This window comes from Rhodoferax sp. LS1P39 (assembly GCF_056521425.1).
Genome location: NZ_JBWMAV010000012.1, coordinates 1 through 113,906, shown reverse-complemented (window position 1 = coordinate 113,906; position 113,906 = coordinate 1). Strand labels below are relative to the sequence as shown.

102 protein-coding genes, 2 tRNA genes and 1 pseudogene (1 of these 105 running past the window's edge) are annotated in these 113,906 nt (G+C 64.0%); 24 read left to right on the top strand and 81 right to left on the bottom strand.

Annotated features, from left to right (window positions below; genetic code table 11):
* The 3 genes from map to AC097O_RS17985 all read right to left on the bottom strand — a co-directional run.
* On the bottom strand, nt 1-627 hold the 5' portion of the coding sequence (gene map / locus AC097O_RS17995; RefSeq protein ID WP_479594271.1) for a type I methionyl aminopeptidase. 168 nt of this gene lie to the left of the window's left edge; 627 of the gene's 795 nt are visible here — the first part of the coding sequence; the start codon lies at nt 625-627; the stop codon falls past the left edge of the window.
* Nucleotides 624-848 carry a ParD-like family protein gene (locus tag AC097O_RS17990; protein ID WP_479594270.1) on the bottom strand — a complete coding sequence of 75 codons (225 nt, stop codon included), beginning with the start codon at nt 846-848 and terminating at the stop codon, nt 624-626. Before AC097O_RS17990 ends, map begins: the two co-directional genes overlap by 4 nt.
* Before the next feature lie 76 nt (nt 849-924).
* On the bottom strand, nt 925-1,671 hold the full coding sequence (locus tag AC097O_RS17985) for a GntR family transcriptional regulator (RefSeq protein WP_479594269.1): 747 nt from the start codon (nt 1,669-1,671) through the stop codon (nt 925-927).
* A gap of 108 nt (nt 1,672-1,779) precedes the next feature.
* Between AC097O_RS17985 and AC097O_RS17980 the strand changes: the two genes are divergently transcribed.
* Entirely contained in the window at nt 1,780-3,171 is a 1,392-nt protein-coding gene (locus AC097O_RS17980) for a class-II fumarase/aspartase family protein (RefSeq protein WP_479594268.1), read from the top strand.
* Nucleotides 3,172-3,209: 38 nt separating this feature from the next.
* Nucleotides 3,210-4,196 carry a tripartite tricarboxylate transporter substrate binding protein BugD gene (locus tag AC097O_RS17975; RefSeq protein ID WP_479594267.1) on the top strand — a complete coding sequence of 329 codons (987 nt, stop codon included), beginning with the start codon at nt 3,210-3,212 and terminating at the stop codon, nt 4,194-4,196.
* Between the two features lie 42 nt (nt 4,197-4,238).
* Here the strand turns inward: AC097O_RS17975 and AC097O_RS17970 are convergent, their stop codons facing one another.
* From AC097O_RS17970 to AC097O_RS17895, 16 genes and pseudogenes are all read right to left on the bottom strand, one after another.
* Complete coding sequence (locus AC097O_RS17970) at nt 4,239-4,862, bottom strand: YdeI/OmpD-associated family protein (protein ID WP_479594266.1); 624 nt, start codon at nt 4,860-4,862, stop codon at nt 4,239-4,241.
* A 274-nt stretch (nt 4,863-5,136) separates the two neighbouring features.
* Nucleotides 5,137-6,588: an aldehyde dehydrogenase gene (locus AC097O_RS17965; RefSeq protein WP_479594265.1), complete on the bottom strand. Its 1,452-nt coding sequence runs from the start codon at nt 6,586-6,588 to the stop codon at nt 5,137-5,139.
* A 52-nt stretch (nt 6,589-6,640) separates the two neighbouring features.
* On the bottom strand, nt 6,641-8,383 hold the full coding sequence (locus tag AC097O_RS17960) for a GMC family oxidoreductase (RefSeq protein WP_479594264.1): 1,743 nt from the start codon (nt 8,381-8,383) through the stop codon (nt 6,641-6,643).
* Between the two features lie 210 nt (nt 8,384-8,593).
* Nucleotides 8,594-9,802: a helix-turn-helix domain-containing protein gene (locus AC097O_RS17955; protein WP_479594263.1), complete on the bottom strand. Its 1,209-nt coding sequence runs from the start codon at nt 9,800-9,802 to the stop codon at nt 8,594-8,596.
* Nucleotides 9,803-9,838: 36 nt separating this feature from the next.
* The gene (gene maiA, locus AC097O_RS17950) at nt 9,839-10,477 is read right to left on the bottom strand and encodes a maleylacetoacetate isomerase (RefSeq protein WP_479594262.1); all 639 of its coding nucleotides are present in this window, start codon (nt 10,475-10,477) and stop codon (nt 9,839-9,841) included.
* A gap of 5 nt (nt 10,478-10,482) precedes the next feature.
* Nucleotides 10,483-11,484: a Bug family tripartite tricarboxylate transporter substrate binding protein gene (locus AC097O_RS17945; protein ID WP_479594261.1), complete on the bottom strand. Its 1,002-nt coding sequence runs from the start codon at nt 11,482-11,484 to the stop codon at nt 10,483-10,485.
* A 120-nt stretch (nt 11,485-11,604) separates the two neighbouring features.
* Nucleotides 11,605-11,676: pseudogene (locus AC097O_RS17940) on the bottom strand (maleylacetoacetate isomerase); the annotation flags it as partial.
* A gap of 49 nt (nt 11,677-11,725) precedes the next feature.
* A complete protein-coding gene (locus AC097O_RS17935; protein WP_479594311.1) occupies nt 11,726-13,000 on the bottom strand; it encodes an amidohydrolase in 1,275 nt (424 codons plus the stop codon).
* Nucleotides 13,001-13,116: 116 nt separating this feature from the next.
* Complete coding sequence (locus tag AC097O_RS17930; protein ID WP_479594260.1) at nt 13,117-14,241, bottom strand: cupin domain-containing protein; 1,125 nt, start codon at nt 14,239-14,241, stop codon at nt 13,117-13,119.
* A 32-nt stretch (nt 14,242-14,273) separates the two neighbouring features.
* Complete coding sequence (locus AC097O_RS17925; RefSeq protein ID WP_479589541.1) at nt 14,274-14,981, bottom strand: fumarylacetoacetate hydrolase family protein; 708 nt, start codon at nt 14,979-14,981, stop codon at nt 14,274-14,276.
* 93 nt (nt 14,982-15,074) lie between these two features.
* Nucleotides 15,075-16,385 carry an MFS transporter gene (locus AC097O_RS17920; protein ID WP_479594259.1) on the bottom strand — a complete coding sequence of 437 codons (1,311 nt, stop codon included), beginning with the start codon at nt 16,383-16,385 and terminating at the stop codon, nt 15,075-15,077.
* A gap of 42 nt (nt 16,386-16,427) precedes the next feature.
* A complete protein-coding gene (locus AC097O_RS17915) occupies nt 16,428-17,684 on the bottom strand; it encodes an NAD(P)/FAD-dependent oxidoreductase (RefSeq protein WP_479594258.1) in 1,257 nt (418 codons plus the stop codon).
* 29 nt (nt 17,685-17,713) lie between these two features.
* Nucleotides 17,714-18,028: a non-heme iron oxygenase ferredoxin subunit gene (locus AC097O_RS17910; RefSeq protein WP_479594257.1), complete on the bottom strand. Its 315-nt coding sequence runs from the start codon at nt 18,026-18,028 to the stop codon at nt 17,714-17,716.
* A gap of 9 nt (nt 18,029-18,037) precedes the next feature.
* Nucleotides 18,038-18,511, bottom strand: coding sequence for an aromatic-ring-hydroxylating dioxygenase subunit beta (locus AC097O_RS17905; protein WP_479594256.1), 474 nt, complete (start codon nt 18,509-18,511; stop codon nt 18,038-18,040).
* Nucleotides 18,512-18,513: 2 nt separating this feature from the next.
* A complete protein-coding gene (locus AC097O_RS17900) occupies nt 18,514-19,773 on the bottom strand; it encodes an aromatic ring-hydroxylating dioxygenase subunit alpha (protein WP_479594255.1) in 1,260 nt (419 codons plus the stop codon).
* Nucleotides 19,774-19,819: 46 nt separating this feature from the next.
* A complete protein-coding gene (locus AC097O_RS17895; RefSeq protein ID WP_479594254.1) occupies nt 19,820-20,809 on the bottom strand; it encodes a 2Fe-2S iron-sulfur cluster-binding protein in 990 nt (329 codons plus the stop codon).
* A 118-nt stretch (nt 20,810-20,927) separates the two neighbouring features.
* On the opposite strand from AC097O_RS17895, the gene AC097O_RS17890 reads away from it, so the two are divergent.
* Complete coding sequence (locus AC097O_RS17890) at nt 20,928-21,884, top strand: LysR family transcriptional regulator (protein WP_479594253.1); 957 nt, start codon at nt 20,928-20,930, stop codon at nt 21,882-21,884.
* 47 nt (nt 21,885-21,931) lie between these two features.
* Here the strand turns inward: AC097O_RS17890 and AC097O_RS17885 are convergent, their stop codons facing one another.
* The gene (locus AC097O_RS17885) at nt 21,932-22,849 is read right to left on the bottom strand and encodes a LysR family transcriptional regulator (RefSeq protein ID WP_479594252.1); all 918 of its coding nucleotides are present in this window, start codon (nt 22,847-22,849) and stop codon (nt 21,932-21,934) included.
* Nucleotides 22,850-22,971: 122 nt separating this feature from the next.
* Between AC097O_RS17885 and AC097O_RS17880 the strand changes: the two genes are divergently transcribed.
* The 4 genes from AC097O_RS17880 to AC097O_RS17865 all read left to right on the top strand — a co-directional run bounded on the left by AC097O_RS17880 (nt 22,972) and on the right by AC097O_RS17865 (nt 25,542).
* Nucleotides 22,972-23,166, top strand: a complete 195-nt coding sequence (locus AC097O_RS17880) for a tautomerase family protein (RefSeq protein ID WP_479594251.1) — start codon at nt 22,972-22,974, stop codon at nt 23,164-23,166.
* Between the two features lie 27 nt (nt 23,167-23,193).
* Complete coding sequence (locus tag AC097O_RS17875; RefSeq protein WP_479594250.1) at nt 23,194-24,192, top strand: alpha/beta fold hydrolase; 999 nt, start codon at nt 23,194-23,196, stop codon at nt 24,190-24,192.
* Nucleotides 24,193-24,229: 37 nt separating this feature from the next.
* A complete protein-coding gene (locus AC097O_RS17870; protein ID WP_479594249.1) occupies nt 24,230-24,844 on the top strand; it encodes a nitroreductase family protein in 615 nt (204 codons plus the stop codon).
* A gap of 143 nt (nt 24,845-24,987) precedes the next feature.
* A complete protein-coding gene (locus tag AC097O_RS17865) occupies nt 24,988-25,542 on the top strand; it encodes an antibiotic biosynthesis monooxygenase (RefSeq protein ID WP_479594248.1) in 555 nt (184 codons plus the stop codon).
* Between the two features lie 102 nt (nt 25,543-25,644).
* On the opposite strand, the gene AC097O_RS17860 is transcribed toward AC097O_RS17865, so the two are convergent.
* The 8 genes from AC097O_RS17860 to AC097O_RS17825 are packed head-to-tail and all read right to left on the bottom strand — an operon-like array spanning nt 25,645 to nt 32,779.
* Complete coding sequence (locus AC097O_RS17860) at nt 25,645-26,079, bottom strand: hypothetical protein (protein ID WP_479594247.1); 435 nt, start codon at nt 26,077-26,079, stop codon at nt 25,645-25,647.
* A 14-nt stretch (nt 26,080-26,093) separates the two neighbouring features.
* Nucleotides 26,094-26,882: a heme ABC transporter ATP-binding protein gene (locus AC097O_RS17855; protein WP_479594246.1), complete on the bottom strand. Its 789-nt coding sequence runs from the start codon at nt 26,880-26,882 to the stop codon at nt 26,094-26,096.
* Nucleotides 26,879-27,925 carry a FecCD family ABC transporter permease gene (locus AC097O_RS17850; protein ID WP_479594245.1) on the bottom strand — a complete coding sequence of 349 codons (1,047 nt, stop codon included), beginning with the start codon at nt 27,923-27,925 and terminating at the stop codon, nt 26,879-26,881. Before AC097O_RS17850 ends, AC097O_RS17855 begins: the two co-directional genes overlap by 4 nt.
* The gene (locus AC097O_RS17845; RefSeq protein WP_479594244.1) at nt 27,922-28,773 is read right to left on the bottom strand and encodes a heme/hemin ABC transporter substrate-binding protein; all 852 of its coding nucleotides are present in this window, start codon (nt 28,771-28,773) and stop codon (nt 27,922-27,924) included. The genes AC097O_RS17850 and AC097O_RS17845 overlap by 4 nt, the downstream gene beginning before the upstream one ends.
* Nucleotides 28,774-28,793: 20 nt before the next feature.
* Nucleotides 28,794-29,198: a VOC family protein gene (locus AC097O_RS17840; RefSeq protein WP_479594243.1), complete on the bottom strand. Its 405-nt coding sequence runs from the start codon at nt 29,196-29,198 to the stop codon at nt 28,794-28,796.
* The gene (locus AC097O_RS17835; RefSeq protein ID WP_479594242.1) at nt 29,195-30,292 is read right to left on the bottom strand and encodes a hemin-degrading factor; all 1,098 of its coding nucleotides are present in this window, start codon (nt 30,290-30,292) and stop codon (nt 29,195-29,197) included. The genes AC097O_RS17840 and AC097O_RS17835 overlap by 4 nt, the downstream gene beginning before the upstream one ends.
* Nucleotides 30,289-30,615 (bottom strand): hypothetical protein, encoded by a 327-nt coding sequence (locus AC097O_RS17830; protein ID WP_479594241.1) that lies wholly within the window; start codon nt 30,613-30,615, stop codon nt 30,289-30,291. The genes AC097O_RS17835 and AC097O_RS17830 overlap by 4 nt, the downstream gene beginning before the upstream one ends.
* 16 nt (nt 30,616-30,631) lie before the next feature.
* Nucleotides 30,632-32,779 (bottom strand): TonB-dependent hemoglobin/transferrin/lactoferrin family receptor, encoded by a 2,148-nt coding sequence (locus AC097O_RS17825; RefSeq protein ID WP_479594240.1) that lies wholly within the window; start codon nt 32,777-32,779, stop codon nt 30,632-30,634.
* Nucleotides 32,780-33,136: 357 nt separating this feature from the next.
* Between AC097O_RS17825 and ahpC the strand changes: the two genes are divergently transcribed.
* Nucleotides 33,137-33,700 carry an alkyl hydroperoxide reductase subunit C gene (gene ahpC / locus AC097O_RS17820; protein ID WP_315227684.1) on the top strand — a complete coding sequence of 188 codons (564 nt, stop codon included), beginning with the start codon at nt 33,137-33,139 and terminating at the stop codon, nt 33,698-33,700.
* Between the two features lie 64 nt (nt 33,701-33,764).
* On the top strand, nt 33,765-35,324 hold the full coding sequence (gene ahpF, locus AC097O_RS17815) for an alkyl hydroperoxide reductase subunit F (protein ID WP_479594239.1): 1,560 nt from the start codon (nt 33,765-33,767) through the stop codon (nt 35,322-35,324).
* Here the strand turns inward: ahpF and AC097O_RS17810 are convergent.
* Complete coding sequence (locus AC097O_RS17810; RefSeq protein ID WP_479594238.1) at nt 35,321-35,824, bottom strand: 3'-5' exonuclease; 504 nt, start codon at nt 35,822-35,824, stop codon at nt 35,321-35,323. The two genes, ahpF and AC097O_RS17810, sit on opposite strands and share 4 nt — an antisense overlap.
* A 191-nt stretch (nt 35,825-36,015) precedes the next feature.
* Here AC097O_RS17810 and bfr point away from each other — a divergent pair, with 191 nt between their 5' ends.
* Nucleotides 36,016-36,492, top strand: coding sequence for a bacterioferritin (gene bfr, locus AC097O_RS17805; RefSeq protein ID WP_479594237.1), 477 nt, complete (start codon nt 36,016-36,018; stop codon nt 36,490-36,492).
* A gap of 65 nt (nt 36,493-36,557) precedes the next feature.
* Here the strand turns inward: bfr and AC097O_RS17800 are convergent, their stop codons facing one another.
* From AC097O_RS17800 to AC097O_RS17755, 10 genes are all read right to left on the bottom strand, one after another.
* Nucleotides 36,558-36,947, bottom strand: coding sequence for a hypothetical protein (locus tag AC097O_RS17800; RefSeq protein WP_479594236.1), 390 nt, complete (start codon nt 36,945-36,947; stop codon nt 36,558-36,560).
* Nucleotides 36,948-36,957: 10 nt separating this feature from the next.
* Nucleotides 36,958-37,239 carry a type II toxin-antitoxin system prevent-host-death family antitoxin gene (locus AC097O_RS17795; protein WP_479594235.1) on the bottom strand — a complete coding sequence of 94 codons (282 nt, stop codon included), beginning with the start codon at nt 37,237-37,239 and terminating at the stop codon, nt 36,958-36,960.
* A 145-nt stretch (nt 37,240-37,384) separates the two neighbouring features.
* Complete coding sequence (locus tag AC097O_RS17790) at nt 37,385-37,954, bottom strand: GNAT family N-acetyltransferase (protein WP_479594234.1); 570 nt, start codon at nt 37,952-37,954, stop codon at nt 37,385-37,387.
* A 72-nt stretch (nt 37,955-38,026) separates the two neighbouring features.
* On the bottom strand, nt 38,027-41,473 hold the full coding sequence (locus AC097O_RS17785) for an ATP-binding protein (RefSeq protein WP_479594233.1): 3,447 nt from the start codon (nt 41,471-41,473) through the stop codon (nt 38,027-38,029).
* Nucleotides 41,470-42,756 carry a metallophosphoesterase family protein gene (locus AC097O_RS17780; RefSeq protein ID WP_479594232.1) on the bottom strand — a complete coding sequence of 429 codons (1,287 nt, stop codon included), beginning with the start codon at nt 42,754-42,756 and terminating at the stop codon, nt 41,470-41,472. The genes AC097O_RS17785 and AC097O_RS17780 overlap by 4 nt, the downstream gene beginning before the upstream one ends.
* Before the next feature lie 118 nt (nt 42,757-42,874).
* Entirely contained in the window at nt 42,875-43,624 is a 750-nt protein-coding gene (locus AC097O_RS17775) for an ABC transporter ATP-binding protein (protein WP_479594231.1), read from the bottom strand.
* Between the two features lies 1 nt (nt 43,625).
* A complete protein-coding gene (locus AC097O_RS17770; RefSeq protein ID WP_479594230.1) occupies nt 43,626-44,411 on the bottom strand; it encodes an ABC transporter ATP-binding protein in 786 nt (261 codons plus the stop codon).
* A 9-nt stretch (nt 44,412-44,420) separates the two neighbouring features.
* On the bottom strand, nt 44,421-45,494 hold the full coding sequence (locus tag AC097O_RS17765) for an ABC transporter permease subunit (protein ID WP_479594229.1): 1,074 nt from the start codon (nt 45,492-45,494) through the stop codon (nt 44,421-44,423).
* Nucleotides 45,495-45,507: 13 nt separating this feature from the next.
* Complete coding sequence (locus AC097O_RS17760; RefSeq protein WP_315190678.1) at nt 45,508-46,437, bottom strand: branched-chain amino acid ABC transporter permease; 930 nt, start codon at nt 46,435-46,437, stop codon at nt 45,508-45,510.
* 375 nt (nt 46,438-46,812) lie between these two features.
* Entirely contained in the window at nt 46,813-48,114 is a 1,302-nt protein-coding gene (locus tag AC097O_RS17755) for a replication-associated recombination protein A (RefSeq protein ID WP_479594228.1), read from the bottom strand.
* Between the two features lie 65 nt (nt 48,115-48,179).
* Here AC097O_RS17755 and AC097O_RS17750 point away from each other — a divergent pair, with 65 nt between their 5' ends.
* The gene (locus tag AC097O_RS17750; protein ID WP_479594227.1) at nt 48,180-49,388 is read left to right on the top strand and encodes an HD-GYP domain-containing protein; all 1,209 of its coding nucleotides are present in this window, start codon (nt 48,180-48,182) and stop codon (nt 49,386-49,388) included.
* 66 nt (nt 49,389-49,454) lie between these two features.
* On the opposite strand, the gene lolA is transcribed toward AC097O_RS17750, so the two are convergent.
* Genes lolA through AC097O_RS17735 form a run of 3 tightly spaced genes read right to left on the bottom strand, consistent with a single transcriptional unit; the run spans nt 49,455 to nt 53,154 of the window.
* Complete coding sequence (gene lolA / locus AC097O_RS17745; protein WP_479594226.1) at nt 49,455-50,099, bottom strand: outer membrane lipoprotein periplasmic chaperone LolA; 645 nt, start codon at nt 50,097-50,099, stop codon at nt 49,455-49,457.
* Nucleotides 50,100-50,104: 5 nt separating this feature from the next.
* On the bottom strand, nt 50,105-52,435 hold the full coding sequence (locus tag AC097O_RS17740; protein ID WP_479594225.1) for a DNA translocase FtsK: 2,331 nt from the start codon (nt 52,433-52,435) through the stop codon (nt 50,105-50,107).
* A 44-nt stretch (nt 52,436-52,479) separates the two neighbouring features.
* Nucleotides 52,480-53,154 (bottom strand): Crp/Fnr family transcriptional regulator, encoded by a 675-nt coding sequence (locus AC097O_RS17735; protein ID WP_479594224.1) that lies wholly within the window; start codon nt 53,152-53,154, stop codon nt 52,480-52,482.
* Between the two features lie 303 nt (nt 53,155-53,457).
* Between AC097O_RS17735 and trxB the strand changes: the two genes are divergently transcribed.
* Nucleotides 53,458-54,414 carry a thioredoxin-disulfide reductase gene (gene trxB / locus AC097O_RS17730; protein ID WP_315190663.1) on the top strand — a complete coding sequence of 319 codons (957 nt, stop codon included), beginning with the start codon at nt 53,458-53,460 and terminating at the stop codon, nt 54,412-54,414.
* A gap of 79 nt (nt 54,415-54,493) precedes the next feature.
* Here trxB and AC097O_RS17725 read toward each other — a convergent pair whose 3' ends face one another.
* From AC097O_RS17725 to uvrC, 12 genes are all read right to left on the bottom strand, one after another.
* Nucleotides 54,494-55,051, bottom strand: coding sequence for a YceB family lipoprotein (locus AC097O_RS17725; protein ID WP_479594223.1), 558 nt, complete (start codon nt 55,049-55,051; stop codon nt 54,494-54,496).
* Nucleotides 55,051-56,010 carry a sigma-70 family RNA polymerase sigma factor gene (locus tag AC097O_RS17720; RefSeq protein ID WP_479594222.1) on the bottom strand — a complete coding sequence of 320 codons (960 nt, stop codon included), beginning with the start codon at nt 56,008-56,010 and terminating at the stop codon, nt 55,051-55,053. The genes AC097O_RS17725 and AC097O_RS17720 overlap by 1 nt, the downstream gene beginning before the upstream one ends.
* A gap of 6 nt (nt 56,011-56,016) precedes the next feature.
* A complete protein-coding gene (locus AC097O_RS17715) occupies nt 56,017-56,907 on the bottom strand; it encodes a peptidoglycan DD-metalloendopeptidase family protein (protein ID WP_479594221.1) in 891 nt (296 codons plus the stop codon).
* Between the two features lie 77 nt (nt 56,908-56,984).
* Complete coding sequence (locus tag AC097O_RS17710) at nt 56,985-57,635, bottom strand: protein-L-isoaspartate(D-aspartate) O-methyltransferase (RefSeq protein WP_479594220.1); 651 nt, start codon at nt 57,633-57,635, stop codon at nt 56,985-56,987.
* 156 nt (nt 57,636-57,791) lie between these two features.
* Nucleotides 57,792-58,553, bottom strand: coding sequence for a 5'/3'-nucleotidase SurE (gene surE, locus AC097O_RS17705; RefSeq protein ID WP_479594219.1), 762 nt, complete (start codon nt 58,551-58,553; stop codon nt 57,792-57,794).
* A gap of 65 nt (nt 58,554-58,618) precedes the next feature.
* A complete protein-coding gene (locus tag AC097O_RS17700; protein ID WP_479594218.1) occupies nt 58,619-61,174 on the bottom strand; it encodes a sensor domain-containing protein in 2,556 nt (851 codons plus the stop codon).
* A 201-nt stretch (nt 61,175-61,375) separates the two neighbouring features.
* Nucleotides 61,376-61,451 (bottom strand) — tRNA-His (locus AC097O_RS17695).
* A gap of 41 nt (nt 61,452-61,492) precedes the next feature.
* Nucleotides 61,493-63,418: a peptidylprolyl isomerase gene (locus tag AC097O_RS17690; RefSeq protein WP_479594217.1), complete on the bottom strand. Its 1,926-nt coding sequence runs from the start codon at nt 63,416-63,418 to the stop codon at nt 61,493-61,495.
* A 91-nt stretch (nt 63,419-63,509) separates the two neighbouring features.
* Nucleotides 63,510-63,585 (bottom strand) — tRNA-Val (locus AC097O_RS17685).
* A 17-nt stretch (nt 63,586-63,602) separates the two neighbouring features.
* Entirely contained in the window at nt 63,603-63,875 is a 273-nt protein-coding gene (locus AC097O_RS17680) for an HU family DNA-binding protein (RefSeq protein WP_295957592.1), read from the bottom strand.
* Nucleotides 63,876-64,132: 257 nt separating this feature from the next.
* A complete protein-coding gene (pgsA, locus tag AC097O_RS17675) occupies nt 64,133-64,699 on the bottom strand; it encodes a CDP-diacylglycerol--glycerol-3-phosphate 3-phosphatidyltransferase (RefSeq protein WP_479594216.1) in 567 nt (188 codons plus the stop codon).
* A 34-nt stretch (nt 64,700-64,733) separates the two neighbouring features.
* A complete protein-coding gene (gene uvrC, locus AC097O_RS17670; protein ID WP_479594215.1) occupies nt 64,734-66,701 on the bottom strand; it encodes an excinuclease ABC subunit UvrC in 1,968 nt (655 codons plus the stop codon).
* A 25-nt stretch (nt 66,702-66,726) separates the two neighbouring features.
* Here uvrC and AC097O_RS17665 point away from each other — a divergent pair, with 25 nt between their 5' ends.
* The 5 genes from AC097O_RS17665 (at nt 66,727) to AC097O_RS17645 (ending at nt 72,207) form a co-directional block, all read left to right on the top strand.
* A complete protein-coding gene (locus tag AC097O_RS17665; protein ID WP_479594214.1) occupies nt 66,727-67,239 on the top strand; it encodes a YgjP-like metallopeptidase domain-containing protein in 513 nt (170 codons plus the stop codon).
* On the top strand, nt 67,239-68,327 hold the full coding sequence (gene earP, locus AC097O_RS17660) for an elongation factor P maturation arginine rhamnosyltransferase EarP (RefSeq protein ID WP_479594213.1): 1,089 nt from the start codon (nt 67,239-67,241) through the stop codon (nt 68,325-68,327). Before AC097O_RS17665 ends, earP begins: the two co-directional genes overlap by 1 nt.
* 112 nt (nt 68,328-68,439) lie before the next feature.
* A complete protein-coding gene (gene efp / locus AC097O_RS17655) occupies nt 68,440-68,994 on the top strand; it encodes an elongation factor P (protein WP_315190624.1) in 555 nt (184 codons plus the stop codon).
* Nucleotides 68,995-69,059: 65 nt separating this feature from the next.
* Entirely contained in the window at nt 69,060-71,036 is a 1,977-nt protein-coding gene (locus AC097O_RS17650) for a UvrD-helicase domain-containing protein (RefSeq protein WP_479594212.1), read from the top strand.
* A 58-nt stretch (nt 71,037-71,094) separates the two neighbouring features.
* Nucleotides 71,095-72,207: an endonuclease/exonuclease/phosphatase family protein gene (locus AC097O_RS17645; RefSeq protein WP_479594211.1), complete on the top strand. Its 1,113-nt coding sequence runs from the start codon at nt 71,095-71,097 to the stop codon at nt 72,205-72,207.
* A 62-nt stretch (nt 72,208-72,269) separates the two neighbouring features.
* Here AC097O_RS17645 and AC097O_RS17640 read toward each other — a convergent pair whose 3' ends face one another.
* The 8 genes from AC097O_RS17640 to AC097O_RS17605 form a co-directional block, all read right to left on the bottom strand.
* Nucleotides 72,270-75,086, bottom strand: a complete 2,817-nt coding sequence (locus tag AC097O_RS17640) for a DUF349 domain-containing protein (RefSeq protein ID WP_479594210.1) — start codon at nt 75,084-75,086, stop codon at nt 72,270-72,272.
* A 180-nt stretch (nt 75,087-75,266) separates the two neighbouring features.
* Entirely contained in the window at nt 75,267-79,037 is a 3,771-nt protein-coding gene (locus AC097O_RS17635) for a DUF748 domain-containing protein (protein WP_479594209.1), read from the bottom strand.
* A 602-nt stretch (nt 79,038-79,639) separates the two neighbouring features.
* A complete protein-coding gene (locus tag AC097O_RS17630) occupies nt 79,640-80,773 on the bottom strand; it encodes a branched-chain amino acid ABC transporter substrate-binding protein (protein WP_479594208.1) in 1,134 nt (377 codons plus the stop codon).
* A 204-nt stretch (nt 80,774-80,977) separates the two neighbouring features.
* The gene (locus tag AC097O_RS17625) at nt 80,978-82,228 is read right to left on the bottom strand and encodes an FAD-dependent oxidoreductase (RefSeq protein WP_479594207.1); all 1,251 of its coding nucleotides are present in this window, start codon (nt 82,226-82,228) and stop codon (nt 80,978-80,980) included.
* A complete protein-coding gene (locus AC097O_RS17620; protein ID WP_479594206.1) occupies nt 82,225-82,464 on the bottom strand; it encodes a (2Fe-2S)-binding protein in 240 nt (79 codons plus the stop codon). The genes AC097O_RS17625 and AC097O_RS17620 overlap by 4 nt, the downstream gene beginning before the upstream one ends.
* A complete protein-coding gene (locus AC097O_RS17615; RefSeq protein WP_479594205.1) occupies nt 82,455-83,561 on the bottom strand; it encodes an NAD(P)/FAD-dependent oxidoreductase in 1,107 nt (368 codons plus the stop codon). The genes AC097O_RS17620 and AC097O_RS17615 overlap by 10 nt, the downstream gene beginning before the upstream one ends.
* The gene (locus AC097O_RS17610) at nt 83,558-84,496 is read right to left on the bottom strand and encodes a 4-hydroxyproline epimerase (RefSeq protein WP_479594204.1); all 939 of its coding nucleotides are present in this window, start codon (nt 84,494-84,496) and stop codon (nt 83,558-83,560) included. Before AC097O_RS17610 ends, AC097O_RS17615 begins: the two co-directional genes overlap by 4 nt.
* Nucleotides 84,497-84,498: 2 nt before the next feature.
* A complete protein-coding gene (locus AC097O_RS17605; protein ID WP_479594203.1) occupies nt 84,499-85,413 on the bottom strand; it encodes a dihydrodipicolinate synthase family protein in 915 nt (304 codons plus the stop codon).
* A gap of 108 nt (nt 85,414-85,521) precedes the next feature.
* Here AC097O_RS17605 and AC097O_RS17600 point away from each other — a divergent pair, with 108 nt between their 5' ends.
* Complete coding sequence (locus tag AC097O_RS17600) at nt 85,522-86,184, top strand: GntR family transcriptional regulator (RefSeq protein ID WP_479594202.1); 663 nt, start codon at nt 85,522-85,524, stop codon at nt 86,182-86,184.
* Between the two features lie 92 nt (nt 86,185-86,276).
* Here AC097O_RS17600 and AC097O_RS17595 read toward each other — a convergent pair whose 3' ends face one another.
* A complete protein-coding gene (locus AC097O_RS17595; RefSeq protein WP_479594201.1) occupies nt 86,277-87,230 on the bottom strand; it encodes a LysR family transcriptional regulator in 954 nt (317 codons plus the stop codon).
* Between the two features lie 118 nt (nt 87,231-87,348).
* Between AC097O_RS17595 and AC097O_RS17590 the strand changes: the two genes are divergently transcribed.
* A complete protein-coding gene (locus AC097O_RS17590; RefSeq protein ID WP_479594200.1) occupies nt 87,349-88,872 on the top strand; it encodes a CoA-acylating methylmalonate-semialdehyde dehydrogenase in 1,524 nt (507 codons plus the stop codon).
* 114 nt (nt 88,873-88,986) lie between these two features.
* On the opposite strand, the gene AC097O_RS17585 is transcribed toward AC097O_RS17590, so the two are convergent.
* The 4 genes from AC097O_RS17585 to AC097O_RS17570 all read right to left on the bottom strand — a co-directional run bounded on the left by AC097O_RS17585 (nt 88,987) and on the right by AC097O_RS17570 (nt 92,285).
* Nucleotides 88,987-89,406, bottom strand: a complete 420-nt coding sequence (locus tag AC097O_RS17585; protein WP_479594199.1) for a PIN domain-containing protein — start codon at nt 89,404-89,406, stop codon at nt 88,987-88,989.
* Nucleotides 89,407-89,409: 3 nt separating this feature from the next.
* Complete coding sequence (locus AC097O_RS17580) at nt 89,410-89,682, bottom strand: antitoxin (protein ID WP_479594198.1); 273 nt, start codon at nt 89,680-89,682, stop codon at nt 89,410-89,412.
* Between the two features lie 46 nt (nt 89,683-89,728).
* Nucleotides 89,729-90,973, bottom strand: coding sequence for a CaiB/BaiF CoA transferase family protein (locus tag AC097O_RS17575; RefSeq protein WP_479594197.1), 1,245 nt, complete (start codon nt 90,971-90,973; stop codon nt 89,729-89,731).
* A 121-nt stretch (nt 90,974-91,094) separates the two neighbouring features.
* Complete coding sequence (locus AC097O_RS17570) at nt 91,095-92,285, bottom strand: acyl-CoA dehydrogenase (protein ID WP_479594196.1); 1,191 nt, start codon at nt 92,283-92,285, stop codon at nt 91,095-91,097.
* Nucleotides 92,286-92,490: 205 nt separating this feature from the next.
* Here AC097O_RS17570 and AC097O_RS17565 point away from each other — a divergent pair, with 205 nt between their 5' ends.
* Nucleotides 92,491-93,399, top strand: coding sequence for a LysR substrate-binding domain-containing protein (locus tag AC097O_RS17565; RefSeq protein WP_479594195.1), 909 nt, complete (start codon nt 92,491-92,493; stop codon nt 93,397-93,399).
* Here AC097O_RS17565 and AC097O_RS17560 read toward each other — a convergent pair.
* Both AC097O_RS17560 and AC097O_RS17555 read right to left on the bottom strand, forming a co-directional pair.
* Entirely contained in the window at nt 93,396-94,664 is a 1,269-nt protein-coding gene (locus AC097O_RS17560) for a type II toxin-antitoxin system HipA family toxin (protein WP_479594194.1), read from the bottom strand. The two genes, AC097O_RS17565 and AC097O_RS17560, sit on opposite strands and share 4 nt — an antisense overlap.
* Nucleotides 94,665-94,667: 3 nt before the next feature.
* Entirely contained in the window at nt 94,668-95,138 is a 471-nt protein-coding gene (locus AC097O_RS17555) for a helix-turn-helix domain-containing protein (protein WP_479594193.1), read from the bottom strand.
* A gap of 317 nt (nt 95,139-95,455) precedes the next feature.
* Between AC097O_RS17555 and mutS the strand changes: the two genes are divergently transcribed.
* The 3 genes from mutS to AC097O_RS17540 are packed head-to-tail and all read left to right on the top strand — an operon-like array spanning nt 95,456 to nt 99,753.
* Nucleotides 95,456-98,038, top strand: coding sequence for a DNA mismatch repair protein MutS (gene mutS, locus AC097O_RS17550; protein WP_479594310.1), 2,583 nt, complete (start codon nt 95,456-95,458; stop codon nt 98,036-98,038).
* A 29-nt stretch (nt 98,039-98,067) separates the two neighbouring features.
* Nucleotides 98,068-98,895 (top strand): proteasome-type protease, encoded by an 828-nt coding sequence (locus AC097O_RS17545; protein WP_479594192.1) that lies wholly within the window; start codon nt 98,068-98,070, stop codon nt 98,893-98,895.
* 54 nt (nt 98,896-98,949) lie between these two features.
* Nucleotides 98,950-99,753 (top strand): alpha/beta hydrolase, encoded by an 804-nt coding sequence (locus AC097O_RS17540; protein ID WP_479594191.1) that lies wholly within the window; start codon nt 98,950-98,952, stop codon nt 99,751-99,753.
* Between the two features lie 22 nt (nt 99,754-99,775).
* On the opposite strand, the gene AC097O_RS17535 is transcribed toward AC097O_RS17540, so the two are convergent.
* The 6 genes from AC097O_RS17535 to AC097O_RS17510 form a co-directional block, all read right to left on the bottom strand.
* On the bottom strand, nt 99,776-100,663 hold the full coding sequence (locus AC097O_RS17535) for a hypothetical protein (protein WP_479594190.1): 888 nt from the start codon (nt 100,661-100,663) through the stop codon (nt 99,776-99,778).
* 111 nt (nt 100,664-100,774) lie between these two features.
* Nucleotides 100,775-101,425 (bottom strand): HAD family hydrolase, encoded by a 651-nt coding sequence (locus AC097O_RS17530; protein ID WP_479594189.1) that lies wholly within the window; start codon nt 101,423-101,425, stop codon nt 100,775-100,777.
* A gap of 2 nt (nt 101,426-101,427) precedes the next feature.
* Nucleotides 101,428-102,252: an undecaprenyl-diphosphate phosphatase gene (locus tag AC097O_RS17525; protein WP_479594188.1), complete on the bottom strand. Its 825-nt coding sequence runs from the start codon at nt 102,250-102,252 to the stop codon at nt 101,428-101,430.
* Nucleotides 102,253-102,283: 31 nt separating this feature from the next.
* Nucleotides 102,284-102,937, bottom strand: coding sequence for an aspartate/glutamate racemase family protein (locus AC097O_RS17520; protein ID WP_479594187.1), 654 nt, complete (start codon nt 102,935-102,937; stop codon nt 102,284-102,286).
* Nucleotides 102,938-102,939: 2 nt separating this feature from the next.
* The gene (locus tag AC097O_RS17515; protein WP_479594186.1) at nt 102,940-103,839 is read right to left on the bottom strand and encodes an amino acid ABC transporter substrate-binding protein; all 900 of its coding nucleotides are present in this window, start codon (nt 103,837-103,839) and stop codon (nt 102,940-102,942) included.
* 25 nt (nt 103,840-103,864) lie between these two features.
* A complete protein-coding gene (locus AC097O_RS17510; RefSeq protein WP_479594185.1) occupies nt 103,865-105,199 on the bottom strand; it encodes an aspartate aminotransferase family protein in 1,335 nt (444 codons plus the stop codon).
* A gap of 108 nt (nt 105,200-105,307) precedes the next feature.
* Here AC097O_RS17510 and AC097O_RS17505 point away from each other — a divergent pair, with 108 nt between their 5' ends.
* On the top strand, nt 105,308-106,186 hold the full coding sequence (locus tag AC097O_RS17505; protein WP_479594184.1) for a MurR/RpiR family transcriptional regulator: 879 nt from the start codon (nt 105,308-105,310) through the stop codon (nt 106,184-106,186).
* 70 nt (nt 106,187-106,256) lie between these two features.
* On the opposite strand, the gene AC097O_RS17500 is transcribed toward AC097O_RS17505, so the two are convergent.
* From AC097O_RS17500 to AC097O_RS17475, 6 genes are all read right to left on the bottom strand, one after another.
* Entirely contained in the window at nt 106,257-107,786 is a 1,530-nt protein-coding gene (locus AC097O_RS17500; protein WP_479594183.1) for a trypsin-like serine peptidase, read from the bottom strand.
* 56 nt (nt 107,787-107,842) lie between these two features.
* Nucleotides 107,843-109,810 (bottom strand): ABC transporter permease, encoded by a 1,968-nt coding sequence (locus AC097O_RS17495; protein WP_479594182.1) that lies wholly within the window; start codon nt 109,808-109,810, stop codon nt 107,843-107,845.
* Nucleotides 109,810-110,694: a glycosyltransferase gene (locus tag AC097O_RS17490; RefSeq protein ID WP_479594181.1), complete on the bottom strand. Its 885-nt coding sequence runs from the start codon at nt 110,692-110,694 to the stop codon at nt 109,810-109,812. Before AC097O_RS17490 ends, AC097O_RS17495 begins: the two co-directional genes overlap by 1 nt.
* On the bottom strand, nt 110,694-111,998 hold the full coding sequence (locus AC097O_RS17485) for an efflux RND transporter periplasmic adaptor subunit (protein WP_479594180.1): 1,305 nt from the start codon (nt 111,996-111,998) through the stop codon (nt 110,694-110,696). The genes AC097O_RS17490 and AC097O_RS17485 overlap by 1 nt, the downstream gene beginning before the upstream one ends.
* 61 nt (nt 111,999-112,059) lie before the next feature.
* Nucleotides 112,060-112,554 carry a C40 family peptidase gene (locus AC097O_RS17480; RefSeq protein ID WP_479594179.1) on the bottom strand — a complete coding sequence of 165 codons (495 nt, stop codon included), beginning with the start codon at nt 112,552-112,554 and terminating at the stop codon, nt 112,060-112,062.
* A 13-nt stretch (nt 112,555-112,567) separates the two neighbouring features.
* On the bottom strand, nt 112,568-113,906 hold a 1,339-nt coding region (locus AC097O_RS17475; protein WP_479594178.1), incomplete at its 5' end, for a response regulator.

The window sequence follows — 113,906 nt, the reverse complement described above, 5'->3', positions numbered from 1 at the left end:
GATCATCGGCTCGATGGTGAAAATCATGCCCGCCTGCAGCCGCAGTCCGGTGCCGGGCCGGCCGTAATGCAGCACCTGCGGGGTGTCGTGGTAGATCTGCCCAATGCCGTGGCCGCAGTACTCGCGCACCACGCTGAAACGTTCGCGCTGCGCCACGGTCTGGATGGCGTAACCCACGTCGCCCAGGGTCGCGCCTGGCTTTACTTGCAGAATGCCCGCGCGCATCGCCTCGTAGGTGGTTTCGACCAGTCGCTTGGCCAGTGGGCTGGGCTCGCCCACAAAGTACATGCGGCTGCAGTCACCAAACCAGCCGTCCTTGATGATGGCCACGTCGATATTGATGATGTCGCCGCGCTTCAAAACCTTGGCCGACGGAATACCGTGGCAGATCACGTGGTTGACCGAGGTGCACACCGTCTTGGGGTAGCCGTGGTAGCCGATGTTGGCGGGCACGGCATCCAGCACGTCCACGATGTAGTCGTGGCAGATCTTGTCCAGCGCCTCGGTGGTGACGCCTGCAATAACGTGCGGGGTGATCATGTGCAGCACGCTGGCCGCCAGGTGCCCGGCGCGGCGGGCCATGGCGACTTCATCGGGTGTGCGGATAGTGACACTCTCGCCGTTCATGCCCGAACCCTTTTCGGCATTGCCAGCACCTGCGCCTCGGCCTGGATTTCATCCTGGATCAACAAGCGGCACAGCTCCCCGTACTTCAGCTCGGGGTGCAGCTCGCACATCATGCCGATGCGCAACCAGTGCTCGGCCTGCGCGTTGATAGAGCGGTTCAAGGCACCGCTGGCGATACGCACGTTGTCGTGCATCGGTTCTGAAATTTTGACGAGGCCCATGGCGGCAAGTATATATGAAACGACTATGTTTCATATACTCCAACCATGCAGTGTGCCGGTTGGCCCACACCCGGTCTCAGCGGCGCAGCCGCATGGACACCGAGAACCGTTCGGCTGGATGCACCGACACCGACACCTCGAACGCCACGCCCTCGGCATCCAGGTAGCGCCGCACAATCTTCAACGTAGACGCGCCCAGCTCCAGCGCCAGCGCTTGGGCCAGCGTGCGGTCGCTCAACGCAGAGGCGCGCACATCCTGCTGGATCTCCTCGATGCGCCGGTCAAAGCGTTCTTCGATCAATGCGCTGATGAGCGTACCGGGCGATGCCCGCACCACATCGGCGATCGCGTGGTACGCCGGGTCGATATAGACATCGGTCCAGCCAATCGGCAGGCGGCCCTGGTCTTCCACCATGCGCAGGCTGGAGATCCGCAGCCAGGCCGTGCCTTCGGCGCAGCCCAGTTCTTGCGCCAGGGGCCCGGTGGCGACCACCGGCTCGATGGATTGCACCACCCGTATGTGCGCGGTACCGAACTGGACCAGGTCATCCACCGATGCCAGCGATGGCCTGAAAGCCAGCTTGGGCTTGGCCGACTCCACCCGGGTGCCGACGTTTTTACGCCGCGACACCAGCCCCAGCTCCTGCAACTCGGTGAGCGCAGCCCGGACAGTGTGCCGACTGGTGCTGTAGTGCTTACACAGCTCCAGTTCGGTAGGCAGCAGCGCGCCTACCTGGAAATGCCCGGAAACGATGGCCTCGGTCAAGTGGCGGGCGATGTTGACGGCGTTGGCCTTCACAGCGGGCTCAAGCAATGTGTTCATGGCGCAAGGGTAAACCCTGTTTTTTATTATGTTCGAACATATTACGCTTCAATATGTTCGGACATATAGATGTATGTTCTGGTTTTTCAACTCTTCCAAAGGACGATTATGGCGACTCCCTCCCTCCCCATGGCCAGCACGGTTGTGGACTCCATCCTTTTCCGCGATGCCTTTGGCACGGCCAAGATGCGGGCCATCTTCTTCGACAGCGCACTGATCCAGCGCTACATCGACACCGAAATCGCACTGGCCCAAGCCGAAGCCCGCTGCGGTGTGATCCCTGCCGAGGCCGCCGAGGTGATTGCCCGCGAGTCAAAGATCGAGCGCATCGACTTTGACCACATGCGCGAAGAAACCGACATCGTCGGCTACCCCATCCTGCCGCTGGTGCACCAGCTGGTGGCGATGTGCGGCGAAGCGGGCCGCTACGTGCACTGGGGGGCCACCACCCAGGACATCATGGACACGGCGGTAGCCCTGCAGGTGCGCGATGCGCTCGACAGCGTGGATGCCGACATCCGCGAGCTGCGTGGAATATTGGCCGCACTGGCATTGAAGCACCGGGATACACCCATGGCCGGGCGCACCCATTTGCAGCAGGCGCTGCCGGTGACCTTTGGCTACAAGGTGGCGATCTGGCTGGCCATGTTCGACCGCCACCAGGAACGCCTGGCCCAATTGCGGCCCCGCGTGGCCGTGGTCGAGTTCGCCGGTGCAGCCGGTACGCTGGCTTCGTTGGGCGACAAAGGTTTTGAGGTGCAACACGCCATGGCCGAACTGCTGGGCCTGGGTGTGCCCGCCACCACCTGGCATGTGGCGCGCGATGGTTTTGCCGAAGCGGTGAATTTGCTGGCGCTGGTCACCGGCTCGCTGGGCAAGATCGCGCTGGACACCATGATCATGGCTTCGACCGAATTTGCCGAGGTCTACGAGCCTTTTGTCAAAGGGCGGGGGGCCAGCAGCACCATGCCGCAAAAGCGCAACCCGATCTCCAGCGAACTGATGCTGGCCGCCAGCAAGGCGGTGCGCCAGCATGCGGGCCTGATGGTCGATGCCATGGTGCAAGACTTCGAGCGCGCCACCGGCCCCTGGCATGCCGAGTGGATCGCCATACCCGAGAGCTTCATCCTCAGTGCCGGCGCCTTGCACCAGGCCAAGTTCATGCTGGGCGGGCTGGTGGTCGATACCGCACGCATGGCGCACAACCTGGGCATCACCAAGGGCTTGATCGTGGCCGAGGCCGTGATGATGGGCATGGCTCCGCACATCGGCCGCCAGCAGGCGCATGACGTGGTTTACGACGCCTGCCGCACGGTCAATGACAAGGGCGGCACGCTGGCCGAAGCGCTGGCCGCGCTGCCCGCCGTCACCGCGCACTTCGACCGCGCCACGATTGACCGACTGACCGACCCGGCCAACTACCTCGGACTGGCCCCGCAGATGGTGGACCGCGCACTCGCCCTGTCCGCCGCAGTGGGCACCGCGCCCTTATCCGCCTGATCCTTCCATCCCATCCACCATCCACCGGACAGAGAGACATGAAAACCTTCACCCGCTTTGCCGCGCGCGCCACCCTTGCCGCCACCCTGGCCACCGCCTCGCTGGCCTTTGCCCAGGCCTACCCCACCAAACCCATCACCTGGATCGTGCCCTTTGCTGCCGGTGGCCCCACCGACGCACTGGCGCGCCACATCGCCGACCGGGTGGCCCGCGAGCTGGGCCAGCCCATCATCATCGACAACGCCCCCGGCGCGGGCGGCACCGTCGGTACGGCCAAGGCCACACGCGCCACGCCCGACGGCTACACCATGCTGGTCGGCCACATGGGCTATATGGGTGCCGCCCCGGCGTTGTACAAAAAGCTGCCCTACGACCCGGTGAAGGACTTCGAGCCGGTGTTCCGCTTCCCCGACACCCCGCTGGTATTGATGGTGCGCAAGGAACACCCGGCCAAGGACATCCAGGGCCTGATCGACTACGGCAAAAAGAACCCCGACAAAATGTTTATCAGCAACGCCGGCGTGGGCTCCAGCTCGCACCTGATCGCAGCGCTGGTCGCCAGTTCAGCTGGTATCAAGGTCACGCTGGTGCCCTACAAAGGCGCAGGCCCGGCCCTGATCGACGTGATTGGCGGCCAGGTAGACGGCATGTTCGACCAGACCAATACCGCGCTGCCGCAAATCACCGAGGGCAAGGTGCGCGCGCTGGCCGTCACCTCCAAAGTGCGGCTGCCGCAGCTGAAAAATGTACCCACCCTGGCGGAAACGGCGCTGCCCGGCTTCGAAGCATCTACCTGGTACGGCATCTACGCCCCCAAAGGCACGCCCAAGGCCGCGCTAGACAAGGTGCAAGAGGCCTACCTCAAAGTGATGACCGACAAGACCTTCACCGGCAAGATGAGCGAGCAGGCCATCCAGCTACTGCCGCCCGAGCAATACACCGGCGCAGCCCTGGGCAAACACACCGAAGCCGAAGTGCTGCGCTGGCGCGTGGTGGCCGCCAAAACCAGTATTTCGCTGGACTGAAAACGCCTGCTACAGGGCCTGCAGGCGGTGGGTGGGCGCGGGTCAGCCTGTTCGATGCCCAGGTCCCGCCTGGGCAGCCGTGCGCGGCGTTAGGCATTCATGCCCCCACCGCAGCCGCTGCCCCGCAGCGCAGGCCTCAACCAGCCTCCCCAACCGGGTGCCGCGCGTCGCGGCTTTCTTGGCGCTGCACACCCAATGCAGCACCACCTTCTGGTAACCCGGAGGCGTGGCTGCAAAGAACTGCCAGGCCGCAGACTGGCGCTGAAAAGCCGCCAGCTCGTCGGCAGTCAGCGCGGCGGGCACGGCTTGCTCGTGGGAATACACGGCAGACCGGGCCTGCGTGCGGCGGGCTAGGGCCTGTGCGCCTGCTGCGGTCATACGCCCCTCGGCCTGGAGCTGCGCGCACTTGGCGATGTTGACGGCGCTCCAGATGGAAGTGGGCTTGCGGGGTGTGAAGCGGATGGAATACGCCGCGTCGTCGATGCGCCTGCGCACACCGTCGATCCAGCCAAAGCACAGCGCCTCGTCCACCGACTCCGACCACGTCATGCTGGGCGTGCCGCTGCCGACCTTGTGGTAGCCGACGAGCAGCTCGGTGGCGGTGCTGGCGTGGGCGGCCAGCCATTGGCGGAAGGCAGCGGGGGTGGGGAAAAAGGTCGTGGCCATGGGGGCACCATAACCGAGGCTGCGGTGCGTCCCAAGGCCGCTAGCCGGGCTGGCAGGCAAAAAGAGCAATAAAGGGGTGCTACAGTTTTTAGCACGTTTTCTCGGATCGAAAAATAGTGCTACCGCTTATAAAATAAGCGCTAGCTGCTCTTATTTTATAGGCATAGATCATGAGATTTATGCCGTTTGGACGGGCGGTAGCTGTAAGGCTCACGATTGCGCGCAGGCAAGCTGGTTGCCGGTTAGGCAGCGTAACCGCATGTGCGCCCGGCGGCTAGACCGGGTAGTTCTGCACTGATGGCTCAATGGTGATCCACTTGAGTTCGGTGAATTCGTCGATCACCGCGCGGCCATCGAACTTGCCATAGCCGCTGTTTTTGGTTCCACCGTAAGGAGCCTGGGCCTCGTTTTGCACGGTGGAGCCGTTGACGTGCACCGAGCCCGATTCGATGCGCATGGCCACGTCTAGCGCGCGGGTCACATCGCGGCCGAACACGGCTGCCGACAGTCCATAGTCGCTATCGTTGGCAACGGCAATCGCCTCTTCCACGCCTTTGACGCGTACCACGGTGGTGATGGGGCCGAAGGTTTCATCGCCATAGATGGTCATGCCGGGCTTGACATGGTCCACGATGGTGGCGGGCATGACGGCACCATGGGCCTTGCCACCACATGCCAGGACCGCGCCCTTGGCTAGGGCATCGTCGATCATGGCATTCAAGCGGGCGCCCGATTCGCTGGACACCATGGGGCCGATCACGCAGGCGGGGTTCACACGGGGGTCCCCCATGACCAGTTCCTTGGCGCGGGCCGCAAACTTGGCGACAAACTCGTCGGCAATGGCCTCGTCCACCACCAGGCGTTCGGTGGACATGCAAATCTGGCCCTGGTACAGGAAGGAGCCAAACACGGCAGCCTTCACGGCTTCGTCGATGTTGGCATCGTCCAGCACGACCTGGGGCGACTTGCCGCCCAGCTCCAGCAGGCAGCGTTTCAACTGGGTAGCGGCCTTTTGCGCAATGATGCGGCCGACACGGGTGGAACCGGTGAAGTTGATGCGGCGCACGGCCTTGTGCGCAATCAGTGCATCAATCACCTCCGGTGCGTCCTGGGGTGCGTTGGTCAGCACATTCAACACACCCGGTGGGAAGCCCGCTTCCACCAGCGCATCGGCCACCAGCGTGTGGGTCTTAGGGCTGGCCTCCGAAGCACGGAACACCACGGTATTGCCGCAGGCGATCGGGTAAGCAATGGCACGGGCGGCCAGTACTACAGGCCCATTCCAGGGCACGATGCTCAATACCACACCGACGGGCTGGCGCACGGTCATGGACAGTGTGCCGGGCTTATCGGTGGGAATGGTTTCGCCCTGGATTTGGGTCACCATGCCGGCGGCCTCGCGGAACAGGTTGGCGGCCAGGTACACGTTGAAACCGGCCCATAGCCCGGAGGCCCCCACTTCCGCGCCCATGGCTTCGATGAATTGCGGTGTCTTGGACTCCAGCACGTCGGCGGCCTTGAGCAGCAAGCGGCGGCGCTCGGACGGCGCGCTGTTGCGCCAGCCCAGGAAGGCGGTCTGAGCCGAGTTGACTGCGGCCAACGCATCTTCTACGCCACCGGCAGCGGCACGGGTCACCACTTCTCCGGTTTGGGGGTGGCTGCGGGTGAAGGTGGCACCTGACTTGGCGGCGACCGACTGGTTGTCAATAATGAGTTGGGATTCCATGGTGTGTTCCTTGGTTGAATGGTGTAAAAGTGTTCAGTTGATGTGTGCGGTTTCAGGCGCGCTCGGTCAGGATGTCGGCCATACGTTCGCCAATCAGGGCACAGGTAGCCATCGTGGCCACCCCGGCAATGCGCGGCATGATGGAGCTATCGGCAATGCGCAGGCCCTGCACACCGTTGACGCGCAGCTTGGAGTCCACCACGGCCTCGGCATCCTTGCCCATGCGGCAGGTGCCGGACTGGTGGAAATAGGTGGTGGCCCCATTGCGCACAAAGTCCTCCATGGCCTTGCCCGTCAATTTCTTGCCGGGTGCCACTTCGCGCTTGACGAAGTCCTGCATGGCGGTTGAATTGCCTATCTCGCGGCAGACTTCGATACCAAAGGCCAAGGCCTTGACATCATCCGGATGGCTCATGAAGCGGGCATCCACTACCGGGCGATCTGCCGGGTTGGCAGAGCCCAGGCGGATCTCGCCACGGCTCTTGGGTGCCACCAGGCCAGCGCATAACGCCCAGCTGGTGCCTGGCGGTGCGTATTCCTTGCCGACCACGTCGCTGGCATAAGGCAGCTCGATTTGCACCAGGTTGACGTCTGGCGATACTAGTGACGCTTGGCTCTTGAGAAAACCGGCTGCATTGGCCGCACTGTTGCGGTGTGGAATGTGCTCCTTGGGCTCCCAGATACAACCGCCGTGCAGGATATGGTCTTGGAAGTTGCGCCCCACTTCCTTGGCATTAACCAGGGTTTTGATCCCGTGCTTGCTTAACTTTGCCTCGTCGCCAATACCGCTGAGCATCAGCAGCTTAGGTGTGTTGATACCACCGGCACTGACGATCACCTCGGTGTTGGCACCGATGATTTTCGGCCCAGCTGCGGTGGCAATCTGAACGCCCGTGGCTTTGGTGCCGGAAAAGGTCAACCGGTCCACATGGGTGTTGACCATCACGGTGACATTGGGACGCGACAAAATCGGGTAAAGATACGAGCGGGCCATGCTCTGGCGACGGCCGTCGCGAATGATCTGGTTCATCAGCGCGAAGCCAATGCCGCCTTCTTCGCGCACGCCATTCTGGTCGGCAAACACCGGATAGCCCAGGGAGCGGCAAGCCTCCAGCATGGCAGGTGCTGCGGGGTGTGGGTTGTTGGCCGGTTGGCACCAGACGGGCCCGTTCTTGCCACGGTAGCGGGCATCCGGCGCACCTTGCCAGTTTTCCATGCGCCGGTAGATTTCGAGCCCGGACTCGTAGCCCCAGGCGGGGTCGCCGCTGGCCTCGGCCCAAAACTCCAGGTCGGCTTTGAAAGGGCGGGCCCAGATGGTTGCATTGATGCTGCTGCCGCCCCCTACTACTCGGCCCATGTGTTCAGGAATGGCGCGGTTGTTGGTGCTGGGTGTGGCCAGGGCTACATCCTTCCAGTCGCGCTCGGAGCCAAGGTTGGTGAACCAGACGGTCGGATCCATCACCGAGGGGGCAACATCCCAGTCGCCCGCCTCGATCATGAGAATCGAGGCATCCTTGCGGGTTGCCAACCGGCCCACCAGCGCGCAGGCGGCAGAGCCCGTTCCTACGACCACATAGTCATAGGATGCTTGCGGTTTGGCGCTGCGCTCATTCTGGTTGGCGCGAATGGCGTCCAGTTCGTCGGCCAAGGCGCTGAGTCCCACGGTAGAGAAACCGGCAGCAGTGGCTGCGCGCATAAAGCCGCGACGGCTCATGCGACCGGCAATCAGGGCACGTTCCAGGTGCTCCAGCAAGCCGTCCGAGGGTGCATTCGGGTTGGTTGAATGGGTATTCATAGTCATGCAAGTTGAATGGATAGTGGTTAAAAATGTTGTCTCCAGTGGCACTTGCCATGCGCACACACCGCGCCACTGAAGCCAACTTTAGAAACTTGCCAAAGATTCAAATACATCGGGATTTCCCTAGACGCGGTTTGTTCCATATAAGAACAACTGCAGCCCAAAAGGGAGTGAACACCGGGCCCGCAGGCCGTGTGCTGTAGCGGTTTACGCCGCCTGAATACGGCGGTAAATCAGTCCGCGGGACACCCGCAGTTTTTTAGCCGCTGCAGATACATTGCCACCACACTCCTTGAGCGTTCGGGCAATCAAATCCACATCGGCATCACGCAGGCTAGCTGGCTCCACTGGCTCTACCGGTGTGACCGAAGGCGGCAATAACGTGTCTTCCGGCGCGCTGACTGCGGGAAGCACAACATCTGTACCGGTGTACTCTGCCCGAGCGACTGGGGCAGAGTTTCCGACAGCAAACACTTGCGGGTGTCCGTCGCGCGCCTGTAGTTCGCAACGCACATGCACCTGCAGCCCATTGGGCAGCCGCAGCAAGGAATGGCGGGCCCCACGGACGGAGGCCAGTTGCGCAAAGCTGCTTTGCAAAATCTCGTCCACTTTGCTGTGCCCGGTCTGTTCGCCCTCTGGTCGCAACCCCAAGAGCCTGGAGGCAGCGGCGTTGTGCCAGACGATGCGTCCCAGCATGTCCACGCCCATCAGACCGGCCAAGGGGGTATCCAGCATGGCAGGGGAAATCTGGAAGCGCACGATCAGGTGTTCATTGGACTGCGACACCAGCAGACGGTTTTCGATCGAAGACGCGTAGAGTCCCACTACCGATGCCACATCAAAATTAAAGGCAATTCCTTCGCTAGAGATGTCCAGCACACCGGCCAGATTGCCATGGATGTCACGAATCGGTGCTGCCGCGCAATGCATGAATTTGACACTCTCGGAGAAGTGCTCTGCACCCTGTACACACGCCTGCTTGCCGGTCCGCGCCACGATACCGGGCGCAGTCGTGCCGACGGCCTCTTCTGCGAAGTTGACACCAATGCGATGAGCCACCGGCGTGATCTTTTCATGTACACGCCGGGAACAGGTAGCCCCGATCAGCACGCCGCTGGGGTCGGCCAACATGGCACCACAGTTCGTGGCCCCCAGCACTGCGTCCAGCTCGCTGGCTTCTGCCAGCCAGGCATCGCGCAGCAGGCGGTTCTTTTGCAGTGCCAGCTGCGACCTGCTGGCGGAGACCGGCTGAAACTCCAGCTGCGCGCGGGGGTCCTGCTTTTGCCGCAGACACCGGGCCCAGGACTGGAACACGGCATCGCTTACGATGCCCGAGGGCAACTCACCCTCTTCAAAATAGCGCTGACGCGCCAGTGCAATCCGGTCTGCCTGGGTGGAAAAGAAGAGGGATTGCATGGCCGATCCTTCAAGAAGAGGCTGATGCTAAGTCAATTACGAAGCGTCTGGTTGCGCCATGGGTGCCGCCTGCCGGAATGCCTCCAGGGCGCTACAGGTCGCATCCACTTCCATGATCAGTGGCCAACGCCCCAAATCCACCTTAAAGCGGCGTGCGCTCTCAATTTGCGGAATCAGGTACGCATCTGCCACGGTGGGTGCAGCGCCAAAGCTGTAGCCTGCACGCTGGGAATCTGCAGCCAGCAGGGCTTCATACGCATCAAAGCCATCGCTGATCCAGGTGCCACACCAGTGGTTGATGGCTGCGTCGTCTGCACCAAAACTGGTACGTAACGTGTCCAGAATACGCTTGTTGTTGACCGGGTGGATGTCGCAACCCACCACCGCCGCCAGCGCTCGCACGTGCGCCCTGTCGTTCAGGTCGGTGGGCAGCAGCGCAGGCGTGGGGTAGCGCTCTTCCAGCCACTCGATGATGGCCACGGACTGCGTTAACACCCGGTCAGCATCCACAAGCGCGGGCACCAGTCCCTGCGGATTAATGGCTTTGAAGGCCGCGCCTAGGTGTTCGTTCTTGCGTAAATCTACCGCCGCGTATTCATAGCCCAGGCCCTTGAGGTTAAGCGCAATGCGCAGACGGTGCGAGGTGCCGCTGCGAAAGAAGTTGTAGAGTTTCATGGTCATCAATCCAGAGAAATTTTGGCGCGTTTGACGATTTCACTGAACATGCGCGAATCGCGTTCCATGGCCTTGGTGAGTTCACCGGGAGCGCCGATGAAAGGTTCGAAGCCGAAGGTGGCCAGGCGTTCCTTGACCTCGGCGGTTGCCATCACCTTGCCCACGTCGGCATTCATCTTGTCGATGGCCGCCTTGGGGGTGCCGGTAGGGGCGAACAGGCCGACCCACGTCTTCACCTCGAACCCAGCCGGGCCGCCCGCCTCGCCAACCGTGGGAACATCGCCGTAGCCGGCCAGCCGTTTAGGTGCGGCGAGCGCCAGAAACTTCACCTTTTTCGCTTGGTACATCGGCCCGGCGGTCGCCGCCGTACCGAATGCCCACTTGATATCACCGGTCGCGACAGAGGTGTAGACGTTGCCCATGTCCTTGAATGGGACGTGCATCATCTTCGTGTCCGTCGCCGCTTCGAGCATGGCTGCTCCAACGTGCGCAACGCTTCCGATGCCCCATGAACCGTAGGTGATGTCGCCGGGCGCGGCCTTGGCCGCCTTGATCAGGTCGCCCACATCCTTCCACGGCGAATTGGCGGCCACAACGACGAAAAAGTTGGTGAAGTAGACCGGTGCAACCGGCTCGAAGTCCTTCACCGGGTCATAGGGCAGCTGCTTGAACAGGTGCGGTGCCAGGGCCATGTGCGTGTTGTCCACCTGCAGCACGGTATAGCCGTCTGGTGCGGCCCGTTTGGCGTCTGCAATCGCGATGAAACCATTGGCACCGGGCTTGTTGTCGATCACGAGTTGCTGGCCCCAGCTGCGCGACAACCTGTCGCTGAGGATGCGCATCACCGCGTCGGGGCCACTGCCGGGCGAGTACGGTGCCACCGACCGGACCGGCTTGGTGGGGAAGGTCTGCCCCATGGCGCTAGACAGGTACGTGGTGCCCATGAGGAAAGCGGCGCAAAGCGGAATGGCAGAACGAAAAATCGGTGTACGGACGGTGGTGTGCATGGCTGTGTCTCTCTTGAATTAATGGCCGAACCCGGCCGGTTGAAAGTTGGCTGGCTGGATGAATGGGGCCAGGTGCGCACCCCACCGTGACGCTGCCGCCACCATCGAACACCTGGAACCCAGCCCCTTGGGGTTGAGCGCAATGCGCAGGCGGTGCGAGGTTCCGCTGCGAAAGAAGTTGTAGGGTTTCATGGCGTTGTGTTGTTCGATGGGTTCATGGAGGGCGTCTCTTGGGGGCTGTTCACGATTGCATCGCACCCAACACGGCCAGGCTCATCGCTTTGATGCCGGTCTTCAGCGATGGCTCAGGCACGGGCGCGAAGTATGGCGAGTGGTTGATCGGTAACGGCTTGCCGCCCGGCTGGCGCGATGCCTCGACATCCTTGGGCTCGAGCACGCCAAGAAAGAAGAACATCGACGGCACGCCCGCGCTCACGAATTCGGCGAAGTCGTCGGTCGGGGTGGCCGGCGGCATGCGTTTGATCTTGGCTGGATCGAATGCCGCCTTGAAGATGGCCTCGGTGCGATTGACGATGGCCGCGTCGTTCACGACCGAGTCGACGCCCGGGATGATCTTGACATCTGGTTCGGGGGCCGCTGCCATCTGGGCCGTGGCCTTCGCCGTGCGCCGAATGCCGTCGTGCATCTTGTTGCGAACCACCTTGTCCAAGCTGCGGATCGTGCCACGCAGATCGACAGTTTCGGGGATGATGTTACCGACCGTCCCGCCCTGGATTGCGCCAACGGTAAAGACACCGAACTGGAACGGATCCTTCTCGCGGCTGATCACACCCTGGACGTCCACTACAAAGCGTGACGCCATCAGTACCGGGTCGATCGACTTATCGGGCGCGGAGCCATGCGCACCCCGACCGAAGAAGCGGGCTTCGAACGCATCGCTTCCAGTCAATACCGGCCCGGAGTTCAGGCCGATCTCGCCATAGGCCATAGGCCAGGCGTGCAGTGCGAACGCCATATCCGGCGTGCCAAACCGTGTGAAGAGGCCGTCCGCCAGCATCGGCTTGGCACCACTCAAGGTCTCTTCGGCGGGCTGCGCAATAAACATCAGCGTGCCCTTCCAGCGGTCCTTCAGCGCGACGAGTGTCTTCGCTGTACCGACCCAGGCGGCCATGTGCAGGTCGTGGCCGCAGGAGTGCGCAACAAACGACTCCTTGCCTGCGAATACCGTCTTGATGGTACTTGCGTACGGCAGGCCGGTCTTTTCTTCCATAGGTAATGCGTCGAGTTCAGTCCGGACCATGATCATCGGTCCTGCACCGTTGCGCAGCATCGCGACGACACCGGTCTTGCCAACGCCTTCGGTCACCTCGAAACCGATGCCACGCATCGCCGTTGCCAGCTTTTTGGCCGTGTTCACTTCCTGGAGCGCAAGCTCGGGATGGGCATGGATGGCCCTGTACATGGACTCGACGTCAGCATAGTTGGCGGCGATGAGCTTGTCGATATCTGGCGCGAAGCGGGTAGCGGTGTCGGACGTCTGTGCGCCTGCGAGCATGCATAGCGCCCCAAGTGCAACCGCGGCGAAACCGCGACGGACGGGGGCTCCGGCAACATGGCGAATGAAAATTGAGTTGGTCACGGGAGTAATCCTTTGTGTGGTGCCGGGTTGTGTCAGTTGCCGATCTGCATGCGATGGGCGTGCAGAGCTTCGAAGATGGGCGCATCGCTGAATCGGAACAAGTCCAGCGAAGCGTCCTCCGAAGCCTGGGCTGAAAAAGGCTGCCACGACGGCACCACGAACAAGTCACCGCGTGCAACCTCCCATGTGTGTTCACCGACGGAGACCGTGCCGCTGCCGTCAAACACCTGGTAGACCGACGAGCCCACTTCGCGTCGCAAAAGCGACTGGGCACCGGCACGCAGACGGTGCATCTCAGTGCGCATGGTGGGCAAGACGTCGCCCCCGGTGGTGGGATTCGTGAAGCGCACGGCAGCGTGCCCTGGACTCAAGGTTGCGACGCAAGCTTCGGTTTCGAGGGCCAGTTGGTCCGCCAAAGCCCGGTCGGTATCGACCCAGCGGTAGGCCAGCAGCGGTGTCGCTGGCAGGGCCGTCGTCGCTGAGGCAGGACGCAAGCCTGGATAGCCCCACAAGCGCTCGGACTGGGAGCGATCAGGCGTACCTCGTTCTGCCTGGCTAATTCTCTCGCGACCCACTTCGAAAAACTGGCTTTCGGTGTAATACGAAAACGGAATATCCAGGCCGTCGATCCAGGCCATCGGCTCGGTGGCGGCATTGTGGTGGGCATGCCAGTTCCAACCGGCTTGTGGCAGGAAGTCGCCGCGCGACATGCGCACAGCATCGCCATTGACCACCGTCCACACACCCTCGCCCTCCACCACGAAGCGGAAAGCATGCTGCGTGTGGCGGTGCTCCGGCGCATCTTCCCCCGGCATCAGGTACTGGATGGCGGCCCACAGCGTGGGCGTGGCGAAGGGCCTGCCGCCCAGGGCCGGGTTGGCCAGCGCGATGGCGCGGCGCTCACCGCCACGGCCCACGGGCACGATTTCGCCGGCCTGCGCGGCCAGGGCTTTCAGCCGATCCCAGCGCCACAGGTGCGGCACGGCCTTGGACTGCGGATGCCGGGGCATCAGGCCTCCGATCTCGGTCCACAGCGGCACGAGCAGCTCCTGCTCGAAGCCGCGGTAGAGCTGCTCCAACGCGGGCGTAGGGTCGGGTTGACCGTGGCCCGCAACGGCATGCAGCCGCACGGGGGAAGGCGTCAGGTCGGTGGTCATGGTGGGCTTGTCTCCTTGTTTTCAGCGATATGTCATTCGGCCGGGCCGACGTTCAGCACGATGCTGCCGACGCCTTCGATCTGGCCCTCGATGCGGTCGCCCGCCTGTACGGCGCTCACGCCTTCGGGGGTGCCGGTGAAGATCAGGTCGCCGGGCAGCAGGTGGTAGAACTTGGACAGGTCGGCGATCAGTTCAGGGATGTTCCAGATCAGCTTGGAGAGGTCCGACTTCTGCCGCACCTTGCCGTTGACCGACATCGACAGGTCGCCCTGGCTCAGCACGGTCTGCGGCAGGGGCACGATCTCGGAGACGATGGAGGACTCTTCCACGTCCTTGCCCAGGTCCCAGGGCCGACCCTTCTCACGGGCCACCAACTGCAAGTCGCGCCGGGTCATGTCCAGGCCGCAGGCATAGCCGTAGATGAGCTTGGGGGCATCGGCTTCGCTGACGCGAAAACCCGCAGCGCCGATGGCTAGCACCAGCTCCATTTCATGGTGGTAGTCCTGGGTGCCGGGTGGATAGGCCACTGTGGCACCGGACTCGACCAGGGTCGATGGTGCCTTGGTGAAGTAAAACGGCACCTCGACCGACTTGTCCACGGGGCGGCCCATTTCCACCGCGTGCGCGTGGTAGTTGCGGCCAACGAAGAACAGTCGGTTGATGGGCAGACGCTCGCTACGGCCGCGCACAGGCAGAGAGTAAACGGGCGGTGGGGTCCAGAGGTAGGTGGTCACGGTCATAGGATTTCCTTTCAGGGTGGGTGGGAGAAAAAAGTAGCTAGCGCATGCTGCGCGGGCAGGAGCCATTGCCGAATCGGTGCGTAATGCTGGGCGCTACGCCATGGCCGATTTACGGTGGTCGATCAGAAGCACGGCCAGCATGCCGATGGCACCAGGTACCGCGATAGCGAAAAAGTTCTGCTGCAGCGGAAGTTGCAATCCGACCAGTACACCGATCACGATCGGGGCCAGAATCGCACCGCTGCGGCCAATGCCCAGCGCAAAACCAAGGCCCGTGGAGCGTATCGCCATGGGGTAGAACTGGCCGGTGTAGGCGTTCGCGACTATTTGGGTTCCAATGGTTGAAGCACCCGCCAGCGCCACCACGATGAACAACAGTTCTTGCGGCATGGCAACGCCGAGCAGGCTGACCGAGACCGCCGCCAGGGCGTACATCGCAGCAAGAACATATTTGATGTGGAAGCGGTCTGCCAGCCAGCCTCCGCCGATGGCACCCGACATGGCACCCACATTCAGAACCAGGACAAAGGTCAGTGCGGAGCCCAGGCTATAACCAGCGCCAGCCATCAGTTTCGTCAGCCATGAGCTCAGCGCATAGACCATGAACAGGCACATGAAGAAGGCAATCCAGAACATCACGGTGCTGAAGCCACGGCCATCGGCGAACAACTGCCGCATCGGCGCACCCTGCGCCTTGTCTCGCGCCGGCACAGTGAGTTGGTCACTGGCCTGGGGCTTGTAGTTAGGCTCGATGCGGGCGGCAATGCGCTTGAGTTGCTCGTGCCGCCCCCTGGCAAGCAGGAAGGGCATGGACTCGGGGAGCCACTTGAGAATAGCGGGGATCAGCAGCACCGGCAGGGTGGCGGCGAAGAACACCGACTGCCAGCCGTAGCTCTCGATCAGGCCCTTTCCGAGCAGGGCGGCCACAATGCCGCCTACCGCGTAACCGCTGAACATCAGCGTGACCAGCGTGGCACGCATCCTTTTCGGCGAATACTCCGTCATGTGGGCCACCACATTGGGCATGACCCCCCCGATGCCAAGGCCTGCCAGGAAGCGCGACATACCAAAAAGGACTGGGTCATGGGTCAGTCCGGCCGCAGCGGTGAAAAGACTGAACAGGGTGATGCAGATGACGATGGCCCAACGCCTGCCGATACGGTCGGCAATCGTGCCCAGGAAAATCGCACCGAACATCATGCCGAACAGCGCTGAGCTCACCATGAAACCGGCCTGCGTCGGGTCTACGTTCAGGTCCTTCATGATGGAAGGCAGCGCAATGCCGACCACCGCCAGGTCGTAGCCATCAAAAATGATGATCAGGGCGCACCAGAACAGCACGAGCCCATGAAAGCGGTTGAAGCGGGCGTTGTCCGCAAGTTGGTGAACGTCGATTTGGCGCATGGGGTTTGTCTCATGGATTTTTTATGAATGGGGCCAGCGCTATCAGAGCTTGGACATGGGGGTGTTGGGGTCTGCCAGGCGCTCGGTATCCACCGGTTTTCGCTGCTCGATCAGCCGACGCGCAAATCGCAGGTCGCGTGCGGCGTTGGGTCCGATGGCGGCCTGGATCACATCGTCGGCAAGATAGAACAACACAAAGCTGCCGGACGCCGGATCGCCGCGCCGCACAACCCGGTGGGTAGGCATGGGCATGCCGTAGATCTGCAGGTTCATACCGTACTGGTCGGACCAGAACCAGGGCAGCGGCTGGTAGTCCACCGCAAGCCCCAAGGCTGAGCGTGCGGCAGCGATACCCTGCTCTTGGGCGTTCTGCCAGGATTCGAGTCGAAGCCGACGCCCGGCCCAGGGGTTGGCAGCCACAGCGACATCGCCTGCGGCCAAGATATCCGGATCGGAGCTCTGGCAGCGCGCATCGACCAGCACGCCCCCATCGCAATCCAACCCCGCCTCGCGCGCCAATTCGTCGTTCGGCACCAGGCCGATGCCCAGCACGATGGCATCACAAGCCAAATCGCTGCCATCAGACAGTTGGACGATCGAGCGACCATCGGCATTCTTCGCAAAACCACGGACACCCGCGCCAAGCAGCACCCGAGTGCCTTGCGCACCGTGCAGCGCCAAAAGGTGCTCTGATATCTCGGTCGGCACGGTTCTTTCGCACAAGCGACTCTGGGTTTCGACGACCACCACCTCGGCACCGCGCAAGCGTGCCGTGGCTGCGACCTCCAGGCCGATCCATCCCCCGCCGATCACCACCACGCTGTGCCCCGGCGACAAGACTGGCGACAAGGCCAGCGCGTCCTCAATGGTGCGCAAGGTATGCAGTTTCACTGACTCTGCGCCGGTAAGGGAAATCTGACGCGCCCGACCACCGGTGCACAGGATCAGCTTGTTGTAAGCCACCGACGTGCCGTCGGTCAGCATGACCTGCTTGCCTGCGCGATCGATACGACCAACCTGGGCGCCGGGCATCCAGTCGAGCGCCAGCGCATCAAAGGCCTCGGGCTTCATCAGCTGCGTGCTTTCGGGCAATGCCTCGCCGGACAAGACCGCCTTGGACAAAGGTGGCCGTTCGTGGGGTGGGTGTAACTCGTTGCCGATCAGGACTACCCGTCCGGCAAATCCCTCCTTGCGCAGTGTCTGGGCAGCCCAGCCACCCGCTTGCCCGGCACCCACGATCACAATGGTTGCATTCGGGTGCGCAGCGGCTGCAACCTCAGGTTGCTCAACAGCATTCATACGGGTCTCCTTGTGGTGTGGGCGGCGTGTCAGTCGAAGGCCAACCAGACGCGGCCAGCCTCGATCTTCACGGGATAGCTTCGCAACGCCGCGGTCACCGGGGCGCAGGTCGGCAGTCCCGAGCGCACGTCGAACTTGCCCTGGTGTAGCGGGCATTCGATCTCAAAGCCATCCAGGAAACCATCGCACAGCCGTGCGTGTCCATGGGTGCAAATGTTGTCGGTAGCGAAGACTTCGCCGTCCACGCCGTACAGCGCAATATCGCGGCCCGCAACAGCCAGGCCCATGACATCGTCCTGCGGCACCTCATCTTGGGCGGCTGCATCGATCCAATTTGTGGTCATATCGGCTCCTTAGATGGGGTAGATCAACGAGTTGGGAATCATCTCGCTGTCGTAAATGACCAGACGAGAGGCAAACTTCAGGCCCTGCGGCGTGGGGACCACCACATCCAGCGTGCGACCGACATTGAACACGGTCGATTCCTTGGACAGGCGGGTTCGGAACACCGCGTAGTTGGCTTCACAGTGGATGCGACCGTCTGCGTCCACCTGGCGCACGACCGGAGCACCCACTACATGGCGTTGGTAATAGGGGTCGTGAAACAGCGTCTCCCGGATGCCATAGACACGGTCCTTGAGCATTCCTTTGCTGTCGAAGGCCAGCGTCGACAACGGGAACCCGCGGTCGTAGTTTTCACGTGGCTGCAGTTTGTACACGCAGTCTTCAATGAAGAACTCGGGCCAGGCATCCCAGTCGGCCGCGTCCAAGGCCGAGGCGTACTGGCCGTACAGCTGGGTCAGTTCGAAGTAGTTCTGTAAGTCCATCATCATGCCTCCATCACTTTGCGCCAGTATTCGTACATGCCGCGGATCAGCGTCTCAGTGACCATGTGGTCCGCGTCGCCCACCTCACGCCCTCCCAACTCAACGAGCGTGCGGTGCGAGGGCTTGGTCTCGAAGCCTTCCTGCGACCATTCGATGACCTCACCGTCATCTGCCGACACAAACCCTGCCGGGCCGAACAGGTTGGCCTGGCGCAGGCGGCGCTGCGTCATCTCCTCGCTGTCGTCCTCGAAGCCAAAGTGCGTCCAAACGAAGTTGAAGGCACCATGGCCGTCGGGCTGGATATGGCGGGTAGACACGCTGTTGACCTGCTGTTGGAAGATGACGCTCGGGAAGACGGTCATCATCACGGCGGTCGGCCCACCCCACCATGGCTCTTGCACGATGTCCAGGAAGCGCGGATCGTTCAGCTCCATATTGGCCTTGAAGCTCGAAACCTGCGTCACATCGGCCGACTTACCGGCGGCACCCCGCGTGGACACCATGGCCGCATGGCGGTGCTGCGTATCCATCAGCAGCTGCGATTTGTTGTCAGCGCGCCAAAGCCCGAATGTGACGAACCAGGTATGCAGCAGCCCTGGGTGGTAAGGGTCCTTGATGTTCTCCTGCATCAGCTTCCAGTTGCCCGGTATGCGCTGGCGGTTATAGCCCAGGATCTTGAGCTTGCGGCCATCAAACAGCCGGTCGAAGTAGCCGGTGATCACCGGGCCGAGAAAGTCTTCCAACGGCTCCACGCCGTGGTCGAACGAGGCAAAAACCACGCCGCCGCGCGTGGCGACCTTGAGCTTGGTCAGGTTATGTTCAGAGGGCTTGAAGTCCGCCGGCATACCTCCGTTGACCTTGCCGTCCTGCTTGACACCACGGCGGAACGGCACACCCTGCAGGTCGCCCGACAGCGTGTAGTTCCACTGGTGGTAGGGGCAGGTCAGGCTCTCGCGGTTGCCATGCCGTTCGCGGCAGAAAGCCATACCGCGGTGTGCGCAGACGTTCTCGACCACATGGATAGAGCCATCTTTGTCACGCACCAGCAGTACCGAACGCTCACCTATGACGGTGCGCTTGAAGTCGCCCACATTCGGGACTTCGGCTTCCAGGCCGACGTAGCACCAGTGCTTGTTGTAGAACAGGCGATCCAGCTCCTTCTTGTACAAATCATCTTGGGTGTAGGCCCAAAACGGCACGCGGCTGTTTCCCTCTTCCGGCCACGTGGGGCTTTCGGGGAACACGGTATTGGTTTCACTCATTACTTGTCTCCTTTGGTTTCTTGGGTTTCAATAAATCTGGTGCGTGTCAAACACCGCTGGGATAGAAGGCTTCCCCATGGACATGGCCGGGCTCTATGCCCATGCGGGTCACGAGCAGGTTGAAGGCATCGACCATGGCAGGCGTACCGCACAGGTAAGCGCGCCAGCCAGCCAGCGCTCCTCCTAAGTCTTTTTTAATGGTGTCGGTGACCAGGCCCCTGCGCTGGCCAGCACCCGTGGCACCGGTGGCGACCACGATGTGGACTTTCACATTCGGGTGCGCGGCAGCCAAGTCTTGCAGGCGATCGGTGTCGTACACGTCCTTTGCGCTGCGTGCGCAAAAGTACAAATGAATGGGGTTTTGCATGCCGGCCGCCAAGGCACCACGCACGATGGACAGTACGGGAGCCAAGCCTGTTCCGCCCCCCACGCAGAGCATGGGGCCGGTATGCTTTTTTCGCAGGTAGGCGGTGCCCAGAGGGCCGCTGATGCGAAGCGCCGTCCCTACCTGCAGTTCATCAAAAATGAAAGTGGTGACCCGGCCATCCGGGACCCGGCGAATATGGAACTCCCATTCACCGTCACCATGCAATCCGGCCATAGAGTAGGGGCGAATATGTTCGGGCGTGAATTCAACCGTGGCATATTGCCCGGCGGTAAATTTAATCGGCTTGGCCAACTTGACCCGGATACGGCGGATGTCATGGGTGGGTGCCTCGATGGCGGTGACCATGCCCTTCACAATGCGTGCCGTGTGGACTACCACCTCGCCCGCCTCAGGCAATTCAATGGTGCAGTCAGCGGTCAGCACCGCCTGGCAGGCCAGCGCGTACTCACCCTTTCCCGAATGCGGTCTCCCTGCCTCCGGGCCACTATTACGCAACTGGCCTGACAGCACACGGCAGCGGCAGATCCCGCAACGGCCCGACATGCAGCTATAGGAAGCAGGCAACTTGTGAGACCTGAGCACGTCCAGCAAATTGCTTCCGCTATTTACGTTCAAACGCACGTTAAGAGGTTCTACGACGAGTTCCATGATTTGAAGGCAGATGCCTTTGTCTCCTGTTTGCAGCAATTTTGGAGACTTCCGTCATATAAGTCGATAACGCAAAACCAATAGGTAAAATCACCACTGTGAATAGTGGGGGTGCTCTATGGAACTGCGTGAAATTGACCTGAACCTGCTGCTGGTATTCAACCAGTTGCTGCTGGACCGCAGCGTATCCACCTCTGCCGAGAAACTGGGTTTGACGCAGCCCGCTGTCAGCAACGCCCTTAAGCGCCTGCGCGCGGTGCTGAAAGACGAACTATTTTTACGCACCTCCCGGGGCATGGAGCCCACGCCCTATGCCCTGCATCTGGCAGAACCCGTTATTTATGCGTTGAATGCGCTACAGACGGCGTTCACCACGCGCGACACGTTTGATCCGCTCACCAGTACCCGCAGCTTCCAACTGGCCATGACCGACATCGGCGAGATGTACTTCATGCCACCCCTGATGGTGGCTCTGTCCACATTGGCACCCCATGTGCAGGTCAGCACGGTGCGCCCCTACTCTGCCAACCTGAAGGAAGACATGGAGTCCGGCACCGTCGATCTGGCGCTGGGACTCTTGCCAAACCTGCAGGCTGGCTTCTTTCAGCGCCGACTGTTTCGCCACAAGTACGTGTGTGTGTTCCGCAAGGGCCACCCCTTGGCCAAATCACCGATGACGCTCCAGCAATTTTCGGAGTTGGACCATGTGGGCATCGTGGCAGCGAATACGGGGCACGGCGAAGTGGATAACCTGCTGGAGCGTGCTGGCATCAAACGCAAGTTGCGCTTGATGCTGCCGCATTTCATTGCAGTGGGACACGTGCTGCAGAGCACGGATCTCATCGCCACCCTGCCGGAACGATTGGCCGAACGTTGCGAGGCTCCGTTTGGTCTGGTCACCTCGCCGCACCCGGCGCGCCTGCCTGACATTGCCATCAATCTTTTTTGGCATGCCAAGTTCAACCGCGACCCGGCCAATATGTGGATCAGGCAGCTCTTTGTGGAACTTTTTGCAGATAACGAAGGTGAGAAATCGCGTCCGCTCGCGGCACGGGGGAAATCCGATTCCAGATGACCAATACCCACGACTGACAGCTGCTCATCCGCAGTTGCCGTTCGCCTTCAGTTGAATCTTCCCTTGGCGGCGTATGCCAACAGTGCATCCACCACGTACCGCACCCGTGGGCTGAGCTGGGCCCGCTTCGGCCACACCGCGTGGATATCCACACCGGCGCTCGCATACGTCTGCAGCACCGCCTTTAGCCGCCCTGCATCCAGATGCTCACGCACCATGGATATGGCGAACTGCCCGAGCCCGAGTCCGCTGACGGCGGCATCGACCATGGCCTCTCCGTCGGTCAGTTGGTGGGTGGCTGGCGGCGTGAAGCGTTTCTCGGTGCCATCCTCCTGAACCACCCATACCAGTGGGGGGCCCTTCAGGCTGCCAACAATGCAGCGGTGCTGGCGGACTTCCGCCAGGTTGGCGGGCTCGCCCATAGCGTGCAGGTAGGCAGGCGACGCGCAGATGACCCGGTCCTGCGTCGCCAAGTGTCTTGCCACCAGGTGGCTGGTATCCCTCAGGGTGCCGAAACGGATCGCGATATCGACATCGTCCTGCAGCAAATCGCTGGTGGCATCGGTAAAGGTCAGGCTCAGGCTCAGACCCGGGTGCGGCTGCGTGATGTCAACCAGCGCGGGCAGCAATACGCGCCGTCCAAACGCGACCGGCATGTCGATATGAATCCGGCCGCTGAGAACCTGGTTACTCGATGACAGCGCGGCCTGGGCCGCAGTGATTTCATCCAAGGCCGAAGTACAGGCCACGAGGTAGGCCTCGCCATCCGCGGTCAATCGCGTCAGACGCGTCGTTCGGTGAAACAACTTGGTGCCCAACGCCTGCTCCAACCGGGCAACGGTTTTCCCCACCGATGACTTGGTCAATCCCATTCGCTCCGCCGCCTGGGTGAAGTTGTCGGCGCGGGCGGCAGCAACAAAAACAGCCACTCCCCAAAAGGGATCTGTTCCGCTCGATGTATCCATAAATTCTACTTAGTTGATATTTTAATGATTCTTTGGATTCTATTTTCTACCATAACATCACGTCTGTGATCGTTGTGACAGTGGTTACATCGACGCTCCATCCCTATCCCTAAGGAGTTTCCATGCCCGTAGTTCGAGTTAGCTGGTTCGAAGGTAAAGACCATGACCAAAAGGCCAAAGTAGCCGCAGACATCACCGAAAGCATCGTGCGCAACACCGCCACCGATCCCGCCTACATCTACGTCATTTTCGAAGATGTCAAAGCGTCCGATTGGGCCGGGGCGGGCAAGCTTTTCGGCGAAGCGACCACAGGCTGATCCCGCCTGCCGCAGAGCGTCGCTAACATGCGCAAAACCCTCCGCGCCATCGGCGCTTCCATGGTCCTGGGGTTCCTCTCGAACCTCGTTGCGGCCGACCCGGCGATTGCGGTGCTGGGCCGTGATTTCACGTTCCCCACTGCCATGGAGGGCCTGCCCAACAAGCTCTCGGACTTCCCGGGTCTGCAGATCAACACATTCACCACCAACGACGGCGTGAAGCTTGCGTACTGGGAGGCAGGCCAGGGCCAGCCGCTGGTCTTTGTGCCCGGCTGGTCGGCAAACGGGGCGCAGTACATCAACGTCCTGTACCTGCTGGCGCAGCACTACCATGTCTATGTGCTGGACCCGCGCAACCAGGGCCTTTCGCAGAAGGTCGATTACGGCAACCGGATCGCACGCCATGCGATGGACCTGCGCCAATTTGGCGAGCACCTTGGCATCCAATCTGCGGCCTACGTCGGGCATTCGATGGGAGCCGCTATTTTGTGGAGTTACATCGATCTGTTTGGCACCTCGGCGATGCGCAAGGTGGCCTTTGTCGATGAGCCCATCAGCATTTACGCGCACTCGGACTGGCCGGAGCAAGAACGGCTGGACGCTGGCGGCACCACCACCTCGCCCGAGCGCATGGTGGCCGCATTCACCACGGGCGGCCCGGTGAACGCCCTCGTGACCGACCTGAAGGTGTTCCAGCGCGCGCAACTCACCGATTCACCCTACTACCGCAACTCGGAGGCCTTCGCCGCGGCATTCATCAAAAACGACCCGGCAGCACTGGCGCGGGTTCTGTTCAACCACACGGTCAACGACTGGCGCGATGTGGTACGTCGCAAGATCGACATTCCCACGGCCATCTTCTCCGGCGAGCAAAGCAACAACCTGCCCAGCCAGCGGTGGGCGCAGTCGGTGGTGCCCGGCGCAACGCTCTACTCCTACACCACCGAGGAGCAAGGCGACCACTTCCTGATGTTCAAGAACCCGCTGAAGTTCACACAAGACCTGCAGTCTTTCCTGGCCCGCTAAGCCGTATCCCTTTCCCTATCCAACACCAAAGTACGCAATGAACGTGTTCTCCAACCTCATCAAAAGCCGCACATCCGCAAACAACTACGATCCCGCCCGCAAGCTCACGGACGACGCGCTCGCCGAACTGGTCCACCTGGCCACCCACGCGCCTTCGGCTTTCAACTTTCAGAACTGGAAGTTTGTCGCGGTAAGAACCGACGCCGCCAAGGCAAGGCTGTTGCCACTCGCATTCAATCAACCGAAAGTCATGGAAGCCGCAGTCACGTTCATTGTGTGCGGCACCCTGGAGCCGCACCTTGGCTTGCCTGCAGCACTCCAGCCATCGCTCGACGCAGGCATTCTTGATGAAGCCACCGTCAAGGGCTGGGTAGGTGCGGCGAACAGCATGTACCAGGAGAACCCGGCGCTCCAGCGCGACGAGGCGGTCCGGTCGGGTGCCATGGCGGCCATGACCCTCATGCTTGCAGCGCAGAGCCAGGGACTGGTGTCTTGCCCCATGATCGGGTTCGACCAGGCAGGCGTGGCATCGGCGTTTGGTTTGCTTGCCACCGATGTACCCGTGATGCTGGTGACGATAGGTTATCCAGGGTCGGCGAACTGGCCGCAGAAGCCACGTAAAGCCGTAGCAGAAGTTCTTTCATTTGCATAAATTCTGAACGCCCCACAGTGCGCCCGCTGGGTGCACATCCGCTTCGCCTGACGATTCAAAAATCGGGGGGTGCGGGAAACGGGGAAATGGAGAAATGGTCGGCAGCAACCCATGCTTGCGTGCAACGAACCAGGGGAAAAATCTTGAGCGAACATGCCGTCACCGTGCTGATCAGCCGCAATGTGAAGCGCGGCTGCGAAGCCGACTTCGAACGCGCCACCAGAAACTTGATGCAGCTTGCCGCTGGCTTTGCGGGTTATCTCGGCGCTCAGTTGGTGCACCCGGGCGAAGACCCGGAAGTGGACGACGCGATGTACCACACCATTTTGGCGTTCGACCAACAAGCCCACCTGGATGCCTGGCACGACTCACCCGAGCGGATATCGGGCTTGGCTGCCGCTGCGCCTTACATCGAGGGCGAGCGGAGGTCCAAACCGCTGGCAGGTTTGGGTTTGTGGTTTCAAACTTCGCAGCCCAGCCCGCCACGCTGGAAGATTGCCGTGGTCACCTGGCTGGGCATTTGCCCCACGGTCTACCTGCTGTTCCTGCTGACCCGCAATTTAATGGGGTCTTGGTCGCTGCTGCCGCGTACGGTAGTCCTCACACTCGCCGTGGTGGTGTTGATGACATGGGTCGTTGCCCCTCAACTCACCAAGCTCTTCCGGCCGTGGCTGTTTGCGCACCGGTTAAAGCCTTAGCGCCCAGCCGTACAAATTGCTTCTCTTTTAATAGTAAAAAACAGGAGCTTCTCGCGCTCAATCTATAAGCGTGGGCAGCCATTTCGGCACCTGAAAAATGGCCTAAAAATCTGAAAGTGGCACGCCTTGCCCCTGCGGCCCCGCAACACCCTCCTCCACCAGCACGCAGCCCTTGCCGGTGCGGCGGCACTGGTCTTGTTCGCGCCAGTAGTGGCCGTGGCTGACGCAGCCGGTTTGGCAGATCACGCGGTCGGCGGCATCGGCGTGGGCTTGCAGATCTTCTGCGGCTTCGGGTTCCAGCTGCGCCAGGCTTTCGCGCAGCCAGGCCACCAGGGTGTCGCGCACGATGGCGCGGGCGCGCAGGCGCACGATCTGGGCTTGCAGCGCGGCAATTTGCTGCACGTGGTCGACTACCACCGCGCTCACGCGGGCCTGGGCGTTGGCGAGCATGCGCACCAGGGCGGCGTGTTCGCAGGCCACGTCGGACAGGGGCGGCTTGCGTTGGACGATGTGGATGCGGGCTTCCGAAATCAACATGGAAATACTCCTCTTCAAGCCATGAGTAATTGCAGGCTGCCGTCTGCGTCATGCACCGGGTGCACGTCTACCTGCCAGATGCGGCTGACGGTGTCGGCACTCAGCACCTGGGCGGGGGGGCCGTCGGCCTGGACCTGGCCGTCTTGCAGCAGCAGCACCTGGTCGGCGTAGCGCAGGGCCAGGTTCAGGTCGTGCAGCACGGCCACCACGCCCACGCCGTGCTCATGCGCCCAACGGCGGGCCAGGCGCAGCACGGCGTGCTGGTGGTGCACGTCGAGCGCGGCGGTGGGCTCGTCCAGCAGCAGCCAGCGGCTGTGGCCATCCGGCACGGGCTCCCAGATTTGCGCCAGCACGCGGGCCAGTTGGGCACGGGCGCGCTCGCCGCCGCTCAGGGTGTTGAGCACGCGGTGGGCCAGGGCCAGCACGCCGGTGGCCTGCATGGCGCGCTGCACGATGTCGGTCTCAGCGCTGCTGGGCTGCTGGCGGTGCGGGTAGCGGCCCAGTTCCACGACATCTTGCACGGTGTAGTCGAAGGCGATGGACATATCTTGCGGCAGCAGCGCGCGGCGGCGGGCCAGGGCCTGGGCGGGGTAGCTGTCCAGCCGCTGGTCCTGCAAAAACACCTGGCCCTGGCTGGCCTTGCGTTGGCCGCACAGCAGCGACAGCAGCGTGGACTTGCCCGCGCCGTTGGGCCCCAGGATGGCGGTGAACGCACCCGTGGCAAACCGCGCCGTGAGGGCGTGCAGCAAGGTGGCCCCGCCCACCACGCAGGACACCGCCTGCGCTTCCAAGTAGTAGGTCATACCCGTCCTTTGAACTGGCGCAACAGCACCAAGAAGAAAGGCACGCCAACCAGTGCGGTCAGCACGCCCAGCGGCAATTCAGCCGGTTGCACCGCCGTGCGGGCCACGCTATCGGCCAGCAGCACCAGGGCCGCGCCCAGCATGGCCGAGCCGGGCAGCACCACGCGGTGGTCCGGCCCAGCGACCAGGCGCACGCAGTGCGGGGCCAGCAGGCCGACGAAGCCGATCATCCCGGTGGTGGCGGTGACAGCGCCCACGGCCAGCGCGGTAACGCCAATGGCCAGGCGCTTGGTGCGCTCCACGTCCACCCCCAGCAGCACCGCCTGCGCCTCGCCCAATGCAATGGCATTCAGGGGCCTGGCGCAGGTAGCACTGGCGCAAGCAGCTATCAAAACAATAGTGCAGACCAAAATCACGGCGCTCCAGCGTGCGCCGCCCAGGCTGCCCAGCAGCCAGAACTGCAGGCTGCGCAACTGCTCGTCGCTGGCCAGAAAGCTCAAACCACCCAGCCCGGCCCCGGCCAGCGCGTTGATGGCCACACCAGCCAACAGCATCAGCCCCACGCGGGTGCCGCCATCCGACTGGGCCAGCATATAAATCAGCGCCGTGACCGACAGGCTGCCCGCAAAGGCGGTGGCCACCAGGGTCCAGCTGCCCAGGCTGCGCGGCAGATCGGGGAAGTAGCGGCTGCCCAGCACGATGGTGATGCCCGCCGCCAGCGCCGCGCCGCTGCTTACGCCAATCAAACCGGGGTCGGCCAACGGGTTGCGGAACAGGCCTTGCATCAGCGCGCCCGACAGGCCCAGCCCCGCGCCCGCCGCCAGCCCCAGGAACAGGCGCGGCAGGCGGATGTTGAGAAACACGAGCTGCTCGGGCGAGCCGTCCAGCCCACCACTCACCAGGGCCCACAGCGTCCTGCCGATGTCGGCCACGCTGATGCCATAAGCCCCGCGCGCACTGGCGTTGAGCAGGCTGAGCAGCACCAGGGCGCTGCCCAGCAGCAACACGTGCTGGCCCGACATGCGTCGGGTATGCAAGCTCATGCCTTGGTGATCCGTTGGTGCAAGGCCAGCACGGTGCCGGGCAGGCGCGGGCCAAAGCCCAGCAGCTCCAGCGCATCCAGGTGCACCAGGGCCTTGGTTTTGAAAGCCGGGGTCAGGGCCAGCTCGGGGCGGCTCCAGAACGTGGCCAGCCCGCCCTGGGCGTCTATGCCCTGGGTGGTGGTCAAAATCAGATCGGGGGCGGCGGCGGCCATGGCCTCTGCCGTCATGGGGCGGTAACCATTGAAGCCGGTCATAACGTTTTGCGCGCCCACCAACTGCAGCATGGCATGGGCGGCGGTTTTTTCGCCCGCCACCTGCACGGTGGCGCTGTGCGACAGGATGAACAGCACGCGCGGTTTGCGCCCTTTGAACAATGCCACCTGGTGCTGCACGCGCGCCCAGTCTGCATCCAGCGTGGCCTGCAAGACGCGGGCCTGGGCCTCGCGCCCGGCTCCGCGCCCCACGGCCTGCAACTTGCGGTGCACTTCAGCCCAGCTGTGGTCGGACGCTATCAGCTCCACCTTGACACCAGCGCTGCGCAACTGGTCCAGCACCACGGGCGGCCCGGCCTCGGTGGTGGCGATCACCGCGTCGGGTCGGAGCGCCAGCAGGCCCTCGGCCGACAGGCTGCGCTGGTAGCCCACCTTGGGCGTGCTTTGCGCCGCCAGCGGGTACAGGCTGGTGGTATCGGTGCCGACCAGTTGCGCCTCCGCGCCCAGGGCGTAGACGCATTCGGTGAGCGCGCCGCCCACCGTCACCAGGCGGGGGAGTTTTTGGGCGTGCGCCAGCACCGGGGCGGTTGCGGCCCAGGTCAGGACGGTGCGACGGCGGATGGTTGGAAATGCCATGGAGGGTTGGAAGGGGAAAGTCATTCGTTGGGCAAGCGGCCTACGGGCTGGAAGCCTGGGATGTTTTGCCCCACGCGCCAGCACACGCCGCTAGGGTCAAACAGTACAAAGTCGCGCATGCCCCAGGGCTGGTCTACCAGCGGGGTGGGCGCGCGCACGCCAAAGCGTGTGGGCAGGTCAAGCTGCTGCACGTGGTCAAACCAGGCCTGCACGTCCTCTACCTGCAGGTGCATCTGCAGGTTGTTGGCCAGGCCCGGATCAAAGAAGTCTTGCAGCAAAAAGGCGCTGCGGCCATGGTGGAAATAGCCCACGCCGCCGCCTTCGCTGGCCTGGGTAAAGCCCAGGTCGCGGTAGAACTGGCGCGACTGGGCGAAGTCGCGCGCGGGCACAAAGGCCTTGATCTCGACAGTGGCGAAGCGGCTCATGCAGGTACAGCCTCCAAGGTCGGCAACTGGGCTACCAGGTCTCGCCAGCTCTGCAGCTCGGGCTTACCCGGTTTGCGTGCGCCGAAGAACATCGCCATCAGCTCGCCGTGCTGGTCAAAGGCTTCGATGGAGGTGACCACGCCGTCGGCGGTAGGTTTCTCCACGCGCCAGACGTGGGCGATGGAATCCTCGCGCAGGTGCAGGTTGAAGGTGGGGTCGATGACGTTGAGCCATTGGACTCCGCGGATGTCCATGGGCTCGATGCGCTTGACTGGGCCGGTGTGGATCTGGATGCAGCCCCGGCTGCCCACAAACACCATGATGGGCACGCCATCGAACGCGGCAGTGTGCAGCAGGTCGCGCAGCGTGTGGCGGGCCATGGGCTGGGTGAAGCGGCCTTGCACCAGGCGCAGGCTTTGCTGGCGCTCGGCGCTGAACTTCTTCAACAGGCCGAAAAACTCGTGCGTGTCTTGCATGGCGGCCCAGGCTGCCTCCAGACCGGCCACGTCAATCTGCGCATCGGGCAACGGCGCGGCGGCAGGGGCGGCAGGAGTAAAGGTGGCAACACTTTGGGCAGCGGTGAACTGCGCCACCACGGCATCAAACGCGGCGCGGTCGGTAGCTTCGCGCTGGAATATCTTGTGCACAGCCAGGCCATGGGCATCGAAGAACTGCAGGCTCACCTGGGGACGGTTTTGCGGGTTGGCGGCCAGCTCGGTCACGGCAAACCCGGCATGCCATTGGCCAAAGAACAGGCGCAGGTCAATGTCTTCGCCCAGCGCCAAACCCATGGCACCGCTGGGGCCCATGGCCGACAGCTTGGTGTAGACACCGGTTTTCTCGTGCACGGTGCTGGCGTTGCGGGTCAGGCCCATCAGCGGGCCACAGGGCTCCAGGGCTTTGAGCAGATCGATCCACGGGCCTTGCAGGGCAATGGCTTTGGGCGGATAGGCATGGTCGCCGCAATGGGCGGCCACGGCGGCACCTTCGCTGCTGCCGATGGACTCTGCGGCTTCCTTGGCGCGCTTGCCGCTGGCGCGGGCGGCGGCAAAGGCAGCGCGCAGGTCTTCGGGGGTCAAAAATTCAGCATTCATTGGACGGTCTCAGGAGTGGTGTGCCACAGCGGGGTGGCAGCAGGCAGGTCGATGTGGGCGGTAGCGGCACGCTGGGGGTGGGTTTGCTGCAACCAGCGGGTGTGCAGGTTCCAGAGCAGGGTTTTGAAGTCGGGCGACAGCATGGGGTGCTCGGACAAATGGAGCAGGTTCTGCACGACTTTTTGCGCCATCAGGGTGCGGTGGTCGTCGCAGCAGCCTTGCACGTAGCCGGTCATCAGCGCCAGGGAACTGGCCAGCAGGGCTTCGGCGCAGGGCATGGCGTATTCCTCATCCGAGGTGGTGTGATCGGTGGGACGGGTCATGGTTTCCTCCTCCGGGTTAGAAGTCAGCGACTAGAGACACTTGCAGGCTGCGGCCAGGCTGGGTGAAGGCATCGATCACGGCGACCTGGGCGGCGGTGGCAGCGCGCACGTCGCTCCAGTTCCAGTACTTTTTATTGGTCAGGTTGGCCACGGTGGCGTTCAGGCGCATGTCTTTGCGGATGCGCCACTGGCCGCCCACATCCAGCGTGGTGGCTGCCGGGGAGACAAACAGCGCGGCGTTGGTATCGCCCAGCTTTTTGGCGGCGTGGTGGGCCAGGTCGAGGCGCAGGTCCCAGCCTGCGGTGGCGTACTGGATGCCGGCGCGGATCTTGGCGGGGTCGATGCTGTCCAGCGGCTTGCCGGTGTCACTGTCTTTGCCGCGGGCGTAGCCGTAGGTGAACGGGGTGGTGAGCTGCCCCCCGGCCACGCGGCCCCAATCCATATTGCCTTTGACCTCAAAGCCGCTGATGCGCGCATTGCCAATGTTGATGGACTGGAACACGGTAGGGCTGGCCGCCGTGCCCGCGCCGCCCACGCGTACCGAGTCTTCGATCAGGTCCTTGAACCGGCCGGTAAAGGCGGCAACGTCCAGCGTGAGGCTGTCCAGGCGGCCCCGGGCACCGATCTCAAAGTTCTGGCTTTTCTCAGGCTTGAGGTTGGGGTTGGGAATGGTTTTGTAGAACTGGGTGACGTTCTCGAAGAAGGCATTCACCTGGCCTGCGTTGGGGGCGCGGAAGCCCGATGCCAGGTTGCCAAACACGCTCCACTGCGGCGTGGCGCGGTACAACACGCCCAGCTTGGGGGACACGGCAGAGTCCGATGGCGACACCACGGTGCCTCCAAAACCGGCCTGGCTGGCATCTACCTTGTACTTGTCGAGCCGCAGGCCGGGGGTAATGCTCCAGTCGCCGGTGACGATCTCGTCCTGCGCGTACAACGCTGCACTGGTTTCCACCGTGTCGGGGAAGCGCTTGAGCGGAAAGGTTTCGCCCACTGGCGGGGTGATGCCGGTTTGCAGGGTTTTGACTTTGGTGCGTACGTAGTCCAGGCCGTAGGTGAGCTTGTGCGCGGTATCAGCGCCCACCCGTAGGGTTTTGTTGGCCTGCAGGCCGATCTGCCAGGTGTTTTCGTCGTAAGTGGTGTCGCGCGCCCGGTCGGCGGCGGTGTTGCGGTCTTCCGTGGCAGCCTCGCGCGAACCGGTGGCCTGGTAGCTGAGGACGGTTTGCAGGCTGTCGGCCCAGGCTGCGCCGAGTTGGTAGCGCGCGTCCCAGGTCAGGCGGTCGCGCTGCATGTCGGTGTTGGCGGTAGAGGCCAGCACCGAGGTGGACGCAGTGGCAGCAGGGGCCACGGCGGAGAGCAGGTTGTAGTCGGCCTTTTTGTCGACGTGCTCCAGAGTGAGCACGTGCTTTTGGCCGGCATTGGGGCGTACCATCAGCTTGCCCAGCAGCGAGAGGCCTTGGTTGGTCTCGGGGTTGGGCGTGGTGCGGGTGGTATTGGCCGCGTTGTTGCTGCCCATATTCTTCAGCCCGTCGGCGCGGCTAGCGTTGGCACCCAGCAGCCATTCCACGGTGTCGCTGGCGCGGCCTGCCAGGGTGGTGCCGATGGAGCGGCTGTTGTCGTCGCTGCCAGCCGATGCGGCCACGCGGCCCCCGAAGGTCTTGTCGCCGGTCAAGAAGTCGGACGGCTCATAGGTGATGAAGTTGACCAGCCCGGCCACGCCGTCCGACCCGTACAGCACCGATGCCGGGCCGCGCACCACTTCCACCCGCTTGATGAGGCCCATGTCAAAGTAGTCGCGGCCAAAGGCATTGGCGCTGAACACGTAGCTGCGCGGCATGCGGATGCCGTCCTCCAGCATCAGCACGCGGTTGCCTTCCAGCCCACGGATATTGAAGCCCGCATTGCCGTCGCGCCCGGTGTTGCCCGAGGCCATGCCAAAGCGGGCCGGGGCACGCTTGACGGTCACGTTGGGCAGGTCTTTGGCCAGGTCGCGGATGTCCTGGATGTGTTTGCTTTCCAGGTCTTTGGCACCGATCACGTCGATGCTCATGGGCAGCTCGTCAGGGTCTTGCGCGCTGCGCGAGCCGCTGACCACCACCTCGCGCAAGGTGGTGGCCGCTGCTACCTGCACCGACTGGGCTTGCGCCGAGAAAGCTGCGCCCATCGACAGACCCATCAGCCAGACGAGTTCGCGCAGAGCAAAAGGAGAAGAAACAGAAATGGAACGAAAAGAAGCTAAAGCCACAGTGGAACCTGACAACAGTTGAAAAAGGTCAACGGCTGGCTGGTGGCGGGCGCAGGCTGCTTATGAACGCTGCGCGGGCCGGAGTGGCTAGCTGGGAGAGGTTGAACTATATGCGAATAATTCTCATTTGTCAAAAAGCCAGGACAGCCACCAACTACTGAAACTATGGTGTAAATACAAATTAACTATGAAACAAGCTTATTTAATAGCCTATCATCCAGCGTGGTAGCCAATGCATACCGCATCCAGCCATCTACGTTTTTATAGGAATCCACCATGTCCCTGATCAATACCCAAGTCCAGCCTTTCAAGACCGAAGCCTTCCACAACGGCAAGTTCGTGACCGTGAGCGACGAGAGCCTGAAGGGCAAATGGTCTGTGCTGATCTTTATGCCGGCGGCTTTCACCTTCAACTGCCCCACCGAAATCGAAGACGCGGCTGACAACTACGCCGAATTCCAGAAGATGGGTGCCGAGGTCTACATCGTCACCACCGACACGCATTTCTCGCACAAGGTGTGGCACGAAACCTCGCCCGCTGTCGGCAAGGCCAAGTTCCCCCTGGTCGGCGACCCTACCCACACCCTGACCAACGCGTTTGGCGTGCACATCCCTGAAGAAGGCCTGGCACTGCGTGGCACCTTTGTGATCAACCCAGACGGCGTGATCAAGACAGCCGAAATCCACTCCAACGAAATCGCCCGCGACGTGAAAGAAACCGTGCGCAAGCTGCGCGCTGCCCAGTACACCGCCGCCCACCCCGGCCAGGTCTGCCCTGCCAAGTGGAACGAAGGCGCAGCCGTGCTGACCCCTTCGATCGACCTGGTTGGCAAGATCTAAATCTGCGTAACGAAACCCGCCGCTGGCTCACGAGGCTGGCGGCAGCATTGACCGAAAGAACACCATGTTGGACGACAACCTCAAAGCACAACTGAAGAGCTACCTGGAGCGGGTTACCAAGCCGTTCGAGATCACAGCATCGCTGGACGACAGCAAAGGCGCAGCGGACATGCGCGGCCTGCTCGAGGACATCATTGGGCTGTCCGACAAAATCACTTTGAAGACCGACGGCACGGACGCACGCAAGCCCTCCTTCAGCCTGAACCGTATCGGCAGTGACATGAGCCTGCGCTTTGCAGCCGTCCCCATGGGCCATGAATTCACCTCGTTGGTGCTGGCCCTGCTGTGGACCGGCGGCCACCCGCCCAAGGTAGAGCCCGGCGTGATAGAGAGCATCCAGGCACTGGACGGAGACTTCAACTTCGAGGTCTACATGTCCCTGAGCTGCCACAACTGCCCCGACGTGGTGCAGGCGCTGACGCTGATGTCGGTGTTCAACCCCAAAATCAAAACCGTCATCATCGACGGCGCGCTGTACCAGGACGAGGTCAATGCCCGTGAAGTGATGGCGGTGCCCAGCATCTACCTCAACGGCAGCCACTTCGGGTCGGGGCGCATGACGGTAGAAGAAATCGTGACCAAGCTCGACACCGGCGCAGGCGACAAAGACGCCGCCCGTCTGTCGGCCAAAGAAGCCTTTGACGTGCTGGTGGTCGGCGGTGGCCCCGCAGGCGCAGCCGCAGCCGTGTACGCCGCCCGCAAAGGCATCCGCACCGGCATTGCCGCCGAGCGCTTTGGTGGGCAGGTGAACGACACCATGGCCATCGAGAACTTCATCTCCGTGCTGGAAACCGACGGCCCCAAATTCGCCATGGGCCTGGACGCGCATGTGAAAGCCTACGGCGTGGACGTGATGAACCTGCAGCGCGGCGACAAGCTGATCCCGGCGGCTACGCCCGGCGGCTTGGTCGAGGTGCAACTGGCCAACGGCGGCTCGCTGAAGTCCAAAACCGTGATCGTGACCACCGGCGCGCGCTGGCGCAACGTCAACGTGCCCGGCGAGCAAGAGTACAAAAACAAGGGCGTGGCCTACTGCCCGCACTGCGACGGCCCCTTGTTCAAGGGCAAGCGCGTGGCGGTGATCGGCGGCGGCAACTCGGGTGTAGAGGCGGCCATCGACCTGGCCGGGTTGGTGGCGCATGTCACCCTGATCGAGTTTGGCGACGCGCTGCGGGCCGATGCCGTGCTGGTCAAAAAGCTGCACAGCCTGCCCAACGTCACCGTGCATGTGTCGGCGCAGACCACCGAGCTGACCGGCGACGGCAACAAGCTCAACGGCCTGACCTACACCGACCGCGTCAGCGGCCAAAGCCACCATGTGGAACTGGAAGGCTGCTTCGTGCAGATCGGCCTAGTGCCCAACACCGAATGGCTCAAGGGCACCATCGAGCTGAGCAAGCACGGCGAGATCATCGTCGACAACCGGGGCCAGACCTCGGTACCCGGTGTGTTCGCTGCAGGGGACGCGACCACCGTGCCGTTCAAGCAGATCATCATCGCCGCAGGCGACGGTGCCAAGGCCGCCCTGGGTGCGTTTGACCACCTGATCCGCAGCGCTGTTTAAACGCGTTGCGCCATCAGCTTTTGCAGGGTGCGTTGCAGCACCCGTGCATCGCTGCTGGCGCGGTGGCGTTGCTCGCCCAGTTCTTCCAACACCTGTTGCTTCACATCGTGCCAGCGCGCGGCCTCGTCTTCGCTGAGCAAAGAGCGCAGGTTGTCCAGCTTGAAGTACGGGCTCAGGTCCACCGCTTCAAACAGCGCACCAATCCAGGTGAAGTCGTTTGCCCAGCCGTCGGAATACACAGTCTGGCCTCGCAAATGGGTGTTGAGCAGGCGGGCCACATCCAGCGCCGATTTGCCTACGGTTTCGGTGAGCTCGCGGCTGATGTGGTGCAGCTTCTCGGCCTCGGGGTCCCAGTGCACCCACTCGGGTTCGGGCCGGATCAGGGTGCAAAACGTCTTGCCGTCCGGCAGGATGCAGCCCACTTCGATGGGGTAACTGCGCCGACCAAAGCCCGAGGCCTCGATATCGAGCACGGCTGGCATGGTAGTTGTTACAAGCATGTAACTACTTTACAGGGGTCGCGCGTTCGGTCAATGCTTTTCAACCCTTGCGAATGCCTATCACGCGTGTTCGCACTCAGACCAAAAAGATGGGGGTATCGCCTCTTGATTTTTGATTTAGCGGGCTGCGTCGCCGACAATGCCCAGTGACGCAATCCTGCGACCACCATTCCCAAAAAAGGACGGCCACCATGAAGGGCGACATCCAAGTCATCGCGCATCTGCAAGCGCAACTCAAAAACGAGCTCACCGCCATCAACCAGTACTTCCTGCACTACCGCATGTACAAGCACTGGGGCCTGGACAAGCTGGCGAAGAAAGAATACGAGGAGTCCATCGGCGAAATGAAGCACGCCGACAAGCTGATGGACCGCATCTTCATGCTGGACGGCCTGCCCAATTTGCAAGACATGGCCAAGATCCTGGTGGGTGAAGACGTGCCCGAATGCCTGGCCTGCGACCTGAAAGCCGAACAAGGCGCCCAAGCCACCATCAAGGACGGCATCGCCTACTGCGAAACCGTGCGCGACTACGTCTCCCGCGACCTGCTGCAAGGCATCCTGGACGACACCGAAGAGCACATCGACTTCCTGGAAACCCAGATTGACCTGCTGGGCAAGGTTGGCATCCAGAATTACCTGCAAAGCCAGATGGGCGAGCTCGCGTAAACCTCCGCTGCTCCTGCGCACAGCGACTGGGTCTTTGGCCCAGTCGCTATTTTTTTGGGAGCTGCTTATGGGGATTGGGCTGCGCTGTAAGCCAACTGGCGGTGGTGCTTGAGCGCCAGCAAGACCACTTCGGCCTCACCGTGCGCATACAACACTACAAACGGATCCACTACAAACTCACGCAGATGTGGCAAGCCGACCTGGCGTGCCAGTTGCACCACGGCCTCGGTGCGCATCTGGGCCTGGGCCGACTGGGCATGCAAAAACCGGGCGGGCCGCCCGCTGGTGGGGGCCCAACGCAGGACACGCGTCATCTCGCGCAGCCCGGCTTTGAGTTTGCGCGTGCGCTCAATGGCAGATGCCGCGTCCTGGGCCTTGAAAAAGGCACTGGCCTCGGCCAGATTGGCGGCAAAGTTGGGCGCAGCGCTGACTTGCGCGTTCACTGGAATCGACATGGATGGGCCCTTAATCGGCCAGCAGCGCATCCAATGCTGCAGCAGACAAGCGTTGCCCGGCCAAAACCTGTTGCAGGCCCATCTCGGCCTCGGTCAGCAAGGCCAGGTTGGCATGCTCAAGCTCCAGCGCGTGGTAATAGTCGAGCTTGCGAGCATCGATGAGGGCCACGTAACTGGCCCCGTTCTTGGTGAGCACTTTCTCCACATCCCCCTCCACCACCGCCTGCGCCAGCTCCGTCAGCCGGGCCCGCGCTTCGCTGATAGGCACGACATCGATAGCCCGTACGCCCATACGCACTCCTTAATGGTTTTGTTAATGGAAACGGTGCATTTTAGGTGGGTAACGGTGATGGTGCACGGCATGGCATCCCGCGCATTGACGGCTTTGCAGGCAACTTCATTTGCTATCTTTTTAGCAGCTTCTTACGCTTATTCCATCAGTACAGAGGGCTGATTTCCTCTACAAAGTTCTCACGCGCAAGCCGGTACAGGTGGTGCAGGCGCAGCGGGTGGCCTTCTGGGACCTGGGGGTGCTCGAAGGTACCGGAGGGCTGCATGCCCAAGCGCTCCATCACGGCGCGGGAGCGGGTGTTGGGCAGGGCCGTGAACGACACGATTTCCGCCAGGCCGAGGCGGTGGAATCCGAAATCCAGCGAAGCCTTGGCGGCCTCGGTGGCCAGGCCCTGGCCCCAGTAGGGCGTGGCCAAACGCCAACCGATTTCGACAGACGGAGAAAACGGCAACAACGCCGAGCACACGTGCAGGCCCACAAAGCCGATGAACTGCTGCGTCTCTTTCAACTCCGCAGCCCAGAAACCCCAGCCCCGCTCCTCGATCTGCGCCTGGCAGGTATCAACCATCTGGTCGCTCTCGGCACGGGTGCGTACGGCGGGGAAGAACTCCATGACGCGCGGGTCGGCATTCAGCGCGGCGAACGGGGCACGGTCTTGCGCCAGCCATTGGCGCAGCCGCAGGCGGGGTGTTTCCAGGGTGATGGGCTCAGTCATGGCGGCTTGGGTGATTTGCTACGTAAATAATAGCTGCTCACGCTCTACAGACAAGCGCAAGCAGCCTATTTCTTATAAATGGTGCACCGCCAGCGCCCCGCTCGGCAGCGCCGCCTGCCCCACCTGCACGAGATGCTGGTGGTGGGTGAACAGCAGCACCTGGCCTTGTTTCGCGAAGCGGGCCAGGGCCTGGAAGATGTGGGTGGCGCGGGTGTCGTCGCTGGTCATGAGTACGTCGTCCAGCACCAGGGGCATGTCGGAGCCATGGCCGCGTTGCAATTCCAGCGCGGCCAGGCGCAGGGCCAGGTAGAGCTGGTCAGCGGTGCCTTCGCTCATGGCCTCCACGCCGATCAGGCGGCCATCCTGGCCTTCGGCCTGCAGCACGGGGCGCTCGGCGGAAGTGTCCACCACCAGCTTGGGGTAACGGCCACCGGTAATAAGGCCGAAATACTCGGAGGCCAGCCGCACCATGGGGGCCTGGGCGCGTTCGCGAAAGCGCTTCAGGGCCTCTTGCAGCAGGCTGTCGGCCAGGCGCAGCTGCATCCAGGGCGGCACGGCGGCGCGCAGGCGGGCCACGGCGGATTCCATCTGCTCGCGCGCCTCGGCAGCGGCGGCGGAGGTGTCGATGGATTCCAGCGCCTGGCGGGCGGTGTGGACGGTGGCGCTGGCGCTGGCGATATCGGCCTCCAGTTGCGTGGCCTGGGCATCCAGCGCGCTGCGTTCGGCATCGATGTCCACCGCGTCGCGCCCGGCGAGTTCGGCGCGCAGATCGGCCAGCGGGCGGGCGGTGGCCTGGCGCAGTTGCGCGCCGAGATCGCGCGCTTTGTCGTGCAGGGCGCGCTGGGCGGCGGAGCGGTCTTCGGCTTCGGGCAATGCGGACGGGTCGTCCACCCCTGCTGCGGTGCACAGGGCTTGCAGACTGGCCTGGCTGGCGGTGATGCGCTGTTGGGCCGCCGTGTGCTGCTGTTGGGCAGCGACCAGGCGGCGTTCGACATCGGTGGCTTGCAGGGCGTGGGCCTGGGCGCGGGCCAGGCGGGCGCTGAGGCGATCGGCAAAGTCATCCACTTGCTGCAGGGGCTCGCCCAGCAAGGCTGCCAGCGCTTGAACTTGGGCCTGCACGTCGTCGGCGCGGGCCTGGTGCTGGGCGATGGCCTGGGTGCAGCGGGTCTGGGCGGCGTGGGCGGCTTCCAGCACGGCCAGTTCGGTGAGGCGGGCCTTGGTGGCGGCAGCGCTGCTGGTGGCGGGCAGGAACAGGCGGGTGGCCCAGGCGGTTTGCGCCGCTGCGGCGGTAGCCAAGGTGGTGCGGTGCTGGGTGATCTGGCGCTGCACCGTAGCGTGTTCGGCCCGCAGGGTCTCGCGCAGATGGGCCTCTGCGCGGGCCTGGGCAGCGGCATCCTGGGCGGCGCGCAGCCAGGCGCTGGCCTGCGGCAGCGATGGCGCGCCACTGGCGTACCCGGCGGCGTGCAGGGCCTGGGCGAGTGCCTCGGTGCGGGTGTGGACGGCCTGGGCGGCATCGGCCTGCTCACGCTGGAGCTGCTGCTGGCGCTCGCACAGCTCCACCGCCACGGCGCGCTGGGCCTGCCATTCGCGCAGGGCGGCGGGCGGGTGCGGGGGAAGGTTGGCGGCGGCCAGGATCTGCAGCCAGTCGGCCTGCTGCTGGGCGGCGTGGGCGCTGCCATCGGCTAGCTGCTGGGCGATGGCGTGGCGGCGGGTGTCGGCCTCGGCGATGCGCAGCGCGCATTCTGCGGCCTGGGCGGCGCGCTCGGCACCTTCGCGCAGCAGGTCGGCCTGGCGGTCGGCCTCGGTCTGGGTGGGCTCGAAGGCGGCCAGGGTGAAAGGTGCGTAGGCTTGCTTAACGTCTAGCCAGCGGGCATCACGCTGCTGGCGAGCGGCTTGCAGGCTCTGGGCGGTGACGACTTCGCCCACGGCGGCGAGTAGCTGCAGGCGGTGCTGCTGGGTGCTGAGCGCGCGCTGCAGCTCGGCATCTTCCTTGCGCAAGGCCTCGGCTTGCAGGGCTCCATCCGTCTGGGCTTTTTCGGCCTGCGCCATGTCGGCCAGCAGCAGCGGGCGGGCGGCTTGCAAAGTGACGAAGTTGGGCAGGCGCAGCTCGGCCACGGCGCGCTGGATGCGCTGGTCCAGGGCATCGATCTCGCGTTGCGCATCGGCTTGGCGCTGCGGTGCATCGCCCAGGGCCAGGGCGTGTTGCAAGGCGGACTCGACGGCGGCCAGCAAAGCCGGGGCAACCGGGCTGCGGTCTTGCGGGGTCTGTGCCAACTGCGTATCCAGCTGGGCCAATCGTTCTTGTTGCTGGGCCAGCGCCTGGGTGTGGCGGGCCACAGTGTCGAGCAGTTCGTCCAGCGCCACGCGGTCGGTGGGGCCGGGTGTGGCGGCCAGCACAGCGTCCAGGCCCGCATCGGAATGGATGCGGCGGGCCATGTCGGCCAGTGCGGCGGCGCCCTGCCCGGCTAGGGTCTGCAGTTGCACCTGCTCGCTGCGCTGCTGGCGGGCGAGTGCGCAGGCTTGGGTCACGCGCTCGATGGCGGCGGCGTGGGCGACCAGGGCGGGCTCCAGCACCAGGGTCTGCCGGGCCTGGGCGCAGGCAGTTTGCTCGGCCTGCGCGGCATCCAGCTGCTCGGTAGCGGTGAGCAAATTGTGCTGGGCGGCCTGGCGCTGCTCGCGCGCATCCGGGGGCAATAAATTCAGGGTTTTTTCGGCCTCTAGCGCTGATTGCATAAGCGTGAGCTGCTGCAATAAGGGTAGCACGGCGCGCAGCTCGGTCAGGGTGTGGCTGCGACGGCGCAGGGCCTTCAACTGGTCTTGCAGGGCTCTGTGCTGGTCGGTGGCGGTGTCCAGGGCGCGCTGGCGGTCTTTCCATTCGGCGGGGCGGGTCTGCGCGGCCTTGGACAGGGATTTGTATTCGTCGATCAGGCGCTTGGATTCGGGGATGACGGCCTGGGCGCTGGGCAGCAGGAATTTGCGGGCATCGTCTTGCAGACTGGCCTGCAGGGCCTTGATGCCTTGCAGCCCGGCGCTGGCTTCGAACAGGGCGGCACCGAGCTCGCCCTCGCCTTTGAGCAGATCTTCACCGCCTTTGCGCAGGCGGGCGTGGTCCAGACCAAAGCTGCGCTCGAAGGCGGCGCGGTCCATGCCGCCGGTGAGGGCCTGGGCGACGGCGGCGCTGACCGGCGTGGCCAGCGGCAGGCCGGTGGCGGGGTCGGCCTGGGTGAGCGGGTCTTTGGTCTTTTTGCGGCGGGCCACGGCCACCGGCTGGCCGCTGGCATCTTCCAGCACCGCCGTGAGCAGCAGCTTGGGGCCGTCGTGCACAAAGTTGTCGGCGCTGCGCGCCGGGATGCCAAAGCGCAGGTCGGCCATGGCGCGCAGGGCGGAGGACTTACCGGCTTCGTTGGGGCCGAAGAGCAGGTGGATGCGGGCCGCTGCATTGGGCGATGTGGCACTGAAATCCAGCAGCTTGTCGGTGAACGGGCCGAAGGCGGACAGGTAGAGTTTTTGGAGCTTCATGCCGCGCTCCCCAGGCGGGCCAGCAGGGTCGATTCGGCATCCATCAGCAGGGCTTTTAAGGTGTCGGGATCGGCCCAGTTACCTTCACCCTTGGCCTCGGCGGGCAGTTTGTGCAGCACGTCGCCACAGGCTTTGGCGGACCACGCAGCCAACGCGGCGGGGTCGGCGGCCAGCTCGTCCACCAGGCGCAGCAGCTCGGCCACGGCATCGTCGCCCTGGGCCAGGGCGGCGCGATCCACCGGTGAGCTGAGTTGGAGCTGCACCTGCTCGATCCACAGCTCGGCCCCAGCCACGTCTTGCGCGCTGGCGTGCACGGCGGCTTCCAGGGTGCCGGGTTGCTCGGCTTCGGTGGTGTGCAGCGCAGTGCGGCCGGTGAGGTGGACGCGCAGGGCGTGCAATCTGTCGCCCGCGCCCAGGGTGGCTTGCGTCAACGCGGCAGTGATGGCCTGGCTGGCCTGGGCCAGGTGGTCGATGCCATCCAGCGGCACACTGAGCTGGTGCCAGCGCACCACGTCCAGCGGCACAAACCGCGCCTCCATCTGCCCATTGGTCACGGTGACGAGTTCGCAGCCCTTGGGCCCAGTTTCATTGGCGTGGCGGCCCTGTAGGTTGCCGGGGAAGACGACGCGGGGCGATTCGCAGACCACCGCGCGGGTGTGCACATGGCCCAGTGCCCAATAGTCATAGCCCCTGGTTTTGAGCGTGGGGATGTCGGTGGGCGCGTAGGTGTCATGGCCGCTGGCCCCGGTGAGGCTGGTGTGCAGCAGGCCGATGTTGAACTGGCCGGGCACGGCACCCGGGTAGTGCGGCACCAGGTCTTCGGGCACCTCGCGCTGCGGGAAGCTCTGGCCGTGGATGGCCACCCCCAGGTCGGGCAGATGCACCGTCTCGGCGCTGCGGCTGGAGAACTTTTTGACGTTGTCGGGCAGCACCAGCTCGCGGGTGATGGTGCCCTGCGCGTCGTGGTTGCCCTGCACAAAAAAGACCTGGATGCCAGCGCGGCCCAGGCGCACCATTTGGGCGCGGAAGAACAGGCCGGTGTGGAAGTCGGGCCAGTCGCGGTCGTACAGGTCGCCTGCCAGCAGCACGAAGTGCACGCGCTCGGCCAGCGCCAGATCGACCAGGTTTTCTAGCGCGCGGCGGGTGGCGTTGCGCAGGCGCTCCACCGGCGCACCGGCATAGCGGCTCAGGCCACGCAGCGGGCTGTCGATGTGCAGGTCGGCGGCGTGGAGGAAGCGGAAAGTGCCGGGGGTGGCAGATGACGTGGCTACTACGTTATTCATAGCAGCTAGTGTAGGTGGTATGGGCGGCGGAGGCTGGTTTAACTTATAAATCAGCGGATGGGTGGGAGAGCCCCCACCCCGGCCCTCCCCCGGCGGGGGAGGGAGGCACACCCAGGGCTTATTCGCCCAGGTAGGCGGCGCGGACCTTGGGGTCGCTCAGCATTTGCTTGGCATCGCCGCTCATGGTGACGATGCCGGACTCCATCACGTAGCCACGGTCGGCAATGCCGAGTGCGCGGCTGGCGTTTTGCTCCACCAGCAGCACGGTCACGCCCTGGGCGTACACGTCTTTGACCACTTCAAAGATCTTGTCGACCATGATGGGCGACAGGCCCATGGACGGCTCGTCGAGCAGCAGCACCTTGGGGCGGCTCATCAGCGCGCGGCCCATGGCCAGCATTTGCTGCTCACCGCCCGACATGGTGCCGGCCAGCTGGTCCTTGCGTTCGCGCAGGCGCGGGAAGATGGTGAACATCTTTTCGATGTCTTCCAAAATCGCCGCCTTGTCTTCGCGGATGTACGCGCCCATTTGCAGGTTTTCGGTGATGGTCATGCGGGTGAACACGCCACGGCCTTCGGGCACCATGGCCAGGCCGTCTTTCACCAGATCCCACGCGCCCTTGCCCTTGATGCTCTTGCCCAGGTAGTGGATGTCACCCGCCACAAACGGCAGCGTGCCGGTGATGGCCTTCATGGTGGTGGTTTTGCCCGCACCGTTGGAGCCGATCAGGCTGACCAGTTCGCCTTCGCGGACTTCAAAGTCCACGCCCTTGACGGCCTGGATGCCGCCGTACGAGACCTTCAGGCCGCTGACCTTGAGCAGCACTTCGCCGGGTTGTTTCTTAAGGGTTGTCGCAGTATTGGCCATCTCAATGTCCTCCCGTGCCTAGGTAGGCCTCGATCACTTTTTCATTTTTCTGCACTTCGGCAGGGGTGCCTTCGGCAATTTGCTTGCCGTAGTCGAGGACGGTCAGGCGGTCGCACAGGCCCATCATCAGCTTCACATCGTGCTCGATGAGCAAAATGGTGCGATTGTCGTTGCGGATCTTGTTGATCAGCTCGCGCAACATGACTTTTTCGGTCATGTTCATACCGGCAGCGGGCTCGTCCAGCGCGATGAGCTGGGGGTCGGTGGCCAGGGCGCGGGCGATTTCCAGGCGGCGCTGGTCACCGTAGCTCAGGGTGCGGGCCTTGAAGTCGGCCAGTTGGCCAATGCCCACATAGTCCAGCAGTTCCTGGGCGCGTTTGGCAATCGCCAGCTCTTCGGCTTTGAAGCCCGAGGTACGGAAGATGGCGCCCAGCAGCCCGGTATGGGTGCGGATGTGGCGGCCCACCATGACGTTCTCGAGCGCGGTCATTTCGGCGAACAAACGGATGTTCTGGAAGGTGCGCGCAATGCCGGCCTTGGCCACTTCGTGGACGGCGGTGGGCGAATACGGCTTGCCCGCCAACTGGAAGCTGCCGCTGTCGGGCGTGTACAGGCCGGTGATCACGTTGAAGAACGTGGTTTTACCGGCACCGTTGGGGCCGATCAGGCCGTAGACCTGGCCGCGCTGGATGGTGATACCCACGTCGCTCAGGGCCTGCAGGCCGCCGAAACGCTTGGAAATGCCCGCAACTTGCAGGATCACTTCGGATTTTTTGCTGTCTGTCATGGGTGTTCCTTACTTGGCCTTGAGCGATTTACCGTGCTCGGGCGAGGGCCAGAGTCCGCGTGGGCGCATCAGCATGATGACGATCATGGCCACCGCAATCAGCAATTGGCGCAGGATGGCCGAGTCCAGGCGACCGCCGGTCATGGCCTGCAGCGGGCCCGCCAGATAGCGCAGCACTTCGGGCAGGGCCGACAGCAGCACAGCGCCCAAAATCACGCCGGGCAAGTGGCCAATACCACCCAACACCACCATGGCCACAATCATCACCGACTCCATCAGGCTGAAGGATTCGGGCGACACAAAGCCCTGGAACGCCGCAAACAGCGTGCCCGAGACACCGCCGAACGTGGCACCGGCGCCAAACGCCAGCAGTTTCATGTTGCGGGTGTTGATGCCCATGGCCTTGGCGGCGATTTCGTCTTCGCGGATGGCCATCCAGGCGCGGCCCACGCGGGACAGCTCCATGCGGTGGCAGATCACCACGCTGACCACCACCAGCACCAGGAACAGGTAGTAGTACAGGCTGACCGACGCGATCTCGAAGCTGCCGATGGTCAACGGGCGGCCCAGGTCGATGCCGAAGAACTTCAGCGAGTCGATCTGGTTCAGGCCCTTGGGGCCGTTGGTGATGTTGACGGGGTGGTCCAGGTTGTTCAAAAACACCCGGATGATTTCGCCGAACCCCAGGGTCACGATGGCCAGGTAGTCACCGCGCAGCTTGAGGGTGGGCGCGCCCAGCAGCATGCCGAAAAGCCCGGCCACCGCCGCCCCCACCGGCAGGATCAGCCACAGCGGCATGTGCAGCCCCTCGGGGAACATGGCGGCAATGGCGGGGAAGGCATCGGTCAGTTGGGGCGAAGCCATCAGGCCGTAGGTGTAGGCACCCACGGCAAAGAAGGCCACATAGCCCAAGTCGAGCAGGCCGGCAAAGCCCACCACGATGTTCAGGCCCAGGGCCAGCATCACGTAGATCAGCGCCATGTCGGCGATACGCACCCAGGCGTTGCCGAAGCTTTGCAGCACCAGCGGGAGGATCAGCGCCAGGACGGCACCGATGATGAGGTTGGTTCTATTCATTTTCATGGTGTTGCTCCCATTAAGCCCGGTCGGCCACACGTTCACCCAGCAGGCCCGAAGGACGCAGCGTGAGCACGATGATCAGCACGATGAAGGCAAAAATATCCGAGTAGTGGCTGCCCAGTACGCCGCCGGTCAGCTGGCCGATGTAGCCCGCGCCGATGGACTCGATCAGGCCCAGCAAGATGCCGCCGACCACCGCACCGCCCAGGTTGCCAATGCCGCCAAACACCGCTGCCGTAAAGGCCTTCAGGCCGGGCAGGAAGCCCATGGTGTGCTGCACCGTGCCGTAGTTGGAGGCGTACATCACACCGGCAATGGCAGCCAGCACCGCGCCGATGACGAAGGTGGCCGAAATCACCATGTCGGGCTTGACACCCATCAGAGCCGCCACGCGAGGGTTCTCGGCGGTAGCCCGCATCGCGCGGCCCAGCTTGGTGTAATTGACCAGCCACATCAGCACGGCCAGGGACACGGCGGTCAGGCCCAGGATCAGGATCTGCGTGGGGGTGATCACCGCGCCACCGATGTTGTACGGCACGGCGGGCAGCAGCGTGGGGTAGGGTTTGTAGTTGGGCTTCCAGATGATCATGGCCAGGGTCTGCAGCAGGATGGACATGCCGATGGCGGTGATCAGGGGGGCCAGTTTGGGGCTGTTGCGCAGCGGCCGGTAGGCGACTTTTTCAATCACGAAGTTCAGCGTGGCCGAGACGATGCAGGCAATCACCAGCGATATCAGCAGGATCAGCCAGCCGGGGGTGCCGGGCATGCCTTCCTGCATGAGGCCGATGATGGTCCAACTGGTCAGCGCGCCGACCATCAGCACCTCGCCGTGCGCAAAGTTGATCAGGTTAATGATGCCGTACACCATCGTGTAGCCCAGGGCTACCAAGGCATACATGCTGCCCAGCACCAGACCGTTGATGATCTGCTGTAGCAAGATATCCATAAATATTTCTCCGTGTGTGTTGTGCATCCACAGGCTGCCGGTGCCCACCATCCAGGATGGTGGGCGGCCTTGTGGGCCCCGCAACTTAACAAAAAACCCGCCAATTTCGATGGACTTGTGCAGCGCTCGCAGAGCGGGCCGGGGGCCTGGTTTGCGGGTGCCGCGCAAGTCGTGTCCAACTTGGTGCGGGTTCTGTGGCGGATTGTATCCAGCACGAAACGGGCCAAAACAAAGGGATTAGGGCGTGTTTACCCTCGAAACCGCAGGGATTAGCGCGTTTGCCAAAGTATTAGAGAATCTGATTATGCAAATGCATCAACGCGCCTAACTTATCGGACATACCGCTTGCAAAGTGGGTGAGTCCCCGCCTTGAAATCAGGAGGTTTTGCCTTCTGCCGCGTTCAGGCGCTTCAAGGTGCGCAGCTTCTCCGCGATGCGGATCTCCAGGCCGCGCTCTACGGGCCGGTAGAAGCTGGCCGCCGCCATGCCGTCGGGCAGGTACTGCTCGCCCGCGGCAAAGCCGCCCTCCTCGTCGTGCGCGTAGCGGTAGCCCTTGCCGTAGTCCAACTCTTTCATCAGCTTGGTGGGCGCATTGCGCAGGTGCATGGGCACCGGGCGGGTGCCGTCCTTCTTGATGAAAGCCTTCACCTCGTTAAAGGCCTTGTAGACCGCGTTGGATTTGGCCGCCACCGCCAGGTAGACCACGCATTCGGCCAGCGCCAGCTCGCCCTCGGGAGAGCCCAGGCGTTCGTACACGTCGGCGGCATCCAGCGCCAGGCGCAGCGCCCGGGGGTCGGCCAGGCCGATGTCTTCGCTGGCCATGCGCACCAGGCGGCGGGCCATGTAGCGCGGGTCGGCCCCGCCGTCTAGCATGCGCACAAACCAGTACAGCGCCGCGTCCGGGTCGGAGCCACGCACGGATTTGTGCAGCGCGCTGATGGTGTCATAGAACTGCTCGCCGCCCTTGTCGTAACGGCGCATACGCTCGCCCAGCACCTTGAGCAGCCAGACATCGCTGATCTCGGCCTGCTTCTCCTGCGTGGCGGCCACGGCCAGGGTCTCCAGCGTGTTCAGCAGCCGCCGGGCATCGCCGTCGGCATAGGCCACCAAGCGGTCTACCGCTATTTTTTCGATAGCTGGTACCGCTTGAATAGCCTGCGCGTGGGCCACTATTTGCTCTAAATCTGCAGAGGTGAGCGGCTGCAGCACGTACACCGCCGCACGCGACAACAGCGCCGAATTGACCTCGAACGACGGGTTCTCGGTGGTGGCCCCGACAAAGGTGAACAGCCCGCTTTCCACATGCGGCAAAAACGCGTCTTGCTGGCTCTTGTTGAAGCGGTGCACTTCGTCCACAAACACAATCGTGCGGCGACCCTGGGCCTGGGAGATCAGCGCCTGCTCCACCGCGTCGCGGATGTCCTTCACGCCGCCCAGCACCGCGCTGATGGTGATGAAGCGCGCGTCAAACGCATCGGCCATCAGCCGGGCGATGGTGGTTTTGCCGGTGCCCGGCGGCCCCCACAGGATGCAGCTGTGCGGCTGGCCCGACTCAAATGCGATACGCAGCGCCATGCCCTCGCCCAGCAGATGCTGCTGGCCGATGACTTCGCCCAGGTTTTTGGGACGCAAGCGCTCGGCCAAAGGGGCATCGGTAGACAAGGCAGTACGGGTCATGAAAGGGATTCTCCCATGCGGCCCTGCCGCGAAATGGGTGGGCGGTGGCTTATCCTCCCCGCACCATGCATTACGTCCCCGTCCCCGTTTCCCGCATCGAGATACTGCGCCCCCTGCCCATCAACATCTGGGATGCCAAAGGCAACCTGCTGCTGCGCAAAGGGCAAGCGATTGTGTCCGAGCACCACCGCGAACACCTGGAAGCCCACGGGGCCTGCGCCACCCAGCCCGACTACAAAGCCTGGGTCAGCAGCTACGACCGCCTGATCTACGCCCTGCTGCGCGACGGGGTCAGCATCCAGGAAATTGCCAAGGCCACCATGCCGCAAGATATTCTGGAGCTGGACTACACAGTGGGCGAAAACATCACCGGCGGCTGGACCGATGTGCAAGCCGTCTGGGGCACGGTGCTGCAAACCGGTGCCAGCGCCAAAAACCCGCTGGGTCGGCTCGACGGCGTGCAAAAGCGCGCCATGGAGCTGCTGGACAAAGACGCAGACGACAGCCTGTTTGGCCTGTTCCAGGCGCTGGCCGACAAAACCCTGGGTTACTGCGCCACCCACGCCCTGCTGTGTGCGGTGGTGTGCGAGCTGACGGCCCGCAAGCTGGGGCTGGACGACTGTGTGCGCCCCGTCCTGGTGCAGGCCGCCCTGACCATGAACATCGGCATGGCCAAACTGCAAGACACCCTGGCCACCCAGCCCACCCCGCCCGATGCCGAGCAAAAACAGCTGATCCAGGACCACCCGGCGCTGAGCGAGTCGATTCTGCGCGGCTTTGGCGTGGTCAATGAAGACCTGCTGGACATCGTAGGCTTGCACCACGACCGGGATGACACCAAAGGCCTGGAGCGCAACCGGGAATGCCGCCGCATCCTGCACCTGGCCGATGTGCTGATCGGCAAGATGGCGCATCGCTCCACCCGGCCCGGCCTGTCGGCGCTGGGCGCGGCCAAGTCCAATATCGTGGGCGTGCCGGACGAAGATGCCCGCGTCGGCAAGGCCATGACCACCGCCATCGGCTTCTACCCGCCAGGAACCTATGTGCTGCTGGCCAATGGCGAAAAAGCCGTCAGCGTCAAAAAAGGCGCGGCCGTCAACACCCCGCTGGTGGTCAGCGTGGCCAATGCCCAGGGCCTGCCCCTGGGCATTTACGTGCTGCGCGACACCCGCGAAAAGCCGTTTGCCATCCAGTCCCCGGTGGCCGCCGACAACGTCAGGATCAGCCACGAGCGGGTGCAGAAGGCGGTGATGAAGGTTATTCCAGCGGCTTAGCATACAACCGCTATGCATTGCATAGCTGCCAACGCTTATTCGGAAAGCGGTGGCAGGCTAAAAGACTTATTGTTTCACCACATCCGCGCCCGCTGGCGGCTTGAACTGGAAGCTGTCTGCCGCCAGTGCCGGATTCACCTCCACCTTGGCAAAGGTCATCACCGAGCGCTGGCCAAAGCTGTCCAGAATCTCCAGCGCGGCCAGCTCGGTGGTGTTGCCATCGGCTTTGAAGCCCACGCGCACGGTTTGCAACTGGCCGTCTTTGGCCTTGGGCGTGGCCAACACCCACTGCAGGCCGTCTTTGTCGGGCGCGGCCAGCAGGGTGAAATCGGCCTGCAAGGCCTGCAGATTGGGCGCAGCGGCAATCAGCGCGGCGGGGGTGGAGCCCAGCACCGCAGACTGTTTGCGCGAAGTGACTTGGTTCAGGTCCACGTCATACAGCCACAGGGTCTGGCCGTCGGCCACGATGCTTTGCTCGAACGGCTTTTTGTACAGAAACTTGAATTTGCTGGGCCGCTGGAATTCAAAGCTGCCGGTGGAGGTTTTGACGCGCGCCGCCTGCCCCTCCTTGGGTGGCGAGGTCACCACCTGGGTGAAATCGGCGCGGCCAGACTTCACCGTCTTGACGAAGTTTTCCAAGCTTTCCAGGCCGTCTGCGCTTGCCACACCGGCGCAAGCAGCTATAAAAAAAGTAGCAATCAGTTTTTTCATTCCACTCATTCTGCCCTTGCAGGCACTAGGATTTCACGTTGGCCGGCACCGCTCATGGCGCTGACCAAACCGGCTTTTTCCATGTCTTCCACCAGACGAGCGGCGCGGTTGTAGCCAATCTTCAAATGCCGCTGTACCAGGGAGATGCTGGCCTTGCGGTTTTTCAGCACCACTTCCACGGCCATGTCGTACATCGGGTCTTTTTCGCCGCTGCTCTCGCCACCTTCACCGCCCTCCCCGTCTTCGCCATCGACCGTGCCGCCTTCCAGCACGCCTTCGATGTAGTCGGGCTCGCCCTGGGTCTTCAAGTAACTTACAACGCGGTGGACCTCTTCGTCGCTGACAAAGGCACCGTGCACCCGCGTCGGCATGCCGCTGCCGGGCATGTAGAGCATGTCGCCCAGGCCCAGCAGGGCTTCGGCCCCCATCTGGTCCAGGATGGTGCGGCTGTCGATCTTGCTGCTGACCTTGAAGGAGATGCGGGTGGGGATATTGGCCTTGATCAGGCCGGTGATCACGTCCACGCTGGGGCGCTGGGTGGCCAGAATCAGGTGGATACCGGCGGCCCGGGCTTTTTGGGCCAGGCGGGCAATCAGCTCTTCGATCTTCTTGCCGACCACCATCATCAAGTCGGCCAGCTCGTCGATGACCACCACGATATGTGGCTCGCGCTTCAAGGGCTCGGGGCTGTCGGGCGTGAGGCTGAACGGGTTGTAGATGAACTCTTCGCGCGCCTTGGCTTCGTCGATCTTGGCGTTGTAGCCGGCCAGGTTGCGCACGCCCAGCTTGCTCAGCAGCTTGTAGCGGCGCTCCATCTCGGCCACGCACCAGGTCAGGCCGTGGGCCGCCTGGCGCATGTCGGTGACCACCGGGGCCAGCAGGTGCGGGATGCCTTCATAGACCGACATTTCCAGCATCTTGGGGTCGATCATCAGCAGCCGCACGTCGCGGGCTTCGGCCTTGTACAGCAGGCTCAAAATCATGGCGTTGATGCCCACCGACTTGCCCGAGCCGGTGGTACCGGCCACCAGCACGTGGGGCATCTTGGCCAGATCCACCACCACCGGGTTGCCGATGATGTCCTTGCCAAGGCCCATGGTCAGCAGCGACTTGGCCTCGTGGTAGACCTGCGAACCGAGAATTTCCGACAGGGTGATGGACTGGCGCTTGGCATTGGGCAGCTCCAGCGCCATGTAGTTTTTGCCCGGAATGGTTTCCACCACGCGGATGGACACCAGGCTCAAACTGCGCGCCAAATCCTTGGCCAAACCGACGATCTGTGAGCCTTTAACCCCCGTGGCAGGCTCAATTTCATACCGGGTAATCACCGGGCCAGGCGATGCCAGCACCACTTTGACCTCTACGCCAAAGTCTTTGAGCTTCTTCTCGATCATGCGGCTGGTCATCTCCAGCGTCTCGTGGGCCACGGTTTCCTGGTGCAGCTGCGGGCCGTCGAGCAGGTCCACCTGCGGCAGCTTGGTATCTGGCAACTCGCTGAACAGCGGCTTCTGGCGCTCTTTGATGACGCGGGCGCTCTTGGGTGGGTCGGCCAGGGTGGGCTCGATCATCACCGGCGTGGGGTGGTGGGCGGCAATTTCCACCCGCTCTTCACGCACCACGGCTTCGCGTTTTTTGGCGGCCACCTTGCCCACCGCCAGGTCTTCGGCCACCACACGCTTCTCGCGCCGCGTTTCGACCAGCGAATAGGCCCAGGCCCCCAGCCGCTCGGCCACATGGCTCCAGGAGAAGCGGAACACGGCCGACACGCCAATCACGCCCAGCGCAATCCACACCAGGCCGGACCCGGTAAAGCCCAGCCATTTCACGCCAAATGGCCCCACCACATAACCCAGCACCCCGCCCACATCGCCCGGCAGCAAGGGTGCCAGGCGGTACAGGCGCGACCATTCCAGCGCGCTGCTGGCACACAACAGCAAGACCAGCCCGAGCCAGAAACCCCAGGCAGAGCCTACAAAATGGCCGCTGGGCCGGGGTTTGTCGTCCGGGGCGTGGGCGCGCATCCAGTCGGCCAGACCGGCAAGCCAGGCCCTGGCACCGGCGGCCAGGCACCACCAGACCGAAAAGCCCAGGCTGAAGTAGCTCAGGTCGGCGATCCACGCGCCCAGGCGACCGGCCCAGTTGTGCACCAAAGCGCCCTGGCCCGAGGTAGACCAGGCGGCGTCCTGCAAAGAAAAACCCAACAGGGCCATGCACCAGAACACCAGAGCCAGCAGCCCCAGGATCAGGCCAATTTCGCGCGCGAAGCGGTTGATGCCGGTGCGCATCGGTGACACCACCGGTCCGGATGAATTGAGAGTGTTGAGGGAGTAAGTCATGGGCAGAAAGAGTCTGCGCCAAGCTTACCCCATGCACAGACCGATCAGGTCAGCGAGCCCAGCACCGAGCGGATGTGGGTGGATCCGTTGTCGTGGCCATGGATGTAGCCGCGCTCTTCCAGGTCTTTCATCACCCGGCTGACCATTTCGCGCGAGGCACCGACCATCTTGGCCACGTCCTGGCGTGAGATCTTGTCGCGGATCACCATCTGGCCATCGGCATTGGGCGTGGCGGCTTCCAGCAGCACGTGGGCCACGCGACCATACACGTCCATCAGGGCCAGGGACTCGATCTTCTGGTCGGCGCGGCGCAGGCGTTTGACCAGGCCAGACATCACCGCGCGTGCCATGGCGGTGTTGCTGTCCAGGCAGTGCTCAAACTCGGCGCGGCCCAGCACCAGGCAGTCGGTGGGCATCTCGGTTTGCACCGTGGCCGAATGGGGTTCGTTGTCGATCAGGCTCATTTCGCCCACGTAGTCGCCCACCTGCAGGGTTGCCAGGATGACTTCACGGCCCCGGCTGTCGGTGGTCAGCACCCGGGCCCGGCCACTGAGCACGATAAACAAGGCATTGGACTTGCGGCCCTGCTCGACAATGATCTCGGCCCGCTTGAAGCGTTGCTTGGTGACGGCCTTGGCCACTACGTCGGCTTGTTCAGCGGTCATGCTGGAGAACAGGGGCACGCGCAACAAGAGCTCTATGTTGGACAGCATCGACATGGTCATTTCCTTTTGCGTGAGAGCCCTGCAGACCGTGGGTTCTTACAATCTGGGGCAAAATTTCAAAACATGGCTTACGCAGCAACCGACGCCAACGGGCAAAACCTACTGGCCGGATTTTGTGCAATATTCAATAGGATTTACGCAGCGCCCCCTGTACCGCCCTTCGGGCATACAGGGAGAACTTGCGTAAGTCCTGTTTAAAAAGTATCGCGGCCCAGCGGATAGCATCCACTTGATATTTTGTAACAAGTAGCAAACTGTACACGCCCCTTTCTCTTTTTCACTACAGGTTTTTTATCCATGTCGAACAATAAACACGCCAAGGTACTGGTTTTAGGCTCCGGCCCTGCGGGCTACACCGCCGCCATCTACGCCGCCCGTGCCAACCTGAACCCGGTGCTGATCACCGGCATTGCGCAAGGCGGACAGCTGATGACCACCACCGAAGTCGACAACTGGCCTGCCGACGTGATGGGCGTGCAAGGCCCCGAGCTGATGCAGCGCTTCCAGGAGCACGCCGAGCGCTTCAAGACCGAAATCATCTTCGACCACATCCACACGGTGGATTTCAGCCAGCGCCCCTTCACCCTCACCGGCGACAGCGGCACCTACACCTGTGACGCACTCATCCTGGCCACCGGTGCCTCGGCGCAGTACCTGGGCCTGGAGTCGGAAACCGCCTTCATGGGCCGGGGCGTGTCGGGCTGCGCCACCTGCGACGGCTTTTTCTACCGCGAGCAAGATGTGTGCGTGGTGGGCGGCGGCAATACGGCGGTGGAAGAAGCCCTGTATTTGTCCAACATCGCCGCCAAGGTGACCCTGGTGCACCGCCGCGACACTTTCAAGGCCGAAGCCATCTTGGTGGACAAGCTGATGGAAAAAGTGGCGGCGGGCAAGATCGAGCTCAAGCTGTTCCACACCCTGCAAACCGTGCTGGGCGATGCCTCTGGCGTGACCGGCGTGCGCCTGCAAAGCACCAAGAGCGATGCCACGGTCGACGTGCCGCTCAAGGGTTGCTTCATCGCCATCGGCCACAAGCCCAACACCGACATCTTCGCGGGCCAACTGGAGATGAAAGACGGCTACATCATCACCCGCACCGGCCTGCAAGGCTTTGCCACCATGACCAGCGTGCCCGGCGTGTTTGCCGCCGGTGACGTGCAAGACCACATCTACCGCCAGGCCATCACCAGCGCAGGCACCGGCTGCATGGCCGCGCTGGACGCGCAACGCTTCCTGGAGCAAGGCGCGCACTGAGCCTGAATTTCAGGCATAAAAATAGCTGCCTGCGCTTATTAAATAAGCGTGAGCAGCTATTTTTTTAATAGCAAAAACTTCAGGGTGACTTTTTCGGGTTTAGCGTGATGCGCAGGCCAGCGGCTGTGACCTCGATGCTGCCAGGCTCATAGCCCCAGCCATCCACCACCGCCATGTCCTTGGCGCTGACCTGGTGCAGCCTAACGCCGTCCAGCACGCGCTCGGCCAACATGGGGCCCAGGCCTTGCACTACAGCCTGGTAGCGCTCGGGTACGCCGGTGAAGCTGAGCGAATTCACGTGCACATCGGCCATGCGCAGGGTCTGGTCGCTGGGCTCGAACTGCAGGGCGTAATCCATATCCAGCACGCCGGTAAAGACTGTGCGCGTCAGCCGCTCGGTGACCTGCACCTGGATGGCGGTGCCGAGCCGGTTCTGCGCAGGCAGTAAGCGTAACTGCGGCGCCTGGGCCTGCAGTTCAAACAGCGGGCCGACCCTGCCGGTGTAGGGGAAGCGGGCGGCCAGCAGGCTTTGCAGTTTCTCCTGGCTGACGACGGTGGTGCGCGGGCCGGGCGCGACACAGCCCGTGGACACAACCACCAAGGCAGCAACCAGCAGCCAAGCCCAAATTCTTTGCATCAAAATAAAGCTTCCTTGTGCATGCCACTGCGCCCCAGCTGGATACGCAGTTTGCGCAGCGCTTCGTTCTGGATCTGGCGCACCCGCTCGCGGGTGAGGCCCAGGCGGTCGCTCAGGGTGTCCAGGGTTTCGGGTTCGCGCTGGTGCAGGCCAAAGCGGCCATCCAGCACCTCGCGCTCGCGCCGGGTCAGGGTGGCAATCCAGCCTTCGATCAGGCGCTCGACCTCGTGGGTTTGGGTGGCGGCGGCGGGGTCGGGGGTATCTTCGTCGGCCAGGGTGTCGACCAGGGTCTGGCCATCTTCGCTGCGGTCCATCGTCGCATCCAGCGAGCGCGGGGACTCGGCCATGGCCAGCAGGTCGGCCACTTCGTGCGGGTCGCGGCCCATCAGTGCGGCGATGTCGTCCACCCCCACGCCTTCGGGGCGGGTGGCGGCAAAGGCCGGGTCTTGCTCCAGCGTGCGGCGGGCCCGCAGCACCTGCTGCAGCTCGCGCACCACATGCACCGGCAGGCGAATCACGCGGCCTTGCTGCATCACGGCGCGCTCCACGGCCTGGCGGATCCACCAGGTGGCGTAGGTCGAGAAGCGGAAACCGCGTTCGGGTTCGAACTTGTCGATGGAGTGCATCAGGCCCAGGTTGCCCTCTTCGATCAGGTCACCCATGGGTACGCCCCGGCCCAGGTAGAGCTTGGCGATGCTGACCACCAGGCGCAGGTTGTGCTCGATCATGGCCTGGCGGGCCGCGAAATCCCCGGCACGGGCCCGGGTGGCGGTGTCGAATTCTTCGGTGGGGGTGAACAGCTCGGTACGCCGCACATCGCGCAGGTACATGCTGAGGGTGTCGTGGCTATCGACCCCACTGGCCAGCCAGGGTGCCTGGCCTGCCGCAGCGGCACTGCCGCCTTCTTCGCCCAACGCGTCCTCGAGCACAGTTTGGCCGGGCACGTGGGGGGTTTTCATACGGTGTTACCGGTTGGGCAGATATTTGGCGGGATCGACAGGCTTGCCTTGGCGGCGAATCTCGAAGTGGAGTTTGACACGGTCGGCGTCGCTGCTGCCCATTTCGGCGATTTTCTGGCCCTTGCGCACCGACTGGTCTTCTTTGACCAGCAAGGTCTGGTTGTGGGCGTAGGCCGTCAGGTAGGTGTTGTTGTGCTTGAGGATCAGCAGGTTGCCGTAGCCGCGCAGGCCCGCACCGGCATAGACCACCCGGCCATCGGCGGCGGCCAGCACGGCATCGCCGGTTTTGCCGCCCAGGTCCAGGCCCTTGTTCTTGGCTTCGTCAAAACCGGCAATCAGCCCGCCGCTGGTAGGCCAGATGAAGGCCACATCGTCCTCGGCCGCAGCCGGGGCCACGGGGGTCGGGGTGACGGGCTTGGGGGCCGCACTGGCGGTGGCGCTGGCGGCGCTGGCCGGGCTGGAAGCCGCCGCCAACGGTGCAGGCACGGCCACCGGGGTGACGGTGCTGGAGGCCACCGGGCGGGTGGTCACGCCGTTCTCGGCGACCACGGCATTGGGTGACACCACGCGCAGCACCTGGCCCACTTCGATCACGTTGGGGTTGTCCAGCATGTTCCAGCGGGCGATGTCTTTCCAGCTTTGGCCGTTGTCCAGGCCGATACGGATCAGGGTGTCGCCTGGTTTGACGGTGTAATAGCCCGGTTTACCGGCATTTTCGGCACCGGGCAGGGGTTTGGCGGGCGCCGCATCGGGCGTGGCCGTGGTGGACTGCGAGCGGCTGGTGCCGCGGTCTTCCACCGGAGCCTTATGCACACTGGGGCCCGCGCAGCCACCCACCACCACCAAAGCCACCAAACCAACAATCTTCAACCAACCCTGACTGTGCAACGCGTGCATGTGAAACTTCCTAAAAACATGAAATAACCTGCCCGGCACGGCGTGCTCCGCGGCCCTCCGCGGCCCGTGCCTGCAGGTTATGCAATCCCTGATTTTAGAGGGACAAAATGCACCGCTTCGAGTAACTGCTGTTTCAGGCCCTGGGCGGTTTTGTCCACCACCACCAGCGCCTGCTTGCCACCGCTGGTGACCATGGGGGCCACCAGCCGCCCGCCCACCGCCAACTGGTCCAGCCAGGCCTGCGGAATCGCGTCGCCCCCGGCTGCGGCGATGATGCCCGCGTACGGCGCGCCCTTGGCGTAGCCCAGCATGCCGTCACCAAACAGCAGGTGCACATTGGGCAGGCGAAAGGGCCGCAGATTCGCCCGGGCCTTGTCGTGCAGGCCGCGCAGGCGCTCGATGCTGTAGACCTCGCGGGCCAGCACCGCCAGCACCGCCGCCTGGTAGCCGCAGCCGGTGCCGATCTCCAGCACCCGGCCCAGCTGCCCGGCCTTGCCCAGCGCCGAGTCCAGCAGCAATTCGCCCATGCGGGCCACCACATTGGGCTTGGAGATGGTCTGGCCCAGGCCGATGGGCAGGCTGGTGTCTTCGTAGGCCTGGTTGACCAGGGCGGTATCCACAAAGCGGTGCCGTTCCACCAAGCCCATGGCGCGCAGCACAGGGGCCGACGCAATGCCCATGGCCGACAGCTTGTGCACCATGCGGGCACGCACTGCGTCCGAGTCCATGCCATGGCCTGCTGTGGTTTTTATTTCTAAGCTTTTTAGGGGTTTAGCGCTTATTCCATCAGCACGAGAAGCTACTGATTTAGTAGCAACCGTCTTGGCCGACGGTGCACCGACGGAGAAATCCAGCCGGGCCGGAAACGGAGGCCGCTGCGCCATTCAGGCCACCGCCAGGCGGGATGCTGTTTGCGCCCAGTAGCCCAGGTTGTCGTGGTCGGTCAGATCCACCTTCAGCGGGGTCAGGGTGACGTGGCCTTGCAGGCTGGCATGGAAGTCGGTGCCCTCGGCATCGTCCTTGGCGGCTCCGGCGCTGCCGATCCAGTACATGGTGTCGCCGCGCGGGCTGTCCATGGTGATGACTTTCTCCGCCGAATGGCGGCGGCCCAGGCGGCACACCTTCATCGGCTTGAGCTGGTCCAGCGGTAAATTGGGAATATTTACATTCAACAGCCACGGCGGTGCGCCCTCCTGCTGCTGTTTGGTCAGGCGCAGCACCAGGTCGCGCGCGGTCTGGGCGGCGGCATCCAGATGGGCCCAGCCACCCTGGGTTTGCGAAAAGGCAATCGCCGGAATGCCGAACAGGTAGCCCTCCATGGCCGCGCCCACGGTGCCCGAGTAGATGGTGTCGTCGCCCATGTTGGCGCCGTTGTTGATGCCCGAGATCACCAGATCCGGCCGGTAGCCCAGCAGGCCGGTCAGGGCGATGTGCACGCAGTCGGCCGGGGTGCCGTTCACATACCGAAAACCGTTGGCGGCCTGGTGCACGTACAAAGGCGCGTACAGGGTGAGCGCGTTGGACTTGGCACTGTTGTTGTGCTCGGGTGCGACCACCTCGACCTCGGCCACGTCTTTCAGCGCTTCATACAGCGCCACAATGCCAGGAGCCTGGTAGCCGTCGTCGTTGGAAATCAGAATTTTCATAGAACATGCCAAAGTGTTACCGGATTGTAGGGGCCGGGTTACAGCGCCCGACACCCGATGTAACACTAGGCCTGTGTGGTGACCAGCCCCTGCTGGAGGGCAAATACCTCGGGCCGCAGCGGGCGGGCAAAGTGGTAGCCCTGGGCGTAGGTGCACTGCAGGTGGCGCAGGCGCTGGGCGATTTCTTCGGTTTCCACGCCCTCGGCCAGTACGCTCAGGCCCAGGCTCAGGGCCAGCGAAATAATGCCGCGCACGATGGCGGCGTTGTCAGGGTCGTCGATCAAATCGCGCACAAACGACTGGTCGATCTTGATCTTGTCGAACTTGATGCGGCGCAGGTAGGCAAAGCTGGAATAGCCGGTGCCAAAGTCGTCGATCGACAGCTTCACCCCCAGGGCCTGCAAGCGGCGCAACACGGCGGTCACGGCTTCGCCGTCGTGCAACAGCACACTTTCGGTCAGCTCCAACTCCAGCCGGTCAGGGGCGATGCCGGACATCTCCAGCGCGGTTTCCACCTGCTTGAGCACCACGCCGCGCTGGAACTGCCGAGCCGACAGGTTCACCGCCATGATCAGCTCGGGTTGGCCTGCATCGTGCCAGGCACGCAACTGCATGGCAGCGGTTTTCAGCACCCAGCCGCCCAGGGCTTCGATCAGGCCGCAATCTTCGGCGATCGGGATGAACAAGCCGGGCGGGATTGCGCCGCGTTCCGGGTGGTCCCAGCGGCACAGGGCCTCGGCCCCCACCACGCGCCCGCTGGGCAGATGGATCAGCGGCTGGTATTCCAGGCGCAAGGCGTTATTCTCGATCGCCAGTCGCAGGGCCGATTCCAGCCGCAGCCGCTCCAGCGCCGCCTCGTTCATGGTGGCATTGGCAAACTGGTAGGTGCCGCGTCCACCGCGCTTGGCTGCGTACAAGGCAGAGTCTGCGCGCCCAAACAAGGCATCGAACTGGCTGCCATCGGCCGGAAACATCGCAATGCCGGCGGAGATGGACACATTGACCGGCATATCGGCCAAAGTCATGGGTTGGCCCACCGCATCCATCAAGGCCGTCACCATGTGGGCCGCCTCGGCCGTGCCCTGCACATTGCGCAGCAAAATCAGGAACTCGTCGCCGCTCAAACGCCCCACCACCGAGCGCTCGTCGGCAAACTGGCTCAACCGCAAACCGACTTCGCGCAGCATCTGATCACCCGCCGCATGGCCCAGCGAATCGTTCAGGGTCTTGAAGTTGTCCACATCGATGACGATCATCGCCACCTGTTCGTGGGTGGTCTTAGCGTGCTTGAGCACCAGGGTGGACCGCAAAGCGACCTGGGCCCGGTTGGGCAGGCCGGTAATCACGTCCTGGCTGGACAAATAGGCAATTTTTTCTTCGGCCGCCTTGCGCGAGCTCAGGTCGGAAAAAGCCGCCACATAGTGCGTCACATCCCCGTGGGCGCGCCGGTGCAGAGCCGACAGGCTCAGCCATTGCGGATACACCTCGCCGTTTTTGCGGCGGTTCCATATCTCGCCGGTCCAGCGCCCTTCTTCGGCCAACACCTTCCACATCTGCTGGAAAAAAGCCGCATCGTGCTGCCCGGAGGCCAGCAGCTTGGGGTCGCTGCCCAAGACTTCGCCGGCCTGGTAGCCGGTAATTTCGGTGAACGCACCGTTCACCATGATGATGCGGTTGGACTCGTCGGTCACGATGATGCCGTCGGTGCTTTGCTCCAGCACCCGGCCCGCCAGCTCCAGCTTGGTGGCGGCGATACGCTGGTCGGTGATGTCGCGGCGCACCATCAACAGGTGCATGCGCTGGCCCCGCCGCCCGAAGGTGGGCACCCGCACCACATCCAGCCAGCGCAAGTTGCCCTGCCCGTCGTCGGCCACTTCCTGCATGTGCGAGGCCCGGCCCGACTGCCAGGTGGCCTCATCGGTCAGAGCGCCCTGGCGCAAGCCTTCACCCTGGGGATGGTCGCGGTCGGCAATTTCCAGATTGGTGTAGCCATAGGCTTCTTGCTCGGTCAAACCCAGCACGGCGCGCGCGGCGGGGTTGGTCAACAGCCATCGCCCTTCTCCGTCCTTGAGGTAGACCATGTCGGGCAAGTGCCGAAACACCGAGCCCAGCAATTTATCGCGGTCGCGCAGCAAGCGGTCCGACTCGGAGCGGGCCGTGACATCCAGACCAATGCACCACACGATATCGGGCTGGGACGCGTGGCGCAAACCGTCGATGCTGGACCAGGCGATACGCCGCTTGTCGCCCGACTTGGTGGTCAGCGTCCACTCCACATCCCGAAAACTGGCACCCAACTCCAGAAAATCGGCCAATTTTCGTGACAGGTAAGAGGGCTCCGGGTACAGCCACTGCAGGGCTTCAGGATGGTCCACCAGTTCATCGCTGGCGTAGCCCGAGACCGAGGCGCACTCGCGGTTCCAGTAGGTGATGGTGCGGCGGTCGCGCAAATCCATGGCACTGACCAGCACCGGCAAACCATCCAATACTGCCAGAATCTGCGGCGATACCGCATTGCCCACCAGCGCCGTCGTTCTGCCCACCAACAGCGCACGCGCATTCACCGCATCTTCCCCCAAGGGAGTATGGTCAGTACGAGAGCTGGGGCGCTTGGTTTCCACACGAGGTTCCTACGGGTTCAGCGAGGTCAAGGCAGGTACACATTTTCATAGCTGCATGCTGCCCATATTAGTACACACGCCCCCTTCTTTTGACAGCAGGGCGCTAAAGTGAAATACCGGACATGGCAAAGAAAAAGGGCGCTACCTGTCAGGTAGCGCCCTTGCAATAAAACCAACGTATCACTCAAACCAGCAAATAAATGGGGTGGCTGAAGGGGCTCGAACCCTCGACAACAGGAATCACAATCCTGGACTCTACCAACTGAGCTACAGCCACCGTAGCTTCATATTATAGCTTGAATTTTTGCAATTAAGACCTTAGCTCGCATCAATACCGGTTTTGGCAGCCGGTTTGGCCACGTTGATCTTGACCTTGAAGCGCTCTTTGAGCGTGTTGTAGTAAGCGCGGCTCTCGGCACCCGCCCAGCCCTGGCTGTATTGCGCACGGCCTTGCTTGAGCAAGGCTTCCACCGGTGCATCGCGCGGCACCAATTTGTTGATCTTGGCCACGGCATAGCCTTGCTCGCCCAGATCCGCCCCCACCCAGGCCGGCAAACTACTCAGATCGGCACGCAAGGCGGCATTGACCACTTGAACCGGCTGCTGCTGGGCATTTTCACGCGACAGTAACAGCGGGGCAGACAAAGCCGCAGCCGCCGGATTGGCTTTCCAGGCCGCGAGCTTTTCAAGGCCCTCCTTTTTGGCCAACTCGGTCGCGCGTGCGCTCACCACCCGCACCCGCACCTGGTCTTTGACTTCGGCAAAAGGCAGGGTGTGGGCAGCGGTGTACTGGGTAATGCGCCCAGCCACCAACTGGTTGGGCGCGGTTTCTACCGCTTCGGTGTTGCGCTTCTTCTCGATGGAATCGGATGAGAAAATCGCATTCAGGAACTTGGCATTGGCCAGAACATCGGTGGCACCGGGTGCCGGGGTACGGGACAGCGACGCAGTCTGGACATTCAGCTTGAGGCGATCCGCCACCGGCTTGAGGCTGTCGGCCTGCTCGTACACACCGTTGGTGAACGCGTCGGCGGCTTCGGCAAATTTGGCCGGGGCTTGCTGGTTCCTCAGATCAGCCTCGAGCTCGGGGCGCATCTCTTCAAAACTGCGCTGCTTGGGGGCACGGATGTCGGTCAACTGGATGATGTGGTAGCCAAAATCCGACTCTACGATGTCGCTGATGTCGCCTTTTTTCAAGGCAAACGCGGCATCTTCAAAAGGCTTGACCATGGCACCACGGCCAAAATAATCCAGGTCGCCGCCGTTGACGGCCGAGCCGGTGTCCTGCGAGTTCTTCTTGGCCACGTCGGCGAAGCTGGCCGGGCTCTTCTTGACCTGGGCCAGCAACTCTTCGGCTTTGGTGCGGGCCTTCTTGCGATCGTCGGCGGAGGCATCCTTGGGCGCATTGAGCAGAATATGGCTGGCACGGCGCTCTTCTTTGCTGGCCAGGCGGTCGGCATTCTCTTTGAAATAGGTCCGCAAATCCTGCTCGTTAGGTTGGATGCCCTTCTTCACGGCATCCAGGTCCAGCACGGCGTACTCGATGGTCGCCTGCTCCGGTGCCTGGAACAGGGCTGGGTGGTCTTTGTACCAGGCCTCCAGCTCGGCATCGGTCGGGTTGACCTTGGCCGCGAAATCGGTGGTCTTGAACAAGGCGACCTGCACTTCACGCTTTTCCAACAAGGCATTCAGCGCCACATCGGCTTCAGCACCCGCGCTGAACGCGGTTCCCGCCACGCCCGCTACCACCTGGCGCTGCGACAAATCAGTGCGCACCTGGGCTTCAAACATCGCCGGTGTCATGTTTTGCCCCGCCAGCAGCTGGGTGTAACGGGCCATATCGAGCGAGCCATCGGGGTTGCGCAGCGACGCGATGGTCGGGTCTTCTTGCAGGCTGCGGGCCAGGCGGCTGTCGCTGGTAACCAGGTGGAACTTGTCGGCTGCGGCGGCCAGCACGCGCTGCTGCACCAGGTTTTCCAGCGTGGCATAGCGCGCTTCGGGTGAGTCCAGCAGCTTGGGGTCGGTGCCTGGCTGGGCGGCCATGATGCGCTGCACTTCATTGCGGTGCGCATTGTCCCAATCGGTCTGCTTGATATCTTGACCGGCCACCTTGGCAACCGTTTCGCCGCCTTCATTGAAGCTCTTGAAGCTTTCTTGGCCACCCACCAGGATGAAAGCGGGAATGATCAGCAAGAACATCAAGCCCATCATGATCTTGGTGTGCTTGCGGACGAAATCAAACATGGCAGAACTCTTTTGAAAAACACGATGGGCGCGGTGCCCATGTTAAAAAACAAAAAAGGCGAACAATTTGTTCGCCTTTGCCGGGTGGGAGTGGTGGGTGCTGACGGGCTCGAACCGCCGACCTACGCCGTGTAAGGGCGCTGCTCTACCAACTGAGCTAAGCACCCCACCTGAAACACAAACCTCAGTTCAACGCATCTTTCAATGCTTTGCCTGGGCGAAATTTGGGGACCTTGGCGGCCTTGATTTTAATCGCATCGCCGGTGCGGGGATTGCGCCCGGCACGTGCTGCGCGCTTACCCACCGCGAAGGTGCCGAATCCTACCAGCGATACGGTACCGCCTTTTTTCAGCGTCGTTTTGACCGCACTGATGGTGGACTCCAAGGCACGTGTAGCCGCTGCTTTAGAGATATCAGCATGCTTTGCGATGTGTTCAATCAATTCCGTTTTGTTCACAAGGAGCCCCTCGCTCAAATTTATTCAGACCACGATATTCAAAAAATTTCACCCCGAGTTGCCGACTGCAGCGCGCAGAAAACAAGCCAGGGAAAAACGAAACTTTGCAGCAACCGCTGCTTCAACAATTAAAACCATGGACTTGCATGGTGTCAATCAGACAAACTGCTTTCAAGCGGCGCGGAGGCGGATTCTAGACCGTTTTTGGCCCGGTCCTTGAACCCCTGCGACACTTTTTAAAACACCTTGTTCAGCGCTCATTTCGTCCGTGCCCGGATTTCGGGCAGCGCCTTTTGCAGATAGTAAACCATTGACCAAATGGTCAGGACCGCCGAAATCCAGATCAGCCAAACACCCCATACATGCGTGTCCACCATGCCAAACAGAAGCCCGTCATACAACAAAAATGGAATCGCCACCATTTGCGACACGGTCTTGAGCTTGCCGATCATGTGCACGGCCACGCTCTTGGACGCACCAATCTGCGCCATCCATTCGCGCAGCGCCGAAATGGCAATTTCGCGGCCAATGATGATCAGCGCCACAAACACATCGGCGCGGCCCAGATGCACCAGCACCAACACACAGGCGCAAACCAAAAACTTGTCTGCCACCGGGTCCAAAAAAGCTCCAAAAGAGGATGTCTGGTTCAGCTTGCGGGCCAAATACCCGTCCAGCCAGTCGGTGGCGGCAAACACCACGAACATCACCGTGGCAATCAGATTACGGCTGGGCTCGCTGATCGGCAGGTAAAAAACACCAATGATCAAAGGGATCGCGACGATGCGCGTCCAGGTCATGATGGTAGGGATGGTCCAAAACATGGCTTGATTGTGTCATGCCGCCAGGGCAATGCCGTTAGCGCAGTGCTCGGTAGATTTCTTCGGCCAATTCACGCGAAATACCGTCAACTTTGGCGATATCGTCCACCCCCGCAGCGGCTACGCCCCGGATTCCGCCAAAACGCTGCAACAGGCTGGCACGCTTTTTGGGGCCGATGCCCGCAATATCTTCCAGCTTGCTGCCGCCCACGCGGACCTTGGCGCGCTGGGCCCGCATGCCGGTGATGGCGAAGCGGTGGGCTTCGTCGCGGATCTGGGCGACCAGCATCAGCGCTGCCGAATCACGGGCCAGCGTGGCTTTGGTGCGGCCATCGGCAAATACCAATTCTTCCAACCCGACCTTGCGGCCCTCGCCTTTTTCAACGCCCACGATCAGCCCCAGGTCCAGCCCCAGCGACTCGAACACAGCCTTGGCCATAGACACCTGGCCCTTGCCACCGTCCACCAGCACCAGGTCGGGCATACGCCCTGCCGGTGGCTCGGCAGGGGCTTCAGGCTGCACACCAAACTTGCTATAGCGCCGCGTCAGCACCTGGCGCATGGCGGCGTAATCGTCGCCCGGCGTGATGCCTTCGATCTTGTAGCGCCGGTATTCCGAGTTCTGCATCTTGTGCTGCTGGAACACCACGCAGGAGGCCTGGGTGGCCTCCCCGGCGGTGTGTGAAATATCGAAACACTCGATACGCAAAGTGTCCAGATCGTCCGGGGCCAGGTCCAGCGCGTCCACCAGGGCCCGGGTGCGGGCCTGTTGCGAGCCCTCTTCGGCCAGCAGACGGGCGAGTTGCAGGTCGGCATTTTTCTGCGCCATTTCCTGCCACACGCGGCGCTGCTCACGCGGGTTGTGCACCGCCGTCACCTTGACGCCGCTTTGCGAAGACAAAGCATCCAGCAAGGCCTTGCCCACCGGCGCACTGGTGATCAGGGCGGGCGGAATCGGGATCTCGATGTAGTGCTGGGCGATGAAGGCCTCCAGCACCTGCACCTCCACGGCCTGGGCGACCTCTTCACCCTCCACCTCCACACTGCCCATGAAAAAAGCATCTTCCACGTGGGTGGGAAAGTAGGCCCGGTCGCCCAGATGCCGCCCGCCGCGCACCATGGCCAGATTCACGCAGGCCCGCCCGCCCTGCACCTTCACGGCCAGGATGTCCACGTCCTTGTCGGACACGTTGTCCACCGACTGCTGGTGCAGCACCGTGGACAGGGCGCTCATCTGGTTGCGCAACTCGGCCGCCTGCTCGAATTCCAGCTGGTCGGCGTGGGCCATCATGCGGACCTCCAGCGCCTGCAAGACCTGCTGGGTCTCGCCGTCCAGAAACTTCTCGGCGTTCAGTACGTCTTGCGCATAGTCTTGCGGCGACACAAAATTGACGCAGGGGCCCGAGCAGCGTTTGATCTGGTACAGCAAACAGGGCCGGGTGCGGTTGTTGAACACCGTGTCTTCACAGGTGCGCAGGCGAAACACCTTTTGCAGCAACTGGATCGACTCCTTCACCGCCCAGGCGCTGGGAAACGGGCCAAAGTAGCGGTGCTTTTTCTCGACCGAACCCCGGTAGTACGCCACGCGCGGGAAGGTCACCGCGCTGGACTCGGCAGAGAACGCTGGCAAGGCAGTGATCTTCAGATACGGGTAGCTTTTGTCGTCGCGGAACAGGATGTTGTACTTGGGGTGCAACGTCTTGATGAGGTTGTTTTCCAGCAGCAAGGCCTCGGCCTCAGAGCGCACCACCGTGGTCTGCATGCGCGCAATCTTGCTGACCATGTGGCCGATGCGGGTGCCGCCGTGGTCGCGCTGGAAGTAGGTAGTGACGCGCTTCTTGAGGTTCTTGGCCTTGCCCACATACAGCACGGTGCCGTCGGCATCGAAGTAGCGGTACACGCCGGGCAAGGCAGGCAGGGCCGCGACTTCGCTCAGCAACTGGTCGGAATGGACGGGTACGGCAACAGGAGCCTCTGGTGGCTCAACAGGATTAATCTCGGACATAAGCCGTATTGTGGACAATCCGGGGATGCTCCCCCTGAAATACCTGTCGGCCTACCCGGCCCACGTCACCGCCCAGGTGCAGCAACTGCTGGCCGACGACCAACTGGGTGCACTGCTGCTCAAAAAATACCCGCGCGCCCACAGCGTGCGCACCGACAAAGCCCTGTTCGACTACGTGATGGACCTGAAAACCCAGCACATGCGCAACGCCGCGCAAATCAACAAGGTCGGCTTCGATGCCAAGCTGCACGTCTACCACCATGCGCTGGGTACCCACACCACCGTGTCGCGGGTGCAGGGCAACAAGCTCAAGGCCAAGCACGAAATCCGCATCGCCACCCTGTTCAAGGACGTGCCCGACCCGTTCTTGAAAATGATCGCCGTGCACGAGCTGGCGCACCTGAAGGAGCGCAACCACGACAAGCCCTTCTACCAACTCTGCACCTACATGGAGCCCGACTACCACCAGCTGGAATTCGACGTGCGGCTGTACCTGACGCACATCGACGTGGCGGGCAAGCTGGACTGGCCGAGCTGATGCGCTGGGACATCTTCTGCGAGGTGATCGACAACTTTGGCGACATCGGCGTGTGCTGGCGGCTCAGTGCCGATCTGGCGGCGCGTGGCGTGCAGGTACGGCTGTGGGTGGACGACCCCTCGGCCCTGGCCTGGATGGCGCCGCAAGGCTGTCCGGGCGTGGAGGTGCGGCGGTGGACGCGGCCTTTGGAGGTGGAAGACCTGCCCCCCAGCGATGTGTGGATCGAAGCCTTCGGCTGCACCATTGCTCCTGAATTCATAGCTTCTTGTGCCGATCATACCGGCGCAAACGGCCTAAAACCCTTGTGGATAAACCTGGAATACCTGTCGGCCGAAGCCTATGTGGAACGCTGCCACGCCCTGCCCTCGCTGGTGCGCGATGGTCCGGCGGCGGGTCGGCAAAAATGGTTTTTCTACCCCGGCTTTACCTCCCGCACCGGCGGCCTGCTGCGCGAGGCCGACCTGGCACAGCGGCAAGCCGCGTTCGATGCGCAGGCCTGGCTGAAGGCGCACGGCATACCACCGCTCCAGCCGGGCGAGCAGATCATCAGCCTGTTTTGCTACGAGCCGCCAGCCTTGGCCGCACTGCTCGAACAGTTCGCCAGCGCCCCCACGCCCACCCGCCTGCTGGTCACCGCAGGCCGGGCCACGCGCGCCGTGCAGGCTGCACTTTTAGATAAAAAATGGCTCCAGCGCTTATTCCATAAGCGTGAGAAGCTATCAATTTCATACCTCCCCACCCTGAGCCAGCGCGACTTCGACCACCTGCTGTGGGCCAGCGACTGCAACCTGGTGCGCGGCGAAGACTCGCTGGTGCGGGCCCTCTGGGCGGGCAAGCCCTTCGTCTGGCAGATCTACCCACAAGACGACGCAGCCCACCACGCCAAGCTCGAAGCCTTTCTGGACAGGGCCCAGGCCCCCGCCTCTTTACGGCAATTCCACCGGGTATGGAACGGGTTGCAAGCCAGCGCCCTGCCCGCTCTGGCGCTACCAGACTGGAGCCCGTGGGCCCTGGATTTGCGCACCCAGCTGGTGCAGCAGCCCGACCTCGTCACCCAGCTCCTCCAATTCCGCCCCGAAACCGGCTAAAATCCAGGGCTTTGCCCAAATGGGCAGCTATCGGCAAACGCGAATACTTGCCCTACCCGCCGCAGACATCTTCTTTGAGAAGCATTGAGCGGCCCTCACTCCAGAGAATGCTATGAAAATCGCCCAAGATATCCGTGCTGGCAACGTCATCATGCACGGCAAAGACCCGATGGTCGTTCTGAAAACCGAATACAGCCGCGGTGGCCGCAACTCCGCCACCGTGCGCATGAAGCTCAAGAGCCTGATCGCCAACTTCAACACCGAACAAGTGTTCAAGGCCGACGACAAGCTCGACCAGATCATTCTGGACAAGAAGGATTGCACCTACTCCTACTTCGCTGAACCCATGTACATCTGCATGGACACCGAATACAACCAGTACGAAGTCGAAGCCGAAAACATGGGCGACGCACTGAACTACCTGGAAGACGGCATGGAACTGGAAGTCGTGTTCTACGACGGCAAGGCCATCTCGGTCGAACTGCCCACCAGCGTGCAGCGCGAAATCACCTGGACCGAGCCCGCCGTCAAGGGCGACACGTCCGGCAAGGTGCTCAAGCCCGCAAAGATTGCCACCGGCTTCGAGTTCGGCGTGCCAATTTTTGTTGCCCAAGGCGACAAGGTCGAAATCGACACCCGCACCGGCGAATACCGTAAACGGGTCTGATCACGGCTACCCAGCAAAAGGCTCCTTCGGGAGCCTTTTTTATTGCGGCAAGAATATCCCCCACCATGATCCCCACCAAAACCGTCGCGCACTTCATCCCAAAAGCCATCACACCGACGGCGGAGCAACTGGCGATACAGATCAGCCCGGCGCGGGTGGCCATGGTGGAGGCCAACGCGGGGGCCGCCAAGACCACGGTGCTGGCCTTGCGCATGGCCGAGGCCTGGACGCGGGGTACGCGGGCCGAGCAGATATTTGCGCTCACCTACACCGACGCGGCCTGCACGGCCCTGCGCGGTGCGCTGAAGAAAATCGGCGTGCCCGCAGCCGTGGCGCAGCAGATGCGCATCCAGACTTTCGAGGCCTTCAGCACCCAGGTGCTGGCCGAGCTCGAAGGCGGCAAGGTGCCGGTCTTTTCGGAAGCCGAACAGTTCAGCCCGGTGATCTGGGAGGCGGTGCAGCAGGTGGCCGACCACCCGGATGACCGCTGGCGCTCCGAGCTCTTGATGCCCACCCTGGGCGACCACGGCATGACGGACAGCTTCTTGCAGCAAGGCGAGATCCTCAAAGGCACGCTGCGCGACGTGCTGCAGCGCGATGAGCAGGCCGTGTCGCCCGACTACGCCGACAGCATTGGCACCGAATACACGCAACTCAAAATTTACCTGGCGTTCGAGCGCATCCGCTGCGCCAACCCCGAAAAGCCCGCCTTCCGCGGGCCGCAGGATGCCACCTACGACCTGGCCTGCCTGCTGCACGGCGGCGAATCGGTGCGGCACACGTCCGCCTGGCCGCAGGCCGTCAAGGTGCTGGTGGTCGATGAAATGCACGACATGAACCAGGCCATGTTCACCCTGCTGCAGGCGCTGCTGGCCAGCAACCGCTGCTTTTTCTGCGGCGTGGGCGACATCGACCAGGTGATCCACAAAGCCACCGGTGCCGACGCGCAGTTCATGCGCTCCGCGCTGGAGGAGCACAGCACGCACGCCGTGCAGCGCTACCCGCTGACCCACAGCTTCCGTTTCAGCCCGTCCATCGCCAATCTGGCCGGCAAGATTGCCGCTAAACCCTATGCCTCCCTGGCCCCGCACACCAGCACGGTGGCGCTGCAGCACTACAGCGACAATGCCGACTGCGCCCGCCAGGTGGTGGCCGCCGCCCAGCAGTGGAAAGCCCAGCCCAAGGCCAAGATGGACGCGTTCGCCGTGCTGCTGCGCCACCCGCACCAGTCAGTACAGATCGAAAACGCCTTGATCGCCGCAGGCATGCCCTACAGCACCCAGGGTTTCGACAGCTATGTGCAGCGCCCCGAGGTGCTGCTGCTGCGCGGCCTGCTGGCGGTGGCCACCGACGACCTGGCCAGCATTACAGCCGAGCAGACGCGCAAGAACATCCTGCGCGCCCTGGTGTTTTTTGCCGAATCGCGCATCCAGGTAGAGGGCCGCGAGCACGAATCCCAGCAGGAGCTGCTGGACGACGCGGTGCGCGCCGTGGCCGTGGCGCCGACGTTCTTGAAATCGTTCTTTGACAACCAGGTACTGCGCAATGCCACGCCCGCCACCCGCCAGCGGCTGCAGGCGGCGATTGACACCATCCGCAGCCATACGGGGCCTGGCCTGCTGGCAGCCGTGCTGGCGGCCCTGCACGCGCCATCCTTGGTGCGCAACGTGCTCACCTCCACTCGCCGCCGCCTGGAGGCCGAGTCCAACCTGGCCTGGCTGGCCCAGGCGGCCGAGGGCTTTGCCAGCCCGGCAGCGTTCTTCCAGCACCTCAACACCATCGAACAGAAGCAGCACACCAGCGCCAAGGACAAAGCCGCCAGCCTGCTGATCGCCAGCATCACCAGCGTCAAGGGCCTGGAGTTTGATGCGGTGCTGTTGCCCTACCTGGCGCAGGGCGAGTTCCCCGACCCGCATGGCGACGCGGACGAAGAGCTGAACACGCTGTACGTGGGCACCACCCGTGCGCGGCGCGCGCTCACCCTGCTCAGCCACCAGGACCGGCCCGGCCCGTTTGCCGCCCTGGCGCATCCGCAAAAGTAGGGATGCGCACGGCGGCCATTCGGACTAGGCTGGGGCCACCTTAGCTAGCGGAGTTGCCATGCGCCTGGCCAGTTTCAACGTCGAAAACATGTTCGACCGCGCCATGGCGCTCAACGGCAGCGACTGGACCGAAGGCAAACCCACGCTGGAGGCCCACAAGGAACTCAACACCTTGTTTGCCAAGCCCCGCTACAGCACGGCCGACAAGCAGCGCATGCTCACGCTGCTGGCCGCACACGGCCTGCTCAAATCCGATGAAGGCCCCATGCTGCTGCTGCGCAAGATCCGGGGCGACTTCATCCTGCGCCCTCGGGTGGGCGATGCCAGCATCGTGGCCACGGGGCGCAAAAGCTGGATTGGCTGGGTCGAGCTGAAGACCGAGCCGGTCAACGAAGTCGCCACCCAGAACACCGCCCGGGTGCTGCACGCCGTGGCCGCCGACCTGCAGGTGGTCATCGAGGCCGAAAACCGCACCACCTTGCGTCTGTTCAACCAGCAGGTGCTGCCCGAGGTGGCGGGCAAGCCGTTTGAGCACGTGATGCTGGTCGATGGCAACGACGAGCGCGGCATCGACGTGGGGCTGCTCACCCGCGCCAAGTACCCCATCGTGTCGATCCGCTCGCATGTGGACGATACGGATGCCAAGGGCCTGATTTTCAGCCGCGACTGCGCCGAATACGAGATCGCCCTGCCCCAGGGAAAGCGCCTGTGGCTGCTGGCCAACCACTTCAAGAGCAAGGGTTTCGGCAACCAGGCCGACAACAACGCCAAGCGCAAACGCCAGGCCCAGCGGGTGCGCGCACTGGTCGATGCCCACCTGCTGGCGGGCGACACGCTGGTGGCCGTGGTGGGTGACCTGAACGAAATCCCCGGCAACGCCCCACTCGACCCGCTGCTGCGCCAGGGCTCGGTGCTGCAAGACATCAGCAGCCACCCGCTGTACGCCAGTGGCGGGCGGGCGGGCACGCACGGCAACTGCACGGCGGCGGCCAAGCTGGACTATATTTTGTTGTCACCCGATCTGTTCGCCCTGGTCCGCGCTGCCGGGGTGGAGCGCCGGGGCATGTGGGGCGGCAAAAACGGCACGCTGTGGCCGCACTTTGCCGAAGTCCGCAGCGCCGATGAGGCTGCTTCGGACCACGCTGCACTATGGGTTGATCTAGACCTTTGACGGATGGCGCAGACGAAAAAAAGGCTACCCGGGGGTAGCCTTTTTCATCTGCAGTGTTGCAATCAACGCTTGTTCAACAGCACCTTCAGCACGGTCTGCATTCGGCGGGCATTGCCTGCGTCGAAGTTGCTGGCCAGCACCTTGGCGGCATCTTGCGCCCAGGTTTGGGCGGGCGCGGGGTCGTTGCGCTTGGTCAGCAGTTGCAGTTGCAGCATGCGGCGGGCGCTGATGTGCTCGGCGGGCGTGGGCGCTTCGGCGGCCATTTCCAGGCGCAGCAGGGCTTCGGCCGTGGTCTTTTCATCGGCCTTGGGGGCCGCAGTGATGCTTTGCGACCAGGCGGTGCGGGTGGCGGCGTTGACGCTGCTGCCCAGGGCCTGGGCGGTAGGCAACTGCTCCACATCGCGCTTTTCCCAGGCGCCCAGCAGGTCGGTCAAGACCTCACCGTGGGCTTGGGCGGCCAGCTTCTTCAGGGCATGCTGGGCGTTTTCCAGGGCATCGCGCTGGGCGCGGAAAGCCGCATCGCCCAGGCGGGGGCCACGGTCTTCGAACGCGGGGCGGTCACCAAAGCGACCGCCGTCACGGGATGGACGGTCACCGCGCTCGCTGCGGATGGGCTCGAACTTGTTGTCTCCCGGGCGTGGTGCACCGCGTGGGCCGTCCTTGCGGTCACCAAACTTGCCACCACGGCCTGCGGCAGCAGCAGGCTCGGCCTTCTTCATGCCAGGGCGGTCGTCGCCGCGCATGGCCACCACCGGCTTGCGCACGGGCTTGGGCGGCTCGACCGGAGCGGCTTCGGCAACGGGTTCTGCATCTGCTACAGATTCAGTAGCTTCTTGCGCCGATTCGGTGGGCGCTGGGGCCTGATTTTCTTCAGAAACCTCAGCTACCGGCGCAGCAGCCTGGGCTTCTGCTTGCACCGCAGATTCGGCCACGGCTTCGGCCTTCTCGGCCTGCACTGCGGCCTGGGCCAGGGCCTGGCCGCGCAACGCGGCTTCCAGACCGGCCACGGCGCTGCGGATCTTTTGGGCATCGCCGGTGGCGTTGGCGGCATCCAGGGCCTTGGCGGCATCCAGCACCATGCGGTCGCGGTCGCTCAGGGCGCTGGCAGATTTCTCGCGCTCTTCGGTCTTGCGGTTAAAGGCATCGTCCAGCGGCTTGCGGAACGCGTCCCACAGCTTTTGCTCGAACTTGCGGTCCATGGGCACGCCCTGGGCTTCGGCCTGCCAGCGCTGCTGCAGGGCCTTGACGGCATCGATGCGCAGCACCGGGGCAGCGCCCAGCACCTTGGCTTCTTCGATCATGGCGTGGCGGCGGTCCACGCTGGCTTTTTGCAGATTCTCCAGCGGCGCGGCGGCCAGGCCAATGGCCTCTTTCCACAGCGGCTGCATTTCTGCAAAGGCTTTTTCGCCCAGGTGACCGGCATCGCGCCAGCGGTCGCCAAACTGGTGCAGGATGCGGGAGAAGCCCTTCCAGTCACCGTCTTTGGCCGTCACGTTCTCGGCGGCCCAGGCCTTGACTTCTTCGATCAGGGCCAGGCGCTGGGCCTTGTGTGCCACGGCATCGGTCTTGACCTTGTCCAGCCAGGCTTCCACAACCTTGTAGGCTTCGTTGCAGGCTTCGTCGAAGCGCTTCCACAGTGCGTGGTTGGGCACGCCGCCTTGGTCGGTTTGCTTCCACTGCTCGCGCATCTGGCGCAGCGTGTCCTGCATCTTGCGGCCGCCCAGGGCGTGGCCTTCGGGGCGCTTGAGCAGGCCTTCGGCCTTGATCAACAGTTCTTCGCGCAGTTGGTCGGCGCGCCAGCGCTGCCAGCCTTCCAGCTCACCGGCGGCGGCCAGGGCGGCCTGGGCGGCGTTGCCCAGTTTGTCGTCGACCAGGCGGTTGTGTTCTTTCAGCGCATTGCGCAGGGCGGCGGCAGCACCGGCGCTGGCCTTGCCATGGCCTTCGGCCACTTCTTGCTCGACCTTGGTGAGTGCGGCTTGCACGGCCTGGTTGGCGGCATCGCGCAGGGCCGGGTCTACCGGGGCCTTGGGCGCACGGGCGGGTTTGTCAGATTTGGCGGCTTCCAGCGGGATGCCACGGGCCACGCGGACCTCGTCGGCCCACACGTTCACCGGGGGCAGGGGTGCAGCCGCATCGGCATCGGCGGCCACGGCCAGGGCCAAGGCGCTCTGGAAGGCTTCCCACACCACCAGCAATTGGCCGCGCGAGGCGTCCAGCATGGTGGGGTATTTGCCGTCTACGCTGCTCCAGTTGCTGTCGGCGGCCAGGGCGGTGGCCTGGTCTTGCCAATGTTGCACGTCGTTACGCAGCACGTCCAGGGCGGTCTGGGCATCGCGCCAGGGCTTGGTGGACAGCACTTCGATGCGCTGGGCCAGCAGCACGGCGGCTTCGCGCTGGACTTGCACGCGGTGCTGCAGGTCTTCGATGCCTTTGACGCGGTCGGCCAGTTGCACGCGCAGGCCGGCCAGCGGCTCTTTGCTCAGCGGCGCACCGGCTTTGGCGGCATCGCGCTGCCAGGCCATGGCATCGGCCATGTTCAGGCGCGGCAATTCCAGCAGCGCGGTGGCCTTGCGGGCCCATTCGGCGGCGATGAGTTCGGCACCCTTGGTGCGCTTGAGTTCGTCGAGCTTTTCGCGCAGGGGCTTGGCGGCACCGCGGTCGCGCCCGTTCAGCTCCTGGAACACCTCGTGCATTTGCTCGTAGCCGGGGTTGGTGAGCAGCCAGTCGCGGATGCGCTGGGCGCGCTCGCCCGCCGTGTGGGCCGAGAAAGCGCCGCCGGTCAGGGCGTCGAGCGGATGCGGTTCGTTGGATTTGGTGGTCACAGCAGGCTTTTCAGACACAGGGGCAGGCACGGTTTTGGGATTGGAGAAACCAAACATGGATGAACTTATTCTTGGAGGTTGGCCAGCGAAAACCAGCTTACAAGCCGGTAACCGCTAAGGGTAAATAAACGAGTGGCCCATGGGCCACAAGCGCCCTGCGGCCACGGGGGCCGCGTTCGGGCAAGACGGCTATTTTCGCCGCTTTTCAGGTGGAGTTGTAAATCAGGCGGATTGGCATCACGGCATGGCCAGTTGCAGGTCGGCCTGGGGCTTGAAACCCGTGCCTTCGTCCACGGTTTTGGACGCGCCCAGAAACAGCCGGTCCAGCGGCAATTGCTTGGCCGCCAGGTAGTCGCGCACCGCCACGCCGCGCTGGATGGCGAGCTGGCGGATGGCGTCTTCGTCGGCGGGCATGTTGGCCAGCAGCAGCTGCTCCATCTCGGGGACCGGCAGGTCTTTGACCAGGCCCAGGGCGTTGCGCGGCTTGGGGAAGTTGGCGCGCTTGTAAATGGCCTTGAGCAGGGCCGGGTATTCCGCGTCTTGCACGGTGGTGGCCAGCGCATCGGGGGCGCTGCCATCGCCGTCTTCCGTGGGAGCCGCCTTGCCTTGCACCACGGTGTTGCGGCGCTTTTCAGACTCGACGCGGCGCTGCAGCTTTTCGCGCTGCAGCGCGTCGCGCTCGGCGTTCATGCTGGCGCTGCCCACCACGGTGAGCTTCAGGGCGGGCCGGTCGGTCAGGGCCTTGGCGACCTTGTCCAGGCCTTCGCGGGCCTCGGGGCCCAGGGCGGCACTGCCCAGCGGGAAGTTCACCGTGCCCAGCGCATCTGCCCCGCCGCCAAAGGCGTTGGCCAGCAGGCTGAACGGCGCGGTAATGGCCTTGGTGATCAGGTTGCCCAGGATTTTGAAGATCACCGGGCCGATGCGGAACTGCGGGTCGTTCAGCGAGCCCGACAGCGGCAGGTCCAGGTTGATCACGCCATTGCTGTCGGCCAGCAGGGCTACGGCCAGCTTGACCGGCAGGCTGGCCGGCGCGCCGGGTACCTGTTCGCCAAAGGTGAGCTGGTTCAGGATGATGCTGTTGCTGGCGGTGAGCTGGCCGTTGGGCAGCACCACGTAGTGCACGTCGATGCTGAGCTTGCCGCGCTCGATGCCGTGGCCCACGTAGAACACGCTGTACGGCGACAGGCTGGGCAACTCCAGGTCGGAGACCTTGCTCTTGATGTCCAGCGCCAACGGCTTGGCCAGCGGGTTGAGCTGGCCCAAAATCTCCAGCACCGCCGAGTCGCCCACGCGGCCCCGCAGCTCTAGGTCGGCCATTTGCACCGCACCGGCCACGGGCACCGACGCAAACGCGCCCAGCCGCCCGGTCAGGGCGCTGAGGTTGGCGCTGTAGTTGGGCTTGATGAAGTAGTCGGTAAACAGCACCCGGCCATTGACTAGGCTGATGCCGCCAAAGCGCACCACCGCGCCGCCGGGCTCGGCTTTTGTATCTTTTGGGGCGCTAGCGCTTATGGCTGGGGCGGTAGCAGCTACTTTTTTGGTAGCAGCAGCGTCTGCAGGGCTGGGTTTGACCAGGTCTTGCAGGTTCAGGCGGCCATTTTCATTGAGCACCAGGCGGGCGTAGAAGTCGCTGAGGGCGGTCTCCTTCACGTCCACGGTGGTGGGGCTGGTGGGCGACAGGGATACATCCAGCCCGCGCAGGTTCAGCAGCTTCCAGCGCAGCAGGGCCTGCTCGCTGGAGGCATCGGCCACCGCCGCTGCCGTGGCCGCAGCCCCCAGCGGTGCCGAGCTGGCGGCGGCAGGCGCAGCGGCCTGCATGGCGACCATGCCCACCCCGTTGTTGGCGCGGAAGTCTTCCAGCGTGCCGTCGCCCTTGAGCTTCAGCACCGGGCCGGCCGGGCTGGCGGTATAGGCCACCTGGCCTTTGAAGCTGGTGTCGGCCCGCACGATGTCCACGTTGAGCGACGCGCCGAAATACGGCTCCAGGGCGTGCAGCGGCAGGTGCAGCAGATCGACCTGGCCCACAGCGGCCAGCGGCTGCAGGGCCAGCGTGCCCTTGTAGACCAGCCGCCCCGGCTCGGTGTTGCGGGTGTTTTCCGCGCCGATGCGGGCGCTGACGCTCAAAGGCGAGGCCTTGGCGTTGCCGGGCACCAGGTCTTTCATCTGCACGCTGAGGGCGCTGATGTCCAGGGCGGCAGGCTGGTAGGTGGACTGGTCGAGGAAGGACATGACACCGCCTTCCAGCGCCAGGTCGGCGATGCTGACGGCCCAGGGCTTACCGGGTTTGGCATCCGCAGGGGCTGCCGCCGGGGTTTTCAGCCACTGCTCAAACATCCATTTGCCTTCCGTATTGCGCTCCACCTTGGTACGCGGCTCGGTGAGCAGCAGCTTGCCGATCTGCACCCGCTGCCCGGGCACATCGACCACCGCCTGGTTGACTTGCAACTGGCGCAGGCTGAACAGGCTGGTGGCGGCCACTTTCCCCTTGGCCGGAACTTCGCCCAACGCCAGCCGGTCCAGCGTGAGCTGCTTGGCGGTGACCTGCAGCGGCCCCGAGGCCTGCCAGTGCACCTGCAGGTCAGCCCCCAGCTGGCCACTGAGCCGGGGCTCCAGGGTGTTGGCCAGGTAGGGCGCGGCGAGGGCCAGCGGCAGGCCGCCCAGGGTGGCATCCACCTTGGCCTCCTGGTCGGTGGCGGTGCCGGTGAGCTTGAGTTCGGCAGGCGTGCTGCCGGCGCCACCGCCCTCCACCTGCGCCGAGGCGTTGAACGCCAGCGGCTGGGCAAACGGCCAGGTGATGGCCGATGCCTCCACCGCCAGGCCGCGCAGGGCCACCTCGGCCGTGGGGCGGGTGCTGGCATCCGACCAGCGCAGCGTGCCATCTTGCAGGGCCAGCTTGGCGACGCTGACCTTCCAGCCTGCGTCGTCTTTGGTGTCTTTTGTGCCGCCAGCGCTTGCTGCATGGGCGGGAGCAGCTACTTTTTTTATAGTATTTTCAGTTTTTGCAGGCGAGGTGAGCTGCAGCTGGCCCGCAGCATTGCGGCGCAGATCGGCCACCGGGGCGCTGAGGGTGATCTCGCTGATCTTCACGCTTTGCTCCAGCGGGCGCAGTTCATCCAATCCCACCTTGAGCGTGTCCAGCGCCAGCCATTTTGCGCCCTGGGGGTTGGCAATTTGGAGCTGGTTGGCCTGCACCGTGCCGCTGACCACCACCGACATCTTGGGGGTTTGCTCAAACGCCAGTTGCAGGTCGCCACTGAGCACCGCGCCTTGCACCTGCACCGGCAGAGTGGTGGGCAGGTAGGCCAGGTAGGGGGCCAGGTCGAGCTGGTCGAGCCGGATGCGCGCGTGGGTTTTGCGGCTGGGGTCAAACGGGATGGACTGGGCGGCCGAATCAAAGCTGCTGCCGTTGAGCTTGAAGGCCAGGTGCGGCTCGGTCTGGATGGTCCGCTGCGAATCCAGGTTGCTCAGGAACGGCAGGGTCAGGTCCAGATCGCGCAGGGTGTGGGTGGTGCTGCGGGTCTGGTCGGTCAGGTCCACAGCGCCGCCTTTGAGGGCGATGTTATAGACGGCAAAGCTGGGCGGCGCGCCCGCGGGTTTGTCGGACGGCGTATTGAGCTTGGCCAGCACGTCGTCGAAGTCGTAGTGTCCATCGCCCAGGTAGGTGGCGCTTATGGTCGGCTGGTCCATGGAAATAGCGTCCACCACCGGTGCCAGCCGCCGCAGCGACTGCCACAGCGCGGCATCGAGCAGGATGCGTTTTATGTGGACTTGCGGTTTACCGCCAGAGGCACCGGCGATGGACAAGTCGTCCAGCGTCAGCAACAGCGTCCAGGGGTGAAAATCGGCGCGGCCCAGGGTGACGGTGCGGCCCAGCGCGTCGCTACCGAACTTTTCCACCCCGTACTTCACCCCGGCAGGTACGGCCAGCCAGGTCACTGCCCACAGGCCCAGCAGCCCCGCCACGCTCCACGCCGCACGGCGCAACCACTTGTTTTGAAAAAATGTCATAGCGCCCATTTTGCCGCCAGACCGTGGGGGCTCTGCAAGCGAATGTGCACTTACCCATGCTGTAAAACTTAGCGATCACCCCACCAATAGAACCACGCATCGCAATAGCACCCCTTCCAGGGATACCGTGGAACTGGCTCCGCCAGGCCGCTGGTATCGCCCCCTGCAAGGGGGTTGGAGAAAGATGCGAAGCACTGAAGCCTGGGGGTGTGCCAAAACTAAAAGCCCGGCAACCGATTTGCATTGGTTGCCGGGCTTGACGGCGAACTTGCGGTTCATGCCGTCGGGGCTGCAAGGGAGAGATTGATGTCCCCCGTTGCGTTGGACGCAAGAGATTGCGTCCATTAAGGACCGGGGCTGCTGCACACCACCATCGCAAAATGTCAGGTGGCGTTGGCTCCTACCGGTTAGCACCTGTTTGCACAGGCAGTGACAATTTAATCCAAGCCAGGCAGGAATACAAATCTGCTTTTCAATCCATAGTCGGGCCGCGATTGAACCAATGGGCTTGACAACATCCGCACCAAAGATCAATTGATTGCCGCCCAAAACGCGAAAAAGGCCGCAAAAGCGGCCTTTTTTATAGCACTTTCAGCGCCAGATCAGTACGTACCCAGGGCCGATGGAAGGCCCGCCTTGAAGGTGTAGATGGTGATCGGGGCGGACTTCAGGTTGCCCTTGTCGTCAAAGGCGAAGGTGCCCGACATGCCCTTGTACGAGGTCTTGTAGATCTCGGCACCGACCTTGACCGGGTCCACAGTACCGGCTTTCTGGATCGACTGGCCGACAAACATGGTCTGGTCGTAGAACGAAGGCGCGTAGGCATCGGGGTCGATGTTGAAGCGCTTCTTGTACTTGGCCTTGAAGGCCGGACCTTCGCTCGTCTTGTCCAGCACCGCGCCGCCTTGGGCGCAGAAGGCGGTGTCGGTAGCGGCTTCACCGGCCAGCTTGCCCAGCTCAGCGGTACAGATCGCATCGCCACCCAGCAGCTTGGCGTTGATACCCAGCGACTTCATCTGGCGCAGCATAGGGCCGGCCTGGGGCGCGTAGCCACCCAGCAAAATCACGTCGGGGTTCTTGCCCTTCAGGCTGGTCAGGATGGCAGAGAAGTCGGTGGCTTTGTCGGTGGTGAACTCATTGCCCACGATGTTCAGGCCCAGCTTCTTGGCTTCCTTGCTGAACTCGTCTGCCAGGCCCTGGCCGTAGGCGGTGCGGTCGTCGATGACGGCCACGTTCTTGACCTTCATGATGTTGGCCGCGTAGAAAGCCAGGCGCGCGCCGATTTCGTTGTCGCCCGCCATGATGCGGAACAGGTTCTTGTAGCCGCCCATGGTGACCTTGGGGTTGCTGCCCACGGTGGACAGCACCACATTGCCTTGGCTGTACACGCGCGACGCGGGGATGGCCACGCCGGAGCAGTACGGGCCCATCACGAACTTCACATTGCCGTCCACCAGCTTCTGGGCCACGCTCACACCGGCTTTGGGGTCGCACTGGTCGTCTTCCGATTCCAGCTCGAACTTCAGGGTCTTGCCACCCACCACGATTTTCTTGGCATTCAGGTCTTCCACGGCCAGGCGCACGCCGTTTTCATTGTCTTTGCCAATGAAGGCATTGGGGCCCGACAGGGGGCCGGTTACGCCGATTTTGACGGTCTGTTCCTGGGCATAAGCACCCCCTGCGAAGGCCATGGTGGCGGCGCATGCGAGGGCGATTTTTGTAAATGTGGATGGCATTGACGGTGTCCTAAAGTGGAAGTTGTGGAACAAGGAATTTGTCACGGACGCACTGTAGTGCGGGAACCGCTCCAACGGGGGAAATGTGTTTCTATATGTAGAGAATATGAACTACTAGAAGCAAAACTTATATGTTCAGGACTTACGCAAGTTCCCCCTGTAAGCCCGAAGGGCGATACAGGGGCGCTGCGTAAGTCCTAATGTTTACTCTCCTTTCAAAGGTATAGCAGCAAGCGTGCCAATGCGCGCAGGTGCCAGGGGGTTGCGGGGCACGGGCTGCTCCCAGCCGTGCAGAAACTGCATCGCCGTGCCGCAGATGCGGCCCTGGCAGGCACCCATGCCGCAGCGGGTGTGCAGCTTGGCATCGGTCCAGCCCGCGCAGGCCTGTACGGCGGCGTAGGCGACGTCTTCGCAGCGGCACACCAGGGTATCGGCCTGGGGAAGTTGTTTTAATTTCGGATGCAAGGCAAAGCTGCGTGCCAACTGCTGGGCAAAGGCCTGCCAGCGGCTGCGCTCGGGCCACAGGGTTTGGGCTGCAGTTTTATCGCCCACAGCGGCCAAGCCTGCGATGCGTCCTTGCACCAGGGCGCGCTCGCTGCCGCCCACGCCGGTGCACTCGCCCGCCGCGTAAATATGCGGCTGGCTAGTGGCCTGCCAATCGTCTACCGCCAGCCCGGTGGGCGTGTGGCTACAGCCCAGCAGTTGGCCCAGTTGGGTGTTGGGCACCAGGCCAAAGCCGCAGGCCAGGCGGTCGCAGGCGATCTCGACCCGGCGGCTGCCCTGCTGCAATTGCACCGACTGCACCCTGCCCTGCCCTTGCACTGCGATGACATGGCTGGAAGTGCGGTACTGCGGGTGCAACAACGTCAGTGCCTGCAGGGCTTTGCCTGGCGACCCAGCCAGCCGGGCGGCAAAGCCCACGATGGATGACAAACCCGCCTGCTCGGCAACACGCACTACTTTGGCACCGGCCTTGCGCGCCGAGGCCGCAGCAGCCAGTAGCAAGGGGCCGCTGCCCGCCACCACGATGCGTTCACCCGCCACGGGCAAGCCGGATTTGATCAGCGCCTGCAGGCCGCCCGCGCCGGTCACGCCTGGCAGCGTCCAGCCGGGGAAAGGCAGCAGCAACTCGCGGGCGCCGGTGCACAGGATGAGTTTTTTCCAGTCGATGGTCAAGCCACGCTCGGCATCTTCCAGCAGCAAAGTGTGCGGAGCCGGGGCGGAGATGACGCGCGCGCCGCTGTAGATGCGCACGTTGGCACAGGCCGACAGTTGCTCGCGCATGCGCTGTGCGGCCACCGGCACCTGGGCGCTGGGGCCGTCGCGCCAGATCTGGCCGCCGGGCGCGGGGTTGTCGTCGATGATGGCTATCGACGCGCCGCTGGGCGCTGCCGCCAAGGCCGCCGCCATGCCTGCGGGACCCGCGCCGATGATGAGGATGTCGCACTGCGTCACGGGGTCATCTCCACCCGCATGCCTGCGCTGCAGGTCGTCTGGCAGGCCAGGCGGCGCACGCCGTTGATGCTCACCCGGCATTCCTGGCAAATGCCCATGCCGCACAGCGGAGCGCGGGCTTTGCCACTGACCGATGTGCGGGCAACACCATCGCCCGCAATGGCCAGCGCGGCAGCGACCGAACAGCCTGCGGGGACGGACACGGGCTGGCCGTTGATGTGCAGATTCACGCGCATGCGGCCTCCGCAAAGCGTTGCAGGCCGTAGGGCGCAGCATCCAGGGGCGGCGTGCCGCCGGTCATCAGGGCGGCTAGCACATGGGCGGTGCCCAAAGCCGTGGTCACACCCAGGCCCTCGTGCCCCACGGCCAGCCACAGGCCGTCGCGGTCCGGGTGCGCACCCAGGATGGGCAAGCTGTCGGGCGTGGCGGCGCGCAGGCCGCACCAGCTGCGGATGGCGTTGAGGTCGGCCAGGCCGGGCATGTAGGCCAGGGCGCGTTGCAGCATGGCTTGCAACATCTCGGCCTCTACCGTGGTGTCCATCGTGTCGAACTGGCGGCTCGACCCCAGCAGCAACTGCCCGGTGGGGCGCGGCTGCAGATTAAAAGCCACCGACGGCCCCACGCTGTGGTGCGCGCTGGTCACATAGCCCAGCTCCACCAGTTGGTGGTGCACCGTGCCGGGGTAGCGGTCGGTGATGAGGAGATGGCCCTTTTTGGGGCGGATGGGCAAACCGGGGCACAGTGTGGTGGCGTGGATGCCGTTGGCCAGCAGGATCTGCGGGGCCTGGCGCGTGCTGCCGTCGGCTAGGTGCACTGTTTTACCATCGATTTCGGCCACTTGCGCCCATTCCACCTGCACGAGGTGCTCGTATTTTGATAGTAACCAGCGGGCGGCGTTGGGCGCATAGACGATGCCGTCGCCCGGCACCTTGAGCGCGCCCGCCAGGCCGGGGCGCAAGGCGGGTTCGGCCTGGGCGAGCGCAACCTCATCCAGCAGTTCGCAGGCGATGCCATGGTCGTGCAGGCGCTGGCGCTTGTCTTCGGCCGCCGCCATTTCCTCGGCATCTGCCGCCACCCACAGCGTGCCGCAGCCGCTGAAGGCGCAATCTGCCGGCATCTGCGGGGCCAGGGCGCGCCACTGGGCTACGGAATACTGGCTCAGCGCCAGCTCGGCCGGGTTGTCGTCCATCACCACCAGGTGGCCCATGCCCGCGCCGGTGGCACCGCCGCGCCGGTCATCCAGCACCAGCACGCGCTGGCCTGCCTGTGCCAACGCATGGGCACAGGCCGCGCCGACGATGCCTGCGCCGATGACGATCACATCGGGATTCATGCCAGAGAAATTCCCCAGGCAAAAGGGTCGTCTTCGGCAATCAGCAAGGTCGATTCGGCGCACACATGGGCGCGGCCCCGGATGGTGGGGATCACTTGGCCGCCGTTCACCGTGTACGAAGCCTCGAAGCGGCTGCCGATCACGCTGGCCTGCTGCCATACCGCGCCGGGAGCCAGCTTGCCATCTGCCGCCAAACAGGCGATCTTGGCGCTGGTGCCGGTGCCGCAAGGCGAGCGGTCGTAAGCCATGCCGGGGCACAGCACGTAGTTGCGGCTGTCGGCACCCTGGTCGTCCGGGCCGAACAGTTCGATGTGGTCAATTTCTGCGCCATCGGCCCCGGTAATGCCCTGCGCCCCCAGCGCCGCACTCAGCGCACAGGCGTAGGTGGTGAGTGCCGCCAACTGGTCGCTGGCTACGCGCAGGCCGTGGTCGTTCACCAGAAAGAACCAGTTGCCGCCCCAGGCGATGTCGCCATGCGCCACACCGTAACCCGGCACGTCCACCGCGACCTGCGTGGCAAAACGGTAAGCGGGCACGTTGCGCACGCTGACAGAGCCGTCGGTGTGCAAGGTGGCCTCTACCGTGCCCACCGGGGTTTCGATCTTGTGCACGCCCGGCGCTATGCGGCCCATGTGCGCCAGGCTGACCACCAGGCCGATGGTGCCGTGGCCGCACATGCCTAAGTAGCCGGTGTTGTTGAAGAAGATGACCCCGGCTGCTGCATCTGCCGCCACCGGCTCGCACAGCAGCGCGCCCACGATCACGTCGTTGCCGCGCGGCTCCAGCACGGTAGCGGCCCGCCATTGGTCGTGCTGCGCGGCCAGCACGGCCCGGCGCTCGGCCATGCTGCCCGAGCCCAGGTCGGGGAAACCGCCCACCACCAGCCGCGTAGGTTCGCCGCCGGTGTGGGAATCGATGATCTGGATGCGTTGCATGTTTAGACGATGGATTGGTATTTGGTAGGGCGGGTAGCCAAAGCCTTGGCCACCACGCCTTCAATATAAGCGCGCTCTTCGCCGATCAGCGGCAGGCGCGGGCGGCGCATGTGCTCGCTGCCTACGCCCACCAGCAGGTCGATCAGTTTCAGGTTTTGCACCAGCTTGGTGGACACGTCCAGGTGCAGCATGGGGGTCATCCACTGGTAGAGCTTGAGCGCTTCGGCCCACTCACCCGCCTGCATCAGGTCGTACAAGGCCACGGTTTCGCGCGGGAAGGCGCAGCCCACACCGGCCAGCAGGCCGTCGCAGCCCAGGGCCAGGCCCTCGAAAGCCAGGTCGTCCACGCCCAGGAACAGCTGGTAGCGCGTGCCCAGCAGGTTGCGCAGGTCGGTGATGCGGCGGATGTTGTCGGTGCTTTCCTTGATGGCCACAATCCACTCGCAGTCGGCCAACTCTTGCATGTGCTCGGGTTTCAAATCGACACGGTAGGCCACCGGGTTGTTGTAGACCATGATGGGTTTTTGCGCGGCATTGGCCATGGTGCGCACGTTGAGCATGGCTTCGCGCGCATCGGCCACGTAGATGACGGACGGCATGACCATGTAACCGTCTACGCCCAGCTTGTTGGCACCGGCTATATAGCGCAGGGCCTCGCGGGTGCTGGTTTCGGACACATTGGCCAACACCGGGATGCGGCCCTTGGCGGCCTTCAGCGCAATGTCGGCGACCTGCAGCTTTTCTTCCAGCGTCAGCGTGCTGGCCTCGCCCAGCGAGCCGCAGGTAACCAGGCCGTGGATGCCGTTGGCGATCTGGAACTCGATGTGCTTGGCCGTGCCTTCGGCGTCGATGCTTTCGTCGGCGTGGAACTTGGTGGTGATGGCGGGGAAGATGCCTTTCCAGCGGGGGAGCGTCATGGTGTGTTTCCTAAGTTATTTGGGTTGGTGGCGCAATCTTAATATATTAGCAACATATCTAAAATATTTTTTTACGATTACCATCGGCCTGTACACAACCTAGCCCCCATGTCCAAGACTCCGCCCTCCCCCGCGCCCAAGCGCCGCGCCGCCGACCTGGCCTACGACGCGATCGAGACGCTGATCTCCACCCTGAAGCTGGCCCCCGGCAGCCCGGTGGTCGAGAGCGATTTGGTCGAGCTGACGCAACTGGGCCGCACCCCCGTGCGCGAGGCGCTGCTGCGCATGGTGTCGATCGGGCTGATCGTGCAGCAGCCCCGGCGCGGCCTGCTGGTGTCCAACATCGACCTGGCCGACCACCTGGATGTCGTGCAGACGCGCCGCGTGCTCGAATGCCTGATAGCGGCCTGCTCCGCCCGCCGGGCCACCGCCTTGCAGCGCAAGGACATCGTGCGCTGTGCCGAGAAGATGGTGCAGGCGGCGCAGCGCGGTAATCTGGCCGATTACATGGCCGCCGACCTGGCGCTGGACCAGGTGAACCACCAGGCCAGCCACAACCATTCCGCCGTCAAGGCCGTGGTGCCGCTGATCGTGCAGTGCCGCCGCTTTTGGGTGGCCTACCAGCACGCCGGCGACATCATGGAAGCCGCGCAGGCCCACCTGGAGCTGGCCCAGGGCATCGCCACCGGCGACGAGGCCGCCGCAGTGGGCGGGGCCACGCGGCTGATGGATTACCTGCAGGGGTTTGCGCGGCGGGTGATTGATAACTAAGAGAATTGCTCTTATTTTTAGTATCAAAAATAGGAGCTTCTTGCGCTGATTGAATAAGCGCTGGGTGCCAATCCAATGCCTGAAAAACGGCCTTATTTTTCTAAATCACCATCCCCACCAAATCCCCCCGCCAGCGCCTGCCGCAGGTAGTTCACAAACGCCGTCACCGCGCGCGGCACATGGGCGGTGTAGGGGCGGATGGCGTAGAGCTGGTCGGCATAGCCGCCCACCAGTTGCCAGTCGGGCAGCACGGGCACCAGCTTGCTGCCGCGCACACTGGCGGGCAGGCTGAAATCCGGCAGCAGCGCAATCCCCAGCCCGGCCACGGCGGCATCGCGCAGGGCTTCGCTGTTGTTGGCCGATAGCACGCCGGACACCGGCACCGTCACCCGCTCCACATTCGATCCCGTGCCCTGCGCAAAGGTCCAGGCGGGCGTGTCCTGCGCGCGCGGGTAGTGCAGGCAGCTATGGGTGCGCAGATCTTCGGGGCGCAGCGGCGTGCCGCGTTTGCGCAAATACGTCCGGCTGGCCACCAGCAGCGAGCGGGTGGTGCACAGCGTCCAGGCCACGTGGGTGTCGGGCGGCGCGGCGGTGTGGCGGATGGCCAGATCGAAGCCCTCGGTGGCCAGACTGGACAGGCGGTCGGACAGCTCCAGTTCCAGCCGCACATCCGGGTATTCGCGCAAAAAGTCGGCCAGCCGGGGCACCAGTTGCTGGCGCGCAAACGCCACCGGGGCGGTGACGCGCAAAAGGCCCTGGGGCGCGTCGGCCAGGTCGCGCACCTGGGCGAAGCTTTGGGCGATCTGCTCGAACGATGCCCGGGTGTCGTCCACCAGGCGCTGGCCCGCCTCGGTGAGGCGCACGCTGCGGGTGGTGCGGCGCACCAGCGGCACGCCCGCCATGCGCTCCAGATCGGCCATGCGCTGACTCATCGCCGCCTTGCTCACGCCCAGCCGGGCGGCTGCCGCGGTGTAACTGCCCTGCTGGGCGAGGACCGTCAACCAATGGAGATGGCTCCAGAGTTCGTTGATTTTCTGCTCGTTCATGCCCTTATTCTCACCCTATTGTTCACCATTCTGAACAATCAATTCAAAGTTTCGGGCTTGTGACCCGGGGGTGGCGTGCCTACACTGCAGCCTCACTCCACCACAACGAGACACCTCCATGACCGCTGCTACCGACTCCACCGAAATCGCCCAGTACCTGCACGGCGAGCGCACCACCGGCCACGGCACCCGCACCCAGCCCGTCTACAACCCGGCCACCGGCAAGGTCAGCCGCAATGTGCGCCTGGGCAACCAGCAAGACGTGGATGCCGCCGTGGCATCGGCCCTGGCCGCCTTCCCCAAGTGGGCCGACACCCCGCCCATCCGCCGTGCCCGCGTGCTGTTCAAGTTTCTGGAGCTGCTGAACCTGCACAAGGACGAGCTGGCCCACATGATCACCGCCGAGCATGGCAAGGTGTTCACCGATGCGCAGGGCGAAGTGGCGCGCGGCATCGACATCGTGGAATTCTCCTGCGGCATTCCGCAGTTGCTCAAGGGCGACTTCACCGACCAGGTGAGCACCGGCATCGACAACTGGACGCTGCGCCAGCCCCTGGGCGTGGTGGCCGGTATCACGCCGTTCAACTTCCCCGTGATGGTGCCGATGTGGATGTTCCCGGTGGCGATTGCCGCAGGCAACACCTTTGTGCTCAAGCCCAGCCCCATCGACCCCAGCGCCAGCCTGTTCATGGCCGATCTGCTCAAGCAGGCCGGTTTGCCGGATGGCGTGTTCAACGTGGTCCAGGGCGACAAGGAAGCCGTGGACGCGCTGCTGGTGCACCCCGACGTGAAGGCCGTGAGCTTCGTCGGCTCCACGCCCATCGCCAACTACATCTATGAAACCGGTGCCCACCACGGCAAGCGCGTGCAGGCCCTGGGCGGCGCGAAGAACCACATGGTGGTGATGCCCGATGCCGACATCGACCAGGTGGTGGACGCACTGATCGGCGCAGGTTACGGCTCGGCAGGCGAGCGCTGCATGGCGATCTCGGTGGCCGTGCTGGTGGGCGATGTGGCCGACAAGGTCATCCCCAAGCTGCTGGCCCGCACCAAGACGCTGAAGGTTTTGAACGGCACGAATCTGGCCGCTGAAATGGGCCCCATCGTCACCCCCGCCGCCCATGCCCGCATCACCGGCTACATCGAGCAAGGCGTGAAAGAAGGCGCGCAGTTGATGGCCGATGGCCGCGGATTTGACGGCGCACAAGCTGGCGACGGCTGTGGCGAAGGCTTCTGGCTGGGCGGCACGCTGTTCGACCACGTCACCCCCGACATGCGCATCTACAAGGAAGAAATCTTCGGCCCAGTGCTGGCCTGCGTGCGCGTGCCCGACCTGGCCACCTCGATCCAGCTGATCAACGACCACGAATTCGGCAACGGCGTGGCCTGCTTCACCCGCGACGGCAACGTGGCCCGCGAATTCAGCCGCCGCATCCAGGTCGGCATGGTCGGCATCAACGTGCCGATCCCCGTGCCCATGGCCTGGCACGGCTTCGGCGGCTGGAAAAAGAGCCTGTTTGGCGACATGCACGCCTACGGCGAAGAGGGCGTGCGTTTCTACACCAAGCAAAAGTCCATCATGCAGCGCTGGCCCGAGAGCATCGCCAAGGGGGCTGAGTTTGTGATGCCTACGGCGAAGTAAGCACACATTGAGGGGAATGGGCGGCTTTGGTCGCCCATTTGCGTTTCTGGGCCAAGGGCCGGCAAGCTAAGGCTTCACCTTGGCACCACGGTGAAACGCGGCCGAGCCCCCGCTTCAGCCCAAACCCGCCCCGCTCCCCACCCAGTTCTCCACCTCCAACCCAGGATAGTCTTTGAAATCCGCCTCGTTGTTGGTCACCACGATGAGGCCCAGGCTGATGGCGTGGGCGGCTATGAGGCGGTCCATGGCATCGCGGCGGCGGTCGCGCACGGCGGCGGCCAGCACGCCATAGCTTTCGGCAGCGTTGGGTTCAAAAGCGAGTACTGGCACGCGCTGGACCAGGCGCTGGAGGGCTGCGGCGGCGAGTTCCCGGTCGGGGGCAGTGCAGCGCTCCACGCCATGGCACAGCTCGGCGTAGGTGACCACCGACATCACCACGTTGCCTAACGGCTGCGACTGGAAGCGCCGCAGCACCTCGGGCGGACGGGCCGCAATCAGGTAGATGCAGATATTGGTGTCGAGGAGGTAGCGCATGGATCAGTCTGGCTTTTTGTCACCAGCCATCCGGCCAAAGCCGCTCCAGTCGCGTTCGGCTTGCTCATGGAATTCCCGCCCCTCGGCCATGAAGCTCTTGGGAAATGCCGCCAGGATGTCGCCCAGGTCCCCGATGGTTTCCTGCGCGACCAGCCGCAGCACCAGGGTGTTGCCCACGCGCTCCACCTCTACGTCTTGCGCGCCATCGACAAAACCCAGCTCTTTGGGGATGCGCACGGCCAGCGAATTGCCGCTTTTGAACACGCGTGTCAGCATGGGATTTCCTCCTGTAAAACCGAAGTATATACAGGATATACAAACCCTACACCACCCCACCCGCCCGCAGCGCCGCAATCGCCGCCGCATCCAAGCCCAGCCCCGCCAACACCTCGTCCGTGTGCTCCCCCAAGCCCGGCGGCGGGCGGTGCAGCACCGGCGGCGTGGCGGTCAGGCGCAAGGGGCTGGCTACGCTTACTATGCTTTCAATAGCTGCTTGCGCTTGTCCTATGGGCGCTAGAGGCTGATTTACCTTCAAACCTCGGGCCTGCACCTGGGCATCGGCAAAGGCCTGGTCCATGGTGTTGATGGGGCCGCAGGGCACGGCTTTGTCCTCCAGCAAGCTGATCCACTGCGCGGTGCTGCGCGTGCGGGTGACGGCCTCCAGCGCGTTCGTCAACTCGGCGCGGTGCTGCACCCGCAGGGTGTTGGTGGCATAGCGCGGGTCAGTGGCCCATTCGGGGTGCTCGGCGGCGGCGCAGAAGCGGGCGAACTGGCCGTCGTTGCCGATGGCCAGCAGCATGGCGCCGTCTGCCGTGGGCAGGTCTTGGTAGGGCACCAGGCTGGGGTGGGTGTTACCCAGGCGCTGGGGCACTTTGCCGGTGTTCAGGAATCCGGCGGCCTGGTTGGCCAGCATGGCCATGCCCACGTCGAGCAAGGCCATGTCGATGTGCTGGCCCAGGCCGGTGCGGCGGCGCGACTCGATGGCGGCCAGGATGGCGCTACAGGCGTAGACCCCGGTAAACAGGTCGATCACGGCCACGCCCACCCGCTGCGGCCCTGCGTCTGCCGTGCCGGTGATGGACATCAGGCCGCTCATGGCCTGCACCATCAGGTCGTAGCCCGCGCGCTCGGCGTACGGCCCGGTCTGGCCAAAGCCGGTAACCGAGCAATAAATCAAGCGCGGGTTGATGGCCTGCAGGCTGGCGTAGTCCAGCCCGTAGTGCGCCAGGCCGCCGACCTTGAAGTTCTCTACCAGCACATCGCTGGTCGCCGCCATCTGGCGGATCAGTGCCTGGCCTTCGGCCTGGGCCATGTCGATGGTGGTGGAGCGCTTGTTGCGGTTGCAGGCGGTGAAATAGGTGGCCTGGTCGGTGTCATTGCCGTCCGCGTCTTGCAGGAACGGCGGGCCCCAGTGGCGGGTGTCGTCGCCCACCACCGGGCGCTCGACCTTGACCACGTCGGCCCCCAGGTCGGCCAGCATTTGGGTACACCACGGCCCAGCCAGCACGCGGGACAGGTCCAGCACCTTGAGATGCGATAGCGCGGAAGCGGATTTTTCGAGAGCCATGGTGGTCAGATGCCTTTGGTTTCATTCAAGAACGCCGCGGAACCGGCTCTGCCGGGCCGCCAGCGTTGCCCCCTGCAAGGGGGTTGGCGTTTACACGCAGTGAAAAAGCCTGGGGGTGTTCCTAAAACGCCGCAATGCCGGTCTGGGCGCGGCCCAAAATCAGCGCGTGGATGTCGTGCGTGCCCTCGTAGGTGTTGACCACCTCCAGGTTCACCAAGTGGCGCGCCACGCCAAACTCGTCAGAGATGCCGTTGCCGCCCATCATGTCGCGCGCCAGCCGGGCGATGTCCAGCGACTTGCCGCAGGAGTTGCGCTTGAGCAGCGAGGTCAGCTCCACCGAGGCCGTGCCCTCGTCCTTCATGCGGCCCAGGCGCAGGCAGCCTTGCAGGCCCAGGGCGATGTCGGTCTGCATGTCGGCCAGCTTTTTCTGGATGAGCTGGTTGGCGGCCAGCGGGCGGCCAAACTGCTTGCGGTCCAGCGTGTACTGGCGGGCGCGGAACCAGCAGTCTTCGGCCGCCCCCAGCGCGCCCCAGGCGATGCCGTAGCGGGCGCTGTTGAGGCAGGTGAACGGGCCTTTCAGACCCTGCACCTCCGGGAAGGCGTTGTCTTCGGGGCAGAACACGCCGTCCATCACGATCTCGCCGGTGATGCTGGCGCGCAGGCCCACCTTGCCGTGGATGGCGGGGGCGCTCAGGCCGGCCATGCCTTTTTCCAGGATGAAGCCGCGGATGGGGCCGACGTTGCCCGCCGCGTCCACCTCTTTGGCCCAGACCACGAACACGTCGGCGATCGGGCTGTTGGAAATCCACATCTTGGAGCCGCGCAGCTGGTAGCCGCCCGCCACCTTGTGGGCGCGGGTGGCCATGGAGCCGGGGTCGGAGCCGTGGTCGGGCTCGGTCAGGCCGAAACAGCCAATCCACGCGCCGGTGGCCAGTTGGGGCAGGTATTTTTGCCGCTGGGCTTCGGTGCCGAATTCAAAAATCGGCACCATCACCAGCGAGCTTTGCACGCTCATCATCGAGCGGTAGCCCGAGTCCACGCGCTCCACTTCGCGGGCGATCAGGCCGTAGGCCACGTAGTTCAGGCCGGGGCCGCCGTACTGCTCGGGGATGGTGGGGCCCAGCAGGCCCAGCTCGCCCATCTCGCGGAAGATGGCCGGGTCGGTGCTCTCGGTGCGGAAAGCCTGCAGCACGCGGGGCAGCAGCCGGTCTTGGCAGTAGGCCGCCGATGCGTCACGCACCATGCGTTCGTCATCGCTGAGTTGCTGGTCGAGCAAGAACGGGTCTTGCCATTGGAATGCGGCGTGGGCCATGGGGTGTCTCCTGGGGAATAGCCGCCATGGTAGTGCCCGCCGGGGCGCGGGGGCAAACGATTTGTTTGCAACCAGTTATGCATTTTCAAGATACTTTAAATTCTCAAGGTTTAGAAAATTTCAGGCGCTACCGCTTATTTAATCAGCGCTAGCAGCTATGGATAAATCAGACATCCAGAGGCTTATTGTGTATATTTCTCACACTATGCGCCGCAAAATCCCCTCCCTCCAGGCCCTGGCCTGCCTCGATGCCGCCGCCCGCCACGAAAGCTATACCCGGGCCGCCCAGGAGCTGGCGCTGAGCCAGGGGGCGGTGTCGCGCCAGATCACCGCGCTGGAGGCCTTTGTGGGCGTGCCGCTGTTTCGCCGCACCCGCTATGGCGTGGCGCTCACCCCCCAGGGGGCCGAGTACGCGCAGCAGGTGGCCGTGCGTCTCAGCGGCCTGGAGCAGGACACGCTGGATGCCATGTCGCACCAGGGCAGCGGCGGCACGCTGCACCTGGCCTCGGTGCCCACCTTTGCCACCCGCTGGCTGATCCCGCGTCTGCCCGCCTGGACCGCCCTGCACCCCGACACCACGGTGCACCTCGAAACCCGCACCCGCCCCTTCCTATTTGCCGACACGCCGTTTGATGCCGCCCTGTACAGCAGCACGGCCGAGCAGGTGGCCCAGTGGGCAGGCACTCGCGCGGTGCGCCTGCTGGGCGAGGACATGGTGCCGGTGTGCAGCCCGGCACTTTTGAAAGGCGCAACCGCCTTCACCGCAGAAGCCATCGCCGAACTCCCCCTGCTGCAGCAAAGCACCCGCCCCGACGGCTGGCGCGAATGGTTCGATGCCATGGGCGTGCCCGCCCCCCTGGCCCGGCGCGGCCCGCGCTACGAGCTGTTCTCCATGACCGCTGCCGCCGCCACCTGCGGCCTGGGCCTGGGCCTGGTGCCGCGCCTGCTGGTCGAAGCCGAACTGGCACGCGGCGAGCTGGTGCTGGCCTGCGCGCAGCCGCTGCCGACTGGCGGGGCGCATGACCGGGCCTATTACTGTGTGCTGCCGGAGCGTACGGAGAACCGGGTGTTGGTGGAGGCGTTTGTGGGGTGGATGCAGCAGGCGGTGGGCTAGTCCGCCAACGCAAACGCGGCGGCCATGCGCTCTTGCTCGCGGGCCGCAATACCCAGCTGCGCCGCCACCTTGGGCCACTGCCGCACCACCGCCTGGCTGCGGGCGATGGTGGCCTGGGCCGTTTTCGCATCCACACGAAAGTACGGGGCCACGGAACGGACCAGGTCGAGGTCCAGCGCGTTGTCGGCTTCGCTGATGTTGAGCTTCAGGCCGTGGGATGCGGGCACGGGGTTCATGTCGTACGCTTCGGACAAGCGCCAACCCTTGCCGGGCACCAGGATGAAGCCGTGGTTGCGCAGATGGTCGTCGCTGTTGGACACCAGCACATTGAACACGATGCGCGACCACAACTCTTGCAGATCGGTATCGGTGTGCGCGCCATGGTCGATCAGCACGCGGGCCAGTTCCAGATAGCCCACGCCAGTCGATGCATCCTCGCCGTCCTGGTGGCCGGTGAGCGTCATCGCGGACGCAAAGTGCAGCCGCCGACCGGCGAGCGTGCGGTCGAAGCGCTGCACCAAAAACGTATGGTGCGGGTTGGCGAAGCGGCGCGCCAGGCTGTCGGGCACGCGCAGCCCACAGCCGCGCGCCAGGGTGTGCACCACCATCTCCCAGGCACCTACGTCGTGCCCGTCGCGCACACTGGGAAATTTGGCGATCCACAGGTGCCCGTCCGGATCGACCACACTGGCTTTGGGCCGTGCACCGCCAAGCGAACCACCGGGCGCAATCAACATGCGCAGCCAGTCGTCGCCTGCGGCGGCGGTGTTGTCTTCGTCGCGCTCTAGCGCCAGGCTGGCGGCCTCCAACTCGCGCAATTGGATGAACGGAGGTGCTGCCACACCGTGCCGGTTATCCAGAAAGTCCCCTGCGTCGCCAGGCCGAAACCGCAGCGCGCCCACGCGGAAGGCATCGTGCACCCCCAGAAGGTAGTCGGATGCGTGCAGCCGCACCGCCTTGCCCACCCGCCCTGCCCGCTGCTCGCGCTCCAGGCGGCGGCGCATCAGCAGGCGGCCCCAGCGGTCGGGGCTGGCATCGGCAAAAACGCCGAAGGTTTCATGGCCCTGGGGTGGATGCTGCCGGCCCGTGAACAGGCCCAGCCGGGGATCGAGCTGCAGGTTGCGCACGGCGGGGTGGGCCAGTGCTAGCGCGTCGTATGCGAACTCAAAAATCTCCCGGCCTGCGCCGCGCTGGGCATGCAGCACACCCAAACGCAGCGGCGCGGGTAGGCCGTCCCAGTCGGCATAGACAGCGATGGCGGCCATGGCTTAACGCGCCTTGTGGGGTTTCTGGGGCACGGGTTCTGGACTCTGAATCAAGCCCGCCAGCGCTTCGGAGTCGCTAAAACCGCCCTGCTCTCGCCAGCTTTTGCCGCCGCTGACCTCCTGCTGCGGCACGGTATCAGCGGCGGGCATGCGTCGTACGGTGGGCTCGGCAGGTGGTGCCTTCCTGCGGGTCAAACGCGCATCCTGCAACTCCCGCCCCTGGGGGTCTGGTGCGCCCAACAGGCCCAGGTCGCTCTCGATACCGAGGACTTGCATCACGGCCAGGTAGGCCCCCATCGTCACGCCCGAGCCGCCGCGCTCCAGGCTGCGCAGGGTCATAGGCGACATCCCCGCGCGCTCTGCTACCTGCTTGGCAGACAGCCGCCGCCGCTGCCGCGCAAGGCGCAACCGGTCGCCGAATTGGCACAGCAGTGCGTCGGTGGACGGAAGCAAAGGGGCAGTTTTTTTGGCCATAGTGCCGTTATTTTATGTTTTTATACTTTAAATAGCTAAATTATTAGCACTTGTAGTTAACCTATACAGTCAATATTTTAGCTTTTTTCATCAAAAAAAAGAGAAATATTAGCACCTTGAAGCGCGTTACTTTCCAATGGAAAGCGCTGATCGCCACACCCAGGCCGATGGCCCAAACCCCACCGTCGCCGATAATCGGCCCCCACCCGCACCACTTCGCCCCTCTTCGCCCCCCTGGAACCACGATCTTGAGCGCCAAAGCCCTTCCCCCGTCCACCGCTCTGCCTAACGACGCGCCCGCTGCCGCCCACACGCCCATGATGGCCCAGTACCTGGCCATCAAGGCCGAGCACCCCGACACGCTGGTTTTCTACCGCATGGGCGACTTCTACGAGCTGTTTTTCAGCGATGCCGAAAAGGCCACCGCCCTGCTCGACATCACCCTGACCAAGCGCGGTCACACGGCGGGCGTGCCGATTCCCATGTGCGGGGTGCCCTTCCATGCGCTGGAGGGCTACCTGGCCAAGCTGATCAAGCTGGGCGAGTCGGTGGCGATTTGCGAACAGGTGGGCGAGGTCACGGGCAAGGGGCCGGTGGAGCGCAAGGTGGTGCGGGTGGTGACGCCCGGCACGCTCACCGATGCCGAGCTGCTCTCCGACAAGACCGAATCCGTGCTGCTGGCCATCCACCAGGGGCCGCGCAATACCTGCGGTCTGGCCTGGCTGAGCGTGACGCGGGCCGAAATCCACCTGGCCGAGTGCCCCAGCGACGAGCTGGAAGCCTGGGTCACCCGCATCGCCCCCAGCGAGCTGCTGCACAGTGCCGATGCCAGCACCAGCCTGGAGCAGCGCATCCAGGCCCTGAAGCGCGCCACCGCGCCCGGCGTGGCCTTGTCCACCACCGCCCGCCCGGCCTGGCAGTTCGATGCCGCCCTGGGCCAGCGCAAGCTGCTGGAGCAACTGCACGCCGCCACCCTGGCCGCCTGGCAGGCCGACGACCTGCCCCAGGCCCACGCAGCAGCAGCCGCCCTGCTGACCTTTGCCGAGCACACCCAGGGCCGCGCCCTGTCGCACGTGCAAACCATCCGCGTGCAAAAAGGCGATGCCAGCATCCACCTGCCGCTCTCCACCCGGCGCAACCTGGAGCTGACCCAAACCCTGCGCGGCGAGGACAAGCCCACCCTGTTCTCCCTGCTCGATACCTGCAGCACCAGCATGGGCAGCCGCGCCCTGAAGCGCTGGCTGCTGGAACCCCAGCGCGACCGCAGCGAAGCGACTCTGCGCCTGCAGGCCATCGCCACCCTGCGCGAGGGTGGCCACGGCCAGCGCCTGCGCGAGCAGCTCAAGGGCAGCGGCGACGTGGAACGCATCAGCGCCCGCATCGCGCTGCGCCAAGTGCGCCCGCGCGAACTGGTGGCCTTGCAGTACACGCTACAAAAAGCAGAGCTGCTCATGCCCTTCATACCAGCACAAGCGGCACTTTTGACCCAGATTTCTGCGGCACTGCAGCCCCCCGTTGGCTGTGCCGCCCTGCTGCAAAGCGCCATCCTGGACGAGCCCGCCGCCCTGGTGCGCGACGGCGGCGTGATCAACCGCGGCTTCGATGCCGAGCTGGACGAGCTACGCGACATCCAGACCAACTGCGACGCGTTCTTGCTCGACCTGGAAACCCGCGAAAAAGCCCGCACCGGTATTGCCAACCTGCGGGTGCAGTTCAACAAGGTGCACGGCTTCTACATCGAAGTCACCCAGGGCCAGATCGACAAGGTGCCCGCCGACTACCGCCGCCGCCAGACCCTGAAGAATGCCGAGCGCTTCATCACCCCCGAGCTCAAAGCATTTGAAGACAAGGCCCTGAGCGCCCAGGAGCGCGCGCTGGCCCGCGAGAAATGGCTGTTCGAGCAGGTGCTGGATGCCCTGCAGGCCTTTGTGCCGCGTTTGAGCCAACTGGCCTACGCCCTGGCCGCACTGGACGTGCTGTGCACCCTGGCCGAGAGATCGCTCACGCTGAACTGGTGCGCCCCGGTGTTTGTGAAAGAGCCCTGCATCGCCATCCAGGGCGGCCGCCACCCGGTGGTGGAAGCCCGCCTGGCCGAGACCAGCAACGCCAGCTTCATCGCCAACCACACCGCCCTGGGCCACCGCCAGCGCATGCAGATCATCACCGGCCCCAACATGGGCGGTAAATCGACCTATATGCGCCAAGTGGCCACCATCGTGCTGCTGGCCAGCATGGGCAGTTATGTGCCCGCCACCGCTTGCCGCCTGGGGCCTATCGATGCCATCCACACCCGCATCGGCGCAGCGGACGACCTGGCCAATGCGCAATCCACCTTCATGGTGGAGATGACAGAAGCCGCGCAGATTCTGCACAGCGCCACCGCCCACAGCCTGGTGCTGATGGACGAGATTGGTCGCGGTACCTCCACCTTCGACGGCCTGGCGCTGGCCAGTGGCATTGCGGCGCACCTGCACGACAAAACCCAGGCCTTCTGCCTGTTTGCCACCCACTATTTCGAACTCACCGAATTCCCGGCCCAACACCATGGTGCCGTCAACATGCACGTGAGCGCGGCAGAGTCGGGCCGCGACATCGTGTTTCTGCACGAGCTGCAGCCCGGCCCGGCCAGCCGCAGCTACGGCATCCAGGTAGCCCGCCTAGCCGGCATGCCCGCCGCGGTGCTCAACCACGCCCGCCACACCCTGGCCGCCCTGGAAGAGCACGCCCTGGGCCACCAGGCGCAGGTGGATTTGTTTGCGCCGCCGCCCCAGAAACCTGACGACGGACCCAGCCCTTTAGAATCAGCGCTAGCCGCCATCCAGCCGGATGCCCTGTCTCCACGCGAAGCGCTGGAGGCCTTGTACAGCCTGAAGAAACTCAGCCTGGGCGCATCGGCCTAACCCCATTTCAGCTTCTTACCCATACCACCATGACCTACTGCGTCGCCATCAAACTCAATGCCGGGCTGGTTTTCCTGTCCGATTCGCGTACCAACGCCGGGCTGGACCAGATCAGCACCTTCCGCAAGATGATCGTCTACGAGAAGCCGCAAGACCGATTCATGGTGCTGTTGTCGGCGGGCAACCTGAGCATTTCTCAGTCGATCCGCGAGATCCTGCAGGTGGAGCAGGTCAAGGAAACCGAGGACAGCGACCCCATCACCATCTGGAACGCCAAAAGCATGTTCGACGCGGCCCGCGTGCTGGGCTCCGCCGTGCGCCACGTGTATGACCGCGATGCGGCCTCGCTGCGCCAGGCCGGCGTGGAATTCAATGTGTCGATGATCTTTGGCGGCCAGATTGCCGGTGAAGGCATGCGCCTGTTCCAGGTGTATTCGGCCGGTAACTTCATCGAAGCCACGCCCGAAACCCCGTACTTCCAGGTGGGCGAATCCAAGTACGGCAAGCCCGTGCTGGACCGCGTGATCACCCCCACCACCCCGCTGGACGAGGCCGCCAAGTGCGCGCTGGTGTCCATGGACTCCACCCTCAAATCCAACCTGTCCGTCGGCCTGCCGCTGGACCTGGTGGTGTACGAGGCCGACAGCTTCCAGACCGACAAGGTGGTCTGCATCGACGAGAACAACCCTTACATGAAGATGCTGCACGGCAGCTGGGGCAAAAAGCTGCGCGAGGTGTTCGACAGCATCGAAGACCCGATGTGGAAAGGCGAGCAGACCGATATCCCGCTGATGGTCGAGTCGGCCCGGGGCAAGCCACTGCGCAAGATCACCACGCCGCAAGAACGTTTGATTTAAGGCGGCGCGCGTGGGCGACTCTCTGTGGCGGGCAAAAGTCACAGAATGCAGGCCATGCCGCCCATCGTCTTCGCCCACGCCAACAGCTTCCCCACCGCCACCTACAGCGTCCTGCTGGCCAGCCTGCGCACCCGCGGCTTTGCGGTAGAGGCCCTCGACCAGCTCGGGCACGACCCGCAGTACCCCGTCACCAACAACTGGCCGCACCTGGTGCAACAGCTGGCCGACTTTGCGCGTGGCGCGGTGGCGCGCCAGGGTGCTCCGGCGTTTCTGGTCGGGCATTCGCTGGGCGGCTTCCTGAGCCTGATGGTGGCTGCCCGGCACCCGGAGCTGGCGCGTGGCGTGCTGCTGCTGGATGCGCCCATCGTCGGCGGCTGGCGCGCCACTACGCTGGGGGCCTTCAAGCGGGCCAAGATGGTTGAAGTGGTGTCGCCCGGCAAGATCAGCCGAACCCGCCGCCAGCACTGGGCCGACCAGGACGCAGCCCTGGCCCACTTCCAAGGCAAAAAGGCCTTTGCCCGCTGGGAGCCCCAGGTGCTGCAGGACTACATCCGTTTTGGTACCCGCGACGAGGACGGCCAGCGGGTATTGGGCTTCGACCGCGCGGTGGAAACCGCCATCTACAACAGCTTCCCCGACAACCTCGAAGGCCTGCTGCGCCGCCGCCCCTTGAAATGCCCGGTGGCCTTCATCGGCGGCACGCATTCGGCCGAGATGCGCCAGATCGGCATGGGCCTGACCACCAAAATCACCAAGGGCCGCACCATGATGCTGGACGGCAGCCACCTGTTCCCGATGGAAAAGCCGCTGGCCACGGCGGCGGCGATCGAGGCGGCGCTACGCAATATGGCGGGCTGACAGGGACATTGCGGGCCGCCACTTATGAGCCGTCGGCGCATTTTTGCACTTCGGTATGCCCGCTGGTGGTTACGGCCCCACCGCCGCCAGGCGCAGCATCCGGCTTTATGTCCTTGGTGACAAAACCCAGGTCTTTATCCCGCTGCAACAGGTAGGGACGGTAAAACTGGTTGGCCGACAACGCATCGGTGCCAACATTGACGTTCAGCGTAGACATCACATGGTCAATGCTTTCAAGCCCTCCCACCAAACTGCAGGCCCCGTGGTAGACCACCGTATCAGCAATCGCCCGTTCAATGGTGTAGTCGGCCTCCTCCCGCTTGCGGGCGCATTGCAAGGCATCGGCAATAACCCGGCGCTTCTGGACGATGCCTTTGGTGATCACATGGGCAGCCATGTCGGCGTAATAGTCCTGGTTGTGTTCGGCCCGCACACCACTGGAAACCCCGGACAGCGCCGCCCAGTTGCCCGCCGCCCGCGCCCCGGAGGCCACGCTGCCTGCAGCGCCGGCCAGCACGGATGTCAGACCATAGAAAAAATTGGCGTTCGACTGTTTGCGCTTGAGCACGGTTTTGTACTCCTCGCAGAGGTCGTTGGACACCATGATGAGGCGGTCCTGGATGCGGTTGCGCAGGTACTTGATGTCCTCCTTGGACAGCATTTCTGCGTCCTTGGGCTTCTTGCGCAAATCCGCCAACGCCCGGTCAAACCGGTCGGGAAAGTCCTTGTCCGCCACAAGCTCTGGCGCGGATGCCCCGTTACTGACCAAGGTAATTAAATCTACTTTTTCGATGGGCTGGGTGACCAAGCCCCCCGGACCAAACTTGGATACCGTGCTGTCACGCATGCTCGCGCACCCGGTGAGCAAGCCCAACCCCAGCACGCAGCCTGTAAGCAAAGCGGTTTTCATGGCAACTCCTGGTTGAAATTGAATAGGACACACCACACCGCCACAGCGGGTGCAGTCCAATTTCAATCCAATCCCTGCATTGCCACATCCCCTAAATGAAGGAGTGGACGTTCAACTCCGCGCCAGCAACGGCCCCAGATCCGCCAAACCCGCAATAAACGTCACCTGCTCGGCCACGTCCACCGCCAGACCCTCTTGCGGGTGCAGGCTGAACACCTGCATGCCCGCCGCCAGCCCCGCCAGCAGGCCGGGCAGGCTGTCTTCCACCACCGCGCAGTGGGCCGGTGCCACTCCCAGGGCCTGGGCGGCATGCAGGAACAAGCCGGGGTCGGGCTTGAAATGGCCGACCTCGTAGGCACAAAAAATGCGTTCACCCAGCAGAGGACGCAAGCCCGTCAGGCCCAGGGTCAGCTCGACTTTTTCGCGCGGGCCGTTGGTGGCGACGCAAAACGGGACTTGCAGGCTTTGCAGCAGTGCCAGTGCGCCCGGCAGCGGCTGCAGGCCCTGGCGAAAGCGGACTTCAGACTGCTGGCGCACCTGGGCCGTCAGGGCGGCTTCAAAGCCCGGTGCCTGGGCGGGCAACTGGGCCGTGATCCAGCCAATGCAATCGGCCATGCGCGCACCCCGAAACCGCTGGTGCGCTTCGTCGCGGGTGACCTGCACGCCGTGGGCGACGGCCAGCGCGTGCAACACGTCCATGCCCGGCTCTTCGCTGTCGACCAGCGTGCCATCGGCATCAAAAATGACGGCGTGGATGGGCATGGTTAGTCCGCCCACACCACCATGCCGCTCCAGGCGGTGGCCAGCACCACGATGCCGAAGGCAATGCGGTACCAGGCGAAGGGCACGAAATTGTGGGTGGAGATGTAGCGCAGCAGCCAGCGCACGCACAGCCAGGCGCTGAGGAACGAGAACAGCAAACCCACGGCGAACATGGGCGCGTCGGCCATCGACAGCAGCGCGCGCTCCTTGTACAGGCTGTAGGCCCCAGCCCCCACCAGCGTGGGGATGGCCAAAAAAAACGAAAAATCGGTGGCGGCTGTGCGCGACAGGCCCATCAGCATGCCGCCGATGATGGTGGAGCCGCTGCGGCTGGTGCCGGGAACCATGGCAAAGCACTGCACCAGGCCGACCTTGAGCGCGTCCAGCGTGGTCATGTCGTCCACGTTGTGCACGCGGGTGGCCGAGGGTGCGCGGTTTTCGGCCCACAAAATGATGAAACCGCCGATGATGAAGGTGCTGGCCACCACCACCGGGGTGAACAGGTGCTCCTTGATGACCTTGCCAAACAGCAGGCCCAGCACCACGGCGGGCAGAAAGCCGATCAGCACGTTCAGCGCCAGGCGGCGGGCGTTGGGCTGGGTGGGCAGGGCCAGCACGGTGTCGCGGATTTTTTGCCAGTACACCATCACCACCGCCAGGATGGCCCCGGTCTGGATGGCGATGTCAAAGACCTTGCCTTTGGCATCGTCCATGCCGAGCAGCGCGCCCGCCAGAATCAAATGCCCGGTGCTGGACACCGGCAAGAACTCGGTCAGCCCCTCGACGATGCCCATGATGGCGGCCTTGATCAGCAAAATGGTATCCACACGCACTCCCAAAAATTAGATGGCGCGATTATCACTGGGTGGCCCACCGCCTTCGTAAAGCACGGACCGCACTGTCCACGCTTGTCAACACCGGCAAACCCGTAGCCGCCACGCAGGCCACCCTGGCCCGGGCCATGCTGAACTGGGCCAGGGCGATACGGTCGCAGCCCCGGGCTTGCAGCACCCGGGCCTGCGCGGCCACCAGCGCGTCATGTCGGGCACCGTCGCCCTGGTTCAAGGCCTCCAGCGCGCCCTCGGCCAACGCCAGCTCCAGCCGCTGGCCAGGCGGAAATTCGGCGGGCATGGACTGCAGCGTCGGCCCAAAGCTGGCGATCAGGCCCAGCGTACCGCCCGCTCCTCCAGTTTCTGATGCCTCGGCCACCATCGCCTCGTTGGGTTTGAGCACCGGCATCTGCGGATGCGCCCGAGCCACCGCCTCGATGCAGGGCCCGAAGGCCGAGCAGGTGAACAAAATCCCGTCGGCCCCGGTGTCCACCGCGTACTGCGCCAGCCGGGCAAAGCGCTGGTGCATGGCGGCATCCAGCCCCTGGCCGCTGCGCGCCAGGTCAGCCGACAGGCTGTCGTCGAGCAGATTCATCAACCGCGCCTCGGGCCACAGCTCGGCAAAGGCCTGGTTGATGGGGGAGACCGAATGGGCCAGGGCGTGGATAAGCGCGATGCGCATGCTCAGATGCCTTTGGAGGACGGGTTGGCAAACGCGTCGCGCGTCTCGGCGTTCAGCGGGTAGTTGATGTTGGCGTTCTTGGGCGGAATCGGCGACATGAACCACTTGGCGTAGAGCTTTTCCATCTCGCCCGACTTCATCATGCCTCCCACCACGCGGTCTACCAGCGCTTTGAGCTGCGGGTCGTCCTTGCGGTACATGAGCGACTGGTTTTCGGTGCGCAGCGACTCGCCCACGATGGCAAAGTCTTTCGGGTTCTTGGCATTGGCGATCTGCCCGGCCAGCAGGATATCGTCCAGCACAAAGGCAGCGGCGCGGCCCGTGTCCAGCATCAAGAACGACTCGGAATGGTCTTTGGCACCGATGTTGGTGATGTCCAGGTTCTTGGCCCTGTCGGCCTCTTTGAGCAGGCGAAACGAGGTGGTGCCCGCCGTGGTTACCACCGTCTTGCCCTGCAGGTCGGTAATGCTCTTGATGCCTGCGTCGGTCTTCACCGCCATGCGCACGTTGTAGCGAAAGATGTCGGGCGAAAACGCCACCTGCTTTTGCCGCTCCACCAGATTGGTGGTGCTGCCGCATTCGATGTCCACCGTGCCATTGGCCACCAGCGGGATGCGGTTGCTGGATGTCACCGGCTGCCAGCGGACCTCCAGGTTCTGCAGTTTGGCCTCGGCCTTGATCGCGTCCACGATCCTCATGCAGATATCGATGCTGTAACCCAAAGGCTTGGCGCCACCATCCACATACGAGAAGCCGAACGAGGCCTCGCGGTGGCCCAGGGTAATGGCCCCCGTGTCTTTGACCTTCTTGATCGTGTCGGTGGCCTCCTGGGCCAGGGCGGGCAGGCCAGTGCAGAGCAGCAGGACGGCAGAAATCAGGCGTGAGGGGACGCAATGTGGCATGAAAACTCCTAAGTGGGAAGAACGGTTAACGGGGAAGACTGGCCACCGCCGCATCGATGGCGGTGGCTAAAGTGCTGGCGATCTCGGCCAGATCGGCATGCGTGGCGATGAAGGGCGGCGCCAGCAGCACGTGGTCGCCCGCCTGGCCGTCCACCGTGCCGCCCATGGGGTAGCACAGCAGGCCGCGCGCCATGGCCTCCTTTTTGATGCGGGCATGCAGCTTGTGGCGGGGGTCGAACGGGGTCTTGCGGGCCCGGTCGGCCACCAGCTCGATGCCCCAGAAGAAGCCCCGGCCACGGATGTCGCCCACCCAGGGACTTTGGCCCATGTTTTTATGCAGCAGCGCTGATAGCACGGGCGCATCGCGCTGCACTTTGTGTAGCAAACCATCGCGCTGGATCACCTGCTGCACCGCCAGCGCCGCCGCGCAGGCGACCGGGTGGCCCAGGTAGGTGTGGCCGTGCTGGAAAAAGCCGCTGCCCTGCCCCATGGCCTGGGTGATCTTGCGCTGCACCAGCACCGCACCGATAGGCTGGTAGCCACCGCCCAGGCCCTTGGCGATGGTGAGCAAATCCGGCACCACACCCTCTTGCTCGCAGGCGTAGAGGGTGCCGGTGCGGCCCATGCCGCACATCACCTCGTCCAGGATCAGCAGCACGCCGTATTTGTCGCATACGGCGCGCACGGCCTGGAAATAGCCGGGCACGGGGGGCAGCACCCCGGCGGTGGCACCACCCACGGTTTCGGCCACAAAGGCGATCACCGTGTCCGGCCCCTGGGCCAGGATGGCGGCTTCCAGCTCGGCCGCCAGGCGCAGGCCGTAGGCGGCGGGAGTTTCGCCCTCGGCCATCTCGCGGTACGGGTAACAGGGCGCGACGTGGGTGGCGGGCACCAGCAGCGGTGCAAACGGCGCGCGCCGCCAGGCGTTGCCGCCCACGGCCAGCGCGCCCAGGGTGTTGCCGTGGTAGCTCTGGCGGCGGGCGATGAAGTGGCTGCGCCGGGGCTGGCCGATCTCCACAAAGTACTGCCGCGCCATCTTCAGCGCCGACTCCACCGCCTCCGAGCCGCCGCTGACCAGGTACACCTGGTCCATGCCCTCGGGCGCGTGCTGCACCAGGTGGTCGGCCAGTTCCTCGGCCACCTGGCTGGTGAAAAAGCTGGTGTGGGCGTAGGCCAACTGGTCGATCTGCGCGTGCATGGCCGCCAACACGTCGGGGTGGCCGTGGCCCAGGCAGGACACCGCTGCGCCACCCGATGCATCGAGGTATTTGCGCCCCGCCGCGTCGCGGATGTGCATGCCCTGGGCCGATACGGCGACGGGCGGGGTGTGGTGGAGATGGCGGTGGAAAACATGGGTCATGGCAAATGGCTCGGATGTTGCAGTTACGCAGAATTTGGAACAAATATACCAAAATTAAAATTTAATGCAACATATGATCCATAAAATAATGCACGTAACATCTGTTCCATGAACGCCAGCGACCTGGTCCGAGACCGCTTCCCCTCCCTCAGCCCCGGCCTGCAGCGCGCAGGCAAGTACGCGCTGGACCACCCAAACGAAATCGTCACCGTGTCGATGCGCAGCATTGCCGTGCGGGCCGAGGTGCCTCCGGCCACGCTGGTGCGCTTTGCGCAGACGCTGGGTTTTGCGGGCTGGCCGCAGCTCAAGGAGGCGTTTGCGCTGGAGCTGGGCCTGGCGCCCGAGCAGTACGGCCAGCGCGCCCAAAGCCTGATCGCGCGCGGCAGCCAATCGGGAGGAGATACGGCGCTACTGGACGAGCTGTTTGCGGTACAGGCGCAGAACCTGCAATTCACCAAAAACCACAACGGCGAAGCCCTGGGCCGGGCCGCTGCGCTGTTGGTGGGCGCACCGCAGCTGCATGTGGCGGGCTTTCGGGCCAGCTATGCGCTGGCTTTCCATCTGGCCTACGGGCTGCGGCTGTTCCGCCCGTCCGTGCAGTTGCTGGACGGCCATGCGGGCGGGCTGGAGATGCAGTTACGCGCCCTGCAGCCGGTGCATACCGTGCTGGTGGTGGGTTTTGCGCCCTACTCGCGCGAGGCCGAGGTGGTGGCGCAGGCGGCCCGCCAGCGCGGCTGCAAGCTGGTGGCCATCACCGACAGCACGGCTTCGCCGCTGTCGCTGCTGGCGGATGAGACGCTGCTGTTCTCGGTGCACAGCCCGTCGTTTTTTCCGTCCACCGCTGCCGGTATGGCCCTGGTGGAGGCGCTGCTGGAGCTGGTGGTGACCCAGTCGGGCAGCGCGGTGGTAGAGCGCATCGAGGCGGCAGAAAACCAGCTTTTCACCTCTGGTGCCTACCTGCAAAAACCCCCAACGCGGTCCATTTGAAATTTGAGCAAAAACAGCTGCCAGCGCTTATTTAACAGGCACGAGCAGCTCCTTATTCCATAGCAAACACTCAGGGGCAGTTGCTGGATGGTGCCAGCCACTGGCGCAAGCGTGCGTTGTAGGCCACGTCGAACCGGCCATAGGCGTTGGTGCCCGACGGGTTGCTGCAACTGGAGCTGCCGCCGTACAACTGGCCCACCAGGTAACGGCTACCGCCGATGGTGGTAAACAGCGGGGCACCGCTGCTGCCCTCTTCGGTGGAGCCACGGGTGAACAGGGTGTTGACGAAATTGCTGTTGGCCTGGTTGGAGGTGGTGCAACTGAAGTCCAGCGAGGTCGGGGTGAGCGGCGTGCAGCGCAGGAACGAGTTGATCACGCCGGTACTGATGGACTGCCAGCTGCCCTGCGGAAAGTGCAGGCTGGCGGCGGCATCGCCCAGCACCGGGGGGGCCACCGACCAGCCCGCAAACACCGCCCCGGTGGGTGGCGTGTCGGCCAGGCGCATGAAAGCGGTGTCGGTGCTGGTGCTGTTGTAGAGCAAGGTGGCACCGCCGATGCGGGTGGTGGCGTTGGTGTCGCCCACCGCGCCGCCGCAGCTGCTGGCGCGGTAGAACCACCAGGTTTCCAGCGTCGAAGCCGCCACCTGGGTTGAAATGCAGTGGTTGGCCCCCAGAAAATACGGCGTGCCGCTGCCGGTGGCATCGTTGAGCAGCGTGCCGGTACACAGGTAGGAAAAGCCGTTTTCGACAAAGCTCATGCGGGCCACGGCGTTGCTCTCAGAAGCGTAGCTGGGTTCGCAAGCCGTATCGATCTCGCAACTGCCGACCGCCGCCTTGGCCGTACCGCCCGCCTTGGCATCCACCAGGGGGCTGCTGAACAGGTGCGACACGCTGGGAATGGCGATTTCCACACTGGCGGTAGGCACCTGCGCGGGCAGCTCGATCTCCAGCGTGGCCTCGGTGCCGTCCACCACCGGGGCCCAATAGGTGCGCGCGGCATCGCTGGTGTCGCCCGCCGCACGGTTGCGCGCCAGGGTGGCCAGCACGTCCTGCGCGGGAATGGTGTAGGCAGTGCCCGCGCCTTGGGCGTAAACCCGCAGCGTGGCCGAAGCCGGCAGGCTCTTCACCAGCACGCCCAGGCGCACACCCACGGCCAGGCCGGAATGGATGCTGATGGCCGCCACCTTGCCACCCGCCGCCGTGGCCTGCCATTGCAACAAGGCGCTGGTAGCGGCCAGCGTGCCGGTGGCTGCCACATCGCGCGGCAAGCCGATCTGCTGGGGCACGCCCTTCTGCGCCAGCAGGGGTTTGACCGCCGCCACCTTGGCCTGGGCAACATCGCCCAGGGCGATGGCGCGGGCCAGCACCGTCTGCGCCGCGCGCGGCTGCAGAGCCGAAGCCGCCGTGCCCGCCGTCTGGCGCAGCGAAGCGGCCTGGGCCGGCGTGTCCACCACGGCAGACTTGGCCGTCACGGTGCTGACCGCCGGACAGACCGCGGCACCACCGCCGCCGCCACTGTCCCCACCACCGCTGCCACCGCCGCAACCGGCCACCACCCCCGCCGCTGCCAGCAGGCCCAGCCTGTTCCATGTGCGTCCCATAGCTATCTCCTTGAATTGAAATCGACTGTAATCGCCAGGCACACCGCAAAGCGGTATCACGCGTACCGCAATGCCGTAATAGGCTGTAACTGCGATGCCCGCCGCGCCGGGTAAAAACCAAAAAACACGCCCACCGCCGCCGAAAACCCCACGGCCAGCGCAATCGATGCCAGCGTCATACTCACTTGCCAGCCCGCCCACTGGCCTACCGCCCAGGTGGCCAGCGCCCCCAGCAGCACGCCTGCCGCGCCCCCCAGCAGGCTCAAAGTAACGGCCTCGACCAGAAACTGCGCCAGGATATCGCGCCCCCGCGCGCCCACCGCCATGCGCAGGCCGATTTCGCGGGTGCGTTCGGTCACGCTGACCAGCATGATGTTCATGATGCCAATGCCGCCAATCAGCAGGCTGATGCCCGCCACCGCGGCCAGCAGCAGGGTCATGGTGCGGCTGGACTGCTCTTGCGCCTCCAGAATCTCGCTCAGGTTGCGCAGGGTGAAGGTGTCGTCGGCGCTGGCCTCGACCTTGAAGCGCTGGCGCAGCAGCTCGCGAATGTTTTCCTCGGCCACCTGCATGCTCTGGCCTTCACGCACCTTCACATTGATGGCCCAGACCCGCTTCACATTGCCCGGCGAGCCGCCCTGCAGCCGGTTGCGGAAGGTGGAGATGGGCAGCACCAACACGTCGTCCTGGTCCTGGCCCATGGAGTTTTGCCCCTTGCGGGCCAGCACGCCAACGATTTTCACCGGCACGGTGCGCACCCGCACCGTCTGGTCGATGGGGTCGGCATCGCCAAACAGCTCTTGCGCCACGGTGCTGCCGATCAGCGCCACCTTGGCCGAGCCCTGCAGCTCGGCTTCTTCAAACGCCCGGCCCGCCACCAGCGGCCATTCGCGGGCTTCCAGGTAGTCGTTGTTGGTGCCAAAGATGGTGGTGCTCCAGTTGGCGTTGTTGGCCACAACCTGGGCGGTGGTGCGCGAGGACGGCGCGGCCACCTGCACCTCGGGCACCTCGACCTGGATGGCGGTGGCATCTTCTTCGGTGAGGCGGCTGCGGGTCTGCGCGCCCTGGCGCACGCCCGCCGCCGTAGCCCCACCGGGCAGCACCAGCATGATGTTGGAGCCCAGGCCCTTCATCTGCTCCTGCACCCTGTCGGTGGCACCGCGCCCCACTGCCACCATGGTGATGACCGCCGCCACGCCGATGATGATGCCCAGCATGGTCAGCAGGCTGCGCAGCGCGTTCGATGCCAGCGCCCCCCAGGCACTGCGCAGCGCGGCGATACCGTTCATGCGCGCATGGCTCTTGCTTTCCCCCCTCCCCTCCCGGGGGAGGGCCGGGGTGGGGGCCGTCCCCGAATCCTCCACAATTTGCCCATCTTTAAACACGATCTTGCGCCGCGCCCAGGCCGCAATATCTGCCTCGTGCGTCACCAGCACCACGGTGATGCCCTGGGCGTTCAGGTCGGCCAGCAACTGCATCACCTCCTCGGAGGTCTGGCTGTCCAGCGCGCCGGTGGGCTCATCCGCCAGGATGAGCTGCGGCTGGTTCACCAGGGCACGCGCAATCGCCACCCGCTGCTGCTGCCCGCCCGACAGCTCGGCAGGCGTGTGGTCCATACGGTCGCCCAAACCCACGCGCTGCAAGGCGGCGCTGGCACGGGCCCGGCGCTGCTCTGCCGCCACCCCGGCATAGACCAGGGGCAGCTCCACGTTCTCCAGCGCACTGGCGCGCGGCAGCAGGTTGAACTGCTGGAACACAAAACCGATGCGCCGGTTGCGCACCTGGGCCAGGGCATCGGCATCCAGGCCTTGCACCGCCTCGCCCGCCAGGGTGTAGCGGCCGCTGCTGGGCGTGTCCAGGCAACCCAGGATGTTCATCAGCGTGGACTTGCCCGAGCCCGAGGTGCCCATGATGGCCACGAACTCACCGTCGGCAATCTCCAGCGACACACCGCGCAGGGCGTGCACCACATCGCCGCCCATGGCGTAGCTTTTACCCAGCGCCTGGGCGTTCACTACGGGCATCAAAGTTTCCCCCTGCGCACCCGACGCACCTTTTTCACCGCCAGGCAGCGCAGCAGCGAGCCCCAGGCCGAGCCGGTCCACAGCAGGCGCGAAGGCGTGGGGGCCTGGGCGTACAGGGTATGCACGTCCGGTGGCAAAGACTCCGGCAGGCGCAGGCGCAGCCATTGCCAGACCATTTCATACTGCACACCGCGCTGGGCATAGCGCCACAGGCGGCGCAGGTAGGTGCGGTAGTCCTGCAGCCGCAAGGGGCTGAGCGAGCGGAACGCAAACCCGGCCTCCGGCGCAAACACCACGTAGTCGCTGCCCTCCACCGCCATGGCAATGGGCTGCAGGTCGCGGCCTGCCCACAGCGACACCAGCCAGTCCTCGCCGATCAGGCCTTGCGGCAGGCGGATGCCGCGCTGGCGCAGGGTCTGCACAAAGCTGCCCCGCAGCGCGTACAGCCCGCCCGCCAGCGTGCCCTGGCTCAGCATGCGCTGGCTCCAGCCCTCGCGGTCGCGACCGGTGGTGGGCAAGCCGCCCACGGCATGGGCCTCAGGCACCTGCTCCAACCGCTGGGCCAGCGCCCGCAGGGCACCGGGGGCGACCTGCACGTCGCCATCTACAAATACATGCAGGGTTGGCGTGGTGGCGATGGCATGCACGTAGGTGTTCCAGGCGTTGGCCTTGTCGGCCAGCGCAATCTCAACCACCCTCAGGTGGGGCCGTGCCGCGGCCAGATCGCGCACCACCTGCGCGGTACCGTCCTGGCAGCCATTGGCCAGCACCACCACCTCCACCGCCATGCCCTGGGTGGCGGCCTCGATGCTGCGCAAGGTGGCGGCGATGCGCGGGGCCTCGTTATGGGCAAACACCGCGATGGAGCATTGAACCTTAGACATCAGAACGGCAGCTTGGGGGCGCTGGCGCGGGGTGCCCCGGCCAATGGGTTGCCGGTGACCACCGCCGTACCGTCCTTCAAGCTTGCATCAGGGCTGAGCAGCTCGGTGCTGCTGCCGTCGGTGATGCCCAGGCAGACAGGGGTGGCCACGGGTTGGCCCACCGCATCCAGCAGGTAGATCCGGCCACGCCGTGCGGCATTGGAGGAAATAGTGCCGCTAGCGCAATTAACACCGGCGGGAGCAGCTACGATATTTGTAGCATCTGCAATGCGCATGCGCAAGGCGGCGTTGGGCACCTTGAGCACGTCCTGGCGGGTGTCGGTGACGATACGCACATTGGCCGTCATGCCCGGCAGCAGGCGGCCATCGGCATTGGCAAAACGCACCACCGCCACGTAGGTGACCACATTGGCCACGTTCAGCGCGGCCTTGCGTACCTGGCGCACCTCGCCCTCGAAGGTCTGGCCGGGGAAGGCATCCACCGTGAAGTTGGCTTTTTGCCCCAGCTGGATGCGGCCCACGTCGCTCTCGTCGATGCTGGCATCCACCTGCATGTCGCGCAGGTTTTGCGCAATCACAAACAGCTCGGGCGACTGCAAACTGGCCGCCACCGTCTGGCCACGTTCGATGGCCCGCTTGATGACGATGCCGTTGACTGGCGAGGTGATGCGGGTGCGGCCCAGGTCGATGCGGGCCTGGCCCAGCACCGCCTCGCGCTGCGCCACGTTGGCCTGCACGGTCTTGGTTTGCGCCTCGGTCACGCTGAGCTGCGCCTGCGCCAGCTTGAGCAGTTCGCCGCTGGTATTGACCAGGGCGCGGATGCGGTCCACCTCGCTTTGGGCGATGAACTGTTTCTCAGCCAGGTCGCGCTTGCGCTCGAAATCGCGCTGGGCCTCGGCCAAGTCGACCTGGGCTTTGGAGATGGCCGCGCGGCTAGCCGCCACGTTGGCCTGGGCGGTGAGCACAGCGGCGCGGGCCGCGTCCACATCGGCCTGGGCCGAGCGCACGCGGTACTCGAAGGTTTCCGGGTCCAGCATGGCGATGAGCTGCCCGGCCTTGACCTCGTCATTGAAGTCGGCGTACAGCTCCTTGATTTGGCCCGACACCTGGGTGCCCACCGACACCTGGGTCACCGGGTTCACCGCCCCGCTGGCCGCCACCGTGGCCAGCAGCGGGCCACGCACCAGCGTGCCGGTGCGGTACACAGGCGGGTCTGCCGCCCGGTTGTGGGCCCACCACCACACGCCCAAGCCCAGCCCACCCACGGCCACCACTCCCCACATCCATCGCTTCATTTTTCGCATGGGGGCGATTGTAGGAACGGGCGGTTACAGAATGCCCTGTGGGGTTACCCGTTTGCCCAGTTCAGGGCCGCCGAAACGACACCGGCTGTTTCGCCCAGTACGCCGATGCCAGCAGGTCCAGCCGCACCACCCCGCCCGAGGACGGCGCGTGCACAAACCGGCCCTCGCCCACGTAGATGCCCGCATGGGTGGCGGTGCCGCGCGGGGCGAACACCACCAGGTCGCCGGTGCGCACGGCATCCAGCGGCACGGCCTGGCCCCAGTTCACCAGGGAGGCCACGGTGCGCGGAGCGGCCAGGCCCGCCTGGGTCTGGTACACAAAGCCGATCAGGCCGCTGCAGTCAAAGCCCGACGCGGGCGTGTTGCCACCAAAGCGGTAGGGCGTGCCGACCAGGCTGATGGCACGCAGGGTGACATCGTTGGCTTCGTCCACCGACAGCCGGGACGGCCCCAGGGGCGCTGTCACGGATGGGCGAGACGGCGGCGCAGTGGAGCAGCCTGCCAGGGCAAGCAGTACAACAAGCAAGGCGGCAGTGAAAGGGCGCAGGATAGGCATTCTGTCAACGTGGTCAAGCCTCGGCGAGGACCGATTTGAACCGGTCCAGGGCCTTGGCAGCGGCATCGAAATCGAAATTTTGCAGGTCGGCCAGCAAGGGAGCCATGGCGGGGTGCCAGGGTGTGCCCGCCAGCAGTGTGGCACAGCGCTCTGCCTCGTCCAACGCCTGGGCATCGCTGTCTTGCACCAGTTGCTCCAGTTCGGCCAGCAAGGGGGGCACATCGGGCGGCACGACAGTACGGGTTGCAGCAGCGGCAGTGGGTGCCATCTGCGCCGTGTGTGCTGTCTGTTCCCAGCCATCTATACCCGCCACCACCGCACACAAGCAGGCATCCACCGCGTCACACAACAACTGCATTTCTGCCGCCGGGACCCGCGGCGCGGCGCACGCCAGCTCCAGGCTGTGGGCCGTCTGCTGCAAGTCCTGCGCGCCGATATTGCCCGCCAATCCCTTCAGGGTGTGGACATGGCGCACCAGGGCCTCCTGCTGGGCCGGGCTGGTCAGGTCAGCGCGCAAGCGGTCGAACTGGGCGCTGAAGTCGCGCTGCGTGGCGGCAAACCGCAGCAGCAGGCGGGCGTACAGATCGGCCTTGCCACCGGCCACGCGCAACCCGGCGGCCCAGTCCAGGCCGGGCACGCGGTCCAGGCCCTGGAACCTTTGCGTGGGATCGGCGGCCCCGGGAAGCACGCGTGGCGGCGCGACCGCGGCCCTGGCTGGGCTCTTAGGTGTCACCCAGCGGGCGATGGTGGCGAACATCGCGGCCACATCCAGCGGTTTGCCGATGTGGTCGTTCATGCCCACGGCCAACACCTTCTCGCGGTCGCCACTCATGGCGTTGGCGGTCATGGCGATGATGGGCAGCTGGGCCCAACGCGGGTCCTGGCGCAGCAGACGGGTGGCGGTAAAGCCGTCCATCACCGGCATCTGACAGTCCATCAACACCAGGTCGAATGCGGCGTTGCCGACACGGTCTACCGCTTCCTGACCGTTGTTGGCCACCTCCACCACCATGCCTACACCGGTGAGCAGGTCCAGCGCCAGTTCCTGGTTGACTTCATTGTCTTCCACCAGCAGCACCCGCACGCCCACCAGACCCTGCGCCGGGTCGCTGGCCGGGCCCGGCGCGGCCAGCGCGCGGCTGGGTGCCTGCGAGGGAGTGGTGTTGATGGTGAAGTAAAACGTGCTGCCCTCCCCGGCGGTGCTGTGCACCCCAATGCTGCCGCCCATCAAATGGACCAGGGTTTTGCAGATGGTCAGCCCCAGCCCGGTGCCGCCAAAGCGCCGCGAGGTGGACGAGTCGGCCTGGGTAAAGGCGTTGAACAGCTTGCCTTGCTGCTCGGGCGTGAGGCCG

Coding starts and splice junctions, on each gene's coding strand:
- AC097O_RS17845 (WP_479594244.1), bottom strand. CDS start 28,773: ATGGCATTTCCAACCATCCGCCGTCGCACCGTCCTGACCTGGGCCGCA.
- AC097O_RS17710 (WP_479594220.1), bottom strand. CDS start 57,635: ATGGACTCGGACGCAGTGCGTGCCCGCATGGTGCACAAGCTGTCGGCC.
- mutS (WP_479594310.1), top strand. CDS start 95,456: ATGATGGCCCAGTACCTGGCCATCAAGGCCGAGCACCCCGACACGCTG.
- AC097O_RS17765 (WP_479594229.1), bottom strand. CDS start 45,494: ATGAAAATGAATAGAACCAACCTCATCATCGGTGCCGTCCTGGCGCTG.
- AC097O_RS17690 (WP_479594217.1), bottom strand. CDS start 63,418: ATGTTTGATTTCGTCCGCAAGCACACCAAGATCATGATGGGCTTGATG.
- AC097O_RS17960 (WP_479594264.1), bottom strand. CDS start 8,383: ATGAATACCCATTCAACCAACCCGAATGCACCCTCGGACGGCTTGCTG.
- AC097O_RS17770 (WP_479594230.1), bottom strand. CDS start 44,411: ATGACAGACAGCAAAAAATCCGAAGTGATCCTGCAAGTTGCGGGCATT.
- AC097O_RS17955 (WP_479594263.1), bottom strand. CDS start 9,802: ATGCAATCCCTCTTCTTTTCCACCCAGGCAGACCGGATTGCACTGGCG.
- AC097O_RS17615 (WP_479594205.1), bottom strand. CDS start 83,561: ATGAATCCCGATGTGATCGTCATCGGCGCAGGCATCGTCGGCGCGGCC.
- efp (WP_315190624.1), top strand. CDS start 68,440: ATGAAAATCGCCCAAGATATCCGTGCTGGCAACGTCATCATGCACGGC.
- AC097O_RS17970 (WP_479594266.1), bottom strand. CDS start 4,862: ATGGCCACGACCTTTTTCCCCACCCCCGCTGCCTTCCGCCAATGGCTG.
- AC097O_RS17585 (WP_479594199.1), bottom strand. CDS start 89,406: ATGCGCTACCTCCTCGACACCAATATCTGCATCTACCTGATTGCGGCC.
- AC097O_RS17890 (WP_479594253.1), top strand. CDS start 20,928: ATGGAACTGCGTGAAATTGACCTGAACCTGCTGCTGGTATTCAACCAG.
- AC097O_RS17600 (WP_479594202.1), top strand. CDS start 85,522: ATGTCCAAGACTCCGCCCTCCCCCGCGCCCAAGCGCCGCGCCGCCGAC.
- AC097O_RS17605 (WP_479594203.1), bottom strand. CDS start 85,413: ATGACGCTCCCCCGCTGGAAAGGCATCTTCCCCGCCATCACCACCAAG.
- AC097O_RS17850 (WP_479594245.1), bottom strand. CDS start 27,925: ATGAGCTTGCATACCCGACGCATGTCGGGCCAGCACGTGTTGCTGCTG.
- maiA (WP_479594262.1), bottom strand. CDS start 10,477: ATGAAACTCTACAACTTCTTTCGCAGCGGCACCTCGCACCGTCTGCGC.
- pgsA (WP_479594216.1), bottom strand. CDS start 64,699: ATGTTTTGGACCATCCCTACCATCATGACCTGGACGCGCATCGTCGCG.
- AC097O_RS17925 (WP_479589541.1), bottom strand. CDS start 14,981: ATGACCGTGACCACCTACCTCTGGACCCCACCGCCCGTTTACTCTCTG.
- AC097O_RS17750 (WP_479594227.1), top strand. CDS start 48,180: ATGCATTACGTCCCCGTCCCCGTTTCCCGCATCGAGATACTGCGCCCC.
- AC097O_RS17500 (WP_479594183.1), bottom strand. CDS start 107,786: ATGGGACGCACATGGAACAGGCTGGGCCTGCTGGCAGCGGCGGGGGTG.
- AC097O_RS17965 (WP_479594265.1), bottom strand. CDS start 6,588: ATGGAATCCCAACTCATTATTGACAACCAGTCGGTCGCCGCCAAGTCA.
- uvrC (WP_479594215.1), bottom strand. CDS start 66,701: ATGTCCGAGATTAATCCTGTTGAGCCACCAGAGGCTCCTGTTGCCGTA.
- AC097O_RS17485 (WP_479594180.1), bottom strand. CDS start 111,998: ATGCGAAAAATGAAGCGATGGATGTGGGGAGTGGTGGCCGTGGGTGGG.
- AC097O_RS17990 (WP_479594270.1), bottom strand. CDS start 848: ATGGGCCTCGTCAAAATTTCAGAACCGATGCACGACAACGTGCGTATC.
- AC097O_RS17885 (WP_479594252.1), bottom strand. CDS start 22,849: ATGGATACATCGAGCGGAACAGATCCCTTTTGGGGAGTGGCTGTTTTT.
- AC097O_RS17915 (WP_479594258.1), bottom strand. CDS start 17,684: ATGAATGCTGTTGAGCAACCTGAGGTTGCAGCCGCTGCGCACCCGAAT.
- AC097O_RS17840 (WP_479594243.1), bottom strand. CDS start 29,198: ATGAGCCGCTTCGCCACTGTCGAGATCAAGGCCTTTGTGCCCGCGCGC.
- AC097O_RS17580 (WP_479594198.1), bottom strand. CDS start 89,682: ATGCTGACACGCGTGTTCAAAAGCGGCAATTCGCTGGCCGTGCGCATC.
- AC097O_RS17870 (WP_479594249.1), top strand. CDS start 24,230: ATGAACGTGTTCTCCAACCTCATCAAAAGCCGCACATCCGCAAACAAC.
- AC097O_RS17665 (WP_479594214.1), top strand. CDS start 66,727: ATGCTCCCCCTGAAATACCTGTCGGCCTACCCGGCCCACGTCACCGCC.
- AC097O_RS17650 (WP_479594212.1), top strand. CDS start 69,060: ATGATCCCCACCAAAACCGTCGCGCACTTCATCCCAAAAGCCATCACA.
- bfr (WP_479594237.1), top strand. CDS start 36,016: ATGAAGGGCGACATCCAAGTCATCGCGCATCTGCAAGCGCAACTCAAA.
- AC097O_RS17555 (WP_479594193.1), bottom strand. CDS start 95,138: ATGGCCAAAAAAACTGCCCCTTTGCTTCCGTCCACCGACGCACTGCTG.
- AC097O_RS17900 (WP_479594255.1), bottom strand. CDS start 19,773: ATGAGTGAAACCAATACCGTGTTCCCCGAAAGCCCCACGTGGCCGGAA.
- AC097O_RS17565 (WP_479594195.1), top strand. CDS start 92,491: ATGCGCCGCAAAATCCCCTCCCTCCAGGCCCTGGCCTGCCTCGATGCC.
- AC097O_RS17760 (WP_315190678.1), bottom strand. CDS start 46,437: ATGGATATCTTGCTACAGCAGATCATCAACGGTCTGGTGCTGGGCAGC.
- AC097O_RS17920 (WP_479594259.1), bottom strand. CDS start 16,385: ATGCGCCAAATCGACGTTCACCAACTTGCGGACAACGCCCGCTTCAAC.
- AC097O_RS17520 (WP_479594187.1), bottom strand. CDS start 102,937: ATGCGCATCGCGCTTATCCACGCCCTGGCCCATTCGGTCTCCCCCATC.
- AC097O_RS17875 (WP_479594250.1), top strand. CDS start 23,194: ATGCGCAAAACCCTCCGCGCCATCGGCGCTTCCATGGTCCTGGGGTTC.
- AC097O_RS17570 (WP_479594196.1), bottom strand. CDS start 92,285: ATGGCCCACGCCGCATTCCAATGGCAAGACCCGTTCTTGCTCGACCAG.
- AC097O_RS17825 (WP_479594240.1), bottom strand. CDS start 32,779: ATGGGCGCAGCTTTCTCGGCGCAAGCCCAGTCGGTGCAGGTAGCAGCG.
- AC097O_RS17740 (WP_479594225.1), bottom strand. CDS start 52,435: ATGACTTACTCCCTCAACACTCTCAATTCATCCGGACCGGTGGTGTCA.
- AC097O_RS17775 (WP_479594231.1), bottom strand. CDS start 43,624: ATGGCCAATACTGCGACAACCCTTAAGAAACAACCCGGCGAAGTGCTG.
- earP (WP_479594213.1), top strand. CDS start 67,239: ATGCGCTGGGACATCTTCTGCGAGGTGATCGACAACTTTGGCGACATC.
- AC097O_RS17735 (WP_479594224.1), bottom strand. CDS start 53,154: ATGTCGATGCTGTCCAACATAGAGCTCTTGTTGCGCGTGCCCCTGTTC.
- AC097O_RS17645 (WP_479594211.1), top strand. CDS start 71,095: ATGCGCCTGGCCAGTTTCAACGTCGAAAACATGTTCGACCGCGCCATG.
- AC097O_RS17790 (WP_479594234.1), bottom strand. CDS start 37,954: ATGACTGAGCCCATCACCCTGGAAACACCCCGCCTGCGGCTGCGCCAA.
- AC097O_RS17830 (WP_479594241.1), bottom strand. CDS start 30,615: ATGACCCGTCCCACCGATCACACCACCTCGGATGAGGAATACGCCATG.
- AC097O_RS17785 (WP_479594233.1), bottom strand. CDS start 41,473: ATGAAGCTCCAAAAACTCTACCTGTCCGCCTTCGGCCCGTTCACCGAC.
- AC097O_RS17505 (WP_479594184.1), top strand. CDS start 105,308: ATGAACGCCAGCGACCTGGTCCGAGACCGCTTCCCCTCCCTCAGCCCC.
- AC097O_RS17590 (WP_479594200.1), top strand. CDS start 87,349: ATGACCGCTGCTACCGACTCCACCGAAATCGCCCAGTACCTGCACGGC.
- surE (WP_479594219.1), bottom strand. CDS start 58,553: ATGAAAATTCTGATTTCCAACGACGACGGCTACCAGGCTCCTGGCATT.
- AC097O_RS17930 (WP_479594260.1), bottom strand. CDS start 14,241: ATGACCACCGACCTGACGCCTTCCCCCGTGCGGCTGCATGCCGTTGCG.
- AC097O_RS17905 (WP_479594256.1), bottom strand. CDS start 18,511: ATGGACTTACAGAACTACTTCGAACTGACCCAGCTGTACGGCCAGTAC.
- AC097O_RS17640 (WP_479594210.1), bottom strand. CDS start 75,086: ATGTTTGGTTTCTCCAATCCCAAAACCGTGCCTGCCCCTGTGTCTGAA.
- AC097O_RS17895 (WP_479594254.1), bottom strand. CDS start 20,809: ATGGAACTCGTCGTAGAACCTCTTAACGTGCGTTTGAACGTAAATAGC.
- AC097O_RS17725 (WP_479594223.1), bottom strand. CDS start 55,051: ATGCAAAGAATTTGGGCTTGGCTGCTGGTTGCTGCCTTGGTGGTTGTG.
- AC097O_RS17720 (WP_479594222.1), bottom strand. CDS start 56,010: ATGAAAACCCCCCACGTGCCCGGCCAAACTGTGCTCGAGGACGCGTTG.
- AC097O_RS17880 (WP_479594251.1), top strand. CDS start 22,972: ATGCCCGTAGTTCGAGTTAGCTGGTTCGAAGGTAAAGACCATGACCAA.
- AC097O_RS17545 (WP_479594192.1), top strand. CDS start 98,068: ATGACCTACTGCGTCGCCATCAAACTCAATGCCGGGCTGGTTTTCCTG.
- AC097O_RS17535 (WP_479594190.1), bottom strand. CDS start 100,663: ATGAAAACCGCTTTGCTTACAGGCTGCGTGCTGGGGTTGGGCTTGCTC.
- AC097O_RS17780 (WP_479594232.1), bottom strand. CDS start 42,756: ATGAATAACGTAGTAGCCACGTCATCTGCCACCCCCGGCACTTTCCGC.
- AC097O_RS17540 (WP_479594191.1), top strand. CDS start 98,950: ATGCCGCCCATCGTCTTCGCCCACGCCAACAGCTTCCCCACCGCCACC.
- AC097O_RS17755 (WP_479594228.1), bottom strand. CDS start 48,114: ATGACCCGTACTGCCTTGTCTACCGATGCCCCTTTGGCCGAGCGCTTG.
- AC097O_RS17620 (WP_479594206.1), bottom strand. CDS start 82,464: ATGCGCGTGAATCTGCACATCAACGGCCAGCCCGTGTCCGTCCCCGCA.
- AC097O_RS17910 (WP_479594257.1), bottom strand. CDS start 18,028: ATGACCACAAATTGGATCGATGCAGCCGCCCAAGATGAGGTGCCGCAG.
- AC097O_RS17495 (WP_479594182.1), bottom strand. CDS start 109,810: ATGCCCGTAGTGAACGCCCAGGCGCTGGGTAAAAGCTACGCCATGGGC.
- AC097O_RS17490 (WP_479594181.1), bottom strand. CDS start 110,694: ATGTCTAAGGTTCAATGCTCCATCGCGGTGTTTGCCCATAACGAGGCC.
- AC097O_RS17945 (WP_479594261.1), bottom strand. CDS start 11,484: ATGCACACCACCGTCCGTACACCGATTTTTCGTTCTGCCATTCCGCTT.
- AC097O_RS17810 (WP_479594238.1), bottom strand. CDS start 35,824: ATGCTTGTAACAACTACCATGCCAGCCGTGCTCGATATCGAGGCCTCG.
- AC097O_RS17795 (WP_479594235.1), bottom strand. CDS start 37,239: ATGGGCGTACGGGCTATCGATGTCGTGCCTATCAGCGAAGCGCGGGCC.
- ahpF (WP_479594239.1), top strand. CDS start 33,765: ATGTTGGACGACAACCTCAAAGCACAACTGAAGAGCTACCTGGAGCGG.
- AC097O_RS17595 (WP_479594201.1), bottom strand. CDS start 87,230: ATGAACGAGCAGAAAATCAACGAACTCTGGAGCCATCTCCATTGGTTG.
- AC097O_RS17980 (WP_479594268.1), top strand. CDS start 1,780: ATGGCGACTCCCTCCCTCCCCATGGCCAGCACGGTTGTGGACTCCATC.
- AC097O_RS17855 (WP_479594246.1), bottom strand. CDS start 26,882: ATGACCTACTACTTGGAAGCGCAGGCGGTGTCCTGCGTGGTGGGCGGG.
- AC097O_RS17715 (WP_479594221.1), bottom strand. CDS start 56,907: ATGCACGCGTTGCACAGTCAGGGTTGGTTGAAGATTGTTGGTTTGGTG.
- AC097O_RS17575 (WP_479594197.1), bottom strand. CDS start 90,973: ATGGCTCTCGAAAAATCCGCTTCCGCGCTATCGCATCTCAAGGTGCTG.
- AC097O_RS17860 (WP_479594247.1), bottom strand. CDS start 26,079: ATGTTGATTTCGGAAGCCCGCATCCACATCGTCCAACGCAAGCCGCCC.
- AC097O_RS17935 (WP_479594311.1), bottom strand. CDS start 13,000: ATGCTCGCAGGCGCACAGACGTCCGACACCGCTACCCGCTTCGCGCCA.
- ahpC (WP_315227684.1), top strand. CDS start 33,137: ATGTCCCTGATCAATACCCAAGTCCAGCCTTTCAAGACCGAAGCCTTC.
- AC097O_RS17835 (WP_479594242.1), bottom strand. CDS start 30,292: ATGAATGCTGAATTTTTGACCCCCGAAGACCTGCGCGCTGCCTTTGCC.
- AC097O_RS17985 (WP_479594269.1), bottom strand. CDS start 1,671: ATGAACACATTGCTTGAGCCCGCTGTGAAGGCCAACGCCGTCAACATC.
- AC097O_RS17560 (WP_479594194.1), bottom strand. CDS start 94,664: ATGGCCGCCATCGCTGTCTATGCCGACTGGGACGGCCTACCCGCGCCG.
- lolA (WP_479594226.1), bottom strand. CDS start 50,099: ATGAAAAAACTGATTGCTACTTTTTTTATAGCTGCTTGCGCCGGTGTG.
- AC097O_RS17510 (WP_479594185.1), bottom strand. CDS start 105,199: ATGACCCATGTTTTCCACCGCCATCTCCACCACACCCCGCCCGTCGCC.
- AC097O_RS17800 (WP_479594236.1), bottom strand. CDS start 36,947: ATGTCGATTCCAGTGAACGCGCAAGTCAGCGCTGCGCCCAACTTTGCC.
- AC097O_RS17975 (WP_479594267.1), top strand. CDS start 3,210: ATGAAAACCTTCACCCGCTTTGCCGCGCGCGCCACCCTTGCCGCCACC.
- AC097O_RS17515 (WP_479594186.1), bottom strand. CDS start 103,839: ATGCCACATTGCGTCCCCTCACGCCTGATTTCTGCCGTCCTGCTGCTC.
- trxB (WP_315190663.1), top strand. CDS start 53,458: ATGTCGAACAATAAACACGCCAAGGTACTGGTTTTAGGCTCCGGCCCT.
- AC097O_RS17610 (WP_479594204.1), bottom strand. CDS start 84,496: ATGCAACGCATCCAGATCATCGATTCCCACACCGGCGGCGAACCTACG.
- AC097O_RS17480 (WP_479594179.1), bottom strand. CDS start 112,554: ATGCCTATCCTGCGCCCTTTCACTGCCGCCTTGCTTGTTGTACTGCTT.
- AC097O_RS17635 (WP_479594209.1), bottom strand. CDS start 79,037: ATGACATTTTTTCAAAACAAGTGGTTGCGCCGTGCGGCGTGGAGCGTG.
- AC097O_RS17630 (WP_479594208.1), bottom strand. CDS start 80,773: ATGCCATCCACATTTACAAAAATCGCCCTCGCATGCGCCGCCACCATG.
- AC097O_RS17530 (WP_479594189.1), bottom strand. CDS start 101,425: ATGCCCATCCACGCCGTCATTTTTGATGCCGATGGCACGCTGGTCGAC.